Genomic DNA, 85,446 nt, shown 5'->3' with positions numbered 1-85,446 from the left:
ATCCCAAAGTAATTTATACCTATCAGTTCTAATCTTTTTTCTGATTTTGGCATAGTCATCATTAGAAATAACCGCAGTTTGCCCACGTCTGTTAATCTTTGGCATAGGTTCAGAATTAATTTTGTATATTCCGCTTTTATCCAAAATGAGGATTAAAGCGGAATTTCGTAAATATTGGCTATTAGCAAATATTGGCTCAATCCTATTCCCAGCAATGGATACACGCCCTCAGTAAATATTCCACTTCTACATAAAAGTGGAACATTTACAATTTTTTTAAAGCCGCATACAACGGATTTATTCACTTCATAAGAAATCCGATTTTATGGCAGAAAGAACCCTAGCCGAAGTCTTCGGTACAAACGCTTCTCAAACAAGTACCGATTTGGTAATCAAAAAATCTGACTTGGTAGCAGTTGGTCTAACAGCTTCAGCAAACAATACTGCTGAGTCACTACTAGTAGCAGTTGCCTTAAAAGCTAAAGTAACGCTGACAGATGAAGCTCGCGACACCAACATTGATCAATCTGTTGCCATCACAGATGGGTTTAGTCCTAGCATCACGACCCGAAACAATGCCATCTACCTCAGAAACACTATCAGTGTTGAGGTAGATAAATTACTGACGGGAGCAGATGTCATCGATCCAGATGATTACTAAAAAATGCAGATATTAACATTGCAAGAATTATTTGGTGTTAATGCTGTACAGACTGCCGATGAACTGATTATAAAAAAATCAGATTTATCGGCAGTTGGTTTAACTACTACAGCAAACAATGGTGCTGAACAATTATTCGTAGCAATTCTACTCAAAGCACTAAGCACATTTCAAGGATATTTGATAGATGAATTTGGAAATATTTTATCTGATGAGATGGGTGACATCATCGGATACGACAACAGAGAATTGTACGAGTTTCTAGAAATGTTTCGATGGAATGCCTACGCCAAGGAACGCAACGGCAATGTTTATCTAACAGAAACTATTGTTTTAGAAAGTTATGTTCAAGCAAATTAAAGATGCTGGAATTAGAAAAACCAGTGCTGAAAGTGGCGATTGTTTGGTACTGCAAAATCCTACTACGAGCGAAACTTATAACATCATTAAAGCTGATTTCTTGAAAGGACTCTTGTCAGACAATACTGTTCAACCGACAACCCTACTTTTACTTCATGGAGAAGGAGCGAATAACGGAACTTCTATTATTGATAGTTCTGCCTTTAACCGGACTGCTGCCAGAGTTGGGAATCCAGTTACCTCTACAGCGCAGAAAAAATATAATTCTTCTTCCATGTATTTTGATGGTGCAAGCAACATTGCTTTTCCCTCCTCATCAGAGTTGGATTTAAAGCGCAATAACTTTGCAATACAGTGCTGGATTTATCCAACTTCTATAAGTGGAACTAAGATAATTTTGGATAGATACAGCAGCACAGTGCCCTTCAGTTGGCAGTTCGGTCTTAATAGTGGAAAACTTAATTTTTATATTCGTAGTTCTGATGCGAGTGGCTCTTTAATAAGTCTAGTCGGGGATACAACATTAGCCATCAATACTTGGTATTATGTCGGCGTAAAGTGCATCAATGGCATCATTTCTTTATGGGTGAATGGTGAAATTGATGCTTTAGGGTTAGGAAGTGCTAATTTATCTTCTTCCTTAGTGCTAACCGTCGGGAAGCAGGGAAATGTTAACAGTTTTTATTATCAAGGTTATATCGATGAATTGAAATTCTCCAAAAAAGGAGATGTGGATTTATCCACAATACCAACACAAGCATTTAGCTAATTAGGAATTTAAAAGATGTCTGAATTAGAAAAAAAATGCTTTGGGTGGAAAGGAATAACCGGACTAGGAGAAACAAGTTTCTTTTTGTCCTGCGCTCAATATCCTGGGTGGAAAGTTAATCCGATCTATACAGGCGGTTACTGCTACCCAACTGACAACGGAATCAATCTTGCATCAGAGAGCTATGGGGCTATTCCTACTCAAATTATTGCTTTAAAAAATCAAGCAGAGATAGATAACTGGCTAAATGGTGCGGCTGCTAGCGGTAGTGGCTGTACCAGTTGCTTAGGAGATTGCCCTGAAGGTAGTCACAAATGCACTCACAATAAATACCCAGGATATTGCTGTGTACCGTGCAAAGAAACAGGCGAGCGTCTACAAAATATTGCCAACAAGGTAGGTAGATAAATGGCAGAAGTTTGCAAAGATATTGACGCGGGGCTTGTTGCTTTAAATATTGCAATAGGCAAAATAAACAGCAACCTTGATGGATTAGATAAGCGACTCAAAAACCTGGAGAAAAACTCAAACTCTGGTAATACTGGTAATGACAGTAGCAACAGTGGGCTAGTAAAACGGGTTACTAAATTAGAAAATGATCTTCTTGAGCTTGGTGGAGTAGTCAAGGAAATTATTGATGATTTAAAAGATTTGCTAGATGCAGCTAGTGAACACACAGAAACCGCTAATCAATCACAAAATATATTCTCATCAATCATTAATTTCTTCGTGGACGAATAACAATGGTCGTCTCTCAACAAATATCTCCTAGTGCTTTAAGAGCTTACAAGCTTTCTAAATATGCTAATGGTCAGCCGGGGAAGATGTTATTAGAAGCTAAAAGGGTCAAGCGGGTAACATCTCAATTTATGAGCAAGAGTGGAGCTAAGGAAGCAGCTAAGAGAATGAAAACTCTTAAAAAAACTGCTGCTAATGCCAAAAAAGTACAGGATGCTTTTTTCAAAAAGATACCTGGTGGTGCAACTACAAAAAATGGTGGTATCGCCGGAGGTCAGCTACTAGGTATTGTTTTACAAAGGGGATTGGCACTAGCTGTAATAAATAGCATACTTATTCAGAATTTTATTAACGATACAGTTGATAGACAATTTATCACTCTAAATAATGACCTATCAAAAAACCTTACGCTACTGACAACTTTAAACTCAAGGATGAAAAACCTTGACACAAGAGTTAATAATTTCAACGAAAAAATCACTAGAGAGTTAGATGTAAATGCGAAAGATTACGCACGTTTGAACAAACAAACAGAAACTATTGCTAAAAATGCAGTAGACGCTAAAAAACAGGCAAATGATGCTCTGTATGAAACGCGAGAAGGAAGAAAGATTGTAACTGGACTGGCAGAAGCTGCGAGAAAGTTAGGAAACGATGCTTTGTATGAAGCACGAGCAAACAAACGTGAAATTGATTTAAAAGTCACTTCGATTCAACAACAACTTAGTAAATTTTCAACTGAAGCTAATCAAAAATTTCAGCAACAAATACAATCGACAATTGAAAACATACAAAAAGGACTAGCTGAGGCTAAAACTCAGGCAAAGAATGCGATAGAAGTCAATAGTGTTCAGTCAAACTTAATAACCGCAGCACAAGGCGCTATTAAATCACTAAATACTAGTTTCGTTGACTTGAAGACTTCTGTCGTTCAAATAGTAAATAATCGGGTACAGCCAATAGAGATAAAACAACAAGAAATCGATAAAAAAGCAGGTGTAACTGTTACAGAAATTGAGGGGACTATCGCGGGATTGGCACGGACATATCAGTTATCTTACGAAGCTCAAGCGGTTAAGTGGAATGCCGATTTAAGCAAGCTACAAGGGAGAGTTGGTGACGTAGAAAGTGTTACATCATCAGGTAGTTTTAAATCAGCCACAGCCGATTTAACCAAAGACGTAAATCAACTCAAAGCAGATATTCCCAAACTAAAAAGTGATATCGAAGCTAGTAAGGCAGATATTGCAAAAGTCGATACAAGACTAAAGGATCAAGAAAAAGTGAATGAGCAGGCATTGCCAAAACTAGACCAAATTGTAGGCATACTGGGCTTAATTCCGGCGCGGGCAGCGGCTGCAATTAGACCAGATATCCCAACAATTCCCCAAATCGAGCAAGCAGCCGCAACGGGAACGTGCCGAACCACCCAGCCGGGTGGCTGCATGAACAAAGCACTAAAAGACAATGCAGCCGATATCGCCAACAACAATAATACCAACGCAGCAAATATCCTCGGTGCTGTTAACGCAGTTGGGCAAGGAGCGGACTTAGCTTTACTTGGTGTCATCAACAATAAACTAGGCGATCAGCTTCCTGGTGGTATTGGTGGCAAGTTATCGCGGTTTGCGGATTGGATGCACTTGGATAGGGTGCTAAATATTTTAATTTTCGCTGCAACCATCCACAACGGCTTAATGCTTTCTAATGATATTGGACAAACTTTAGTTGGAGCGATTAACAATATTCTCCAATTAATAGGTTTGAAAAAAGAGGATGGAAGCGCTTTTGATATTGGGTCTGTGATTAGTGGTTCTATTGAAAATATTATTAAAGGAGCAATCGGAGCGGATAACTATGTTGTGTTAAAAGAATCGTGGGCTAAAGCTAACAGAATTTATCAAGCTTCAGTTAATATACTAAATGCTTTTCAAGGACTATCATCAGCAATCCTTACTGGGTTGGAAATGACGGCTGGCAAGGTTGCAAAAATAGGAAATGCACTGAGGAAGTCGGGAGAAGTGCTAGAAAGTGCCTATGGATGGATGAATCCACAACCTAAATTTAATCGTGTTACTCAAACCTTGGAAGGGCTGCAAAATGGAGCAAGCACCATACAAATGGTGACGCAAGCACCACTTGATGTAATCAATGCAACAACTGAATTAACTAATCTACTATTTCTAGAACTGATGCTGAGGCATTAGCACGAGATATTAAACGAGAGTTTGCTAACCCCATCTTTGTTTGGGAAAAGGGATGGTATAAATACACTTATTTGGATACTCAGCACGGTTACGATTTGCGCTTATTAGTAAAATCCAAACTTGAGGGTGAACGAGTCACAAAGCAGGTATTGAAAGTACAGGGTCACGCTTTCAATGATGACTTTGGCAACTACACAGATCATGAACGTACCTACTCTCTCAACCCAGGAACCCATCAAGTTTACGGGCGGACAGGACAAAAGCCCGTTGAGCGTCCACGAGTAGACCTTCGCTTTCGGTATGCCCAATTGCTTATTCACGGCAGAGTCACAGTGGTAAATCTGGTTGCAACCTCTGATTCTGGATTAAAGTCCGTCATAGAGCGAGTCAACAGTGCCTAAATTAGGTTCAGACAAGTTAACTTCTCTACGCAGCGATTATTACTCTATCTCAGTGCTAGAACCAGAGAAGTAGACAACATTAAACACTTCGGTATGGCGAAAAGATTTAACAATTTAGATGCAGCTCTTAAATACCTACGATCTCCTAGTGCGGGAGCAGAGGATTTGGCTCCTGACGCTCCGGCTGGCTCACAACTGAAAAAGTATCAGGATTTCAAGGCAGGTAAAGTCAAAATCGACTATACACGGGCATCTACATCCAATCCTGGAAATATAGAAGAGGTAGCGCTTGAGCCTTTTGCACTGCCTGCGGCTTCTACAGATAAATATATTGTCGATATCAGCAAGCGGGCCAAGGACAACTATACTGCTGCTGGAGTATCGGAAGGGGTACTAAATATTTCAGCCACGTTGACTAGTGCCACTCGTGTATTTGGCTTTACTCCGGCTCGTGCAACTGTCAAAAATGTGACTGGTACAACCGCCTCAAGTGCGACATCAAAAATAACTGGTAAGCAGTATAAGAAAAAGGCAGCTGCTAGCTATACTTTCCCCTTTGGTAGTCAAGCTAGCAATGGCAGTTTCTCCGAGGTTAAAGCTGACATTGTTGCAGCCGTGGCGGGTGCAGGTGGAAACAAAGGCGTTAGTTTCAAGCCTGAAATCTTCCGATGATCCAACAGTTTTTAGAAACACAGATTGTCACTACTGAGGGCATGAGTCACGATCAAGCGCTGCATTTAATCAAACAGATGGAATGTGCGGATCTTGCTCTTGCCCGCTTCCTAAAAGGAGAAATCAGTTTTTCTGATTACTGTGACATTTTGGAATTGTGCGAAGTCAATATAGATAGCTATCTGATTAACGTTGAAGAGAATTTGGCTACAGTGGGGATTTTCTAATGGATCGACCAGCCTTAGACCTGCTTAACCAAAATAACTGGGTGCAGATTTATGACGAATCCCGCACGGCTGTTATTGCTACCCAGGCAGGAGGTTATTATCCAATTCCCGCTTTTGAAATTCCGATCCAACTTGAAAAGCACATACTCGCAGCCAGATGTATCAGCACTACTGCCAAATCTACTTGGCGGTGGGCTGGTAATCTGATTCAAAAAATTGCCCCTCCCATTGCTGGCATTAATTCCCCTCTGGTTGAAGCTGGCAGCTATTCAATGAAATTGAATCGCACTCGCCTAGTGATTTTTAAGCCATACACTGATACTTTTCAGTTGACATTAGAGGGTGCTTATTGGCTAAAAGATTTACGTCTTACTCTTTGGCAATATCAAGGGATAGAAGGTGATTCGACTGAAGAAATAATTACAAGTTTAGGTAGTGACTTAAATCGAATTGAAGCAAAAATTGATGCTCTTTAAATGAATACTACACAATCCACAATAGCTACTACATCAAGCCCAGTAATTACAGTTACTCTGGAATCAGTTGGCGTATTCACTGGAATTCTAGTCAGTTTTTCTGTCTTGGGCACGCTTGCGGTAAAGCTTGTGAATAACCTGAATAATATTTCAAGCTCTATTACCCAGATTAAACAAGACTTAAAAGAACATGCTGACAATAAAGAAAAAATCAGAAGTTTAGAACATAAATTTGATTTGCATGTTCAAGACTATATAAACAGGAAGGACACTGTAACCCTGCTGATTGCTCAAGTTACCCAAACAGTAGAGCATCGGACTAACCGCCTCTACACTTCCATGAAAGACATTGAAAATTTCTTGCAGATGCAGGGAACTTTTAAAATTCGTGAGTTTCAGGATCTGCGGAAGATGGAAGAGGAAGACCCTTTTAACAAGCTTTAGCGGTGCAAAAATTATTAGTTTTATAGCGAAGGTTTCCAACAAAAGCCACAATCAAAACATTTAAATCTTTTCTTTGCTTGGCGATCGTACTCAATCTCTTGTGAATGGCAACGAGGGCATCCTTTAGTTATGATTGCTATTATTTGAGTTACATTCTGAGTCATATCGCTATCTATATGATTAATAAATTTACACTAGAAAATTACTTTCAACTACACGATGGAATAGCCATTGATTTTAGTCTTAGAATTCAGAAAGACCAAAACAATCAGTACAGCTTTTACATTCATCCTCAAGATGTCGATGGTGAAACTTGGGATTTTAAGGTTATTGGTAATTTTCTAGAATGCACCACTTCTACATCTGAAACCTTGAACAGCCTGCTGGTAGATAGTGCGACTCTTTCTAATCTTGATAAAAATGTATTGTTTTTGATAATTAAGCAAGTAGCCAGCAAAATCAACGAGCTAGAAACCGTAAATACTTCACAGAGAAACCAGCTATTTGAAAGAGTGGAAGCTTTAGAAGCGTTTCAGCGTGAGTACGAAACAGCCCAAGAGTACGAACGCGATCGCAGTTAGTCAGTGGGGATTCACTCTAATCTTTGAGAATTGCTAAGTGTAAAAACGTAGTATCCTACATATTGGTATCTAATAATAAGTCCAAAATCATGACGATAAACGCCATAGCAATACTACTTAGCGGAGTGATTGTCAACTTCGGACTGTCATCAATGTTAGCTCAAGCACAACAGCAGGTTTCTGAAGCCCAAGTCGCAGCAATGGTAGAGGCGTTGCGACTGGCTGCACCGCAGACCGGTATCGCAAATGATGGACTTTACAGTGAATGGCAGGTTAAACCAGAAACCCTCAAAGGCTGGTCTAAATATTGTCTCAAAAAAGAACTAACTCCGACGCAGTTTGAAAACAGCCCTGCAACGGCACGCCAAGTTGTATCCTGCATCACGCGCCGTGAGTTTAACAAGCAATTTCTCGCCACTAATAATGAAACAGCTGCTGTGCGTGGTGTTGGTTGTTGGTGGATGACTGGCAGCTATACAGGCTGCAACAGTGGATTTACTGCTACATATCTTCAAAAAGTTGTGGGTTTTTACCAGCAGCAGCGTTCAAAACCAGCAACTACTCCATAGACATCAGCAAATTAATCGCCGCGATGTGGCAATAGAAATATGAGTAGAAAAAGAATGGAGAGAGGTAGCAGTGCTACCTCTCTACAAGGAACTTTGTACCCAATACTGCTCGGTTAAAGAAAAATAGACTTCTTGGCATTTGTGGGGTAAAGGGGAAGGGTTAAAGGGGAAAGAATAGAATTTTCCCTTCCCCTTTAACCTTTAACATGCACCCCAATATCAAGGCAAAAGTTACTTTTGCAAGATGTCTAATAAAACCTGTTCACATATTCGGACACCCAGGCATATTATCTCCAAGCAGCAACCGTGCCAGACTGGGTAAAGCTTCACCATAGGTAGGATGGATGTGAACCGATCGCTCTAACAACTGCCAGGTTGCTCCTGCTTCCATCAGAGATAAAAATACATGCACCAGTTCAGCAGTTTCGTACCCCACCAGGGTTGCTCCCAGAATTTTGTCTGTGTCGCTGTCGATTACCATACGATAAAATCCGAGGTCATGCCCCCACTCGATCGCACGGGCAATTTGGCTCATGGATAACGTCACAGCACGCGCGTTGATGCCTTGTTTCTGAGCCTGTTCTAATGTCATACCCACTCGCCCAACCTGGGGTTCTGTGTAGACCGCATAGCCAAGGACGCGATCGCTCCGTGTCCGCTTTTCTCCACACAAAATTGCTTTTAAACGGCGATAGTCTTCCCAGGACACATGGGTAAAGGCAGGCTGTTTAGCAGCATCCCCAATGGCATAGACTCCAGAACAAGTAGTATGGAACTGGTCGTTAATTTTAATAAACCCTTGATCGTCTAGCTCAATTCCGCTAGCAGCTGCATTTAATGCATTTGTATTAGGTTTCCGCCCAATCACAACCAGCAACGCTTCTCCCTGGAGTTGTTCGCCACTGCTCAGGGTCAGCCTAAACAGATTATTCTCATGGGCGACGTGATTCACATTGACTCCAAAGTGTAGCCCAATTCCATCCTGCTTTAATGCTTCTGCTAAGACTTCGCTCACTTCAGACTCTTCCTGCCCAAGGAGGCGATCGCCCCGCACAATTAGGTGGGTTTGACTGCCCAAACGCGCTAGTCCTTGTCCCAATTCCAAGCCAATATAGCCGCCTCCAATCACCAGTAAACGCGCTGGTAAGGTGTTCAAGTCAAAGAAGTTGCGGTTAGTCAGGTAGGGAGTTCCTGCAAGTCCGGGAATGTCAGGAATCAGCGATGACGTGCCGGTGTTAACGATCACCAGAGGAGCCTGAAGAGTAACATCCCCACCTTTGACCGTCCGTTCACCCACAAAAGAAGCTTCGGCACAAATGACTTTGACACCCGCAGTCTCCAATCGCTTGCGAATCCCCTGATTAAAGCTGCTGCGGATTCCCCGAACTCGCTCCATGACAGAGGGAAAATCCACTTCTACCTGCGTGTGGATGCCTAACTTTTTGCTCTGGCGCGATCGCCCTGCTGCATGAGCTGCTGCTAAGAACGCTTTGGACGGAGTGCAGCCATAGTTAATGCAACTACCGCCTAAAGCATCCCGCTCAAACAAGACAACCTTACGTCCCTCATTGGCAAAATCAGCCGCCAGTGGAATGCCTCCTTGACCACTGCCGATCACAATGACATCTGCTGTTTCCATCAGCGCTAAACTCCTTGGAGATAGTTAGGTATAAAGTGTGTTTTACTTTTTGCGCTCAGTGGCCAGCCGTGGCTGAAGAGAATAGGCTGTCCTGCGCCCCAGTCCTTGTAATAGATTTGCGTACCATCCTTAGTCGTGATTGTGTTCATCTGGCTCCTATGTAAATTATGAGAGTATCTCAATCTGTATCTGGTTCGGGCCGTTAAAGATAACTGTATCCGCGATTGGTAACTGATCGATCGCGGATACATAATTGATTTCAGCAGTCTTATTTCTGATGACCTGATTGCTTGCTCAGGTGGCTTATCTACCTTTCAATTTTGGTTCAACTTAGACTACTTAAGTTCTTTGAGTTAGAGCTTGACTTAGTATTTCATCTAGTTGAAAACTACTGTATATAGGGGGTAAAGGGGAAGGTGGGGTCCCCTCTGAGGATAAGGGGCAGGGGGAAAGGGAAAAGGTTTTTATCCCTTACCCTTTACCCTTTACCCTTTACCCAACCTCCACCTAACATTTTTGGGTTGGCAAACTACTAGTCCCCGATCTTTACGAGTAATTCAGGAATCAAATCGGATTGCTATATCTAAATAAAGGATTGTTTGAACTTTGCAAATGCTGTTAAAATGCATCGATGTCAAAAAAGCAACATCTCTTAAACAAAAAACTCGGTTGGTCTTTGGATGAGCGAGATCCAAAGTTCATAGAATCTCTAATGCCCCTGTTTGGCTTTTTGTATGACTATTATTTCCAAGTTCAAACTAGTGGCTGGGATAATATTCTACCCGAACAAAAAGTCCTATTTGTCGGTTCGCACAATGGGGGACTCGCGGCACCCGATATGTCAATGATGATGTACGATTGGTTCCGACGATTTGGTGTAGAAAAACCCATTTATGGTTTGATGCATCCCAAAGCTTGGCAGGTTAGCCAGCCACTAGCGCAACTGGCTGCTAAGGCTGGAGCAATCATCGCCCATCCAAAAATGGCTTACACTGCCTTACGTTCAGGAGCAAGTTTGCTAGTTTATCCCGGTGGAGCCGAAGATGTCTTCCGACCGCATTATTTACGTAACAAAATCTACTTTGCGGGGCGACAAGGATTTATCAAGTTAGCGTTACGGGAAAATGTGCCAATTGTGCCTGTAATTTCCTGGGGCGCTCACGATACGCTGATTGTGATTGCTGACTTCTACAAAGTTGTGCAGCAACTCCACAAATGGGGGATGCCTTGGCTATTGGGAATTGACCCAGAAGTTTTTCCAATCTATCTGGGACTGCCTTGGGGATTAGCAATTGGCCCGTTGCCCAATATTCCATTGCCAGTGCCTATATATACACGTGTTTGTCCGCAAATTGTATTTGAACGCTACGGACGTGAAGCAGCTAGCGATCGCTACTATGTCAATCAATGTTATGAATTAGTTGTTAGTCAGATGCAGCAAGAATTAGATCACTTAGTAAAGCTAACTGCTAATGCCAATTCTCTTTGATTAGTTATATGAGTTAGAAGTTTTGAACACTCCTAACTCCTAACTGTTTTCCTAGCCGCCACTGACTGGTGGAATTAGCACGACTTCATCCCCATCTTGTAGTAGGGTATCTGGTTCGACAAATATCAGATTAATCCCAAAACGGGTTAAATCGCGCCATTGGGAGAGTTCAGGGTGTTCAGCAATGAGGTGATCGCATACTGCTTTGACTGGCATACTATTAGGAAATTCCAGCACCAACTCCGAAACCCTAAAGGCTTCTTGATAAGCAGCGAACAACTTAACGGTAACGGTGATTGCAGATTTAGACATATAACATGTTTTGGCAGTAGCAGCAAGTGTTTTAATACTTGACAAGCACCCTGAACTCTTGGGGTTAATTATACATTACTAACGACATGATTTCAGATTGTATCCAAATAATTAGTTATAATTCCCACAACCATTGCACCGTACACGTAATACCAATTCACTAAAATAATGAGACAGATGCAAATCCCGAAAGCCTTACTAATTCTGACTTTCTTAATTTTGAATTTTGAATTTTGAATTTTGAATTGGTATAAGTTGCTTCTACTCGTTTTTTTTGGTCAACATAACTTATGTATTTTTTGCTTTCTTGCCTCTTATGAGGGGAACAAATTTAAAATTATTTGACTATTGAGCGTTGAGGATTTTTGGTACTTTGAAAAATTCCCCTTCCTGTTCAGGCGCACCGTTGAGAATGCTTTCCCGGTCAGGATAGGGTTGCAATTTATCCTCTCGTGTGATATTGCTGACATCAATTGCCCGTGTTGTTGGCAGCACATTACTGACATCAAGTTCATTCAGTTGTTCGATATAGTCCAGAATACTTCCCAACTGGCTAGTGAATTGTTCCTCTTCTTCTGGAGTCAATTCTAAACGAGCAAGATTAGCTACTTTGTGAACTTGTTCTTGGTCAATCATATTTTTTTAATTAGGAGTGAAAAGACGCGACGCGATTTAATCGCGTCTGTATAGGAGTGAGGAGTAGAGACGCGATTAATCGCGTCTTTACAGGAGTGATTGATCAATAATTCCTAAGTCATCACTTTTAGAAGAATACGTCAATTTGCGATCGCCCGGTGGTTTTGAGCCAGTTTTGGGCTTCGATGTAGTTATTGGGAGCCATGCGAATAGCACGAATCCAATAGTCTGCTGCTTGGTCAAAAAGTGCCTCGCCAGCCTCATTATCTCCAGATTCTTTTTCTTTTTCGCCTTGATAGTGATAAATCACGGCGATGTTGTTCAAGGCTTGGGGCATACGTGGGTTTAACTCAATTGCCTTGTGATATAGTTCTAAAGCCTTGTTGTGGTCGCCATTGCTGGCATAGATTAGCCCCATATTGTAGAAAATATAGCCGCGATCGCTGGTATCTTCCTCTAGTGTTAGAGCTTCTTCATAGTATTCCAATGCCTCAGCATATTCCCCTTCCGCTTGGGCCGACATACCATCTCGATAATAAACAAACGCTTCTTTAGCTTTTTTGTTGGTTGGCAGGATTTTCAGAATGATATCCGCCATCACTGTAAAGGATTTGTCAATAAAATTATCGTTTTTTTGTGTTCTTGGCATAGTTGTCTCTGGGTATTAGGGATTAGGGATTAGGGATTGGGGACTGAGGACTGGGGATTGGGGACACAACGACTGCGCGGTAGTTGAATCTCGACTCACTTCTCCTATCGGAGAGGCTGCGCCAACGACGCCGCGATAGTTGAGCGTAGTCGAAACTCAGTGCAAGTCGCTGGATTACCGCGTAGCGGTGCACTGAGCGTAGTCGAAGTGTCGAAACTCAGTGCATCGCTGGGGACTGGGAACTGGGAACTGGGCAATAATCAATACTTTTTCTTCCCCTGCTTCCCCTGCTTCCCCTGCTTCCCCTGCTTCCTCATCTTTCTCATCTCCCCAATCCCATAGTTCACTCAATAGCTAATTTAACTGATTTGCGGGGGCATTCTTCTCACTCAGGGGTACGATACATTCTGAACTATTGTGTCGAGAGTTGTTTACCAAGGTGCTAACTGGATATGCAGTCATTGCTGGCGCTGGATAAGGACGCAATAGCTGCTGTAGAGTTTGGGGCGTTTCTACTTGAGAATCTAGCCATAAATCGTAATCTTGCGGCTCTAGAATTACTGGCATCCGCTCGTGGATGGGTTGGAGTAATTCGTTAGCTGCCGTTGTCAAAATTGTACAAGAGATTATTTCTTCGTTAGCAGGCGTTCCCGCTTCGGGTTGCCGGAGGCATCGCCATTTTTCCCATAAACCTGCAAAGCCGAAGGGTTGCCCATCTTGGAGACGAAAATAAAATGGCTGCTTCTTACCTTGTTGGCGTTGCCACTCATAAAAGCCATCAGCTAGCACTAAACAGCGTCTGTGCTTAAAAGCCGAGCGAAAAGCGGGTTTTTCAGCAACAGTTTCTGCCCTAGCGTTAATCAGCTTTGCCCCCATTCCGGCATCTTTCGCCCATGACGGAATTAACCCCCAATGCAATTGCTTAAATTCACGCTTTTCGCTTTCGGGATTTTGTAACACTGTTGCCACCATTTGCGTAGGTGCGATGTTATATTCTGCTGCTAAATCTGGAACTGATTCCACATGAAAAAGTTGAGATAATCCTGCTGCCGACTGGTTTAGAGTAAATCTTCCACACATACTTTTATTCTCGACCACTAACTAAATTAAACATCTCAATCTATAAATAAATAATATTTTTTTTTATTTTCTCAGATAATTTTCTGTAATACACTTAGATGCTAAATATTAAAAAAAATATCCGGTTTGGGGAAAATCTTTTGGTAAGATATTGTATTTTGAACCTTCACTTCTCAACATATTCCTAACTGTATTTTAACATGGAACTAATGCATCTGTACGATTTTTTACCTTCTGGTCATGGTTATAAGATACGTCTTTTATTGACACAACTAGGTATGCCTTTTGAGAGGATAGAGCTTAACATCTTAAAAGGCGAGACTCGAACACCAGAATTTTTAAGTAAAAATCCTAACGGTAAGATACCTGTTCTAGAAATCGAGCCAGGGAAATATTTGGCAGAATCAAATGCCATATTGGTTTATCTGAGTGAAGGTACAGAGTTTTTACCTTATGATCGCTTTTTACGAGCGCAGGTGCTGCAATGGTTATGTTTTGAACAATATAGCCACGAACCTTTTATTGCTACATCAAGATTTTGGATTTCTATTTTAGGTAAAACTGAAGAATATAGTGAAGCTATCAACCAAAAACGTGAGCCAGGTTATGCAGCACTCAACTTGATGGATAAACACTTAACTTCTCAGAGTTTTTTTGTAGGAGAGCGTTACACGATTGCTGATATCGCCTTGTTCGCTTACACTCATATAGCTGATGAAGGTGGGTTCGATTTGACACAATTTCCTGCTATCCAAGCTTGGACAGAAAGAGTCAAAACTCAACCAAGGTATATCAGTATTACACAAGCATAAAAATTAGATTTTGCAAGTTTCTGTCTCTCTTTTCTTAGCTCTAGTAGAGGATGTACTGAGTGGAACATAACCTCAGATTCAGGAGGCAGCAGAATCTTCATAAAAAGGTGTTATTAAGCAGCAACTAAGTATCTATATCAATTTCTATCAGCTTTTGCCGAGAGGATAAACCTGACTTAATTCTGATATGAGATTTAGGTACATCAAACTTATCTGCTAGTAGTTTAATTAACTCTTCATTTGCCTTACCATCAACTGGGGGAGATTTTAAATTCACAGTCAGACTGCCATCAGGTTGTTCTTCAATTTTTTGTTGTTTTGAATTAGGTTTAACCTTGACTTTTTTTTGCATAAGTTATTCCGTGTAATTGTCGCAGCCACAACCAACCTAAAACAGAACCCAATACATAATGAGGAAAATCCCACCAAACAAAGGTCGTACCAAGCAACAATTTACCTATTAAGGTAGCGCGAATTTGTTCTAATAGTGGCGGATGCCAAAGTTGCAAGAATTCTAGTATACAGGTGATGACAAAAACCCATATAGGAATTTGAATTACCGCCGTCCGACTTTTGAAAAACCAAAATGCGAACAAACACCAAAATATTTCGTAAAATACAGCTGCTCCGTAGTCATTAAACCAGTGATGTGCAGGCCCATTATAATACTTAAACAAAAAGCCCATCGGTACAACGATAAGCACAGAAATAATAATAAATATTGTTTGGTTACGGTGTCGAAGCATTTTTTATAGACTAGAGACTAAGCAAAATTTTAGCAGCCGAATGACTAGAAGTCGCGGCTGGGAACAGGGGATTGGGGACTGGAGAAGAAATTCTTTTAAAGCTAGGACTTACTTACACACGCTCTACGAATTCTTACCGCTTTTGGCGTCTTCTCTACGAGACGCTACGCGAACGACTTCGTTCGGCTTTAAAACTTGGTTGGGATCTAAATCCCTATTTAAATTTTCAAGAGTCCCCAGTTATAAAGCAATACGCTTGGGTTAAGGATAAAACCGTTTTTCATCAAAGTCAATTTTTTAACAAACCGCCAAGAACGCAAAGAGAAGAAGAAATGTTTGACTGAACCGCATTGAGTTATAGAGTTTCTCTGTCGACTGAGTTACAGCAACCCCAACTCCGCTTGGTGTACACACAAGTCGAATTACCCCCCTTAATCCCCGCGATGTATTGGGGGGAAAAAGAAATCAAATACTTTTTTTAAGAACTAGCTTGATTTAGAAGCTGAATAGCATCTGGCTCAAGTTTAAGACTTTCAGATTTGATGATATCTTTAAGCTGCTCAATTGTTGTGGCACTAACAATAGGAGCGGTAATAGTGGGACGTGCAATTAGCCAGGCCAAAGCAACTTGGGTGGGAGTAGCATTATAAATCTTGGCCACTTCATCCAGTGCCTCTAGAATTGCTAAACCACGAGGATTCAAATATTTCTTGACAGAATTACCACGGGCACTAATAGACAGGTCTTTTTCTGAGCGATATTTACCAGAGAGAAAGCCACTGCACAGAGAGGAATAGCTAATCACACCAATTAAGTGTTCTTGCGAGATTTGTTGTAACTCCTGCTCGTACTCGGTTCGGTCATACAAGTTATAACGAGGCTGGAGGCTCTCATAGCGAGGATAACTATGCTGCTGACTGATTTGCAATGCCTGTGCCAAACGTTCTGCACTATAGTTTGAAGCACCAATAAAGCGCACTTTTCCCTGATGAATTAATTCCCCATAAGTTTCTAAGGTTTCTGCTATGGAAGTGCTTTCATCATCGATATGTGATTGATACAAATCAATATAATCAGTTTGTAATCTTTGCAATGAGTCTTCAACAGCTTGTTGGATGTGCTGGCGAGAAAGCCCTTTGCCTTTAATACCCATATCATTGCCAACTTTAGTGGCAATCACCACTTGGTCACGGTTGCCTCGTTGCTTGAGCCACTTCCCTAAAATGATCTCCGACTCTCCACCCTGATTGCCAGGAACCCATTTAGAATAAACATCAGCAGTGTCAATAAAATTACCTCCAGCCTCAATGAAGTAATCTAAAATCTCAAATGAAGTATCTTCATCAATAGTCCACCCAAACACGTTGCCGCCAAAACATAGTCGTGATACTTCTAGCTCAGAACGTCCAAGTTTAAGTCTTTCCATCAACATTACACTCCTTTATCTTTGTTCAATATTTGACGGCGAATCAATTCGCCCGTGCCTTAGCCCTATACATAAATGTAGTTGCTCTCTACGGCACAGAGGTTTCTGTGAAAGTTACGAACTTCTTAACACACCTTGTTTTTTGGTTCTGACTGTGTGATATTTTCGTTTAAATTCAAAAAAATACTATATATCTATATAGGACTCATATTTGATTTCTAAAAAAATTCAGTACAACTCAAAAAAGCCTATTGCCTATTGCCTATTGCCCATTGCCTATTGCCTATTGCTTCCTACGCAAATAAGTTCAAATAGTATTTATCTAATAAAACTGTTTAAACTCTCTAAAGTACTATTGAGAATAACACGATCAAGTGAGTAGTATCTTGCTTGCCCTTTTTTGTAGTTCTTTGCCAAACCTGCTTCCGTCAAAACTTTCAAGTGATGACAAGAAAGAGACAAGCTAATATCCAACTGCTCGGCAATTTCTGAACAGGTGATTTCGTCAGTACTCAGAAGTAAATCTACTACGCGTAAGCGTGTTGCATCTGAAAGAGCCGTGAAGATTTTAGCGCGGTTTTCGTAATTTATTTTCTCACTCATCTCCATATCATAGCAAGCTCTGGCACTTTACTCAAATACTCAAACAATTATTTGATCATTTTAGGAAAATTCTGTTATGCTGATTACTACAATAGTTAAATAAGTATTTAACTATAATTATCTAGTACTAAAGATTCCTGACGAGAGCGACGTTAACAAATATCAACAGCTACTTTAAGCCTTACTCTGACAACATAGCTGAGGCGTGTTGTAAGTTTGTTGACGCCGTTAGATGTAATTGCGATCAATCGCTGGATATTGAGCGTGAATCGTACTCCAACTCCACACGATCTTATCTGTCTGAACTTCTGAACAAGGATGTAAGCAATGAGTATAGACAATCGTTTTTTCTCTGACCAGAAACACGTTGAGGCAGAACTGACCTACCTCATTCCTATGGCAGAAAAGCTTGTCAACTATGCCTACGAACCCCCACAAGGGGTTCCCCGCTCCAACGGAAAGTACGAGACACACAAAGTGCCAATCTATAACGCGCGGGAAATTTCAGATCAAGTATCCTTAGAGCGCCAAGGCTTTGACTTTGCTGCACATAAGAGTAAAGTCACTGATTTCTATGATGAAGATGAGATTCGCAGCGTCTACTATCCAGAAGCCAAGGAATTATTGAAAGAGGTAACAGGTGCAACTGAAGTACTGATATTCGATCACACTCTTCGTAACGCTCAACGTTCCCAGGCGGGCGAAAACGAAATTAGGGAACCCGTCAAGCGCGTCCATAATGACTTTACAGCCAAATCTGGCTATACTCGCGCCCGTAAAGTATTGACAGAGCAGGGAATAGATAACATTGATCGAGTGTTGCAAAAAAGATTTGCACTGATTAATATTTGGCGACCGATCGTACCGGTTCAGGAGTCACCATTGGCAGTGTGCGACGCTCAGAGTATTTCACCTACAGACCTGGTAGCGGGCGATCTCTTGTACCCCAATTACGCTGGCGAAACTTACTCAATCACTTATAACCCATCACATCAATGGTTTTATTTTCCGCAAATGCAACAAGACGAAGCGCTATTTATTAAGTGCTTTGACTCCGCAGAAGATGGACGGGCCAGGTTTGCCGGTCATACTGGGTTTGATGACCCCACTAGCCCACCGGATGCTCCACCTCGTCAGAGCATTGAGTTAAGGACGGTAGTTTTCTACCCCGAATAGATTCATCAGAGAATGACATTAACGGTCATCTTTTTAACTGCGTTTGAGTTTTTATCCTCGCTGTTACCGCATACAGGACAGATATAAACGCAGTTTTTTAACAAAAAAGAATTCAGGATGAATTCTGTACTCTTTTTCAATTTTGGGCGCTTCTGAGCCTCTGATGAGATGCTATAAACCTCTGGTTGTTACGACTGTCTAAAAATACAGTAAATATATACTACGGTAAGTTTATCGACATAGTATATGATAATTGCATTTGCGATGGTCTCCGCTCAGAAGTGGTTCAAGGTGAAGCGTTCAGTTCGGAAGTACCAACTGTCTTCAAGCAAAAAGCCCAAAATCCAATACGGTTCGGATAAGCATTTTTCATTTTCTTTGTGGTCTGGGGAATGGGTTTGCAGGTATTGGGTAAAGGATGTATTCAAAACCTTTCCCCTTTAACCGAACCGTATTGGCCCAGAATCTGGAAGCACAACCAGTGCTTTCGTAAGCTAAAAACTAAACTGGGCTGCATCTGATGCAGCCCAGTTGAAATTAGAGGTTTCCAAAAATTAAATATACGTTATCCAGAACCCTTGTAGAGACGTAGCAGTGCTACGTCTCTACATTGTTGCAAATAAAAAATATCCCATCGGTCAAAGACAAGGATAAATTTACGGATATCTTCTACTACCAGCGCCCACCACACCGATTTTGTGGCGATAGGAGAGTTCAGCACCGAACCAGCCAGAAGCGCTAGTCAGTGTACCAACAACCAGCGAGATTAACAGTCCCCAAGGTACTATTCGAGACTCAGCGTCGCCCAAACGCAGGAGAAAGTTGACAAGTGATAAAACTAGGATAGAAACGTTAAGTATCAAATGCACCCAACCTGCGGTACGCTTGCGAACTCGTTCAATTTTCAAAAAGTCGCTCAGACCGGTTCCTGCTGCGATTAAGCCTAAACCTAATCCGAGTCCGATTAACCATAGCGAAGCCCTAGCCCAAAAGAAATCACGAGTTAACCAGTAGCCGACATCACTTCCCAAGGCGGCGGCTAAAAAGGCGATGGGAAAGATCACAGTTAGGGGATGTAAGGGATGCCCTGCGATCGCAACTGTGCTAGGTACGCCAGTATCACGATACTCACTATCATTACTTTCAATAACTGGTGGAATATTGGGGAAAGGTGTTGAACCTGTTTGCGTTGTGTCTGTAGTTTCCATTATTAGTATCCTGAATTTATTAACGTACTATTTTTAAGCTGAAGGAATTTTTTCAATATAAGCTTCAGCTTGTAGGGTTAGTTTGCCTACTTCTACTTTTAGTTGCTTAACTTGCAGACTCATTCCTTCTAAATCGAAGTTACTCAAATTCAGAATTTCGCTAGTTTGATCTATCAACGCTTTTGTCAACTCTGGCGATATTTCCTCACTTTCGCCATACTCGACATTTTCCAAAGCAACAGTTTTTCCATTGCTGCTGATCGTGGGAACTGCGGAAAAAGCAACTTGCTGATTTTCACCATTTTCTGCTAATTTCATGCTGGCATTTAGTGCCACTTTCCCATCGCCAGGTAGCCGAAATTCTACATTTTGAGGCTCAATAGTCCTCAATTCTCCGTTAATATGTATCTTTTGGCTTTGCAGTTGCGATCGCACATATTCTGAATTGAAGGCGCGATTAATATCAGCTTCGGTTAATACAACCTGTGCGTTAGCTTCAGTAGGTTTAGTGAGTTCAATTTTGCCAAAAGCCACACTCAGAGGATTGATGGCAACACTAGTCATTTGCATTTGCAATTCCTCCATGCGGAGGTCTTTCTGCATAACCAAACCTTCACCTTCAATCTTGACTGTATCCACCTCCCCCTGAACCATCTTCAGTGGGTCTGTTTCGATGTTTATATCTAAATTTTCTACTTCATCTAATTGGCTAGATAATCCTATTTCTGCCGCTTTATTTAGCGCTTGTTCTCCTAATCCAGGATTGTCTGGCATTGTGTAAGTTAACTCCTAGTCTGAATATCACATCCTTGAGTAAATTTAATAAACTTGCAGCCAATTTTTATCTATCTGGCGATGGAATATAGATATAAATGTTGTATATCTAAAAGTATAATAATGATAACATTTATAATAAAATACTTTTGTTGTAAGTAGAGATATATTTAGGTTTTTCGCTAAACATCGCTCAAAAGAAAGATGAAATATATAGAATTTAGTATTTATGGTATTTATTTATCAGTATTTACCAAAATATACTTCCGAAAACAGTTTGCAGCATAATATTCAAACGGCTTTTAGGTTGTAACATCGTCATATTGAATTGCGAGAAAGTATGTATGCACAGCCAGCCGTAAGCATCGCTTTTACAATAAACCTCTTGCATAAATCACAAAATTTGAACCCCAAAGAGCAGGGAGAGGCTTAAGGCGAGGATCTACGTGTGAGGTATCAGCGACTTTTGCAAAATATTTAGAGCTTGTAGTAAAGTTTTTAATGTTTTGAAATCTGGTAAAGTTTCAATAGCCCTGAACATTAATTAAAAAAAGGAGAAAAATATGCAGTTTCTCAAAATTGTTCTTGTCGCTCTCGTGTTGATGGTAAACCTGGTAATTGCTCAACCTTCTTGGGCAGGTAAGGATTTTACCAAAGGGGCTGACTATGCTGAGGTAACTCAGGCGCTGAATCAACTTCTAACTGTAAAAGATACACCTGAGCAAGCTGGCTATACACCTGAGCAATTCCAGCAGCGACTGGCACAATTGCAGTTTCAGAAAAATACCATAGAAACAGCTAGAAAGCGGGCGCAGTGCCGCAATGAAACAGGAAAAACGTTGGCTGTCTATGCCAATAAACCAAAAAAATCTCCAACCCAACTCTACTTCTTGGGCGCAGGAACAATCACAGATGATGATTGGGATTGCGATGGCATTTACTTACCCGCAGGTTCTAAAGTGGTTCTAGGCCCGAACGCTCAACCACAAGAGCTAACTGAACCAATCGCAGTCAAGTTCGTTGATGGCACACAGTCTCTTGCTAGAACCAATCCAGCCACCGGTGCAATTGAATTGAATGTCGAACCCGCGAAAGTATTCAAGGCGGGTGCGAGCAGCTGGTTACTTCCCACTTTTTCCCAAGCAGATATCAATACGCAAATTCCTACCCCACAACTCATTGATTAATCTCATCTAGTTAATTGAACTTTTATGCATCTCCCGCATAAAAGTTCAATTAAAGTAATAAAATATGTAAATTAAAATATTCAACCATTGAACAATCAACTTTTAATTAAGAAAAAATTACAAGCCAAGCTTGAGAATATTCAAACCAAGAACGATGATTCTCCCGTTACTGATTTGCAGCTAGACAAAACCTTAGCTGAAGAAATCGAAGAATTGACAACAGAACTGGAAAACGTCAATCCTAATCTCAATCCTCTTCTTTACGCTACTTCTTTATTGGAAGGAGCTTGGCAACTTCAATACTCTACAGCTAGAGAAATCCGTTCTTTAGTTTCCCTTCCATTCGGATTAAAGCTGGGTAAAGTTTATCAAGTTATTGATGTTGCTAACAAATTATTTTTCAATCTAGCTAAAGTTAAACATTCTTTGGGACTAGTATCGGGATATGTGAAAGTTACAGCTAGCTTTGAGCCAGCTAAAGAAGATTTAGAGCCTCTAGCGAACAAACGTATCAACGTTTATTTTGATAAACGCTACTTATCGATTGAGAAGATTATTGGTATTAATACTCCTCAACTTAACCCATTTAAGATTGTCCCAGCTAATAATCCTCCTAGCAGAACTCCTACATTGGATATTACTTACTTAGATGAAACCTTAAGAATTGGACGTGGAGGAGATGGAAGTTTATTCATTCTTACTAAATCTAATGATTTCCCTGACACCTCCTCAATTTGAAATTGCTCGTACCGCCGAATGAATATGACTTTCTCAATCAAGCATCTTTTCATCAAAGTAAAACAAGGTTCTGCGATGGTGGAGATGAAAACATTAAATTTAAAGGTAGGTTATGGTATAGAAGGAGATATTAATGCCGATCCGATAAGTCCCAGACAGGTTTTAATTATTAGGTATGAAGATATTTTAGACTTATCAATTCAACCAGGAGAATTCCGAGAAAATATTGTGATAACAGGTACAGAACTTGATAATTTTATCCCTGGATCTTTGCTAACCTTTAAAAGTGGTGCGGCAATTCGTCTAACTTTTTACTGCGAACCTTGTAAACGAATATCCTACTTAGTAGAATCATTAAAAGACATCAAAGGCAAAAGAGGAATTTTAGGCGTAGTTATTAAATCAGGTAAAATAGAGGTTGGGAGTAATTTTCAGATTCAAGCTCATAAATTTTCAGCATTATCTGAAAATCCATATAAACGATTTCTAGATTTTATTATCAAAATTCCAAGTGGAAAAGTAGTTACATACAAACAGATAATCAAAGGCATAGGTGTAGATAATAGTTATCTAAGAGCTATTCCTACATACCTGAAAAAAACCTCGGTTGCAGATTATCCGTTACATAGAATATTAGACTCTAAAGGTTATTTGATAAATTATGTGAGTCAACAAAAAAATAAATTGGAAACTGAAGGAGTTAAGGTTTTATCTGAGGCAGATTTATTAAGTAATTTAAAGAATGCAAACAAAAACTTTGTAGATATTAAAGATTATCTATGGGAAGATTACAGTCTATATCTAAAATAGATATAGGATTCATATTTAATTGATGAAAAAATTCAGTCCAACTCAAAGAGGCTTCTTGACTATTGCCTATTGCCTTCTACGCAAATAAGTTTATGAATCGAATTGGATTATTATATTACTGCAATTCTGATAATTTTTGCAAGATTATGCGGTATTTTACAAGTGTAGATTCTTAATTAAATCAAGATGATCCCTGATTTTTAATTTGGTTAGATGTAGCTTCCATAAAATCGAGAAAAACTTTTATCAGCTTATGAATTCCCTCGCTACCTCCTGCAATTAAACCTCCTGTCAGCAATGCATCTAAACAACGAAAAATAACTACTTGTATGGGATTATCTAAATCAATAACCACAAGTGGCTCAATTGAACGAATACCTATTGCACTCATTAAAAGACCAAATAAAAGGGATGTCCATAGAGCAATTGTTCGCGTATCAGATTTATAGGCTGCTCTTTGACGCTCCTTTTCATTTATATCATCCATTTGTGGCTTGAATATTTTTAATGAATCTTGTTGATTTTGCGTAAAATTTTGGATGATTTGCTGTTCTAAACTCATTCCTTCTGGCGGTAGTCCACTGATTTGATTTGATTCCAAAGATGGAAACTGTTTCTGTTGAGCTTCCATAAGTCTTATCTTCTCAGATACTAAAGCCTTTTCTTGCTGAATACTAATATCTAATTGTTCGATAAATGAACCCCGCCAAGTAGTTATAAAAACTTCTAAAGAACGTTCTAATAATAAAGAAATAAATAATTGTAAAGTGAGTAACTGGATAATATCATTAACTCCGAATGGTTTTAAAACGAATGGTTTAGATGATAACCAAGTTGAAAAAGTTACTATTAAAAAACCAATAATGATTAACAAAATAAATAGAGGAGATTCTGGAGAAAGCTTTCGCAACGTATCTATACTCCTGTTTCGCGTCACAATATCTAACACAGCTTAGAGGTGAGAACTACACCTGCTGAGTAACTTAACAACGTTAATTTGAGAGAACAGTAAATAATTTATTACCCGACTCTTTTTTTTAGTAGTGTGCTATCCTAAGTCTCTGTGGAAGGGGGGATGTCTTCTCTGCGAGACGCTACGCGAACAACTAGCTACGCCTACGTATCTTGGTAATAACAGAGTAAAAGTATTGCTATACAAACATTCTAGAAGTGAATACTAGGCTTCAAACGCTACTGTGATCTTCCCCCCGCTTTCCTCTGGAAAAGGTGTGTTGTGGAAAGGGAGACACGCTAGAGCAAGCACCAACTAAAAACCCTTCCAAGGTTGGAAGGGTTAAAGTGATTTTTGCTAATGGGATAATGATTAGGGGGAGAAAGCAGCTTTTCTTCTCTGATGACACGTTTTCTTGTCAAAGCAACGAGATGATATAGCAAGGGACTGGGGACTGGGTGAAAAGTCTTTTTGTGTCTAAGTTTCATCAACAGATGATGTCCTAACCACCAAGGCTTGTGGTATGGTACAGCATTTCATAAATCCATTACAAACCTCTGCTATATACTTAGTTAGATAGATTGCTATTAGTACTGAATGATGTCAGGTGTGACTCGATAGCATTTAGATTACCTTGATAAGCTAGAAATGCAGCATCAAAAGGTTTGAAGTAGCTGACGTTTGTAGAATGAGTGGATAAATTGCTAGAGTTGATAACTAGAGGTTCGCCATTATTTTTAGTAGATGTTTGAGCGCCACCGATTCCAGGCAATAGAGTAATAGAAGTAACAATGAGTACAGAATCGAGTAATATGGAGATTTTCATAGGATTATCCTTAGTTATACTAAAGTGCAATTAGTATTCTTGAGTAATAGAGTCTTATTTTTTATCAGTCTCAACTTCCTGCACTCAGTTCACCTGAACGGTTGATTTATTCTTCACCCATTCGGGTGATTTAATTGAGTGCAATAGCTGAATCCGATGGCTCATTTAAAATTGCTAAGACCCATCATCTGATAAGCAAGAACAGCAGTATCAAAGGGTTTGAGGTAATTGATATTTGGGGAATGGCTATCTAAAGTATTAGATTTGATAGCTGTATTTATTGATGTACCATTCTTGCTACGAGCAGCTATTTGAGTTCTAGCAATTCTAGGTAGAACAATAGAATCAACTATGTGTGCAACATTGAGCGAGGGAAAGAGTTTCATCGCTGATACTGTGTTGTTTAATAAATCGGGAGTAAAGTTCAGGACAAACTTGAACGGATATGTATTTAACTGAGGTAATCTAAAAATTTATGCAGCGCTGTGACTGAGTTGTAGGCGTAGCTCAATTTAGCGAAAAGTCTCTCACGGTTTTGTTAGCAACACTAGAGCGTCACTTTTCACCACAGGCATTTAATTTCTGCACTATCCCTTTTAACAGCAGATTTATTAGTTTACTCCAATTTATCATTCGGGTTTACCGAACATACAAATTAGAGTAAACCGTAATTTTTTTCATGTTTTATTTGGTACGGTAATCATCAATAACTTAGTGCTAATAACCGAAGTTACAACAGGTTTTACTCTAAATAATATGAATATGTAAGCACAAATTGAAGTGCAAAACTGATTAAACAAAAGCTAACTGATGCGAGGAAGTGTTATGACACTAGTCCGTTGGAATCCTTGGAGAGAAATTGATACTCTACAAAATCAAATCAATAATTTATTTGAAGACACCAGACTACCATCTGTATTGTTTGACAAAGGCTTGAGCAAAGTTCCTGCTGCTGAAATCCAAGAAACTGAAAATGCGATTCATCTGAAGCTAGAACTGCCAGGGATAGAAGCGAAAGACCTGGATGTGCAAGTAACAGAAAATGCTGTTTACGTTAGCGGTGAGCGGAAGTCAGAAACTAAAACTGAGGAAAAAGGTGTTACGAGAAGTGAGTTTCATTACGGTAAATTTCAACGCGTAATTCCTCTATCTGCTCGAATTAAAAATACTAACGTTACGGCAGATTATAAAGACGGCATCTTGAATCTGACACTGCCTAAAACTGAGCAAGAAAAAAACAAAGTTATCAAGGTTAATTTGGAACAACCTGGTAGCTAATGGGTTGTCGGTAGATTACTCTACCGACAATGATTGATTGAGATAGCTAAAAGCTTGGTTATGCGACTAACCAAGCTTTTTTGTAACTACTATCTGCAATAGGTGTGTAAGTCCTGTGTGCATGAATTATCTAAGAGAACTGGAAAGCGATCGCCTTATTCTTTAAGGTTTGTAAAGAAATTTTACTATATATGCAATAGTATAAATTTACAACGGTATTTAAGGGTGCGATCGCACTCATCAATAAAATCTCAGACAAAATAGATTTACAGTGACAAATAATTAGTTAATGTACAGCACTAATTGTTGATCAATATCTTATAACCACAACGAAATCACAGGTTTATCTTCATTTAAAGATGCGTCCAAGCCAAACTCTACAGCATCAAGCGATCGCTTCATAAATTTGTGTTCCTAGTACCTGCTTTACCAATAAAGTTAAGGTAGTGTATGGTCTTAACTGGTGCAGAGATGGCAGAATGTCAAAAGCCGATGCGCGTCTACACGCTTCTACCTCACCAAAAGTTTGCCTTTACTTTTCGCTGCTGCGATGTCTGCGACGGGCTTCTCTACGAGACGCTACGCGAACGCCTACGCACTGCACAACCAAAACTTAATGCGGAAATTTGCAAAAAAATAAAAATAAAAGTTCCTAGTTTAGAAGAGCAAGAAAAAATAGCCAATTTCTTGGCTGCTATTGATCGCAAAATCGAAGCCCTCTCCCGCCAAATTGACCAAACCGAACAATTCAAAAAAGGCTTACTCCAAAAAATGTTTGTATAAAATAAGGTAATAGGACTCATATTTGATTTTTGAAAAAAATTTGGTATACCTTAATCTTCTGAAATCCTCTTGCCTATTGTAAGAGTGCCTATTGCCTATTAAGCCAAGCGATTTCAATAATCAAACCGGATTTCTATACCATCAATTTCGCTACACAAGAGCTAACTCCATCATGATCGTAGCCAAAGACAATTGTAATTTAAAGCTTGGTTGTGCCGTCTTTTAAAGTTTGATTTTGCCACCGCATTGTCTCAAATTGCATTAACTCCGTTCCAGGAATATCTTAATATAACCAGCTTTTAAAGCCTGAGTTTGCCGAAATAGCAATTTTAAAGTTTGACCTTGCCGAAATAGTCTGAACTTGTTATGGTGTTTTTATAGGTAAAATTGTACTAATTTTAGAGGAGATAACCATGCTCTATGATGTTGAGTTTCAAGCATGGTGTAATAATTTGCGGCTCTCCCAACAACAAAGAGATTTGGTTAACCAAATTAGGACTTCCCCACCTGCTCGTAAAGTCAAAGGAGGAGGAAGAAACGTTCATGGCCCCTATGCTAGCTCAAAGATGGGTAGAACGATTCAATTTGAGTCTCATACTGTTGAATTACCGGCTATTACTCAATTTTATGAATATGACGACCAAGTTTTAGAATATTGGGATCAACCGATTAAATTTAGTATTAAATGTTCACCACAAGGTAAACAAGCCACAACTATCGGTCATTATCCCGATTTCTTTGTAATGAGAAAGGATTGTTGTGGTTTTGAAGAGTGGAAAACAGAGAAAAGACTGGAAAAACTTAGTGAGGAACAGCCTTATCGCTATCAAAAAATAGAAAGACAATGGGTGGATGTCATTGTTCAAGAATATATCAAGAACTTAGGATATTATTATCGTCTTCGCTCAGATAGTGAAATTGATTGGGTCAAATATCGCAATCAGAAATATTTACAACCCTACAAACAAGGATATTTAAATCAACAATATATCCTTAATGAGCAAGTAGAAGTCAATCTTCAAGAGATTATCGTCAATTATCCCAGTATTAACCTCACCAATCTGCTTGAGAAGGCGAAAAATGCCACTATTGATGATATTAATACCTTAATTGCCCTCGAAAAAGTCTATGTGAATTTAAGTGAAGTAGCTTTGGTGGAACAAGAGAAAGTTCATCTATTCCGTGACCAAGCTACCGCCGAAGCTTATATCACGGCCACTCATGATTATTGTGAACCTGTATCCAGCAATGTATCGATATTTGATCTTAAAGTGGGGTCATCATTTTTGTTAGATGGAAAAAGCCTCACTATTGACCATATTGGGGAAAGTAAAATCATTTTTAGAGGAGAGCAAGGAATTATTCGCTGGACTTATGCAGAATTTCAACAATTAATCGAATTAGGAGAAATTAGTAATCTTCAGACAGAAAGCCATACAACTTTAGATGAGGAAGGATGGCAATACTTTCTAGAGGCCAGTCCTAAAGCCTTAGAAACTGCAAATTATCGTTATGCAGCTATTAAGCTTTTTTTAGGGGAAGAACCTTATATTTCTCAGAAATGCGAGCTATCAGAACGAACTCTACGCGACTGGAAAGCAAAATATCGAAAAGCCCAACAAAAATACGGATGTGGGTTTATTGGCTTAATTCCCCAATACAAAGGCAATCCAACCCCTCGTTATTCCGATGAAGATTTAGAATTTATTGATAAAGAAGTGATTGAAAAACAATATGAAACTTCTAAACAAAAAAATGTTTGGCAGACGTATCAATTTTTAAAGGATAAATGGCAGGAATCGGGACGAATTTCTCCTATTCCCAGTCATACCTTTTATTACGAGAGAGTGAAAAAACGAAACAGCTATGAACAAACTAAAAAACGAATGGGATCTCGTGCAGCAAATAATCTGTTGGGGCCTTGGTTAATTCGACCTACGACCCCTCGTCATGGAGATCGCCCGCTCGAAATCGTTCATATTGACCACACACAGCTTGATGTTGAGTGTATCTGCCCTTATAGTGGCAAAAATTTAGGCAGACCTTGGATAACAGGCATGATTGATGCCTATAGTCGGAGGATTTTAGCTTTATACCTTACCTTTGATAATCCAAGTTACCGTTCTTGTATGATGGCTATTCGCATCTGTGTACAACGGTTTGGACGATTTCCTGAATGGATTGTTGTGGATAACGGAAAAGAGTTTAGTTCTACTTATTTTGAGACATTGTTAGCGCGTTTTGAAGCCAGCAAAAAGCATCGTCCCAAGGATTGCCCTAAATTTAGTTCAATTATTGAACGTTGGTTTGGCTCACAAAATACTGAATTTATTAATAACTTGAGGGGGAATACCCAAATCATGAAGCACGTCCGCCTCGTTAAAAAAGCAAATAATCCCAAAAGTTTAGCTGTCTGGAATTTAGAAGAATTATACGATTATTTGGCATTTGGTTATGCTTATGGAGTTTATGATAAAGCAGAGCATCCTGCTTTAGAAGGAATGTCTCCTCATAAGGCTTTTGAATTAGGGTTAGCTAAAACCGGACATCGCCCTCATCAATATATTAAGTATGATGAGCAATTCAAGATTTTAACCTTACCGACGAACAATAAGGGGATGGCCAAAGTTATTCCTGGTCAAGGAATTAGAGTCAACTATCAAAATTATTGGACAGATGAATTTTACAGTGTTGAGAATCAATCTATTCCCGTTCGCTATGACCCTCTAGATTATGGTGTTACTTATGCCTATGTTAATAATCATTGGGTAAAGTGTTTATCCAATTATTATATGAAGTTTCAAGGACATTCAGAGAAGGCGGTAGCAATAGCCACAACAATTTGCAGACGAAAACGGCAAATCTATAATCAAAGTCAATATGTAGGTTCTAAAGAGATTGTTGACTTACTTAATAATGCGGAAGAGCATGAAGAATTAATACTACAAATTCGTCGAGATCAATCTGCTAAATTAGTTTTCAATTTAATTGAAGGAAACCTGAGTAGTGCGGTATTATTAAATATATCAAATACTGAACAGCATTTATCTCAAGATAGTCGAACAATAGAAGAAAATCTAGATTTAATAGATTTAAAAGAGGAGAATTTACAGCCTAGTCTACCCAAAAAATTTAATCCTGATGATATTCAGGCTTTTGCTGAAGAGGAATTGTGGTAATGGTTACAAATCGTCGTTTCCCTCAAGAAATTTTACAAGCACCAACTGATAATAAACTTAAGTATTTTAAAGATGTAATTGTTCCTCATCGCAATATTAAACTGGTTCTAGAGCAGCTACTAAAAAATGCTATAGAACCGGATGATGCTTTAGTTTATCTGGTGTTTGGGGTAACAGGGGTAGGAAAATCACGGTTAAAAGCAGAATTTGAAAAACGATTGCTTAAACATTTTGCAGACGAAATTATTTCTAATCCAGGAAGCTTAGTGGTAGGAGGAATCGAGGTAGATGGTGCTGAAGGAGGAAAGTTTAACTATTCTGATTACTATATTCAAGTTTTGGAATCTTTGAAGGAAGTTTTAATTGATTATAAAGAAAATTATGGAGTTGATTTAGAGGATGACAACTCAGATAATCTAATAGGAGATCATGAAGGAAAAAATGCTAAAGCTTTGCGTCGAACAATGCAAAAGGTTTTTTTACACCGTCAATTAAAAGCTTATACCTTAGATGAAGCACAGCACTTATTTGATGTTGCAGGAGGAAGACAAATAAATGTTCAAATGAACTGGCTTAAATCACTGGCTAATAAAACTCAAACAGTTCATATTTTATTTGGAACTTATGAACTTTTAAAATGTCAAGAAGTCAATGGTCAAGTGGGAAGAAGAAGTGAAGATTATTATTTATCTCCCTATTATCTGGCTAAATCGGAAGATCAACAAGAATTTACTAAGGTAATTAAGACTTTACAACAGTATTTGCCAGTTGAACATCAACCCCAATTAGAGGAACATTTGGAATATTTTATGGAATACTCGATAGGGTGTGTGGGCATTCTGAAAAGTTGGTGGTATCGCGCTCTCAAAAATGCGTTAGACGAGGGGGCTAAAACAGTAAGGATGAAAGATTTTAAAGCGAGGGAATTATCAGCAGGAAGACGAAAAACAATTCAAAAAGAGTTAGAAGCAGGAGAAACCCGTTTAGCTGTTCTATATAATAACGAAGAAAAAATTGAAAAGCCTGAATCTATCAATTCTCAACCTGTGAAAAAAGGTGGAAAAGTTGGGGAACGTAAGGTAGGGAGAGACTTAGTAGGAGTTAATCAAGAGGCATGAGTATTTATGAGGAACTTTGGAGTCCAAAACCTCTAGAAATCCCTCAACGGAGTCGCTTATTTTGTCTTGAACCTGTGGGTGTGGGAACTCCCCATACAGAAAGTCTCAGCAGTTATCTTAATCGTTTGGCACAGGAGCATTGTTTAACTGCCCAGAAGCTTATTATGGGGGAAATTGCGCTACTTATTTTGGAAAATGAAGATAAATCGAAGTTACTGCAAAAGAGTGTCAGTTATTTATTAGGAAATAGGGATGCTAAACCAGCTATCAACGGAATGCGAGAAATGACAGGAAAGTTAGTCACTGTCTTAGAAGAGTTAACAATGCGTCAGGATTTACGTTTTTTGACTCTTTTAAGCTGGAAAGGAATGATTTATGACAAGGGGTTATTTCGGAACTATCGCGCTTGGTGTCCTTGTTGTTGGAAAGAGTGGCAGCAGGATAACAAAACTATTTATGAACCATTATTATGGTCATTTAAGGATGTAGAATTTTGTTTGATTCACAAACAGCGATTAGTAGAAGAATGTCCTCATTGTGGTTCGCGTTTACCTGTGATGGCTAAGTTTTCACTTGCGGGATTTTGTTCTCGCTGTTATGGGTGGTTAGGACAGAAAATTAAAGGCGAAGAGGATATAGAGAAATATCGAGTTAATATTCAAGGAATTAGCGAATTAATTGCACTTACTCCCCAATTAGGATATAAATCCATCCCAATCGAGTTAACCCGAAAATTACAATTAATTTTGTTTGTGTTTGAACAAGCAAGTGGAAAGGATTTGAAGTTATTAGGAGATTTAGGGGGAATCATGGAATCGTTGAGGATAGCCTCAACAAGAAATCAAAGTCAACCTTATCATTTGGTGAAGTTGATTATTGCTGTGTGCGAGAAGGCGAAGATTAGTGTATCCCAATTGTTTGGGTTAGATTTTCAGGAATTGGGCAAGATATTGTTCGGTAATTTTAGTCTGGAATTAAAGTTATAGGAGTTTAGTATAAATAAAAATTGATATCAATTACGGTTACATCGGTATTATTCCCTTTTCCACCTAACGTTTCAGGAGTATTTTGCTGCTAGGGGAATTTCACTAGGGAAATTTCTTTGTGTTTGGCTTGAGGGAGTGCGATCGCTTTCCATTACTGAAAATATGGGATAGAATCATCCGGCTGATACTAGAAAAAAGTACGTATCTTAAGAGCGTGCTTTTTATTGTCAGGCGATCGCTGCCAAGATTAACCACGAAAAAGCATTGATTTTAGTAATTTTGAGCAACATGAAACAGCATAACGCGCAACTCAACAGCCATATCATAGAGTATTTAGATTATTACTGTAATTTGCCTGATGCACCTGGATTCGCTGTTTTGCTTAAAGGTAAATGGGGATCTGGTAAAACATGGTTTATCAAAAGGTATTGCGAGAGCTTAAGGGAGAAAAAGCGAAAATGCTTGTATGTCAGCCTTAATGGTGTAACTAGCTTCTCAGAGATAGAGAATGCATTTTTCCAACAACTATTTCCTGCCTTGTCGTCGAAACCAATAGCACTGGCAGGCAATATCCTTGCACAAATTATAAAAGGCACGCTAAAAGTCGATTTTAATCATGATGGTAGAGACGATGGCACAATTAGCGTTGCATCTCCTAACGTCAATCTCACTGAGTATTTTACAAACCTTGAGCAAAGTGTTGTAATATTTGATGATTTAGAACGATGCAGTATGAATATCGTCAATATACTGGGGTATATCAACAGTTTTGTTGAACAAAAAGAATTAAAAGTAATTATCGTTACTGATGAAACGAAGCTAGAAAAAAATTCCGAGTATACAACCATCAAAGAAAAGCTAGTTGGTAAAACTTTTGCAATTTACCTAGAATTTGACCAGGCACTCGAAAATTTTTTGAAAGGGGTAAGTAATCGGGATGCGAGCGAGTTCTTGTCTAACAGCACCTCATTAATCCAAAACTTATACAACCAAGCCCAGTGCGAGAATTTAAGAATTTTAAAGCAGGTAGTTTTAGATTTTGAAAGAATTTTTGATGTTTTGCCAGAAAGAGCAAAGAATAAACCAGAGCTTCTTCAGGAGGTTTTAAAGTTCCTTACACCTTTTTCAATTGAAATTAGGCACGGGAAAATGCTTCCTACAGATATTAGCAGTTTGCTAGAAGCATCTGCAAACATGAGCGTGAAGAGTATACGGGAAAGTAGGGATGGGTTTGCGAATTCAAATGAAGGGCAAAATGATACCGAAGGGAAAACACTCCAAGAAGTAATTAGTAAGTATTCTTCGTTAAGGTTATACGATCCATTTCCCAGCGCGGTATGGTGGCAAACTTTTTTTGATAAAGGTAGTTTGGATTTACAAGAACTCAATCAATCACTTGCTAGCAGTATATATTTTCAAGACGAAAATACACCCAAATGGATTAAATTATGGCATTTTTATCATCTTAGTGATGACGAATTTGTTATTTTGCTCAATGAAGTTGAAACACAATACTTAAACAGGGACGCGGAATTTTACGATCCCGGAATTCTAAAGCATGTAACAGGGCTTTTATTCTATTTTTCTGACATTGGGCTATATTCAAAAACTAAAGAAGAAATTTTGGCTAGTTCAAAACTCTATATTGATTGGCTGAAAAATAATAATCCATCAAAGCTGGTATCTTATTCAGTTTCTACGGCTGACAGTATATTTGGGGGATACATGGGGCTTGGGTTTCAAGGCGCAAAACTCCAAGAATTTCAAGATTTTTGTACATACCTTGAAAAAGCTCAAGATTCAGCAAGGGTTGAGATTTTACCTAATCTTGGGAGAGAGCTACTTGCTATCATGCAAAGCGATCAATGGAAATTCCGCGACATAATCTCCTTAAATAACTCGCATGACTGGGGCTTACCAGGACTGAGATTTGCTGAAATACCTATATTGAAAAGCATAAATACAACTGAATTTCTAGAAGGCTTGTTGCAACTCAAATTTGAAGATCGGCAGACTATTGGTTATGCAATAAAAGAACGATATAAGTTCGATGACAACAATGAAAAATTACTTGAGGAATTGGATTGGCTTAAATCTGTTCGGAATTTATTACTAGATGAGGTTGCTCGCAGAAAGGGCAAGCCGAGTGGACACTCTATACAAGTACTAATCGAGTTCGATCTGAATGAAGCGATTCAAAAGCTTGAAGCAACAACACATCGATTACAGCAATCGCGAAACAACACAGCGATAGACAACTAATTGTCAAAAGCAGGTGGTTTGTGAGGGGCGATTGGCGATCGCTTTACTTAGGATTGAGAACAGAAGGGAGATCGCTTTATTTGTTGCTACGCACTGGGGGGCGATCGCTTTGAGAACTGTGTTATTCTTCCTCCCCAAGCTCACCAAGAGCGTCATCAAATTTGTTGATGATGTCGAGTAACTTTGATACGACTCGCGCAAAGATTTTTTTACGCTCTAATAATTTCGGTTTTTCGTTGCAAGCACTCAACACAGTTTCCCTTAACGGTTCTTTCCCAGAAAATTTGTAGTCGGCAATCATTTGATTAACGACTTCGATCTTGAGGTTCTCCTCTATACAGAGTTGCTGAATCGCTTCAACACGTTCTTGAGTCCAGAAGTCTTGGAAGACGGTTTCGACTTTTTCTTCGGGTTCAAGGGTGGGTAGCCGCTCTTCGATAAATTTCTCAAGCAGATCCCGCTTGCTGCGTAGTTGGACTTCTTTTCCAATTATCTCAAGGATATAGGCTTTCTGATTTTGGTAATCTTCCTCCGTAGCATCATCCTTCATATCTCGCTGGAGTTTGCCCAAAAGTTCAAGAATATAGGTGACATTAATTTCGTCTCGCTGGATCAGTTCCAGTTCAAAATCGACTTCCTCAACCAAAGATTCTTTCTCGTCATCGGGTTTGGATCGCGTTTTATCATAGATGTCCAGATATTTGCTTTTATAATCTTCAAAGGTTTGTTCATCCAGATTCAAGTCGGAAAAACTAAATTCAGTAAATGATTTACTTACATTCTGTAAACGGATAAGATTACGAAAGGCTTTAACAAACTTAACTTGGTCGTCTTCACTAATCAGTTTATTTACATCGTTAGGGATAGTGGCGATCGCTCTCAGTTCTTGCACACCTTCATTGAATTTTTCAGTGTAGTATTCGTAGGGTTCAATGAAAATTTCTTCGCTGGCGTTGGTATCGGAAAAGAGGGCAACGGCTTGATCAGTATTCTCTTTGAGGTTACGGAAAGAGACGATATTCCCTTGGGATTTAAGTTCCCCCAAAATGCGATTAGTGCGGGAGTATGCTTGAATTAATCCGTGATACTTCAGATTTTTGTCAACGTAAAGCGTATTGAGCTTTTTGACATCAAAACCCGTGAGAAACATATTGACGACTAACAGAATATCGGCGCGTTCCTGATCCTGAAAGTTTTCTCGATCGCGGTCTTTCATCCGCTTGGCGATGTCTTTATAGTAGGCATAGAAAGCCTGACTATCTTTGGCGGAATGTTGGGTTTGGTACATTTGGTTATAGTCCGCGATAAATTGATTCAGTTTGTCGCGGCTATGGCTACGGTTGCTTGTATCTGCACTGATATTGAAATCAGGTTCTCCAATTAAGCCGTTTGCGTCTTGGTCTTCTTCGTTATAGCCAGGGGTAAAAATCGTGATCACTCGTAGGTCATGTAATCCCTGTTTTTGTTTGTTTTTGAACGTGTCGTAATAGGTAATTAGGGTGTCCACGCTGCTGGCGCAGAGCATGGCGGAGAATTTTCTTCCGTGGGTTTTACGGTTATGGTTGGCAATAATCCAATCGACAATTAGAGAAATTCGGTCGGGATTTTCAAAGAATTCTCGGTCTAATTTTGGCTCTGTGATCAGCGTGCCGTCTTTGCGTTTGATTTTGCCCCAATACTCGACGGAAAATTTAAGAACGTTTTCATCGGCGATCGCATTGGTGATCACATATTTATGCAGACATTCCTGGAATAGGTCTTTGGTGGTGCGTTTACCATGTTCGTTGCTAGCAGCGTTATCGGCAAAGATGGGAGTCCCGGTAAAGCCGAACATTTGGGCTTTGGTAAAGAATTTGACAATATTTTTGTGAGTTTCGCCAAATTGAGAACGGTGACACTCATCAAAGATGAACACAATGCGCTTATCTTTCAAGCTCTCCATTGCGACTTCATGGCGAGGCTTTTTGATGGCGGTGTTGAGTTTTTGGATAGTGGTGACAATGAGGCGATTATCCCCAGCCATTTGTTCTACCAGTTGGCGTGTGTTGTCAGTGGTGTCTACGCAGTCGGGGCTGAAATAATTAAATTCTCTGCTGGTTTGGTAGTCAAGGTCAGCGCGATCAACCACGAACAGCACTTTATGCACTTTGGGGAGTTGGGTGAGAATTTGGGCAGTTTTGAAGCTGGTGAGGGTTTTGCCTGAGCCAGTGGTATGCCAGATATAGCCGTTTTTATCGGTATTCTTCACTCGCTCGATAATGGCTTCTACTGCGTAGTATTGGTAAGGACGCAGCACCATAAGCACTTTGTCGGATTCGTGCAGGACGATGTATTTACAGATCATTTTGGATACATGGCATTTCTCCAGAAAGCTGTCGGCGAAGTCTTCTAGTTGGGTTATCAGGTTGTTTTCTTGGTCTGCCCAGTAGAAAGTTTGTTTAAATTCTTGTTTTCGGTTGTTGGCGTAGTAGCGGGTATTGACACCGTTGGAGATGACGAAAATTTGGACATATTGAAACAGTCCATTATCTGCGCCGTAGGAATGGCGCTGGTAGCGGTTGATTTGGTTGAAGGCTTCTTTGAGTTCCAGTCCTCGGCGTTTTAGTTCAATTTGGATGAGGGGTAAGCCGTTAATCAGCAAGGTTACGTCGTAGCGGTTTTTGTAATTGCCTTGCTGGGTAATCTGGTTAGTGACTTGATATTGGTTTTGACACCAATGTTCTGTGTTGAGGAATTCTAGGTAAAAGGTTTTGCCGTCGTCGCGGCTGAGTTCCATTTTGTCGCGGAGGCGTTTGGCGCGATCGAAGACGTTACCTTTATCGAGGTGGTTGAGGATGCTTTTAAACTCTGTGTCGCTGAGTTTGATACCGTTATGTTTTTCCAGTTGGGTTTTGAGGTTGGCTTTCAGGTCTTCGGCATTACGAAGGGTGACAGGTTCGTAGCCCAATCCTGTTGTTAGACGTTCAATCAGTTTTTGTTCAAGTTCGGCTTCGGTTTGGGGCATAGGGGAGTGGGGAATGGGATAAAAGTATTACCTACTAACTATTCCCTAATGATGTCTGTTGGGGTTTCTGGAGTGAGGGTTAAACCGCGATAGACTTGTTCAATAGGGAAATTGAGGTTAATGCTTTTGAGTTCGATTGTATCGCCTGCTTTGTAGTTGATAATCAACCAGTCGCCTGCGTCGTTTTTGTGATACAGGTCGATTTCGATGCTAGTGGAACTGACTAGTAGGTAATCGATTAAGGCTGGGTTTTGGCGGTACATTCTGAACTTGCCACCTCTGTCGTAGGCTTCGGTGCTGACGGAGAGGACTTCGACGATTAAGCAGGGGTAGGTAATATATTGGGTGGTGGTTTTGTCGCGATCGTCGCAGGTAACGCTGGCATCTGGGTAGGTATAGTTATTACTGCCAAAGATATTGACTTTGACATCAGAATTTACGGTGATGCAACCTGTATTTTCTAAGTGGCTGTCGAACATGGCGGTGAAGCGGATGGCGATACGACCGTGATTGACGCTACCGCCGCTCATGGCGTAAACTTCGCCGTTGATATACTCGTGCTTTTCCAGTTGCGTTGCTTCCCAGGCAAAGTATTCTTGTGGGGTTAAGTTTGTGGGTTTGTCTTTGGCTGCGATCATTGTAGGGAAACTCCTGGATTGGATGACTCGCACACTTTCATGTAGAAAAATCTCTGCTGCACTTTATTTTACACAAATGGATTTATCCGTAATGCCCTACTCTTCGTCTAACAATGCTTGTTCATCAAGCAAGGTTTGTAGCCGGATCTCATAATCTTCATAGTACAGTTTATATAATGCTTGGCTGTAAAGTAGTTTGCCGTCCAAGGGATACTCTTCGTCTAGCAAATCATTGAATTCTGGATTATCTTCATATCTAATTCTGTTTTCTTCTATTTCAAAATTTTCTTTTGACTTCTTTTCCAATGCAAAACTGAAAAACGAAGATATGAGATAACGGGATACGCTTTCTGTTATTTCCCTCAGTAGCCGCGATAAATCTTGATCGTTAAGCAGTTCTTTAGGGATATATTTTCCGTGAGATAAATCACCTCTCGCATTTCTTAATTCATTAATATGTTTTCCTATCTGTGAGAGTTTACTAATAAAATCCCTCTCGTAGATATCATCATTTTTTTGAAGTAACTTAGCTGCCTCACAGATGAGATTATTAGTTTCACTTTTCGCACCTTTATTTAAACTTTTTCCTTCTACTCTCGGATCAATTTGAGTAATTATTGTTTTACAAATGCTTTGTAGTAGAGAATTACAACAGTCTAAGCTCACACCTGTATGTAAATCTTGGTGATAGTTTTCAATTGCGCTAATAAATTCGGCAAATGCACCATAGTATTGAAAGTCGGGGAATTCTTTGAGATGTCTCTTCACTAACGCTTCTAAACTCTCCATAACACCCCACTACACAAACATTTTTTGGAGTAAGCCTTTCTTAAATCGTTCAGTGTGATAAATTTGCCGAGATATCGCTTCAATTTTTTGATCGATTGCGGTTATAAAATTAGCTATTTTTTCTTGTTCTTCTTCAACTGGGAAGGGAATAGATAAAGTATAAAAATCTTTTTCTCCAATGTTTAATAGTCCATCCATCCTCGCAGAAGAAGAAATAAGTTTGCGAAGTTCTCTATCTAGAATACCTGTTAAAAAATATTGAGCAAAAAAAGACTTAATGCCATGAGTTAATTGAAAAGTCCTATAAACAAATGGAATTAATGCTTCTTCATGTTCTTTCATTAGATAAATACAACCATAAGGAAAAGCTTTAGATGCACCTCTGTTATAAGAAAATTCACCCTTGTGTATCAAAGTATATTTATCTAAGCTTGAACCAGCTATAACTTGACTAAATCTTTCTTTCTGGTTTAAAAAACCAAAACCAGCAGAAATAGACATTACTGGAACGTTTTTTTCAAGTTCAAGACTTCGTTTTACAGGTTTTGAAATGTCACTTAATTTTTTACGTTTCCAGTCAGGAAAGGGCGTATAATAGTCTTGCTTGAAGCGGATTTGTTGAGAGAAGAGTTTTTGCATTACGCCGCGTTTGTAGATCTGCAAGAGTTCCTGCTTGTGGCGGAGTTGGGTTAGACGGCGATCGACAGCCCCCAAAAAACTAGCAATCTTTTCTTGTTCATTAATGTGTGTTACTGGAACTTTATATTGCTTGATTAGTCCTGCTGTTAAATTTTTTTGAGAGCCATCATTTGCCAATACTCTCAAATTCTCGTATTCCTTAAAAAGGAAATAGTAAACAAATTGCGAATTAAAATCACTTTTTAGTGCAATTGCTGCACAAGCCTGATTTGTTGCTGCTTCAATCTTTAAAATAGAAACTTGCCCGCGAGTTTTTCCTTGCCCATACATTGCAAGTAAAATAGTATCCTTCTTGAAGATTTTCGCAGAAGAATTTTGTAGTCCTTTTTCTGTTATCTTTTCAATGCTGTCATGTATTTCAGCTTGACCGATCTCACTTGTAGTAACCCAGGGAATATTACCATTCCAAAAGCTAGGCTCTGATCTGTTGGGAGTTCCACCTGATGTTACTGAAGCAATGTCTTCAATCTTAAAATATTCCCAATCACCTTTAAACTCAGGAAATCTCAACTTAGGCACATTTTGACTTAACCTCTTACTCATAACGGCGCATCAATCCCTAGCTCATCACAAAACCCCTGAATCGTTTTATCGATCGCCACCATATCGCGATCACACTGCCTCAACTTTGCCGCTACAGCCGCCAGATCAATGTCCTCCTCCTCCTCAAACGTATCCACATAACGAGGAATATTTAAATTAAAATTATTCTCGGCAATCTCCGCTAACGGTGCGCGATAGCTATACTTCTCCTCCTCTATCCTTTGGCGATAAGTGGAAATAATTTTTTCAACATCCTCATCTCGCAAATAGTTCTGATTCTTCGCCTTCTCAAAATAGGCACTCGCATCAATAAACAAAACATCTTCAGGAGATTCCCGGCACTTTTTCAACACCAAAATACAAGTCGGGATACTCGTCCCATAAAAAATATTCGCAGGCAACCCAATCACCGCATCCAACCAATTCCGCTCCTTGATTAGATACTGGCGAATATGCTCCTCCGCCCCTCCTCGAAACAAAACTCCGTGGGGTAACACCACCGCCATAATGCCGTTCTCATCTAGGTGATGCAGCATGTGCTGCACAAATGCAAAATCAGCCTTAGAAGCTGGGGCTAACTTCCCATACTGACTAAAGCGATCATCCGACTCAAACAGCTTATTCGCACTCCACTGCGCCGAAAACGGCGGATTCGCCACCACCGCCTCAAACCGCATACCCTCATGCTGGGGGTTCTCTAGCGTATCCTCTTGCCTAAGATCAAAATTCCGATAATGCACCCCATGCAAAATCATGTTCATCCGCGCCAAGTTGTAAGTAGTGCGGTTCATTTCTTGCCCATAGAAATCCCCGACTGATTCCACCTCCCGCGCCACCCGCAGCAACAAAGAACCCGAACCACAAGTAGGATCATAAACCGACTTCAGCCGCTCCTTTCCCGTCGTCACAATCTTCGCCAATACCTTAGAAACCTGCTGCGGCGTGTAAAACTCCCCCGCCTTTTTCCCCGCACCACTGGCAAACTGCCCAATCAAATACTCATAGGCATCCCCCAGAACATCGCTCTCGGTGTCTCCCAACCGAAAATCAATCTTATCCAGATGCACTAAAATCTTGGCAATTAAAGCATTTTTCGCCTTCGGAGTCCGCCCCAACTTCGTCGAATTCAGATCCAGATCCTCAAACAAATGATCAAAGTCTTCCTCACTTTCTTTGCCCATTGTGGAGCGTTCAATGTTGTTTAAAACATCCGTCAAATCCCCCAAAATAAAAATTGAACTCTTTTCTAACTCCTCATCACTAATCTCATCCTTATCCGCCTGATTGCCTAATGCCCGTTTAGCCAGAGAACTAAACAACTCAGATGGCTTCAAAAAATAACCCAACTCGGCAATAGATTCCTCTTTAATTGCCTCTAAATATTCCTGCCCCTCTTCCGACGACTCATCAAGCTCTAGAAAATCAATGCCATCCTCAGCCAAAATATCATTAGCGTAAAGATGCTGACGCTCGGATAGGTACTTATAGAAAATAAACCCTAAGCAATAATCCCGAAACTCATCGGCGTTCATCTTGCCCCGTAGCGAATCGGCAATATTCCAAAGCTGAGTTTCTAATTTTTTCTTTTGTCCGTTTTGTCCGTTTTGTCCGTTCGTCATTTATCTCTCGTACTGGGCGATCGCTAGCACTGCCAAGAAGTGGTGTCTAAGCAACGTATAGACTAACACACAAGATGATTCGTTTGTACAGTGCGTAAGTCCTACAATTATTAATGCTCTGGAAAAATCCTTCTATGGCACTGGCGGCAAGGCTGGCAAAGATGAGCATGGCTATAGCTATTTCGATCTGATAGGCGATCGCGCCATCAATTTTTGTGAAAGCTGAATTAAAAAATCCTGGGTGGGTTATTGGGTGAGAAATATTGCAGGAGTATGCTAGCTAAACTGTTAGCCAGTACTTTCAGTTGGAACGAAACTCAGGGTTTGCTCAATTGATTTCAACGCTGATTGAATATCTGTATTCAGCGCATCTGCCTCAGCTTTAATCACAGCCACACCTTTACCAACTTCCGTCAGGGATTTTTTGATAGTTCTGATTCGTCCCAAAGCTGTGCGGATCTGCTGAATCTGTTGTTCAACAGCAGTCACATCTAGTCCTGAATCAAAGCTACGCAATTTATTTAACCTTTGCTGGATCACTAAAAAGCGAATAGCAATGATTAAAAATGGATGAGTTGTGGCGATCCAATAACCTGACTCAGAAACTCCCTCTGCCCAATCACCGATTTCCTGGGCTAATCCCTCACGAGAATAACTTAAAAAAATTGCCGAATTTGCAGAACGCCGCATCATTGCTGACTGTAAATGTTGAGTGATTGCTTGGCGACCAAAAGGTTTTGAAGGTCGTTTCCTAGCTTCAATCACTATTGACAGTTCAATTACAGCTAACGATTTACTGGTGAACTTTAGGAGAATATCGCCAGTATCCCCATCACGGCCAATATGCTCCACCTCTACTCCACTCAATTTTGACCAATTTCGTAGTTCGACAACCACTAACTCTTCATAGTTGATGCCTTTTGCAGTTGTCTGCTCAAGTACTTGTTGTGTCACCTGTTGATCTCGAATTTCTCTGGTCAGTTTTTCCATTTGTTCGGTTAATGGTTTCACAGACTCAGAAACCACATTTTTTACTGCCGCGGCCAGAGTACCATTTTCCTTAGTCGCATTTATTAATGCTGCTTTAAATGCGCCTTGAATGGAATCAGAGCGTTTGGCATCTAAGAGTTGACGTAATGAATTCAAAAAGCGGCCGACAACAGAAGTTTCTCTGGCGGGATCAATTTCGAGTGTAAGTAAAGTGCTGACACTATTGAGTTTTTCAGTGAGGATGGCTGAAGTCAGATTAATTTGATTTTGCAGTGGAGCTAATAATTGACCATTCTCTGTTCCTACTTGATTAACTAATTCCTGCTGGAAAGACTCTGCAATTACCTTGACTGCCTGCTGAAACTCCACCAACAAGGATTCCATCTGCTGCTTAATTAATTCGTTGCCATGACGAGTTTGAGCAGTTTGCAAGCAAAGAAATCCTAACTCAAAAGCATCCCGGCAAATATCCTCGTATTCTGACTGGGGAAATTGTTGTAAATAGCTGATTGCATTTTTGAGAGGGATTGCCATGCGATGAATCAGGACATGGCTTTGGGTCAATTCAATACTGGAGGGCAGGTAATAGGAATCATTGGTGGAACGGTTCATGAAACAGTAAGTAGGCAGGTGACGATAAATTGCACCCTACTACCTATTTTTTGTGTCAGTCAAGGTGATGAAGAAAAGTTTTGTCAATTTGCAAAAACAGAAGAATTAATTTGGTGGTTGAGAATTATGCCACTGTTCCAAGAGAGGGTTAATTACTTCGGCGTTGGCGAAAAGAAAATCAGCCACAGCCATAATTCTTTGGTAAGGTAATCCAGCTTCTCGGCGGCTAGCTTGTCCACCTAACCAGTGATAAGCCGTTGATTTAGAGATGGCACAGATTTTTGCTAGTTCTTCGTAACCCAATCCCCAACGATAGCTAAAATCTTGAGGGGACAGAAACATTTGGTTGTGCAGTTCTAACAACTGCTGATGTTGTTGAGCTTCAGACATGATTGCCCTGAAGCCTTTCCAAGGATGAGTTATCCAGGGGTTCGATATCTTCCTCAAAAGCGAAGTCGCAGGTGCAAATTTTACGAGAGGGGCTGCGCTCATCTAAAAGAACCAAGTAATGTAAGCCAGTGGCAATGCAACTAGCTTGTTGGGTGTATATGACTCCAATAACGCGACCATAATCACCGTTGGGTACTTGAAACCAGCGCACCCATTCACCGAGACGAAATCTCTGGTGGGGTAATTCGCTGGGAATTACTTCTGGCATCGCTACTGGCGGAATCTGAGGAAATGTATTCGTCATATTTATTGCGGATAGCGTTGCACCAATATTTTTAAATTAACATATAGTGTGCAAAACTAAATTCATTGTGTATAGATTAATTGTCTACACTCCCTCACGATGGTTCTGTGAGGCAAAAAAACCAAAATCCAGATATTGAATATCGCTTTGGCAAAGCTATTAGACGGCGACGACGAGAATTAGACCTTTCTCAAGAAGAGTTAGCTGAAAGGGCTGGTCTTCATCGCAATTACATTTCCAGTATCGAAACAGGGACTCGTAATCCTTCACTAAAAAATATAGAAAAGCTTGCACAGGCGCTGAACATATCTATTTCTGCTTTTTTTGCAGATTACGGTATTGAAGCAGAGAGTGAGTAAAACTGTGATTTTTGAGCGTTATAGCACACGAGCGCCTTTATCGGCAGCCTCTGTGAAATATTTTTCACAGCACAAACGAGTAAGAGCGATGCCCAATCTCTCAGAAGTCCTGCCGTGCAACTTTTTTCCAGTCCTGTTCGCCTAAATCCCAAATCAGATGCAATAACCCAACCTTATCAGGCCACGGATCACTTCTGCGATCGCAGTCAGTAATTTGACCTCGATATTTGAGCAACGCCTAACGGCATAAAGCCACGAATCACATTTCTTTGCGGTTGATAACTACAAAAATTTTATCTTGAGCAACGCCTAACGGCATAAAGCCACGAATCACAGCAAAGTTAAAAACCCTTAACTGAGGAAGGTTCATTTACAATCTTACAAGTACTTTCCAGATCGAGGAACCAAAAACATACAACTTACCAAAGTTTCCCTTACTTTCAGCCCCTCAAACCCAGTACCGATAAACTTTCCCAAAAATGGCAAGCACCTTTTTCCTTGTCTCAATTACCATATCCCTTACTGTGTAAACCTTCCCACCATTCTTTTACCCTAAATTCCCTTTCCCATAAGAGATACTTGTCAAATTGGAGATTGAATCATCGTCCACGCCAAATCAGGAGGTGGTGAGCTTGGCATTTCCTCAATCCGATACCTCAAAAATCGGGTATTTCTTGACCCCACATGGTCAACCCAATAGGGTAAGGTTAACCTGCCTCGATTATCTCTAATCGCCCACTGTCTCACCCCCTCTAGATAATCTTCCCTTGCAAGTTTAATTGTTTTAATCAACTGGTCACTTTCTCCCAAAAATAAACAACCAAACCGTCTTACTAGCTCAGGATGGTCAAACGCTAACTGTATCCTCTCCCTTAAACTTGGTTGTATCTTTTCCTCGTCAGAACGAACCCAAATCAAGCACTTCAGATTAGACAAAATTTCTTGATAACAGGGAATAACATTCTCTGGATGGCTAAAATCAGCATTCTTAAACCGTCTCATTTGACGCAAAATTTGTGACTTTTTGGGGCTAGATAACATCGCGATCGCCAATTCTACCCCACAGTGGCGATAGACATTCGTTTCCCCTACCAAAGACAATAACATGCCATACACTGTCGCTGGAGGAGGGACAGGATAGGTTTTTCCCATTTCCCTTGCATGGGACTCCCGAAAAGTCGCAAATGGAACATCCAAATAGAGAATTAATGGTGCAATCATTTTGATTCTTCTAAGCCCAAATCTCTTTTAATGACTGTTTTTAAAGCTGCAATCAGTTCATTTCGATTCCGATAAATATGCGCCCTGTTAAAAGGGGAATTATCAAAATTATCTAATTGCTGTAACTCCTTAACAATTGTTCCCCCAATCCACAACTTACTAGGGTCAATCTGTCCGCATTCCACTTCATCTATAAACTCTTGTGAAAGTTTTACTTCCTTACTCTTAGGATCGGAATATTCAAAGCAATAGGAAATATATGAAGCAAAATGATTTGTCCATTGAAATACCAAACTATCGGGACAGAAAGGATAATTAAAAATATTACTACTTCCTCCTACCTTGGGCAGATTCATAATCCCATCTATCAGAGGTAAAATCCGCGAAAAATCTTTGAGATGAGTGGCATCAATTCCAAAATAATATTGATATCGAGTTGCATGATATTCTGTAAAATGAAGCGATGTACTATCCTTTTCTCTGCCACTTTTTGCCCCTAACTTGACTGCACCATCATAAGGCGTTAACGAAACAGCCATATTCATCCCTAAAGCACCCATTCGCTGATTAGGAGTGCTGGCTTTTCTTTGTTTGTTTTTTCTCTTTGTTGTTGAAGTCTCCTCCTCTGTTTCAGCAGACTCTAGTAAAGCAAACCCAAAAATATCATCATCATAAAATTGTTCTGGATCGAAATCTTCACTTGTTAACCGATTAATATTTTCGTCCTCATCCCAAACTCGATTAACTAAATAACCTTGCTTTTGAAGATAAAAACGTAACGCCCAACGAATTGCACTTGAACCTACAAAAGAATGAATTTTACCATTATTCCAATAGCCTTTTTGCAGAATAGTCTTATTTCCTCGTCTAATGTCATGATTTAAGGACGCTAAACCATAACGAGTGAGGACTGTTCCGTAAAGATAATAATTGGGGATATTATTATCATTCTTCTTCTGACTCATAATTAAATTCTTCTACTTTTTGATTATTTGACAATGAACTATCATCCATATTTGTGAGTTTATCTTTGGGTTTATAACTGGCGATCGCTAACAATGACCAAATTCTTATTTCTTGCCAAGGTGATTTTTTAATTAGTAGTGCAATCTCTTCCTGATGCTCATTAAAATACTTATTTAATCCCCCTCTTACTAAAAAGTCGGACAAATATTCCTTGAATGACAATTCATCATAACAATAGTTTAGCTCTGCCCTTAATCGTTCAACTTTCTTCTTAATGGGAGGATCTTTACCTTCCTCTGTTTTGGCATAAATTTTAGCAAAGTTGCCCTTCATAGCTTGCTGAAATACCTTAATAAAAATAAGATACTGCTTGTCTTCTTCACTATTCTCTGCCATTATTATGAATTCTTCTCGATTGGAAAATAACTGGTTAAATAAATATTCTTTTGAATCCTCTATCACCAATTTTTCCCAAAAATTAGACCACCAATGGATTCCTTTCACTAAATTATCAGCAATCAGGGAGCGAATCGGATTGACCTTAATAAAAATTTGCTTATATTTAATTATCTGATAATTAGTTTTAAAGTATTTTTGCACCTGTTGATAAGTGATTAAAATATTCTTATCAATTTTAATTTCTTCTATACTCATCAATGTCCTTTGACGAGAAGCTTTATTTGTTTTTTCATATAACCAAACTTGACAAGCTTGATAGTAGCCCACTTTAGACTGAATATCGTCTAAGCTGTAATAAAGTAATCCTGCTTCCCCAAGGCTACTAACATGAAACTGTTTAGTTTCTAATTGCTGTAATCGCCATCTCCTTTGAGAAGCGTCTTCAAAATCCTTTATTTCTGGAATCACCACCAAGTAGCGATGGGGTTTCCTTTCTTTTAAGTCTTCTGATGCTATATGAAGTAAGCAATAATGACAAACTACTGGTACAAATAATAATGCTAAAGCGTATTCAGGTTTCTCTTCTAGTTTTGTAGTGTTCTGCGTCCGAGCATGGCGAACAATTCCCCCTAAATACAACCAACTGGTTATTTGAATGTAATCATGTCTGAGTTGTTGGGTATCTGCCTCGCATAACTTCTCTGCAAAGGTTTGATGTGCGTACCAAGTTAGGGATTTGTATTGATACTTAACTTTTTTTTCTTCAACCTCTAGTTCAGTGTTAACTAGCTCTCCTGCTTGATAAAACTGATTATGACGCAGAAAAACAGCACACATTCCCTCATGAATGTGGATTTTATGACTTAAATCTATTGCATCATTGTCTAATGCTGCTAAATGAATTAAACCTGTATCATCTAGTTGAAAAGACTCCTTAATTAACCAAGATAGGGCGACGAAATCACTTCCTTGCCAGAATAATTCAATAGTATCAGCAGTCAAAAACCATGATATATGTCCTCCCCGTTGACGAGATAAGCGATATTGCTTTTCTAATCGCTTTAAAGTCATGTAAAGTCCGGTCATTCCGGCGCGGTGCATTATTGTCGTATCCGCAGCATCGAGAGATAGGGAAATTTTGGGTTGCGTAGTAACCATGATCAAGCTTCCTCTTCTTCCTTGCTGCGAGTCGCTGGGACAAATATTCCACACATCATCTTTCGTTTCCCGCCAATGCCCTGTTCTTGCAAGGTTAGGGAATCTTCAGGATTGAGTTCACTGATTTTTACGCCAAATCCTCTAATTTTAAACTGTTTCCCTTCTTTACTGATGGTTAATTGTCTTCGTTGAGGTGTTCCATCTTGTCGGGTAAGAAGTTCAATTTTTCCTTGTATTCCTAAATTATCCAGTTGCCGTTGAACAGGTTCAATAAACTTAGTAGAGTCTTGAAACCCTTTAATTACGACTAATCTGGAATAGACAATTTCTGAAGAAACTAACGGTTTGTAGTCGGGAATATCTAGTTGATAAAAATTTTGACCTATATGAAAGGCTTGACCCGCTAAATAAGGATAAATTAAAGGAATTTGTTGATGATAAATCCGAATTTTTAGACGAGATTGAGCAGTGAGTTCAAGCAAATTGTTTCTGGTTGGTATTCCAGCAATCGGATGAATCCCAATAGACTTTAGTTCGTGTAGTGGGGGACAAATACGGGATAAGGCAGCGTAGGTAAGATAACCGTTGTCAATAGGAATCGGTGCGCCTCTAAGTTTAAAGGTTAGGTCTAGGTAATCTTCGCTGTTTATACTTGTGGCTATCACGGATAATAATTTTATAAAATTTGATACTAAGGTTTAAAATAATTACCAATAATTTAACTACAATAGTACATTGTAAATTAAGCCGAAAGCTCAGGTCATTAAAGTATAATTTTTATTAAAAAATTTAGGTTATTTAACAAAGAAATCATCGTCATGGATATTGATATAATCCAAATTCAACCCTACTTTGATGATGAGCTATGGAGTCCAGAGAAATTTCCAGTGCTTGAGCGAAGTCGTTTACATCATTTGGAACCGATTGGTATAGGGACTCCTATGGTTGAGAGTTTAACCAGTTATGTGACACGGTTAGCTCATTCTCATGGAGTTTTTGTCAATACATTACTATCAAGAATAGTTAATCCCCTCTTACAGCAAACCTTTATCAAAAATTCTACTGGTAGAGGATTAAAACCATTTTTTAACCGTTCTCATGCCTTAAATGGATATGGGATAATGGCTACTGATTTTGTGGAGGTTCTTAATCAATTAACTTTGCATAATCAGCTAGAGTTTTTAACATTGATACCTTTTTCAAACATTTTAGTTACAAAAGGCTTATTACGTCCTCATAAAGCTTGGTGTCCAATATGTTACCAACACTGGAAACAAAATAAACAAATTATTTATGATCCATTACTATGGTCACTCAATGATGTCAGGGTTTGTTTAATACATCAACATACTCTTGTGCAAAATTGTCCTCATTGTCATAGTCAATTACTTTGGTTAAACTGGAAATCCACGTTAGGCTATTGTTCACAATGTTTTCAGTGGTTAGGAGGCTATTCTAAAACTTCAGTAGTTACTCAGGAGAGATGGATAGTAGAAAATCTGGGAGAATTTCTTACCAATGCAAATCAGTTATCTTCTGTACTTACTCAAGAGCTTATACCAAAATCTTTCACCCATGTAGTGCATAAAGTTAGTGAAGATAATATAGCTGCTTTTGCTGCAATGCACAAAATCCCTAAAAATACTTTCTGGGGTTGGTATTCAGGTAAAACTTGTCCCTCTTTATCTGCTTTACTGCAAATTTGTTATAATCTTCAAGTTTCTTTATCTCAGTTATTGACACAAGATTTCAATCTATCAACTACCCATTGTAAAAATCTCAAACTTGACACGAAATATTCTAAGAACATACGTTCATCTCCCAAAACACTGGACTTGGATCATATTGAAAATACCCTGACCAACATTTTATTTCAAGCAAGAGATCCATTACCAACAATTGCAGAGATAGCCAAACAATTAAAAATTAATAGACGAGTTATTTCAAGACATTTTCCTTTATTATCCCATCAAATTGTCGTTAAACGTCGCAATTATATGGGTATGTGTCATTTAGCTGCTATTGAGCAGTGTTGTCAAGAAATTAGAGAAGCAATTGTCTCACTCCATCAATCAGGAGAACACCCAACCGAGTCCCGTGTGTGTGAACTGATTAGTAACCCCGGCTATTTGCGTTATAAGAAGGTTCGACTATTCTATAAGAAAACAGTTCAATCTATTTTAAGTAGCTTGTGAACTTTCAGTACCAATGGAGATGGTTGATAATTCACATTGATTTTTTTTCAAAAATTTTCAGGCATGATTTTGCCGTTACAGTTTTCAAGCATAGCTTTGCCGTTGCGGCAAATTCAAACTTTAAATTACAGTGACAAAAATTAGTCACTGTACAACAAAAAATGGACGTAACTGGATTCGAACCAGTGACCTCTACGATGTCAACGTAGCGCTCTAACCAACTGAGCTATACGTCCTTAACCCTTTTTACCTGTCCCAAGTATACCATCTGAGACATATTTGGGACAATGCGAGAGATAAAACCAATAAATCATAGTGGCTCCATACAGCTTAAGTTTAGTTTTGGGGGTAAAAGGTATACTTTCAACCCCATACCCGGTGGGCAATATGGCGATAAAAGAGATATAGCTACAGCCCAAGCGATCGCTACCAAAATCCAAAATGACATCTTAGCCGGACATTTTGATCCAACCCTAGAACGCTACAGGTTAGCTCCTAAATCAACCCCAAATACACAACCTAAATCCTTACTGGAACTATGGGATCTCTGGGTGGGTTCATTAGACTTACCAGAATACACCCTAGCTAATCATTACCGATGGACTAGGGTCATGATAGCTAAGGTTAATCCAGGGTTAACGGATACCAGTTGGTTAACTAAGTCTGAGCTATCAGCCCGGACGTACAAGGATCGCCTAAGTCTTATTAGGTCTTGCTGTAAGTGGGGGCTGGCTAAGGGGCTAATAGCAACTAACCCCTATGAGAACATCAAGCTACGAAAAAGCTCTTCAAAAGAGATTAAGCCCTTTAGCTCCCAAGAGATTAAACAAATAATCCAAGGATTTAATGACATATTTCCACATTACACAAACTTTGTAATATTCCTACTGGCTACGGGGGTCAGGACTTCGGAAGCGATCGGGCTACGTTGGAGTCATTTGGATTTCCCAAAGAGAGAAATAATCATTAAAGAATCCCTACCTAAAGACCCTACTGGCAACGGGTACACGAGAATCCGAAAGGAAACTAAGACAGGGAATATAAGATACTTATCAATGCCTGATGATCTTCGATCTTTACTTATGTCCCTTAGACCCCAGAAAGTAGAGCCAGACGGACTAGTTTTTAAAACACCTGAAGGTTGCATTATTGATGCTGATAACTTCCGATCGCGGTATTGGACGTTAGTACTTAAGCATTGCCAAATACCCTATAGGAAACCGTATACCACTAGGCATACAATGGGCAGCCATGCGATAGAGCAGGGCATACCTGTTACAGGTGTAGCGTACCTTTTAGGTCATAAAAACAGCCGTATGGTAATAGAAACCTATGGGCACATGGTAAACCGCCCAGAGTTACCGGACATCCCTATCGGCTGAGGTAACTAGGGTAGTTGGGACAGCCCAAGGGTTAAGAAACAATCATTGGGCATTAGGCATCGGCTAATGGGTTATCTATGGCAGCTATGCCAGGGCGTTAGCTTTAAACTCCTTCCAGTCATTGTTTATGGTATTTCTGATTAGAGCTACCAAACTCTCGGTATCTGTTCCCGCTTGGGGGGGGGCTATGGTAAATGATGGGTTATAGGATATTTGTTTAGCCCCATTGTTCCCCTTGATTTCCGGTAACGGGCTTGTAACGCCTTTATTACCTCCTGAGAAAGTATCATAAGCGTCTACCCATGATTAACCTTATATATATGTCCGACAAATATACAGTCAGTCAAGTATCACACGGGTATTAGATAGCTTAAAAATATTCCAGTATATTTACTGCTGTAGTCATAGACTGAATAGACTATTATGAATGTATCGAGTTCAGAAAGGGTAAATGAAGCACATAACGGTTAGGCTGACAGAGGAAGAATACCAAAGGTTACTAGAAGCCCAGTTGGCATACAGTAACGCCCAAGGTCAGACGATCTCACTCAACGCATATATCAAAGCAAAGATTCTTCCCCCTGCTAGCCTATCCGAACAGTAGACTTTTTTCCCCAAAACAAATACCAGAGATAGTTAACGGCTACCCCTGGCAATCAAAATGATTTAAATCTTAGGAACTATCTTACCATGTCTAACTTAACAGTACAAGCACAAATCGACGCTTCTTTAGTCAATCGGTCTGAGTCAGTTCCAACTGAGGAAATCAACTCATCTAACACATATCATATCCCTGTGGTATGGAAGCAGGTTAAGAAACTCATCGAAATGATGAAGCAGGTTGGTGTTGAGTGGGATGGTACTATCAATCACTTAGACTCATTCCATGTGAAATACAGAACAGCTTTTGACGTAGATTTATATAGGGCTTGGTGCGATTTGACCCCTAAGAAAATAACCAATCGTAACCGTGATTCTTTAGTTTATGCCCCCTATACTGAGTAAGACTACAGTAGCTTTAAGTTCTGAGCATAAGAAAGCCTTTTGAGGTGATTGCTCAGGACTTAATGGGGGATAAATAGGCCCACCTAGAATACCAGAATAATCATAAACGGGTTAACCCCTAGTGCCACTTTTTACTAAAATGTGCCAGTTAAGTGCTGACGCTGATGATTATCTATGGTATCATTATTACATACTAGCTAAGGAATAAGACAGATACCAATATGGCTAATATGACCCTGAGATTACCTGATGACTTGGATCTACAGCTTAAAGCACAGTCACAGGATAAGGGCATTAGTAAGCATCATTTAATACTTGATTTACTCAGGATAGGATCGGGGATGCCATTAGAATACCCAGAGCTACCCCCAGACACGTTGAGGGATTTACAGGGGCAGATTTACCAGCTACAGAAACAAGTGAAGGCATTAGCACCCTAGAGGGTACTGATTTCTAGCCTAGAAAACTATTAACCAAGTATTAACCACTTAGGAGACTTACATGGAACTTTTAACTACTTCTACTTCTGATTTTGCTGGTATCCCTATGACGATGGGTATTGACTCTGAGGGGATTAGCTACGTTAAAGCTGTGGATATTCAAACCGCAGTAGATAAACCTGATAACTCCTACCGGGACTTTTTAGAGGGGAAAAGCCTAGAAGCTTTACAGGCTGTAGCTTTGGCTAGCGGGAAAAAGCTATTTAAGGTAGTTGGCTACAATAAACCAGTTGCATTTATACCCACTGAAGCTACAGCGCACTACTGGATATACCAAGCTAAAAAAGGTAATAAAAAAGCCCAAGCATTAGTAACTGCTGACTTAGCTGCTAGCCTAGATAGACAGGCAAAAAAGACTAATGGTATAGATGTGACTGACGCACAGTTAGAAGCAACCCGCGCCAGGATTATGGATAAGTTGTATCTCCAATGGCTTAACTTACCCAAGTCTCAATGGTCTTCTATATGGCGTGATTCTGACCTCATAGAGGACATCAAAACCCAATACCTAGCCCTAACCAATGAGGAGCAAAAAGAGTTCCTAAAGAAGCACTCAGGGTTAGAGTTCCAGAAGCTACATTACTCTGATGGAACCACCGATGTAATGGTGCGGGACTTAACTGGTATTTAGCACTAAGTTATACTCAATAAACCCATAGCCCCCTCTGGTAGCCTCTTAGATTACCGCAGGGGGTCTTAGTCACACCTAGATGCCCCTCTAAACCCCGTAATGATCGCTGTGACAACCGGGTAACGGTTATTTTGGTGATCTCGAATGCTTAACGGTTAATAAACACCCCTCAATAATACTGAATGAACCTTGGGAATAAGCATAGGATTTATTATTCCATTTACCTGTATCATTTTTTCTTGAGACTAGGCGTGGGTTTATGCCATAAATCTCCCTATATTTCTCAGCTACCCTTGTGGCTAGCTTATGGTAATCTGATTCATCAACTTGAATACGGTTATCATCTAAGTATTGCCCTAGCGTTGATAACTCTGATGCTTTTATATCCAAATCAGGATTCTTGATAGGCTCAACGTCGTAGACTAGATAGCGATCGGGTGTTTTTACACTATCCTCCCAATAACTAAGAAGCTGAGTTTTAGATAAGGTATTTAAATATACCACATTAACTGCATCTTTCTTATGTGTCGGTGGGAGAATATTAAGAACTAGCACTTTATTATTAACCTACTAACTTTATACCCTTTAGAGTACCCAGTTCTCTAAGATACATTAACCCTATAGAAACCAAAAAAGACCACTAGAGATTAACTAGTGGTCTTTAAGTCGTTTAGGTTGGTAAAGTATTTAATCAGGTTCAACGGCTTGCCATAGGATAGTTCGGGCGTTGCCATCTGATTCTACATAATCTACTTCGTAGGTACTACCACCTTTTAAGGTAACTTCAAATACCTCAGCGTCCATATAATCATCGTCATCTAATGGACGCACTTCTACGATATCTTCTAAAGACTGTATTTCTACTTTGGAGCCGTCAGTTAGTGTAAACGTTACGTCTAATGTTTTCATATAAAGTTAACCCTAGCTTCCTTGGCTCTTACTATATTGTAACCGATATTGATTAGCCTTGTCCACCTTGTCTAGCCCTTCCCTGAATAGCTTTTGAGCTTCCTGATGGGTTACTTCCCCCTTGGCTACTCTACGGTTTAGTTCCCCTAAAAGTATATAGGATTCCCTACGATAGATTTCAGTCCACGATCCTGGACGAAAAGTATCAGAATGCCAACGTCTACCAGAATCACCAAACTCAGGTAATCTATAGCTCCTTAACTTGAACTCGCTAGCGTCTACATCAATACCCATAGGGTGATTAGCTAGGTACATCTTTCTATTACTTATGTCGTGTAGCCCCCCAGGTAGCACCACAAATGATCTTTGATTCTTATCCGCAGGGTTTAATACCCAATCCTCAACAGTTCTACCTGATTTGGTCTTTTTAGTTTCCCTGCTTAGGATAGCCTGTGTCTGTGCCTTAGCCTCATCCAGGGTTATTTTGCCCGACTCATAATCTTTAACAACGGTATCTAAAGGTACTTTAGCCCACTGATGGACATGGTGTTGTTGCATCTTGCCATAGCCTTTAGGTGTTAGGGTCTTGTCCACCTTGCCGTGGTACGTGGGTAGCCAGTCAGGTACAGTGCTATCCTTAGTCTCTACTTTGGTCATGTATTTGGCTAGACCATCTGCAAGCTGTACAGGGGTCATAGAAGCCAGTCTAGGAGTTAGAGAGGGCATTCCATAGATCCGATCCCCCATATACTCGTGCATATTGGTATTCCGATTGAGAACTACCTGTTTACCATCTACTTCTACTGAGTATTCAAAGTCCTTAACTTTCCGGGTCTTAAACCCGCCTTGGGCTTTAGCTAACTCTGGCTTACCATCCCAGATGGTTAGTTTGTTACCCTTGATACCCAGGTGATCAGGATTAGCCGCTAAATACTTCCCAGTAGCCGGGGTGGACTGCGATCGCTCGTTTAGAGGTTTTTCTACCTCCTTAGCTTCATCCTTGGTCTTCAGTACCTCTAGTAGCCGCCTACGTTGACCAGGATTAAGCCTTTGGACAAGCAGCAACCGTTGGCGTTGTTCATGGTTTAGCCCTTGGTAAAGCTCTAACCGTGCCTGGTAGACATCAGCGTTATGTTTAGCTGATTTAATGACCCCTGACTGCCTAAGTATCTCAGTACGGGTTAGCTTACTAGCCTTTGGCGATCGCTCAAAACTTAAGCCTTTCTCACGAGTTACTGATTTACCCCTAGTGGCACTTGATCGCCTACCTGTAGCTGCCTTGGGTGCATCAGGAGTTTCAGCAAAACGTCCTTTATTACCTCTGGGGTGTTTATTGGTATTCCAGGTATGGATTTTACCCCCACGGATTACCTTAGCCATCTAACATATCCCTTCATTTGAAGGGATTTAGTCAACCACGCGTTGACTTTTTAGTTAATAAAGTGGGGTTACTTATGGCTAAACTTAAACAGGCGGGTATCCGGTTTGACTTGGAAACGTATAAATGGTTAGAGGGTGAGGCTGAGAAGACAGGCACGCCGATTAGTGCCCTGGTTAGGGCGGGTGTAGTCCTTCTGAGGGCTGAGAAAGCGCTAATGACTCAAATGAGGTCACAGATAGAAAGCCAAGGTGTTACTTACCCATCTATGAAGCGACCAAAGCAGCTAGTAAATAAATAGCGGGTAAGTGAGTAGCACCTATGTCACACTAGAACTCCCCAGATTATTTATGAGATTTTATTACACACACACTTTGGTATACCTCTTGTCATAGTAAGAGTTTTGATAGTATACTGGACTTAGAAGTATACCGGATAGCCATGATACCAGTTAACTTTGTGGTTAGGGAGTTTCCCCAAGGGGTTTTTCTATTCTGGACTAATGAGGCAGGCAAGAGGCAGTTCATTCAGATAACACACACAAATAGTATACCCGTATAGATAGCAGGGGTTATAGAGGTTTACTACACTATAAAGGTATACCAATGTCACAGAAAGTTTTATCAGTTAAGGTTGATCCTGAAGATTGGGAGTGGTTCAAAGAAGTGTCCAGGGCGTATAGGACTCAGGCAGAGGCATTTAAGGCACTAAAACAGGTATACCAGACTACGGTAGAAAACTCGGTAAAAGTGTTTACAGGCAATGAGGTATACCAAAGTGTGTGTGTGTTTAGGTTAGGGGACAAGCTACCGCCTCAGTGGGAACTCAAATCAGCCATAGAGGAAACCATCAAAAATAGGAAGTGGTATGTATTCCCTGACGATCGGGTAGTTGCTATTATCCAGAAGTCCGCTAACGGATCTAAGAAGTGGCTAGAGGTGTCCGCTGAGTATCCTGATGAAATCTGGCATGAGGCTAAAACGGATAACAAGTTTAAATATCAGCCTGTTACTACCCTTAATGGAGCTTTAGGCGATTACCAGGATAGGTTAGCTAAAATGCAGCAGCCAGCGATCGCCCTGGCACTGGCTAATGGCTGGCAAACAACCAAATGGCACTGGGATTTATTTGATTTGGTTAGAGAGGCTGAGGATTATTTACAAGTGGTAAACCAATCAGAACCTACTCAGACACAAGAGGTATACCAAAGTGTGTGTGATACTTCAGAAGCCCTATTAGGTTCTCAGATTACGCAGGAACCCTTGAGACTTTCCAAAGACGCTTTAGTAGAGAGATTAGCTCCCAAACACATCTCTTTATCCACCGCTAAGACTGAAAAGGGGAGACAGAATACGCTCAAGGATTTACCCCAGGTGCTAGCCGAGATAGGTAAACCCAAGATAGCCCAGTGGACTGCTGAGAGAGATCCTGAAGGGCAATCCTGGTATCCGACTGATGACTCAAGGGAGCATTGGGTAATAACCCAACCTTAACTCTAATAAGTAGCTTAGGAAGCGACTAGCCCTGAGTTGAATCAGGCTAGTCTTTCTGATTTAGACCCTGACTACCAAAAAGTTACCTTGGCACTTAAGGAACTCAAGCGATCCCAGGTTGCCTATAGCCTCACCAGACACGCTGACCAAAATACCACAATATATTGCATCCGGCAACCAAGGATTTAAACTGGATATAAGTACAGGGTATTTATTAATACTATTTAATACCGTCGTATTTGTCCTGTCTCAGATGGTATTCTTGGGACAAAAGTGGGACAGTCAAGATAAGTTCTGGGCAGATTAGTAAGAAAAAGGTACGGATAGTGCAAAGGTGACGCTAGTCACTCTCTACGATGTCAACGTAGCGCTCTAACCAACTGAGCTATACGTCCTTAACCACACAATTATCAATAATAGCATATCCTTTTCTCAAAAGGCAAGATAAAAACCAAATTAGGCGAACTATATTCAATAATAGCTTTTCATGGGATAAAACATATATATTTCAAATCTTCTTCCCTGTTGCCTTCGGGAAGACTGCCTGATTTTATGAAAGTGTCTTTAAATTTCTCGAATCCAAAATGCCAATCCTCCTCCACGACCGCGAGCCGCGATGAAATCTTCTGTGACTAAAAAGAAGGCAAAGAAGGGTACTTTGGCTATGGGCTGGTTGTAGAAATCTTCTGTTTTAACTTTACCAGAACGAATTGCTCTGTTGTAAAGAACACGGTCAAACAGACTGATAACCATTTGGTTAAAGTCAAAAGCCAATAAATTTTTCTTAGCTAAATATTGTACTGGCCCTGTGAGCTTCAATAAAACTGGGTTAAATTCAACCTGATTAGCAATTTCGCCTCTGCCTGAATCCTGTTCTAAAGTGGCATCAAAGGAAACGTGAATTGTGAGAAACTTGGGTACATACAAACCTTTGCCTAATACAATTCCCCCACGTTCTCTGACTTTCTTAGTACCAGTAACAAAGCAAAGTTGCCATTTACCAAGAAGAAACTCAAACGGGTAAGTTACCCGTTGCTGCTTGGCAGTTTTTTCTGCTTGTAACAAGGCATTTACTAATATTTCAGCACTAGGACGTATGCCTTTTGGTTGTCGATATGCAGCCGCAGCCTGGGATAGCACGGTAACATAGTCAAATGTTGCTGTAGGTGTTAAATTAGCCGTCATGAATCCACTCTGGATTTAACTATTTCTTTGCTTTTACGATAGATTGTAGCGTTCATCTGTAATAAGTCCCATCTCTCACTCGTAATGTTTACTGTAGGAGTATGTCGCTCGATTTCAGTTTATAGCAAGAAGAAAAATCTTTTTCTCGCTCTATCTCCCATATTCCCTATCTTCACCAAGGATTGCCAACCATTGTAAATCCAGCCCAATAATAAGGATGCGTAAGTGATTCATCAGCACTATCACTAGGTAAAGGCAAGTTCCCAACTACTCCCAAACCTTGTAATTGACCATCTTTTACGTAAATCTGCCCTTTGGCCATAGCTACCTGAGCCTGTCTCAGGGCTTCTGCCTTAATTGGAGCTGTCTTTAAGTTCTGATAAAATTTTGTCATCAATGCTGCTGTGCCAGCATCATTAACCGACCAAAGACTAGCAACACTAGTTTTCACGCCTGCCAGCACTGCTAAACCCGCAAATCCCAGTTCGGATTCTTCATCTCCTAAAGCTGTTCTACAAGCACTCAGCACCAGCATTTCAACTTCAGGTTCATTCAAGCGCAATTGTCGTAGTTGGTTCAAGCGTAACTTGTCTTCCCACAGTTGAATATAGGAATTACTCAAAGCACCAGTAGCAAAATCGGCATGGGTTGCCATGTGAATAATTCCAAAAGGTTGTTGACGGCGGGTTGTTTTGAGATTTTCTAAGGTGGCTTGCTTGTCTAACAATAATTTGCCTTGCCAAAGTTTAGATACTAGTGTTGATAACTCAAGGGGGACTGCTGGTAAAGGTTCTTGTCCCTGAGTACTCTGAGAAACCCCCAATGCTAAAATTTGAGATTTTTTAATATCTTTATAAAGGGTGTTAGTCAAGCTAAGACTAGGCATCAAGCCAATACTGTATTTTTCTACTAAAAACGTCTTACCATCGTGAAGTGCTGCCATTGGGGTTGAACGTAACCCGATGTCTGGTAAAAAAACCAGATTGTTGATTCCTCTGGTCTGTAAATCTGCCTCTAGTGGTGCAATAATCCAGCGATAAAGTTGTTGAGATGAACGCAAATAACCAGTGCGGCGACGGTTTTGGGGACTAACGATTTGGTCTCGAAATTCTTGAGCTACTTGGAGAACTTTGGCTTTAGTTGTTTCTGGGATACGCTTGCGGATAGGATTGCCTTTTCCGGTTACTACTACCACTTCTAGTTGGTCGCTATCCTTTTCTGTTATGGTATTTAACTGTTTCGTAAATTTTTGAGCTTTGCCTAAATTTCCCTCTGGTAGAATCTCCACAGGGACAAAACTGATGTAGATAAATGCAGGTTTAACACCAGTAGCTTCTTCAATTTTGCGAGCAATTTCTTTGGCATTATCTAGGGTTTTGATTTTAGGGCTGGGTATGCCCAAATGGTCGGCAAAATCATCTGTGAAATTGTCTTCAGGAGTGGGATCGGTATTAAGAACGGGGTTATCAATCTGAGGATTATTGAGGACAGGGTTATTCGGTTTACTTGGTAGATTGCATTGGAATGTGCAGGGTTCAAGAGTCGGTGTATTGGGAGTCGGTGTATTGGGAGTCGGTGTGTCAGGAGTCGGTGTATCGGGAGTCGGTGTGTCAGGAGTCGGAGTTTCAGGAGTCGGAGTTTCAGGAGTCGGTGTCTCAGGAGTCGGAGTAGGAGTTTGACTGACGTTGATTCCTATCTGTACAGGTGCAGAAGAGGAAACGCCGTCATTTGCACTAATTACAAAGGCATTTAACGATCCATTTGTATCTGCTGGAGGTGTGTATACCAAAGTATCGCCGCTAGATATGGTTGTAACACCAGGGATGACAGGAAGTCCATTCACAGTTAGATTTCCCGTATTCACGACATCGACTTGGATGGAGGTGATGTCATTATTAACATCGCTGACTAGTGGAGCCAAACTAGAGAACGTTAAGGTAACAGGTTGATTGGTCTGGGTATCGGGTAGCGATGAGTTTGCTGTTAATGTCGGCGGGGTGTTGACGGAAGTAATGGTGATGCCTAAGGGTGTACCGCTAGCATCTCCACCATTAGGCAAGACGGGAAAGCTATTTGAAGCGATTATTGAATTGTCGCCTGTATTAATTGACCCTGTTGTACCATTGACACTTGCATCACCGACGATAAAATCTACATTGTTTGGGCCACCATCATGTCGAATTCTAACAGTACCTCCGGTTGAAGGTTGAACGTTAGTAACTCCATCACTAGTAAAAAATCCACCAGTTGCGATCGCTTCACCGGTTCCAATTCCTTGAATCAATCCGTTGGTTAGCACTTGCACATTGCCACCTTGAACTGTGTTTCCATCCACAAAATCGTCTGCGATCGCCTGTGTGTTGATGTTGGTAAAACGAATATTGCTACCAGATGTATTGGTAGTCTGTAAAGTAACGTTCCCAGCTGTAACATTTCCAGTTCCATCGACTCCAAGGGCAATCGCTGAGGCATTAATACCATCATTAACGGTGATATTATCTCTGCTAGTTAAACTAATCGCGCCAGCTGTGCCGATAAAATCGCCACCTCCATCTTTGACTACAGACGAGTTAATTGCCTCTGTGGTAATACTGCCGCCTGTGGTTGTTGCGACTACATCGCCAGCCTGACCTGAGCTATCAGCATCATTTGAAAAAGAATCAATCCTACCTGTGAGAATATTGCCTGTGGCAGTCAAACTAACTGTTCCAGCAGTATTAATAGTATTAAACCCTTCAGTGTTGCTAGTATCGAGATTATTTAGAGTAATCCCACCACCGCTACTTGCGACTGTAATATTACCTGCCAAGTAGCCTTGGCCACTGGCGATAATGTTGCCTGCAACGATGTCGCCAGTCGCAGACAAGTTGACATTGCCACTATTGTCAGAATCAGTAGTTGTATTGAGATTGCCCAGTGATAAACTAGCTCCAGAAATGTTAATCGCTCCCCCAGTTGTCTGGATTGTGTTGCTGGGATCAACAAAGTTTACAGAACCGCTTTGTGAGGTGAGGCTGAAGCTACCGCCATTACCCAAGTTTAATGTAGCCACGCCAGGGGTAGTCACTCCTGGCGTAGCTCCGGTGATGTCATTAATGGTAATGTTGCCTGTGGCTTGTAAGTTGATATTTGTACCTGAAGCTGCGATCGCTTCCCATGAAACTGTATTCGCCCCAATATCTGCATCGCCAAAAGCAATGTTGTTAGCTGTGCCATCAAAAGTCCCTACTCCACCATCGATAATAGTCAATGTGCTGGGGTCTAGCAATAATGTACCAAAGCTACCATTGGCGGCTGAAGTATCTACCAAACCGTTGAAGGTCAAGTAATTTTTGCCTGATACTTCGACATTTCCACCATTGCCGGCATTTGCTCCTCCACGAGCCGAAATGTTACCAAAATATTTAGTTGTATCGTTACCCCAAACAATTACCCGTCCACCGTTTCCACTCAATTTGCTATCGGCATTAATAACAGAGTTGGAATTAATATAAGTCTGCTCTGCATTGGGTAAAGTCCCCTTTCCTTGGTAATTGCCGCCAATTAATACAGTACCGCCACCATTGGTTCCAGAGGCGTTAATCTTGGCATCAATCACCCCAACTCGTTGACCTAAAGCAGTTACAGTACCGCCTGTTTGACTGGATACATCTACAATGCCTGAAACAATGGTTGTCCCTGGTGTTGTAGGAATTGTCACATTAGAGTCTGTTAATTTTACAGTCCCATCGGGATTAGCTGTTAACCCTGTATTACCAACTGTGAGCAATTCCGGTATTGAGGCGATGGGAATTGTCCAGTTATTGGGTTGAGTGCTACTAGAGGCGAGGGGCTGAATTTCTAGACTCAGCAGGTTTCCTGGCTGACTGAGACGCACCCAATTTTCCCCTGGTACGGATGTAACAGTAATCTGCCCTCCCGGTGCTGAAATTTGCCCAGTGTTGACTACAGTACCGCCCAATAAATTCAAATTTTGCCCAGCACCTACTGCCAAATTGCCAGCATTGGCGATCGCTCCTGGTTGGTTCGTACTAAAGGCAAATCCGTTAGGGTTTCCCACTAAAGCGTTGTAGTCATTCACACCAATGGCATTAAACCAACTGCTGCCAAAACCAATGCCATTAGCTGTTGTCACCGTGAAAGCACCAGGTACATTTAAACTAGCGTTCGCTCCAAAAATAAATCCGGCTGGATTCATCAAGAAAAGGTTAGCATTGCCACCTGTCACCTGAATTAAACCATTGATAACCGAGGCATTCCCGCCTGTAATTCGACCAAGGATATTTTGCAGCGCCGGAGTAGCTTGAAAATTGGCGATTTGTTCTGGTGAAATCCCAAATTGTTGAAAGCTGTGAAAGAGATTTGCATTATCACCAGAAGTTGTACCGCCAGTGATATCAAGTCGATTGCCGTTGGGAGTCACAATTGTACCTGTACCATCGTTAGCAGGAACTATTTGTTGTGCTTGGGCTAATCTGGGATTTACCAGCGAAGCAATAACTAGGACTGAAGCGGCGATTTTGTGCAGTAAAGGTTTTTTCCGCCTTAATACGAAGCGACCTGCGGGTAATTCTACATCGATTTGTAACTTTTCTGCTAATCCGCGTCGCCAAAGTGCTTGAGCGATCGCCTTTGCAGACCAGAGGATTTGTTCTGTTCTTTTGGTAAAAGACAGGCTTTGAGAGTGATTTCGGTAGAGGTAGAGTGGCTGTTGAACTCGGCGTACCTGGGCTGTTTCTGAAAGTCTCAGACACAGGTCGTAATCGTAAGCACTACCAGTAAAGGACGCATTGACACCTCCCACTCGGTCGTAAACTGAACGACGCATGAGGCGGAAGTGGAAAGTCATGAAGTTTACCAACAAACCTTCTGGGGAGTAAGGAATGTCACAACGATGACCGTAACTGAGAACTTTACCTTCTTCATCAATGTTTAAGTAATCGGTATAAACAAATCCTGTTTCTGGATGGCGGTTGAGGACTGTAGCGGTTTGGGCGAGGGCAGTAGGGGCTAATATATCATCACTGTCTACGATACCGATGTAACGGCCGCTAGTTTGAGCGATCGCTGCTTTACAAGCCGCAGCAACTCCTTGATGGTGTGCTTGGACTACCCGCACTCGTCCATCTTGTTGAGCATAGTTGTTTGCGATCGCCACTGAGCCATCTGTAGAGCCATCATCCCAAATTAGTAGCTCAAAGTCTTGCCATGTCTGCGCTAAGACACTGGCGATCGCTTCTTGAAGGTAAGACTCCCGATTGTAATTGACGATGACAATGGAAATCAGTGGTGACATCGAAGTTTTCCCAAGTTTTCTACCTGTTACCACAATATAATGCTAGGGACTATCACTTAGAATAAATTGTTGTTAATTAACACGATGTGCAACTTATTCTTAAAAATTGTTATCTCATTCTCTCGTTCCCATACGGAGTATGGGAACGAGCAAAAAGCTTTAGTAAGAATTGCACAAGCATTAGGTACAAAGACTCAAGCTATTGTGACTAACGTTCAAGCATTTATAACAAATGCATAAGCAATTGCTACAAATGAGTATGCAATTGCAGCAAATGAGTACCCATTTATAATAAATGCTTAGTTTGTTTGATTAAATTTTAAGCATTAGTTATGAATGAGTATGCAATTGCTACAAATGAGTACCCATTTATAATAAATGCTTAATTTGTTTGATTAAATTTTAAGCATTAGTTATGAATGAGTATGCAATTGCTACAAATGAGTACCCAATTGCAGCAAATGAGTATCCATTTATAATAAATGCTTAAGGTGTTGTTGCTAACAGACAAACATTCGTAACGTCCGCGTCTGTCTTGGTAACAAATGGACAAGCTGCTGTTACCGTGAGAACTTCATTTGTAAGTTCGCTGCTGCAAAAGTACTTAAATTATTCTTATGAAGAGGATTTTCTTTAAGCTTCGCATTGCACGAGTAGCAAGATTATGCTGATGCCAAGCTTGATAGAAATCAGGATAAGGCATATTCTGGGCACATTTCCAGGCTAAATCGTAGTATTCACCACTCACTAGCTGATAACCACTTAAAGTTTTGACTACCTCAAAGCGATGCTTATTATCCTGTATAATTCTCCCTAAACTTTCTGCTGCCTGCCTACGGGTGTCGTCATCCACAGTTGTTGATTGCAGCAGTTCCACCAAAGCAGAAATCGCATTTTCATTACCTGTGCCGATTGTCCCTAAACTTTCTGCTGCCTGCTTACGGGTGTCGTCATCAACAGTTTTTGATTGCAGCAGTTGCACTAAGGCAGCGATCGCAATTTCATTGCCTGTACCAATTTTCCATAAGATATTTGCTGCCACGGTACGCTCATTTCCAGTTGTTGATTGCAACAGTTGCACTAAGGCGATGATCGCAATTTCATTGGCTGGATCAATTTCCCCTAAACATTCTGCTGCCTGTCTACGGGTGTAGTTTTTCACATTCTTTGATTGCAACAGTTGCATTAAAGCGGTGATCGCAATCTTATTGCCTGGGTCGATTTTCCCTAAGCTATCTGCTGCCCGCCAACGGGTGTCATTATCCACATTATTTGATTGCAGCAGTTGCTCCAAAGCGGCGATCGCAATTTCATTGCCTTTGCCAATGTACCCTAAACTTTCTGCTGCCTCTCTACGGGTGTGATGATCCACATGAGGTGATGCCAGCAGTCGCACTAAGGTGGGGATCGCAATTTCATTACCTGGGTCGATTATTTCTAACCTCGATGCTGCCTCTCTAAGGATGTCGTTTGCCACATTCTTTGATTGCAGTAGTTCCACCAAGGCGGCGATCGCAATTTCATTACCTGGGTCGATTATTTCTAACGTGCATGCTGCCTCTTTAAGGATGTAGTTTTCCACATTCTTTGATTGCAGCAGTTCCACCAAGGCGGCGATCGCAATTTCATTGCCTGTGGCGATTTCCCCTAACGTCCATGCTACATGCCTATGGTCGTAGTCATGCACATTCTTTGATTGCAGCAGTTGTACCAAGGCGGCGATCGCAATTTCATTGCCTATGCCAATTTTCCCTAAGTTATATGCTGCACGAGGATAGGTGTCGTAATCAACAGTTGTTGATTGCAGCACTTGCACTAAGGCTGCGATCGCAATTTCATTGCCTGGGTCGATTTCCCCTAAGATATTTGCTGCCTTCTGACGGAAGGAGTCATGCAAATTAGTAGATTGCAGCAGTTGCACCAAGGCTGCGATCGCTTTTGTGCGGTCTGTTTGTTGTAGTAATGACCTAACTTCCTCTTTGATTACACTTATACAATAATATATTTCCCAGTTAATAATTAGTTTTACTATTTCATCTGCTCTGAAATAATCCTTAAATTCAGCAATGCCCGCGGCAGCTAAAAATAAAGCTTGATAGTCATAAAAACTTCCGTATGTAAATAGAAACTTATAGTTATAACATCTATCTTGAAAGAAGACTAACGCTTCAATCAACTGTTGTTTTTGCTGTGTTAGATTTTCTTCTTCTCGTCCTAGCCAAAGTAATATTGTTTGTTTCCATTGCCGTTCAAAGATGCGATAAGTTCCCTTTCTGGGATTTTTAGGAACGTGGTTGAGAAAGAAATGCCAGTCATCAATTACCTTAGCTGCAAAGTACTCTTGAAATGAGACATGAAAGAAGGCATAAACAGGTTTTCTATTTGTATCTATCCCTATACAGTTTAGCCAGCCGCGATTTAGTGCCAATGTCAGCAGCGAGTTTTCATTATCAACATCTCCCAAAAACTGACTAACAAAATCCTGCCGCAAGCGAAAACGGGTTGCTTCTTTATCTATGGCTTCTTTAGCTAATTCCCCTAGTTTGATATTGAGTTGCTGACGCTGCTCAGGTGTTGTAGGAATTTCCTCTTTTTTCCACTTGTAGAAGTCATCAACAAATTGCTGATAGAGTCCCGCTTGGGTATCGGGTAATTTGCCATCTCCTGATTGCCAATTCAAACACAGCAGCGTCAACCGCAGAGGATTTTTTACTAAATCCTGAATCCGTTCTTTACCTGATTCTTTCAAAACAGTGCATAACTGCTCCCCCTTTTCTGGATTAGCCGTGAACCATTTGTGAACAAATCTCTCTACCTGTTGTGGATAAGAAAAATCTAAACTGCGATAAATATCAAAATCATCAAGTGCATTAATGCTGCCATCCCACAGATTAACCCGACAAGTCAGCACGATTCGCGCTTGAGAAATAAACCCTGCTTCACGGAATTGTCGGGCAATTTCTGTTATAGGATTAGATGCGGACATTTCATCTAACCCATCTAGCAGCAGCCAGACATTATTTTGATTAAATAGAGCAACAAAATCATCTTTTAGTTGTGTAGTGGCCTCAGCTTTACCTGTTTTCTCAGCCACCTGAGTTAACCAAGTCTCGAACAGATAAGATTTTAGTTCCTTCTCTCGCAAATCTGCTAAAGATACCCAAATCACAATGGACTGCTGAATCTCACGAGATACCCAATTAGCAATCTGCTGTAATAGTGTTGTTTTTCCTGCTCCTGGTTCACCAATAATTGCAATTCGCTTACCTTGACTTTTAGGAGTGTTCTTCTGTTTAAGAACTTGTTCTAGAAAAGCATCATGCTCAAACGTTTTGGTAATTTCTCTTTCTTTGGACTGTTTTGACCCCTGTTCTGGAGAAATATCACCTTGAGGCTTGGATGGTTTTTTGCGCTCAACTAATCCCAGTGGTACATAAACATCATCAACTTGCAGAGTTACTCCCTCAGTTGATGTCAGAGGATTTGTAGTCAGCTTTCGCCGTTCTGCCAACAATTCACAACAAATTTTACGCCAGTCATTGGGAGTTAACTTTGTCCCATCCTCCCCTGGGGACGACTGTAGTCAAAAGTTGAAATTATTAGTTTGGTTATTTATCTGTCCTTGATTTACAACCCCAATTTTTTCTGCTAGCTGCGTCAGATTTTGAATGGTTGGTTGTTGAGACTTGAGAGTATTTTCGATTTCTTCAATTTTTTGAGTGAGTTTTGGTTCTGCTTTTGCTGCTGCTTCCACTTCTACAACAACTTGAGCAATTTCTGCGTCTGCGTCTGCGGCTGCTTTTAGTTCCAGCACTGCTTGACCATAATCTAAACGCTGCGGTTCATTTCCCTCTACAGCACTGGTGAGTAATGGCGATTTATTTTTATGGCGGAGTAATCCGATTAACTTACCACCTAACGTCCATGTAGCATCACCAATGTTTTCGCCGATTTTCTCCTGCGCTTTAGCCCAAAGCGTAGTGGCGATCGCAGTCGCAACAGCCGTAAGTGTTACAGTTACCATAAATTCATTACAAATTGAGTTGATATAGAAATTATTTCAATCGACACAAATAGTATTACGTAAAACCTGGGCATAATTTTAGTTACAAATCTTCTGAAATCTGAATGTCGAAAATATGATATTGAAATATTGATACAGCGATCGCATACTCAAAAACTAAAATTAGCCCAGTCGTTAGATAACGCATCCCACTAATGAGAAAAGAAGCAGAAACTGTTGTTAAGCCTGGAAAGACGACTCAGCAAAGAATTGTCTGTTTCTCTCATCACTTAGAAACTTCACAAAGTTTGGCAACTACTAAATGCAGTCAACACAGTTTTAGTTTGCAGTACGCTTTGCTAATTCTACCTGCCGTCTGGATTGTAACAGCAAATTCACTTAGAGCTACAGCGAATACCTTGACATCGGACTCGACTCAAAAGAGCAGTCAGTCAGAGTTACAAATAGTACAAGAAACAGAAGCTTCCCCGTCACCAAATCCCCAACCAGAAGCACCACAACGCATTCGAGTTCGCAAAATCCAGGTTGTAGGTAGCACAGTTTTTAAAGAAAATGACTTTAATCCAGTTGTCAAACCTTTTGAAGAACGAGACTTAATCCTAGAAGAAATCAGACAAGCCGCAGATGCTGTTACCCAGCTTTATCTAAATAAAGGCTATATAAATTCCAGAGCGATTCCAGACATTCAAAAAGCTAATATTGCAGATGGCGTTGTGGTAATTCGGGTGTTGGAAGGGCGTTTGACAGAGATTGACATCCAAGGGACGCGGCGATTAAACCCATCTTATATTCGTAGTCGCATCCAACTAGGTGCTGGTATTCCTCTCAATACTGGTAAGCTCGAAGAACAACTGAAATTGTTGCGACTCGATCCGTTATTTACCAATGTGGAAGCGAGTTTGCGGCCAACGGGTAAGGTTGGTCAAAGTATTCTCATTGTCAGAGTTGAAGAGGCAAACCCTTTAACTGGTAGCCTGGGTGTAGATAATTATTCGCCTCCCAGTATTGGCGCAGAAAGATTGGGTGTTGAATTGCGATCGCGCAATTTAACCGGTATGGGAGATGAGTTAGGTGGCTCCTATTACCATACACTCTCTGGTGGTTCTGATGTGTTTGATTTTAGTTATCAGATTCCCGTGAACGCCATGAACGGCAAAGTGCAGATTCGAGCCGCATTTAATCGCAACGAAATCACTGAGCCACCCTTTGATGCCTTTGACATTCGGGCCAACCAGGATCTTTATGAGATTAATTATCGTCAACCACTGATGCGATCGCCCAAAGAAGAATTTGCCTTATCTTTAGGATTTACCTATCAAGATGGTCAAACCTTCCTTTTTGATAACCTCGCAACTCCCTTTGGCATTGGGCCTGATGCCAATGGCGTTAGCCGCACCAGTGTAATTAAATTTGGTCAAGATTATATCAGGCGCGAACCTCAAGGAGCTTGGTTTTTGCGATCGCAATTTAATTTTGGCATTGACATATTAGATGCAACCATCAACAATGACCCCATCCCTGATGGTCGCTTTTTCAGTTGGCTAGGTCAAGTCCAGCGCGTACAGCAACTTAGCAACGATCAGCTATTGCTGATCCAAGCAGACTTACAGTTAACACCAGATAGCCTTTTACCTTCTCAGCAATTTGTGATTGGTGGTGGACAATCTGTAAGGGGATATCGTCAAAATATCCGCTCTGGGGATAATGGATTTCGAGTAGCGATCGAAGATCGGATCACAGTGCAGCGCGATGAATCTGGATTATCCACAATTCAACTTGCGCCATTTATAGACACAGGAGCCGTCTGGAATCAGTCTAATAACCCCAATCAGCTACCTAATCAAACTTTTTTGGTCGGCGCAGGCTTAGGATTCCTGTGGAATCAGGCAATGGGAATTGATCATCTGTTTTTGCGGCTCGATTATGGATTTCCATTTATCAATCTGAGCGATCGTGGTAATAACGCTCAAGATGATGGCTTTTACTTTAGCCTTCGCTATCAACCTTAGCTGTCTCGCCGTAAATTATGGAGACAACATATTCAATAGTGGTATGGCGTTTGATTATGGCTAACTTCTGAAGCCAGATTTAATATCATGTCCGCTTAATCACTTAATTAAACCCGAAGAACCCCACCCCGCCAAAGCTGTGCTTTGTCTCCCCTCCCGAAGAGCGGCTACCGTGTACACACAAATCGAATTTCTTCTTAAATCCAATCATTTATTGAATTCGGGCGGTCGTTTCTTGAATTCGGGCGGTTGTTTATTGAATTCGGGCAATCGTTTCTTGAATTCGGGCGGTCGTTTCTTGAATTCGGGCGATCGTTTATTGAATTCGGGCGATCGTTTCTTGAATTCGGGCGGTCGTTTCTTGAATTCGGGCGGTCGTTTCTTGAATTCGGGCGGTTGTTTATTGAATTCGGGCGATCGTTTCTTGAATTCGGGCGATCATTTCTTGAATTCAAGCAGTGGTTAGGGTGGGGTAAAACCCAGATTATTGAGCCAGTTCAGACTTGTGTATACACCGTAGCCGCTTGCGGGGAGGGGTTGGGGGTGGGGTGCAATGACTATGGGAATCGTAACTAATTATGCGGACATGATATAACCCGGAACTGCCATGCAACACAACCGATTTTATTAGACTTTTTGGCATTTGTCGGGAAAAGGGAAAATGGGGAAAGGGAAAGATTCTGTATTTTCCCTTTCCCCCGGTTGGTGAGCTTGCCGAACCATAACCTTTACCCTTTTCCCACAAGAGTGCAAAAAGCACTTTTGCAAGAGGTCTATTGTTGAATGTGGCCATTTAAAATGATGTCACCTCACGTTATTCTAAAGTTTAGGTTTCGAGTTTTGAGGTGGAAGTAATAATCTTTTCTCTCAATTCTTCAGTACATAAGCGATTAATCGCGTCTCTTTATATGTCAAAAATTACTGTAAATTTTTAATTATGATCCAGGCAGAGGAATTTGTAGAAGCTGCGCGTAATCTGGGCTTTGGGTGGTACACTGGCGTACCCTGTTCTTTTCTCACGCCTTTTATTAACTACGTCATCAACGACGTTCAACTTAAATATATCTCCGCAGCCAATGAGGGAGATGCTGTAGCGATCGCCGCCGGAGCCGCAATTGCTGGAAAACCAGCCGTGGTGATGATGCAAAACTCTGGTTTGGGAAATGCAGTTAACCCGCTAACCTCCCTAACTTACATCTTTCGGATTCCACTGCTACTGATTTGTACCCTGCGAGGCGATCGCGTATTGCAAGATGAACCGCAACATCAATTAATGGGGCAAATCACAGAGAAATTGCTGCAAACAATGACTATACCTTGGGAATTTTTTCCCACAGACGTAGCACAAATAGAACCCGTTCTGCAAAGAGCCACAGCCTATATGCAACAAGAACGCTGTCCTTATGCTCTAATTATGCGTAAAGGAGCGATCGCCCCCCATGCCCTCACCCGTTCTTCTATCCCCGAACGAGAAAATAGTGCTAGCGCTCATATTCAGCAAAGTTTTTTTCGGGATAACAAAAAACAACGCGTTTCTCGCAGCGAAGCATTAGCTCGGATTGTAGAACTTACCGATCCAGAAAACACTGTAGTAATTGCCACCACCGGATACACGGGACGCGAACTCTTCGCTAGTAAAGATAGCGCCAATCATCTTTACATGGTCGGCTCGATGGGTTGCGCTTCCTCAATGGGATTAGGATTATCCTTAGCACGTCCAGACCTCAAGGTAGTAGTGATTGATGGCGATGGGGCAGCATTAATGCGGATGGGTAATTTTGCTACCATCGGTACTTATGGCGGTGCTAACTTGACCCATATTCTTTTAGATAATGAAGTTCATGATTCCACAGGCGCACAAGCCACCGTTTCTGCGAGTATCTCCTTTGCCAAAATTGCCGAAGCGTGCGGTTACGGCGTTACATTAGCCGGAGATGACCCTTCGCTTTTAGATGCCTTATTTACCGCAGATGCTAACACTAGACCTAAATTCGCTCATTTAAAAATCCGTCCTGGAACTTTAGAAAAGCTACCCAGACCGAACCTTACCCCGGAAGCAGTTTTGCAACGCTTCATGAACCATATTGGTAATACTTCGGCTACGCTCAGTACAAGTTCGTAATTCGTAATACTTCGGCTACGGGGTAGTTGAATCTCGACTTCGCTCGATTACCGCGTAGCGATGCACTGAGCGTAGTCGAAGTGTCGAAACTCAGTACAAGTTCGTAATTCGTAATTAATAAATTCCAAGTACAAATTCTTAATTTATTAATGCCCAATGACAAATGACAAAATGATTTTACTAAATCCCGGCCCCGTCAATTTGAGCGATCGCGTCAGAAATGCCCTGTTGCGTCCCGATTTGTGTCATCGTGAAGTGGAATTTTCCCAACTTCAAAGCAGAATCCGCGAACAGCTACTTCAAGTTTATGATCTTGGAAGCGGCTGGGCAGCAGTTCTCCTAACTGGTTCTGGAACCGCCGCGATGGAAGCGATGATCAGCAGTTTAGTACCCACAGACGGTAAATTGCTGGTAATAGAAAACGGTGTATATGGCGAACGACTATCCAAAATTGCCAAAATCCACGGCATTGATTACATCACACTTTCCCATCCTTGGGATGCCAAAATAGATATTCACGCTTTAATCAAACTCTTGGATGAAAACGCCGACATCACCCATCTCGCTGTCGTCCATCATGAAACTACTACCGGTCGCCTAAATAATTTAGCGGAACTTGCCCCAATTTGTCAGGAACGCGGCATCAAACTATTAGTAGATGCAGTCAGCAGTTTTGGTGCTGAAGAACTAAATTTTGCAGATTGGGGAATCACCGCTTGCGCTGCAACAGCTAATAAATGTCTGCATGGTGTCCCCGGAACATCTTTTGTCATCCTGCGACGAGATGCACTGCCCTCAGTAGACACAATCCCCCGCACCTTATATCTAGATTTAGGAACCTATTGCCAGCAGCAAGACCGAGGCAGCACACCTTTTACGCAATCAGTACAGACATTTTATGCCTTAACAGAAGCTTTGGAGGAAATGGCAGAAGCAGGGGGTTGGCGTACCAGACACAGCCGTTATAACCAACTTGCCAGCTTAGTCAGAGACGGGTTAGCCTCAATCGGAATTAAACCCCTACTTCCTCTTGGTAGTTCATCCGTTGTCTTGAATGCCTACTACTTGCCAGATGGTTTGAGCTATGAGGAATTTCACGACCAACTGAAAGCACGAGATTATATAATTTATTCTGGACAGGGAAATTTAGCTCAATCAATCTTCAGAGTATCGACAATGGGAGCCATTACCCACGCTGATATGGAACGCTTTGTTGGTGTCGTTAAACAAATATCAAAATAGAATTCAGGAGTCAGGAATCAGAATAGAAAGATGTCACTAATGGATAGCGAAGAGCGGGGAGGGGATTAGGGGGAGCCAGTGCGTTGGACGGTTCTGCCGACTTGTTCGCTCTTAGCGTTCCCGCAGGGTAGCACCTAGCGTGTGGGGTGCAATGACTATGGGAATTATAACTAAACCTCATCTATGTTGAAACCTAGAGTTTTTTAAAAAATATAATTTTGTAGGTTGGGTGGAGTGAAACGCAACCCAACATTACTACCAAATTTTATGTTGGGTTACGCTATCGCTTCACCCAACCTACAAAACTACGGTTTTCAAGTTAGACGAGGTTTAAATATGCAGATATGATATTAGTTATATTGGTAGTATCTAGCAATTCTAAATCATTCGTGAATAACGATATCCTCGACTTCTTAAAAAAGTCGGGGATTTGAATCTTGTGATCAATCAAATAAGATTACCATATATTTTAGCATTCACACCGAATATGTGATGTCATAAATCAGCCATCAGGAATACACATTTTACACCAGTTAATTTTATATTTGTAAGGTTACAAACCTAGCGATTTTCATACCCTACGGATTTTTAGATATTTTATTTAAATATTTTATATAGTAGGGGCACACAAGTGTGCGCCCATATTTGAACAATTAAAAACTTGAATAATTAATCATTATAGGTAAAAAAGCATTTTTAACGTTTTCATAACCTAGCATTAACCCAAATTTATCCGGTATCAGCTCTCGACTTTTTGAAGTAAACATTGTACAAAAAAGCTAGACCGTACAGGATGTAAATTGCATGAGTCGAAAAGCCAGCAAAGTGTTTAAACAGTCTGGGGTAATTCCTTACAGAGTGAACAATGGTAAAATTGAGATATTGTTAATCACAACTCGTGATTTTCAACACTGGGTAATTCCGAAAGGAGATATTCCCAATGGCATGAGTCCGCCTGCTTCGGCAGCCAAAGAGGCTTGGGAAGAAGCAGGAGTGATTGGGCAAGTGGATGCCAATGAATTGGGCACTTACAAATACCGCAAACAAGGCAAAGTTTATCGTGTCAAGATGTATTTATTACCAGTAGAAATGCTGAGTGAAGATTATCCAGAGGCAAGTAAAAGGAAACGGCAGTGGGTAGAAGTAAATAAAGCTATCAGGCGGGTTAAGTTTAATTCACTCAAACGAATCCTTAAAGGTTTTTTCCAGGTCAAATCTCACTTTTGTGCATTTCGATGTTAAGTAAGTGGGGCAGAATAAATCAAATTATGTTACCCAATATAAAATTAATTAAAGGTTTGTAGTAAAAGGCTCCAACCCTTACTCCAAACCTTTACTTAATTCACGCTCAGTTACTTAAATCCATAGTAAAGCTACCCAAGTTTTTATACCGACAATTCCATCAGCTTGCAATTTCTTAGATGTTTGGAAACTAACAATTGCATTCTTAACTGACTCAGAAAAACGCCCATCAATGGCATCAGTATATAATCCAATATCTTTTAATTGCTGTTGTAATTGTTTTACTCTTAGCCCAGAATCCCCTACCTGTAATCCATTGAATCTATTCAAATCGGCTCGACCACTAACACCAGTTACACCAGATATATCACCTTCATATTGATGAATTAAGTATTGCCCCTGCCAAGCGCCAGGAATACTTGGGTTTTTGGTTCCGTAGTGGGCAATCCATAACGGATAACTAGCAAAATCCGATGGATTACCAATTTCTGTCCAGAAACTAGGGAAGGTGTAAATTATTGGTTTAATTGGTTTTTTTGTTTGTTGCAAAAGGGCTTTTTCCACCTCTGCTAACCACTGCTTCGCTGCATTAATTACTGCTTGGCTACTTACTTTATCAGTTATCTCTACATCCAAGACTGGTGGTAAGTCTCCTGGTTCTAATTTTCCCAGCGTTTTTAAGAATTCCTTTGCTTGCTGAACTGGGTCAGATGTATGAGGGTGAAAGAAATGATAAGCACCACGAATAATGCCAACAGCTTTCATGGTTTGCCAGTGATGAGCAAAGGCAGAATCTTTGATGCTAACTCCTTCTGTAGCTTTGACAAACGCAAAGGTTTTACCAGAGTTTTTTACTGCCGTCCAATCTACTCTGCCGTCTTGATCGGCGACATCAATTCCTTCCATAAAATTTTTAACCTTTTTGATTAGTACAATACTGAACTTATCAGAGGCTTTGATTAAATTTATGCTTTTTCTGGGTATTTGAAGTAAATTAAAAAAATTTACTAGGGTTGAGTCTTAATGGCTCGCACTGGAGTTACTCTGACTTTGCCTGTACAAGGCTTGATTTGTTCTGTAAGGGTAAAGTGCTGGTAAGTATTAGGAGGCGTGATTTCAATTTTACTAGACATTGGGCACTTTTCCTCTGGGGAACTGATATGGTTATATGCTATCTGAAATGAGGCTTGTGTTCCTGGAGCTAGAGTTACTTGTTGTCGAGGTTGCTTACTCGAAAAGTAAGTATCCTTGGAGCGAATAACTTTAATCCCCTGCAAAGGTTGATCTTTTGCATCCAGTAGTGCCAATCCCGGATAACCCTTGAGGGTGCAAGACGATGAGCCGTTATTGGTGAAGGCATAAGTGAGTGCAACATTCCCAACGCCAGCATCCTCGGAGACTCGGCGCACTGACAATTGACTAGTTTCACAGCGCGTCGGATTTGTGGCAGTAGTGGCTTCAGGGGTAGAATGCTCTATAGGTTTTGCAGTCGGTGTAGGTGTTGAGTTCAACACAGCTTCTTTCGTCGGCTGTTCAGTGCTTGCTGGCAAAACTTGCGGCTGTTTTGTAACAGAGGAAGAACCAACACAGCCAGTTGTCATTGCAGTTAGGAGCAACAACAGACTGCTTTCCACAATTAGAATTCGCATATCTTCTTTTTTTTGTAGTGAACTACTTACACTGATGCTTCATATACAGTATAAGTTTCCAAATTTACAAGGGTTATGCACGTTCGCTCCAATGACTTGTTCTGCTGCATCATTACATAACGAATTCAATAGCTTATCCATCTTTTTGGGCAACGTGAACAGCAGAAAGAAATGAGAGGTTTACACTATCTCCAAAGTTCCTCAGCTTTTCCCGCAATTGTGCAAATAGCAACTCCTTCGCCTTTGGCTCCAGTCTGCTCATGGTACTTAATAGCTTAAAGAAGTCATCGATGCTGTACGTCACCTCACACGCGATTTGCTCAGTCACTAATTTCTTAAAATAACCAGAGTCTAGAATGTCTTGTTCAAACCCTCTCAAAATTTCCGCTTGAGTTTCTGCACCTTCATAGCGGACAAGTGAGGGAGCATAAACTTGATACACTTCCTCAATCGCTTGGTAAACTTCATATTTCAGTTCAGGTCTGAGATTCCATAGTAAGATGAGAAAGCCGTTGTCGCGTAATGCCGTTGCTGCCTTGGCATAGCGAATTTCTGACGGTATCCAGTGAAAGGCATTAGCTGATAAAACGGCATTGAACTGTTTTGCTTTTAGTTCCCACTCCTCAAATGAGGTGTTGTGGATTGCAACGTTTGGATAGGTTGCACAGTTGCGTTGTGCCAAACGACAAAAATCTTGGTTTGGCTCAATACACGTCATTGAAAAACCAAATTGAGCAAAATCTACCGTCGCATTTCCTGGACCACAACCGACTTCAAGAATCGATGCATCTGAGTCAAGTTGAGCTAAAACGACAGACCGCTCAATCAGTTGCTTTGGATATTGTGGTCTAGCGTTGTAATAAATATCAGCTACGGGAGAATACCAATTTCTTCGCTGTTCTAAATTTATAGAAGCTCTGGCATTTATTTCTTGTTTAGAGTCTTGCATAAACTAGTTTTATTAGCTTTTGAGTTTAACTTGATTTTATTTAGTTTTCTGGATCAAAGACCAATTTAATATCGATTGTCGCGATACTGTTTGCAAGATTACCATCAAACAAAGTAGGCACTCCAAAATTCCCTTGCATCCTGCTAAAGATTGCCTTGTCGTGGGTTTGATTTTACATCACCGCCCCCGAAGCTAAGTATTTATTCAGATCGCCTATTTACATAACTAGCAACTTGAGTTAGTAACAGAAATTCTACGAATATATGATTAACTGTACTTAGTAAGTATGATTGTTTGAGCTAAAAAATTATGAGATTTTTCAATTTTTGTCAGATCAGTCTTCCACTGGTCGGTTTTGCCTTACTAGGATGGATAGCGCCAAGAGCTAATGCAGCGCTTTTAGTCGGGAGTTATTATAATAACTCCGTTCTGCGCTACGACGAAAAAACAGGAGAATTCATTGATGACTTCGTTCCTTCAGGTAGTGGCGGACTAAAGGGATCAACTGGTTTAACTATTGGACCCGATAAAAATCTCTATGTTAGTAGTATTTTGAGCGGTAGCATCCAACGTTACGACGGAAAAACAGGGAATTTCATTAGTACCTTCGTTCCTTCAGGTAGTGGCGGACTAGATTCACCTGAAGACTTAGTTTTTGGACCTGACAACAACCTCTACGTTACCAGTATTAACAGCCGCACTAGTAATAATGTTCTACGCTACGATGGGCAAACAGGAGCATTTATCAATGCCTTTGTCCCTTCAGGTAGCGGCGGACTCACTGCACCTTTTGGTTTGAGCTTTGGTTCAGACGGGAACCTTTACGTCAGTAGTAGTCTGACTGATAGTGTTTTAAGGTACAACGGGCAAACAGGAGCTTTTATCGATACTTTTGCTACAGAGGAAAAAGGGTCGGAACCTGATGGCTTGAGCTTTGGGCCAGACGGCAATCTCTACATCGCTAATTTTCGGACTAATAATATCTTGCGCTATAACGGTAAGACAGGAGCTTTTATCGATACTTTTGTCCCATCTGGCAGTGGCGGACTTAACGGCCCTGTAAAGCCAATCTTTGGTACCGACGGTAACCTCTACGTTAGTGGTTTAAATAGTAACAATATATTGCGTTACGACGGTAAGACAGGAGCTTTTATTGACACCTTTATCCCTGCCGGTCGGGGTGGGTTAAATGGGGCTGGCTTTTTGGCTTTCACTGAAGACAGCACTGTTATTCCTGAATCTAGAATGGGGCTAGCTGTGTTGGCACTTGGTACTGTGCTAGGAACAAGCAAGGTACTTAGCCGTAAGCAGAAAGCCAGATCATAAAAATCCAGCAATTACTAAAGCTTGAGTAGAAACCCCAGGCGATTTGAGCATTTTGATTCCAAATACCCAAAAATTTAAATATAAATTGAATCTACTACAATTTGAAGAGAAAGTAGCAGTTAATGGCTGTACTTACCCTCCAAATAATAATTATTTTTACTATTTTTTGGTAATTTCATTTTTTTGAATTCTCTGATACAAATTAAATATTATCTGTTGCTTCAATCAAAGCACTGCAAATTCCTGGTTCACTCATCGAGTGTCCGGCATCAGGAACCACTATAAATTCCGCTTCTGGCCAAGCTCGGTGTAATTCCCAAGCTGATATCATTGGACAAACTACATCATAGCGTCCCTGAACAATTACAGCCGGAATATGGCGGATGCGGTCTACATTTAAGAGTAATTGATCTTCTGTTTCCAAAAATCCCTTATTCATAAAGTAATGGCATTCAATACGTGCGAAAGCGGAAGCAAATTCACTCTCACCAAACTTTTGCATGAGTTCAGGATCGAAGAAAAGTCTACTAGTACTAGCTTCCCAAATTGACCAAGCACGCGCTGCTGTTAATTGAATTTCTAAATCTGGATTGGTCAAGCGTTTGTAATATGCTGCGATTAGATCATCACGTTCATCTACGGGAATCGGCTTGAGATATTCTTCCCAAGCATCAGGAAAAATATAGCTAGCACCCTCTTGGTAGAACCAGCGCAACTCTTTTTGTCTCAGCATGAAGATGCCACGCAGAATTAATCCTGTGCAGCGAGAGGGATGGGTTTGACTGTAAGCTAATGATAAAGTACTACCCCAACTACCACCGAAAACCGCCCACTTTTCTATACCTAAATGTTGGCGCAGTTTTTCGATATCACTAACTAAATCCCAAGTGGTGTTTTCTCGTAATTCTGCATGGGGCGTACTTTGACCACAACCGCGCTGGTCAAACATCACTAACCGCCATTTTTCTGGGTGGAAATATTGCCGATAAAAAGCTGGACATCCACCGCCAGGGCCGCCATGCAGCAAAACGATGGGTTGACCTTGCGGATTTCCTGACTCTTCAAAATGAATGGTATGAAGGTCGGAAACCTGTAAACTACCTTCTAAGTAAGGCTCGATCGCTGGGTAAAGTTCTCGCATTTTGCATATTTTATCAGTAATGTTGTCATGGCGATCGCGCCAGTCCTGAGTTGTTAGATCGTTGGCGCGATCGCACGCATTACACAAGGAAGATTATCTTCTAAAAATTCCTAGTTTTACACGGCTGAATTTAACGACGAAGCCGGGGCAGGATTTTGGTTAGAATAATCCAGAAAACAAGGCTGGCGATCGCACCTGTGCCAATACTGTACCAAAAAGCTTGTGTTTGGTAGAAAAGAATATCTTTAGGTGGAGGTTGTTGAGCGAGAATGACAGAGGATGCAATCTGGCTTGTTGCTAGTCCAATACCTACAATCGCAATATTAGTGTTGAAGTTGCGATCGCGCTGTGCTTGCTCTATCTCCACCATGCCACGAATTGTAGCGGTCAAGTTTTCTAATATTGCTAATCCTGGATTTAGACCGAGATAGTCTTTTTCTAATTGTACCTGATATTTGTCTTTGACTATCTTGCTAAAGTCTTCCAAAAATTTAATGTTTGAAAATTTTTTTTGACGGCTGTTTTCGTAGTTACGCTCATTAACTTCAACTGTGTGCTGTTGAGTTTGCAGGAGGTTTATATCTCGGACGTAATTAAATATAGTATTAATGTTTTTTTGCAATTCGCTTTTTAGCTCTTGCAATCCTTTGTTTGATAAACTTTCTAAACTATCCTGGTCTATTAAACTATGCTTATATTTCTCCAACAGCCTTAATTTTAGTTCTCGTCCCTGTTCATAAGCCCAAAGGATTTTATGTCTACAGTAAAATAAGTATTTCCATGAATTATAAAATTTACAAGCTTCTTGAAATGTAGCTTCATCAGGATAGAAAACTACTATTACATGACTGTCTTTTTCAATTTCGTCCCAACGCTCTTTACCACGCCACATTTCATAGACTGTAGCGCCTAAAAATTCTCCTAAATTTTGATGTTGATGTCCTTGTGGAATTATGGCTTTGTAAGCTTGATGAGCGTTTGCTTCAGGAATTAGGTTATTAGCTGGGACTGTCCAGCCTGATATCATCCAAGTTTGCCCTAAGTAGCCATTTTCTGAAAGTTTTCCAGGTGCTAAATTGCCAATTTCTGGTAGACGGTTTAAATCTTTGATTTTAGTTAAAATACGCTCAATATTAGATAATTCAACTTGCCGATCGAAAGAGCAGCTATAACGTAGGCAGTTAGTATCATCAAAATTCGCTAGACTGTAAGAACCATCAAAAGTAGTAGGATTTTTGTCCTTGAAATCAAGGCGTTGTCTATCGTCTTTGTTGGGTTCAGTTGGGAATTTCTTTGGTTCAAGTTGTTTAAGTTGTTCTGCAAGGTTTGACCAATAATCTTGCGTATTGCTTGAATCATCTGCAAGATTATAAATGAATAAGTCTAGGGTGGGATACTCTATTTTAGACATTAAGAATTTTTGGGGATAATTTCTGATTTGTGCTTCTTAGCTTCAGCGCTGGAATCAGAAGCTTTCAATATTGCGATCGCAATATTGGGAAGATGGTATTCGGGTATTGGGGGTTGATTTTGCTGACTGGGTTCATCGAATTTGTTGAGTTCTTGAGAGTTAGATTTCTTCTGAATCTCCATTCGCGCATTACGGTAAGACTCCTTAAGACAGTTGTTTTCTGCCAATTCTATCAAGCGGTTAAGAGCATCATCCTTTTGTGTGTTTGCAAGCATTTCACCAACTTGATTGATTTCCTGCTGTAAAGCTGTTGGTAAGGAAGAATCTAATTCTACCAAAGCTGTTAAAAAGGCTTGGAGGGTGACTGTTTGTAGTGGCTTAAGCATAGGATGGAATAGAGGGTAAAGGAAATAAAGCTAATATCACAGTTGATATATCTTGGTTTTACCCCAGCCCCCTTCGACAAGCTCAGGGCATCGCTTATAAAGGGGAGGGAAGAACATTTTTTCTGTTTCTCCCCTTTATAAGGGGGGATTAAGGGGGGTAATACGACTTGTGTATACACAGGGAGGTTAGGGGTGGGGTGCGATGACTCTGGAAATCATAACTAATTATGCGGACATGATATAACACCTAAAATAAGTAAAAAGCGCTGGCTTTCCAATGAAGTGGCTCATTTTACCTTGTTGTACTTGGTTTACCAGTTAAAATAAAGCCAGCCGAATAATAAGGATCGGCATAGGGAAGTTCGGTAGATTTCTTCTTCTTTTCGTTTATGTCTTTTCTGATAATGTCCTCTTCTGTTTTCAGAAACTCTGTCGAATGGTCTTTTTTCAATTTCTCTGCTAACTCTTTATACCAGTTGGCTAAATTTTCATAGGTTAAATCACGTAGCCAAGCCTTTGCTTGTCTTAGGGCTATGGTAGGGGTTTGTCTTTGCTTGAGTAATTCGTAAAATTTAATTATGAGTAAAGAAGTGCAACGTTCATCGACTCTCCACAGAGTACTAACAACGTAGTTTGCTCCCTTCGCAAGAAACCCACTTACTAAACCAACATATTCATCGATTATCCTCTCTTTGCTAAAGTTCTGGCTAGTGACCCCAGTTTCGCAAGCAGAAAGACAAATGAGTTGATAGTTTCCTAAGTTTAAATTTTGACACTCAAAAATATCACCCAAAGTCAATTTCTCTGTGTCTGTTAACATCAAAGCTGATTCTCTCGGCTTTTCTAACATGTGATATCCATGTCCTGTAAAGTGAAAGTAACCTTCATACTTTCCTAAAGCTTTGATTAAGTTAGCTTTTGTTTGAAGCCGATCTTGCAATTTACCATACTCAGGATATAAATGGTAAATTGCAGCAGATTGAATTTCTGCAAAGCGCAAGTTATTAGAAAGGTTATTTAAAGGCATTTCTATATTCAGAAGTTTTTGGCTATGGGTATTTTCGCTGTTTGATGTCAATTCCAACAACTGCAAGCCAATCTCAAAACTTGGTAAGTAAGTAATGATAAAATCTTTCTCGTTAAATAGGTAATCTAGGGGTAATAGGTGTAATTCCCGGTGGGGAATGAGAATCAAGTTATCAACATCTTGGAGATTTTCTTCAACAATGCGCTTAATTTCTAGAATTTCACCAAGAGTTTCTAACGTAGATTTCATATTTTTCCGCCAAGAAGTCGTTTCTTTTTCTGTATGAAAAACATTACAGTAATCCTGATAAGACTTTTTCCATTGCTGCATCCAGCTTTCAAAACGCTGAAGCTGATAAAAATAAGGGCTATAGCCTCCCTGTTGTGATTCGCTTGGTAATTGTGGTTGCAGGATTTTTAGGGGTTCATTATGTTTGATAATGAAAGTAGTGATAGCAACAGGGCTGAGATGCCAGTAAATTGCCGCAGTTTTGGGATTAAGTAGTTTTTCTGTCTGTTTAAAGTCAAACTCGGTAGACAGTTGATGAATTGAACCTTCCTTCAGCCAAGCAAGGCAAGTATTTTTTCGTGTCTCTGCTGTTTCTAAAGCTTCGATGTGTTTCTCTGGAACTTTTGACTGTGCAAGGATATCTACCCGCATTTGATTAAAAGCCGCAAATTTGCTGTATTGAGTTATTTCCTCTTGCTTTGATTTAGGTTCTCTCAGCAATTCTTCTAACTGCTGAGTTCCTTTCTCCAAATTTTTCTGGAATTCTTCAGGGTTATCCCATGAATATACTTTCAGCAATTCTTGTAAGAATTGTAAGTGTAGCTCTGGATAGTCATCAAACGTCAGAAACTCAAGGGCTTCTTCATAGCTTTCTTTTGCTTCAGATAAATCTGAGAAAAAACTTGGTAGTTGCATCATGTAATTTTGCAACTTTTTTGATTTTCCAAGACGCGGTTCGATATTAGTTTGTCGATCGTTAGGTGTTGGTATCTGTACCGAAATTTTTACAGCAGTTTCCTCATCTTCCTCATCTTCCTCATCTTCCTCATTTAGAGCATATATGTTTGCTAATCCCTGATTATTATTCCAAGCTTTCCACCACTGAGGATCTATACAGTTAAGAGCGCGATTATAAGATTCAACAATGGCTTCTTTATCTCGCTTTAACTTAACGAATACATTTGCTTTGTTAACCAAAGCTTCATGCTTATCTGGTTCGAGTTCGATGGCTTTGTCGTAGGATACAACCGCTTCTTCGTAGCGTCCCCAATACCGCAGCGCCCTCCCCCGGTAGTACCAAGCCTCATCGTCGTCTGGTTTAATTTTAAGTGCTTGGTCGTAAGATGCAACAGCTTCTTCGTAGCGTTCTAAATGCCACAGCGCCCTCCCCCGGTCGTTCCAAGCCTCATAGTTATTGGGATCAATTCTCAGTGCTTGATTCAGGTATTCAATAGACTTGTGGTACTGTTCCAGACGATAACAAGTTAGACCCAACCCATAACTTACTTTGGGGTTTTGCGGTTCCAGTACAGCAGCTTGCTGAAAAATCTGTAAAGCTGCTTGGTACTTTTTCCGATCGAGTTGTTTGTGTCCTTGCTCTAGTAAACTTGCTATAGTTGGATTCGACATTATTGCCCAAATTCCAATAAATTTGATTCATATTATAACTTATTGGCTGATTATAGGCTTTTTATACCAGGACTCACGCAGTATCACCGCGTAAGTCCTGTTTATCAAGCAATAGCTTCTTGCTTAGGCTTTCGCACCGGACGCTTGCGATCGCTTTTACGAACGCCTCCTGCCATTTTGTACTCATCGCTATTTTTGCCATACTTTGCAGCTACACTCAGTAACATGTGTTCTGTTAGTTGCATCAGCGACTTTTCGGTAACTTCTAAGGCTTCCTGAGTCATATCCACGGTGGAGAGGCTTGAGTTATAAGCTTCCAACTTGTCTTGCGTTGTTTTAATGAGGGTTGCAAAGGCGTCAATTGTTACCCCATTCCCTAAGTCTAAGGTGGGACTGATCGATTTCAAAGCCGCAATCCGACGCTGCGCTCTATCAATTACTTTAGACCCGCGTTTTAGACGTGACATAAATCACCTTTCTGTTATTAATAATGCACCAGGATAAAAACTGGCTTCTAGCCTGGACTGTACAGCACTAGGATAAACAGAATTAGGGTTACTTGACACCCGCATTATTCAGTATGGTTTAATTTTTATACTACAAATATTTTAAATCGTTTTACGTAAATTCTTGTAGGTTATCCAAATTCAATAAACGACTACCCAAATTCAATAAACGACTACCCGAATTCAATAAACGACTACCCGAATTCAATAAACGACTACCCGAATTCAATAAACGACTACCCGAATTCAATATAAGACTAGACAAAATAAATATAAGAGTAGAAAAAATAAATATAATAGTAAAAATAATTAATATATGATTACAAATAAAAAAT

At 40.4% G+C, this 85,446-nt stretch carries 81 protein-coding genes, 1 tRNA gene and 1 pseudogene; 39 read left to right on the top strand and 44 right to left on the bottom strand.

The features are described from left to right. The first annotated feature begins 325 nt into the window (after positions 1-325). From RMX98_RS21220 to RMX98_RS21160, 13 genes are all read left to right on the top strand, one after another. Positions 326-661, top strand: coding sequence for a hypothetical protein (locus RMX98_RS21220; protein WP_322681717.1), 336 nt, complete (start codon positions 326-328; stop codon positions 659-661). A 3-nt stretch (positions 662-664) separates the two neighbouring features. After that, the gene (locus RMX98_RS21215; protein ID WP_322681718.1) at positions 665-1,021 is read left to right on the top strand and encodes a hypothetical protein; all 357 of its coding nucleotides are present in this window, start codon (positions 665-667) and stop codon (positions 1,019-1,021) included. After that, positions 1,005-1,790 (top strand): LamG-like jellyroll fold domain-containing protein, encoded by a 786-nt coding sequence (locus tag RMX98_RS21210; protein WP_322681719.1) that lies wholly within the window; start codon positions 1,005-1,007, stop codon positions 1,788-1,790. Before RMX98_RS21215 ends, RMX98_RS21210 begins: the two co-directional genes overlap by 17 nt. A 15-nt stretch (positions 1,791-1,805) precedes the next feature. Further along, on the top strand, positions 1,806-2,198 hold the full coding sequence (locus RMX98_RS21205; RefSeq protein ID WP_322681720.1) for a hypothetical protein: 393 nt from the start codon (positions 1,806-1,808) through the stop codon (positions 2,196-2,198). After that, on the top strand, positions 2,199-2,531 hold the full coding sequence (locus RMX98_RS21200; RefSeq protein ID WP_322681721.1) for a hypothetical protein: 333 nt from the start codon (positions 2,199-2,201) through the stop codon (positions 2,529-2,531). It begins immediately after the preceding gene. Positions 2,532-2,614: 83 nt separating this feature from the next. Next, positions 2,615-4,735 (top strand): hypothetical protein, encoded by a 2,121-nt coding sequence (locus RMX98_RS21195; protein WP_322681722.1) that lies wholly within the window; start codon positions 2,615-2,617, stop codon positions 4,733-4,735. 71 nt (positions 4,736-4,806) lie between these two features. After that, positions 4,807-5,136 carry a hypothetical protein gene (locus RMX98_RS21190; protein ID WP_322681723.1) on the top strand — a complete coding sequence of 110 codons (330 nt, stop codon included), beginning with the start codon at positions 4,807-4,809 and terminating at the stop codon, positions 5,134-5,136. Positions 5,137-5,229: 93 nt separating this feature from the next. Next, positions 5,230-5,808 (top strand): hypothetical protein, encoded by a 579-nt coding sequence (locus tag RMX98_RS21185; RefSeq protein ID WP_322681724.1) that lies wholly within the window; start codon positions 5,230-5,232, stop codon positions 5,806-5,808. Beyond that, the gene (locus RMX98_RS21180; protein WP_322681725.1) at positions 5,805-6,035 is read left to right on the top strand and encodes a hypothetical protein; all 231 of its coding nucleotides are present in this window, start codon (positions 5,805-5,807) and stop codon (positions 6,033-6,035) included. The genes RMX98_RS21185 and RMX98_RS21180 overlap by 4 nt, the downstream gene beginning before the upstream one ends. After that, entirely contained in the window at positions 6,035-6,511 is a 477-nt protein-coding gene (locus RMX98_RS21175) for a hypothetical protein (protein ID WP_322681726.1), read from the top strand. The genes RMX98_RS21180 and RMX98_RS21175 overlap by 1 nt, the downstream gene beginning before the upstream one ends. Then, positions 6,512-6,955: a hypothetical protein gene (locus RMX98_RS21170; RefSeq protein WP_322681727.1), complete on the top strand. Its 444-nt coding sequence runs from the start codon at positions 6,512-6,514 to the stop codon at positions 6,953-6,955. A gap of 176 nt (positions 6,956-7,131) precedes the next feature. Further along, complete coding sequence (locus RMX98_RS21165) at positions 7,132-7,536, top strand: hypothetical protein (RefSeq protein ID WP_322681728.1); 405 nt, start codon at positions 7,132-7,134, stop codon at positions 7,534-7,536. 89 nt (positions 7,537-7,625) lie between these two features. Beyond that, entirely contained in the window at positions 7,626-8,105 is a 480-nt protein-coding gene (locus tag RMX98_RS21160) for a hypothetical protein (protein ID WP_322681729.1), read from the top strand. A 262-nt stretch (positions 8,106-8,367) separates the two neighbouring features. On the opposite strand, the gene RMX98_RS21155 is transcribed toward RMX98_RS21160, so the two are convergent. Both RMX98_RS21155 and RMX98_RS21150 read right to left on the bottom strand, forming a co-directional pair. After that, complete coding sequence (locus RMX98_RS21155) at positions 8,368-9,744, bottom strand: dihydrolipoyl dehydrogenase family protein (protein WP_322681730.1); 1,377 nt, start codon at positions 9,742-9,744, stop codon at positions 8,368-8,370. 50 nt (positions 9,745-9,794) lie between these two features. Next, positions 9,795-9,893: pseudogene (locus RMX98_RS21150) on the bottom strand (alpha/beta fold hydrolase); the annotation flags it as partial. Between the two features lie 482 nt (positions 9,894-10,375). On the opposite strand from RMX98_RS21150, the gene RMX98_RS21145 reads away from it, so the two are divergent. Continuing rightward, positions 10,376-11,233, top strand: a complete 858-nt coding sequence (locus RMX98_RS21145) for a lysophospholipid acyltransferase family protein (protein WP_322681731.1) — start codon at positions 10,376-10,378, stop codon at positions 11,231-11,233. A 51-nt stretch (positions 11,234-11,284) separates the two neighbouring features. On the opposite strand, the gene RMX98_RS21140 is transcribed toward RMX98_RS21145, so the two are convergent. The 5 genes from RMX98_RS21140 to RMX98_RS21120 all read right to left on the bottom strand — a co-directional run bounded on the left by RMX98_RS21140 (position 11,285) and on the right by RMX98_RS21120 (position 13,910). Next, positions 11,285-11,545: a MoaD/ThiS family protein gene (locus RMX98_RS21140; RefSeq protein WP_322681732.1), complete on the bottom strand. Its 261-nt coding sequence runs from the start codon at positions 11,543-11,545 to the stop codon at positions 11,285-11,287. 345 nt (positions 11,546-11,890) lie between these two features. After that, complete coding sequence (gene gatC / locus RMX98_RS21135) at positions 11,891-12,181, bottom strand: Asp-tRNA(Asn)/Glu-tRNA(Gln) amidotransferase subunit GatC (protein WP_322681733.1); 291 nt, start codon at positions 12,179-12,181, stop codon at positions 11,891-11,893. Between the two features lie 127 nt (positions 12,182-12,308). Then, on the bottom strand, positions 12,309-12,830 hold the full coding sequence (locus RMX98_RS21130) for a photosystem I assembly protein Ycf3 (RefSeq protein WP_322681734.1): 522 nt from the start codon (positions 12,828-12,830) through the stop codon (positions 12,309-12,311). A gap of 174 nt (positions 12,831-13,004) precedes the next feature. Further along, positions 13,005-13,181: a hypothetical protein gene (locus RMX98_RS21125; protein ID WP_322681735.1), complete on the bottom strand. Its 177-nt coding sequence runs from the start codon at positions 13,179-13,181 to the stop codon at positions 13,005-13,007. A 3-nt stretch (positions 13,182-13,184) separates the two neighbouring features. After that, complete coding sequence (locus RMX98_RS21120) at positions 13,185-13,910, bottom strand: SOS response-associated peptidase (protein WP_322681736.1); 726 nt, start codon at positions 13,908-13,910, stop codon at positions 13,185-13,187. Between the two features lie 200 nt (positions 13,911-14,110). Between RMX98_RS21120 and RMX98_RS21115 the strand changes: the two genes are divergently transcribed. After that, positions 14,111-14,722: a glutathione S-transferase family protein gene (locus tag RMX98_RS21115; RefSeq protein ID WP_322681737.1), complete on the top strand. Its 612-nt coding sequence runs from the start codon at positions 14,111-14,113 to the stop codon at positions 14,720-14,722. Positions 14,723-14,846: 124 nt separating this feature from the next. Here RMX98_RS21115 and RMX98_RS21110 read toward each other — a convergent pair whose 3' ends face one another. The 4 genes from RMX98_RS21110 to RMX98_RS21095 all read right to left on the bottom strand — a co-directional run bounded on the left by RMX98_RS21110 (position 14,847) and on the right by RMX98_RS21095 (position 17,497). Then, a complete protein-coding gene (locus tag RMX98_RS21110; protein WP_322681738.1) occupies positions 14,847-15,074 on the bottom strand; it encodes a DUF167 domain-containing protein in 228 nt (75 codons plus the stop codon). Further along, entirely contained in the window at positions 15,052-15,468 is a 417-nt protein-coding gene (locus tag RMX98_RS21105; protein WP_322681739.1) for a DUF2809 domain-containing protein, read from the bottom strand. Before RMX98_RS21105 ends, RMX98_RS21110 begins: the two co-directional genes overlap by 23 nt. A 478-nt stretch (positions 15,469-15,946) precedes the next feature. Then, positions 15,947-16,894, bottom strand: coding sequence for an aldo/keto reductase (locus RMX98_RS21100; RefSeq protein WP_322681740.1), 948 nt, complete (start codon positions 16,892-16,894; stop codon positions 15,947-15,949). A gap of 318 nt (positions 16,895-17,212) precedes the next feature. Further along, on the bottom strand, positions 17,213-17,497 hold the full coding sequence (locus tag RMX98_RS21095; protein WP_322681741.1) for a metalloregulator ArsR/SmtB family transcription factor: 285 nt from the start codon (positions 17,495-17,497) through the stop codon (positions 17,213-17,215). 327 nt (positions 17,498-17,824) lie between these two features. Here RMX98_RS21095 and RMX98_RS21090 point away from each other — a divergent pair, with 327 nt between their 5' ends. Then, the gene (locus tag RMX98_RS21090; protein WP_322681742.1) at positions 17,825-18,673 is read left to right on the top strand and encodes a CmcJ/NvfI family oxidoreductase; all 849 of its coding nucleotides are present in this window, start codon (positions 17,825-17,827) and stop codon (positions 18,671-18,673) included. Between the two features lie 656 nt (positions 18,674-19,329). On the opposite strand, the gene RMX98_RS21085 is transcribed toward RMX98_RS21090, so the two are convergent. Both RMX98_RS21085 and RMX98_RS21080 read right to left on the bottom strand, forming a co-directional pair. Next, positions 19,330-19,881 (bottom strand): DUF2231 domain-containing protein, encoded by a 552-nt coding sequence (locus RMX98_RS21085; protein WP_322681743.1) that lies wholly within the window; start codon positions 19,879-19,881, stop codon positions 19,330-19,332. 33 nt (positions 19,882-19,914) lie between these two features. Beyond that, positions 19,915-20,655, bottom strand: coding sequence for a DUF2993 domain-containing protein (locus RMX98_RS21080; protein ID WP_322681744.1), 741 nt, complete (start codon positions 20,653-20,655; stop codon positions 19,915-19,917). Between the two features lie 563 nt (positions 20,656-21,218). Between RMX98_RS21080 and RMX98_RS21075 the strand changes: the two genes are divergently transcribed. The 3 genes from RMX98_RS21075 (at position 21,219) to RMX98_RS21065 (ending at position 23,390) form a co-directional block, all read left to right on the top strand. Next, positions 21,219-21,842, top strand: coding sequence for a hypothetical protein (locus RMX98_RS21075; RefSeq protein ID WP_322681745.1), 624 nt, complete (start codon positions 21,219-21,221; stop codon positions 21,840-21,842). An 87-nt stretch (positions 21,843-21,929) separates the two neighbouring features. Beyond that, entirely contained in the window at positions 21,930-22,580 is a 651-nt protein-coding gene (locus tag RMX98_RS21070) for a PAP/fibrillin family protein (protein ID WP_322681746.1), read from the top strand. Positions 22,581-22,604: 24 nt separating this feature from the next. Next, positions 22,605-23,390: an MGMT family protein gene (locus RMX98_RS21065; protein WP_322681747.1), complete on the top strand. Its 786-nt coding sequence runs from the start codon at positions 22,605-22,607 to the stop codon at positions 23,388-23,390. Positions 23,391-23,571: 181 nt separating this feature from the next. On the opposite strand, the gene RMX98_RS21060 is transcribed toward RMX98_RS21065, so the two are convergent. From RMX98_RS21060 to RMX98_RS21050, 3 genes are all read right to left on the bottom strand, one after another. Beyond that, positions 23,572-24,300: a hypothetical protein gene (locus RMX98_RS21060; RefSeq protein ID WP_322681748.1), complete on the bottom strand. Its 729-nt coding sequence runs from the start codon at positions 24,298-24,300 to the stop codon at positions 23,572-23,574. Between the two features lie 610 nt (positions 24,301-24,910). Continuing rightward, positions 24,911-25,168 (bottom strand): hypothetical protein, encoded by a 258-nt coding sequence (locus tag RMX98_RS21055; RefSeq protein ID WP_322681749.1) that lies wholly within the window; start codon positions 25,166-25,168, stop codon positions 24,911-24,913. Positions 25,169-25,329: 161 nt separating this feature from the next. After that, positions 25,330-25,554, bottom strand: a complete 225-nt coding sequence (locus RMX98_RS21050) for a hypothetical protein (protein ID WP_322681750.1) — start codon at positions 25,552-25,554, stop codon at positions 25,330-25,332. 439 nt (positions 25,555-25,993) lie between these two features. Here RMX98_RS21050 and RMX98_RS21045 point away from each other — a divergent pair, with 439 nt between their 5' ends. From RMX98_RS21045 to RMX98_RS21020, 6 genes are all read left to right on the top strand, one after another. Then, positions 25,994-26,446, top strand: coding sequence for an Hsp20/alpha crystallin family protein (locus RMX98_RS21045; protein WP_322681751.1), 453 nt, complete (start codon positions 25,994-25,996; stop codon positions 26,444-26,446). A 450-nt stretch (positions 26,447-26,896) separates the two neighbouring features. Continuing rightward, complete coding sequence (locus RMX98_RS21040; protein ID WP_322681752.1) at positions 26,897-27,229, top strand: restriction endonuclease subunit S; 333 nt, start codon at positions 26,897-26,899, stop codon at positions 27,227-27,229. A gap of 413 nt (positions 27,230-27,642) precedes the next feature. Beyond that, on the top strand, positions 27,643-30,408 hold the full coding sequence (locus RMX98_RS21035) for a TnsA endonuclease N-terminal domain-containing protein (protein WP_322681753.1): 2,766 nt from the start codon (positions 27,643-27,645) through the stop codon (positions 30,406-30,408). After that, positions 30,408-31,526, top strand: a complete 1,119-nt coding sequence (locus tag RMX98_RS21030) for an ATP-binding protein (RefSeq protein WP_322681754.1) — start codon at positions 30,408-30,410, stop codon at positions 31,524-31,526. The genes RMX98_RS21035 and RMX98_RS21030 overlap by 1 nt, the downstream gene beginning before the upstream one ends. Continuing rightward, the gene (locus RMX98_RS21025) at positions 31,523-32,512 is read left to right on the top strand and encodes a TniQ family protein (protein ID WP_322681755.1); all 990 of its coding nucleotides are present in this window, start codon (positions 31,523-31,525) and stop codon (positions 32,510-32,512) included. Before RMX98_RS21030 ends, RMX98_RS21025 begins: the two co-directional genes overlap by 4 nt. A gap of 288 nt (positions 32,513-32,800) precedes the next feature. After that, positions 32,801-34,774, top strand: coding sequence for a P-loop NTPase fold protein (locus tag RMX98_RS21020; protein WP_322681756.1), 1,974 nt, complete (start codon positions 32,801-32,803; stop codon positions 34,772-34,774). 121 nt (positions 34,775-34,895) lie between these two features. Here RMX98_RS21020 and RMX98_RS21015 read toward each other — a convergent pair whose 3' ends face one another. The 8 genes from RMX98_RS21015 to RMX98_RS20980 form a co-directional block, all read right to left on the bottom strand. After that, positions 34,896-37,778 (bottom strand): type I restriction endonuclease subunit R, encoded by a 2,883-nt coding sequence (locus tag RMX98_RS21015; protein WP_322681757.1) that lies wholly within the window; start codon positions 37,776-37,778, stop codon positions 34,896-34,898. A gap of 38 nt (positions 37,779-37,816) precedes the next feature. After that, entirely contained in the window at positions 37,817-38,416 is a 600-nt protein-coding gene (locus RMX98_RS21010) for a Uma2 family endonuclease (RefSeq protein ID WP_322681758.1), read from the bottom strand. A gap of 96 nt (positions 38,417-38,512) precedes the next feature. Then, a complete protein-coding gene (locus RMX98_RS21005) occupies positions 38,513-39,205 on the bottom strand; it encodes an abortive infection family protein (RefSeq protein WP_322681759.1) in 693 nt (230 codons plus the stop codon). 9 nt (positions 39,206-39,214) lie between these two features. Then, a complete protein-coding gene (locus RMX98_RS21000; RefSeq protein ID WP_322681760.1) occupies positions 39,215-40,447 on the bottom strand; it encodes a restriction endonuclease subunit S in 1,233 nt (410 codons plus the stop codon). Then, positions 40,444-42,066, bottom strand: a complete 1,623-nt coding sequence (locus RMX98_RS20995; RefSeq protein WP_322681761.1) for a type I restriction-modification system subunit M — start codon at positions 42,064-42,066, stop codon at positions 40,444-40,446. The genes RMX98_RS21000 and RMX98_RS20995 overlap by 4 nt, the downstream gene beginning before the upstream one ends. A gap of 288 nt (positions 42,067-42,354) precedes the next feature. Beyond that, positions 42,355-43,668 carry a hypothetical protein gene (locus RMX98_RS20990; RefSeq protein ID WP_322681762.1) on the bottom strand — a complete coding sequence of 438 codons (1,314 nt, stop codon included), beginning with the start codon at positions 43,666-43,668 and terminating at the stop codon, positions 42,355-42,357. A 105-nt stretch (positions 43,669-43,773) separates the two neighbouring features. Next, positions 43,774-44,058: a helix-turn-helix domain-containing protein gene (locus tag RMX98_RS20985; protein ID WP_322681763.1), complete on the bottom strand. Its 285-nt coding sequence runs from the start codon at positions 44,056-44,058 to the stop codon at positions 43,774-43,776. Continuing rightward, on the bottom strand, positions 44,051-44,362 hold the full coding sequence (locus tag RMX98_RS20980) for a hypothetical protein (RefSeq protein WP_322681764.1): 312 nt from the start codon (positions 44,360-44,362) through the stop codon (positions 44,051-44,053). The genes RMX98_RS20985 and RMX98_RS20980 overlap by 8 nt, the downstream gene beginning before the upstream one ends. Before the next feature lie 107 nt (positions 44,363-44,469). Here RMX98_RS20980 and RMX98_RS20975 point away from each other — a divergent pair, with 107 nt between their 5' ends. Next, positions 44,470-44,721, top strand: a complete 252-nt coding sequence (locus RMX98_RS20975; protein ID WP_322681795.1) for a helix-turn-helix transcriptional regulator — start codon at positions 44,470-44,472, stop codon at positions 44,719-44,721. A 582-nt stretch (positions 44,722-45,303) separates the two neighbouring features. Here RMX98_RS20975 and cas5 read toward each other — a convergent pair. The 4 genes from cas5 to cas6 are packed head-to-tail and all read right to left on the bottom strand — an operon-like array spanning position 45,304 to position 49,130. Next, entirely contained in the window at positions 45,304-45,942 is a 639-nt protein-coding gene (gene cas5 / locus RMX98_RS20970) for a type I-MYXAN CRISPR-associated protein Cas5/Cmx5/DevS (protein ID WP_322681765.1), read from the bottom strand. Continuing rightward, complete coding sequence (locus RMX98_RS20965) at positions 45,939-46,907, bottom strand: CRISPR-associated protein (RefSeq protein WP_322681766.1); 969 nt, start codon at positions 46,905-46,907, stop codon at positions 45,939-45,941. Before RMX98_RS20965 ends, cas5 begins: the two co-directional genes overlap by 4 nt. Next, positions 46,888-48,465 (bottom strand): type I-MYXAN CRISPR-associated Cas8a1/Cmx1, encoded by a 1,578-nt coding sequence (gene cas8a1 / locus RMX98_RS20960; protein WP_322681767.1) that lies wholly within the window; start codon positions 48,463-48,465, stop codon positions 46,888-46,890. Before cas8a1 ends, RMX98_RS20965 begins: the two co-directional genes overlap by 20 nt. A gap of 2 nt (positions 48,466-48,467) precedes the next feature. Beyond that, the gene (gene cas6, locus RMX98_RS20955; RefSeq protein WP_322681768.1) at positions 48,468-49,130 is read right to left on the bottom strand and encodes a type I-MYXAN CRISPR-associated protein Cas6/Cmx6; all 663 of its coding nucleotides are present in this window, start codon (positions 49,128-49,130) and stop codon (positions 48,468-48,470) included. A 153-nt stretch (positions 49,131-49,283) separates the two neighbouring features. Here cas6 and RMX98_RS20950 point away from each other — a divergent pair, with 153 nt between their 5' ends. After that, positions 49,284-50,660: a TniQ family protein gene (locus RMX98_RS20950; protein ID WP_322681769.1), complete on the top strand. Its 1,377-nt coding sequence runs from the start codon at positions 49,284-49,286 to the stop codon at positions 50,658-50,660. 162 nt (positions 50,661-50,822) lie between these two features. Here RMX98_RS20950 and RMX98_RS20945 read toward each other — a convergent pair. Beyond that, positions 50,823-50,896: transfer RNA gene (locus tag RMX98_RS20945), tRNA-Val, on the bottom strand. A 51-nt stretch (positions 50,897-50,947) separates the two neighbouring features. On the opposite strand from RMX98_RS20945, the gene xerC reads away from it, so the two are divergent. From xerC to RMX98_RS20920, 5 genes are all read left to right on the top strand, one after another. Next, the gene (gene xerC / locus RMX98_RS20940) at positions 50,948-52,042 is read left to right on the top strand and encodes a site-specific integrase (protein WP_322681770.1); all 1,095 of its coding nucleotides are present in this window, start codon (positions 50,948-50,950) and stop codon (positions 52,040-52,042) included. A gap of 451 nt (positions 52,043-52,493) precedes the next feature. Continuing rightward, positions 52,494-52,646 (top strand): hypothetical protein, encoded by a 153-nt coding sequence (locus RMX98_RS20935; protein ID WP_229460982.1) that lies wholly within the window; start codon positions 52,494-52,496, stop codon positions 52,644-52,646. An 86-nt stretch (positions 52,647-52,732) separates the two neighbouring features. Then, a complete protein-coding gene (locus RMX98_RS20930) occupies positions 52,733-53,047 on the top strand; it encodes a hypothetical protein (protein ID WP_322681771.1) in 315 nt (104 codons plus the stop codon). Between the two features lie 221 nt (positions 53,048-53,268). Continuing rightward, positions 53,269-53,487, top strand: coding sequence for a CopG family transcriptional regulator (locus RMX98_RS20925; protein WP_322681772.1), 219 nt, complete (start codon positions 53,269-53,271; stop codon positions 53,485-53,487). A gap of 61 nt (positions 53,488-53,548) precedes the next feature. After that, positions 53,549-54,178: a hypothetical protein gene (locus RMX98_RS20920; protein ID WP_322681773.1), complete on the top strand. Its 630-nt coding sequence runs from the start codon at positions 53,549-53,551 to the stop codon at positions 54,176-54,178. A gap of 126 nt (positions 54,179-54,304) precedes the next feature. Here the strand turns inward: RMX98_RS20920 and RMX98_RS20915 are convergent, their stop codons facing one another. From RMX98_RS20915 to RMX98_RS20905, 3 genes are all read right to left on the bottom strand, one after another. Continuing rightward, positions 54,305-54,733 carry a hypothetical protein gene (locus RMX98_RS20915; RefSeq protein WP_322681774.1) on the bottom strand — a complete coding sequence of 143 codons (429 nt, stop codon included), beginning with the start codon at positions 54,731-54,733 and terminating at the stop codon, positions 54,305-54,307. Between the two features lie 132 nt (positions 54,734-54,865). Next, the gene (locus RMX98_RS20910) at positions 54,866-55,087 is read right to left on the bottom strand and encodes a hypothetical protein (RefSeq protein WP_322681775.1); all 222 of its coding nucleotides are present in this window, start codon (positions 55,085-55,087) and stop codon (positions 54,866-54,868) included. Between the two features lie 12 nt (positions 55,088-55,099). Then, on the bottom strand, positions 55,100-56,467 hold the full coding sequence (locus tag RMX98_RS20905; protein ID WP_322681776.1) for a hypothetical protein: 1,368 nt from the start codon (positions 56,465-56,467) through the stop codon (positions 55,100-55,102). Positions 56,468-56,541: 74 nt separating this feature from the next. Between RMX98_RS20905 and RMX98_RS20900 the strand changes: the two genes are divergently transcribed. Together RMX98_RS20900 and RMX98_RS20895 are read left to right on the top strand one after the other, a co-directional pair. Then, positions 56,542-56,766, top strand: coding sequence for a hypothetical protein (locus RMX98_RS20900; RefSeq protein ID WP_322681777.1), 225 nt, complete (start codon positions 56,542-56,544; stop codon positions 56,764-56,766). Between the two features lie 304 nt (positions 56,767-57,070). Then, complete coding sequence (locus RMX98_RS20895; protein ID WP_322681778.1) at positions 57,071-57,958, top strand: hypothetical protein; 888 nt, start codon at positions 57,071-57,073, stop codon at positions 57,956-57,958. Positions 57,959-58,522: 564 nt separating this feature from the next. Here the strand turns inward: RMX98_RS20895 and RMX98_RS20890 are convergent. The 4 genes from RMX98_RS20890 to RMX98_RS20875 form a co-directional block, all read right to left on the bottom strand. Beyond that, positions 58,523-59,143 carry a hypothetical protein gene (locus RMX98_RS20890; protein ID WP_322681779.1) on the bottom strand — a complete coding sequence of 207 codons (621 nt, stop codon included), beginning with the start codon at positions 59,141-59,143 and terminating at the stop codon, positions 58,523-58,525. 172 nt (positions 59,144-59,315) lie between these two features. Further along, complete coding sequence (locus tag RMX98_RS20885; RefSeq protein WP_322681780.1) at positions 59,316-64,439, bottom strand: CHAT domain-containing protein; 5,124 nt, start codon at positions 64,437-64,439, stop codon at positions 59,316-59,318. A 604-nt stretch (positions 64,440-65,043) separates the two neighbouring features. Beyond that, complete coding sequence (locus tag RMX98_RS20880) at positions 65,044-67,950, bottom strand: HEAT repeat domain-containing protein (protein WP_409881664.1); 2,907 nt, start codon at positions 67,948-67,950, stop codon at positions 65,044-65,046. A 72-nt stretch (positions 67,951-68,022) separates the two neighbouring features. Continuing rightward, positions 68,023-68,463: a hypothetical protein gene (locus RMX98_RS20875; protein ID WP_322681783.1), complete on the bottom strand. Its 441-nt coding sequence runs from the start codon at positions 68,461-68,463 to the stop codon at positions 68,023-68,025. A gap of 194 nt (positions 68,464-68,657) precedes the next feature. On the opposite strand from RMX98_RS20875, the gene RMX98_RS20870 reads away from it, so the two are divergent. The 4 genes from RMX98_RS20870 (at position 68,658) to RMX98_RS20855 (ending at position 75,078) form a co-directional block, all read left to right on the top strand. After that, positions 68,658-70,472, top strand: coding sequence for a ShlB/FhaC/HecB family hemolysin secretion/activation protein (locus tag RMX98_RS20870; RefSeq protein WP_322681784.1), 1,815 nt, complete (start codon positions 68,658-68,660; stop codon positions 70,470-70,472). Positions 70,473-71,409: 937 nt separating this feature from the next. After that, entirely contained in the window at positions 71,410-72,594 is a 1,185-nt protein-coding gene (gene aepY / locus RMX98_RS20865) for a phosphonopyruvate decarboxylase (RefSeq protein ID WP_322681785.1), read from the top strand. Between the two features lie 156 nt (positions 72,595-72,750). After that, on the top strand, positions 72,751-73,836 hold the full coding sequence (locus RMX98_RS20860) for a 2-aminoethylphosphonate aminotransferase (RefSeq protein ID WP_322681786.1): 1,086 nt from the start codon (positions 72,751-72,753) through the stop codon (positions 73,834-73,836). Positions 73,837-74,640: 804 nt separating this feature from the next. Continuing rightward, a complete protein-coding gene (locus RMX98_RS20855) occupies positions 74,641-75,078 on the top strand; it encodes an NUDIX hydrolase (protein WP_322681787.1) in 438 nt (145 codons plus the stop codon). Positions 75,079-75,192: 114 nt separating this feature from the next. Here RMX98_RS20855 and RMX98_RS20850 read toward each other — a convergent pair whose 3' ends face one another. The 3 genes from RMX98_RS20850 to RMX98_RS20840 form a co-directional block, all read right to left on the bottom strand. Next, positions 75,193-75,984: a GH25 family lysozyme gene (locus tag RMX98_RS20850; protein WP_322681788.1), complete on the bottom strand. Its 792-nt coding sequence runs from the start codon at positions 75,982-75,984 to the stop codon at positions 75,193-75,195. A 101-nt stretch (positions 75,985-76,085) separates the two neighbouring features. After that, positions 76,086-76,727 carry a DUF4232 domain-containing protein gene (locus tag RMX98_RS20845; RefSeq protein WP_322681789.1) on the bottom strand — a complete coding sequence of 214 codons (642 nt, stop codon included), beginning with the start codon at positions 76,725-76,727 and terminating at the stop codon, positions 76,086-76,088. A 133-nt stretch (positions 76,728-76,860) separates the two neighbouring features. After that, positions 76,861-77,676, bottom strand: a complete 816-nt coding sequence (locus RMX98_RS20840; RefSeq protein WP_322681790.1) for a class I SAM-dependent methyltransferase — start codon at positions 77,674-77,676, stop codon at positions 76,861-76,863. Between the two features lie 309 nt (positions 77,677-77,985). Here RMX98_RS20840 and RMX98_RS20835 point away from each other — a divergent pair, with 309 nt between their 5' ends. Continuing rightward, positions 77,986-79,002, top strand: coding sequence for an SMP-30/gluconolactonase/LRE family protein (locus RMX98_RS20835; RefSeq protein ID WP_409881660.1), 1,017 nt, complete (start codon positions 77,986-77,988; stop codon positions 79,000-79,002). 202 nt (positions 79,003-79,204) lie between these two features. Here RMX98_RS20835 and pip read toward each other — a convergent pair whose 3' ends face one another. From pip to RMX98_RS20810, 5 genes are all read right to left on the bottom strand, one after another. Then, positions 79,205-80,143 carry a prolyl aminopeptidase gene (pip, locus tag RMX98_RS20830; RefSeq protein WP_322681796.1) on the bottom strand — a complete coding sequence of 313 codons (939 nt, stop codon included), beginning with the start codon at positions 80,141-80,143 and terminating at the stop codon, positions 79,205-79,207. A gap of 130 nt (positions 80,144-80,273) precedes the next feature. Next, positions 80,274-81,554 (bottom strand): hypothetical protein, encoded by a 1,281-nt coding sequence (locus RMX98_RS20825; RefSeq protein WP_322681792.1) that lies wholly within the window; start codon positions 81,552-81,554, stop codon positions 80,274-80,276. Continuing rightward, entirely contained in the window at positions 81,554-81,940 is a 387-nt protein-coding gene (locus RMX98_RS20820) for a hypothetical protein (RefSeq protein ID WP_322681793.1), read from the bottom strand. Before RMX98_RS20820 ends, RMX98_RS20825 begins: the two co-directional genes overlap by 1 nt. 292 nt (positions 81,941-82,232) lie before the next feature. Then, entirely contained in the window at positions 82,233-84,605 is a 2,373-nt protein-coding gene (locus RMX98_RS20815; protein ID WP_409881657.1) for a CHAT domain-containing protein, read from the bottom strand. Positions 84,606-84,709: 104 nt separating this feature from the next. Further along, positions 84,710-85,072 (bottom strand): hypothetical protein, encoded by a 363-nt coding sequence (locus RMX98_RS20810; protein ID WP_409881108.1) that lies wholly within the window; start codon positions 85,070-85,072, stop codon positions 84,710-84,712. Positions 85,073-85,446 lie beyond the last annotated feature (374 nt).

Source organism: Nostoc sp. DedQUE02, assembly GCF_034531035.1.
Classification (GTDB): Bacteria; Cyanobacteriota; Cyanobacteriia; order Cyanobacteriales; family Nostocaceae; genus Nostoc.
This window is presented reverse-complemented; position numbering and strand designations above follow the sequence as displayed.

Coding starts and splice junctions, on each gene's coding strand:
- RMX98_RS20825 (WP_322681792.1), bottom strand. CDS start 81,554: ATGTCTAAAATAGAGTATCCCACCCTAGACTTATTCATTTATAATCTT.
- RMX98_RS21020 (WP_322681756.1), top strand. CDS start 32,801: ATGAAACAGCATAACGCGCAACTCAACAGCCATATCATAGAGTATTTA.
- RMX98_RS20895 (WP_322681778.1), top strand. CDS start 57,071: ATGTCACAGAAAGTTTTATCAGTTAAGGTTGATCCTGAAGATTGGGAG.
- pip (WP_322681796.1), bottom strand. CDS start 80,143: ATGCGAGAACTTTACCCAGCGATCGAGCCTTACTTAGAAGGTAGTTTA.
- RMX98_RS20950 (WP_322681769.1), top strand. CDS start 49,284: ATGGATATTGATATAATCCAAATTCAACCCTACTTTGATGATGAGCTA.
- RMX98_RS20845 (WP_322681789.1), bottom strand. CDS start 76,727: ATGCGAATTCTAATTGTGGAAAGCAGTCTGTTGTTGCTCCTAACTGCA.
- RMX98_RS21145 (WP_322681731.1), top strand. CDS start 10,376: ATGTCAAAAAAGCAACATCTCTTAAACAAAAAACTCGGTTGGTCTTTG.
- RMX98_RS21005 (WP_322681759.1), bottom strand. CDS start 39,205: ATGGAGAGTTTAGAAGCGTTAGTGAAGAGACATCTCAAAGAATTCCCC.
- RMX98_RS20985 (WP_322681763.1), bottom strand. CDS start 44,058: ATGTCTGAAGCTCAACAACATCAGCAGTTGTTAGAACTGCACAACCAA.
- RMX98_RS21220 (WP_322681717.1), top strand. CDS start 326: ATGGCAGAAAGAACCCTAGCCGAAGTCTTCGGTACAAACGCTTCTCAA.
- RMX98_RS21080 (WP_322681744.1), bottom strand. CDS start 20,655: ATGCCAGACAATCCTGGATTAGGAGAACAAGCGCTAAATAAAGCGGCA.
- RMX98_RS20835 (WP_409881660.1), top strand. CDS start 77,986: ATGAGATTTTTCAATTTTTGTCAGATCAGTCTTCCACTGGTCGGTTTT.
- RMX98_RS20885 (WP_322681780.1), bottom strand. CDS start 64,439: ATGTCACCACTGATTTCCATTGTCATCGTCAATTACAATCGGGAGTCT.
- RMX98_RS20910 (WP_322681775.1), bottom strand. CDS start 55,087: ATGAAAACATTAGACGTAACGTTTACACTAACTGACGGCTCCAAAGTA.
- RMX98_RS21085 (WP_322681743.1), bottom strand. CDS start 19,881: ATGGAAACTACAGACACAACGCAAACAGGTTCAACACCTTTCCCCAAT.
- RMX98_RS20810 (WP_409881108.1), bottom strand. CDS start 85,072: ATGTCACGTCTAAAACGCGGGTCTAAAGTAATTGATAGAGCGCAGCGT.
- RMX98_RS21205 (WP_322681720.1), top strand. CDS start 1,806: ATGTCTGAATTAGAAAAAAAATGCTTTGGGTGGAAAGGAATAACCGGA.
- cas5 (WP_322681765.1), bottom strand. CDS start 45,942: ATGATTGCACCATTAATTCTCTATTTGGATGTTCCATTTGCGACTTTT.
- RMX98_RS20820 (WP_322681793.1), bottom strand. CDS start 81,940: ATGCTTAAGCCACTACAAACAGTCACCCTCCAAGCCTTTTTAACAGCT.
- RMX98_RS21015 (WP_322681757.1), bottom strand. CDS start 37,778: ATGCCCCAAACCGAAGCCGAACTTGAACAAAAACTGATTGAACGTCTA.
- RMX98_RS21155 (WP_322681730.1), bottom strand. CDS start 9,744: ATGGAAACAGCAGATGTCATTGTGATCGGCAGTGGTCAAGGAGGCATT.
- RMX98_RS20925 (WP_322681772.1), top strand. CDS start 53,269: ATGGCTAATATGACCCTGAGATTACCTGATGACTTGGATCTACAGCTT.
- RMX98_RS21045 (WP_322681751.1), top strand. CDS start 25,994: ATGACACTAGTCCGTTGGAATCCTTGGAGAGAAATTGATACTCTACAA.
- RMX98_RS21180 (WP_322681725.1), top strand. CDS start 5,805: ATGATCCAACAGTTTTTAGAAACACAGATTGTCACTACTGAGGGCATG.
- RMX98_RS21090 (WP_322681742.1), top strand. CDS start 17,825: ATGAGTATAGACAATCGTTTTTTCTCTGACCAGAAACACGTTGAGGCA.
- RMX98_RS20860 (WP_322681786.1), top strand. CDS start 72,751: ATGACAAATGACAAAATGATTTTACTAAATCCCGGCCCCGTCAATTTG.
- RMX98_RS21105 (WP_322681739.1), bottom strand. CDS start 15,468: ATGCTTCGACACCGTAACCAAACAATATTTATTATTATTTCTGTGCTT.
- RMX98_RS20935 (WP_229460982.1), top strand. CDS start 52,494: ATGAAGCACATAACGGTTAGGCTGACAGAGGAAGAATACCAAAGGTTA.
- RMX98_RS21120 (WP_322681736.1), bottom strand. CDS start 13,910: ATGTGTGGAAGATTTACTCTAAACCAGTCGGCAGCAGGATTATCTCAA.
- RMX98_RS21215 (WP_322681718.1), top strand. CDS start 665: ATGCAGATATTAACATTGCAAGAATTATTTGGTGTTAATGCTGTACAG.
- RMX98_RS20980 (WP_322681764.1), bottom strand. CDS start 44,362: ATGACGAATACATTTCCTCAGATTCCGCCAGTAGCGATGCCAGAAGTA.
- RMX98_RS20850 (WP_322681788.1), bottom strand. CDS start 75,984: ATGGAAGGAATTGATGTCGCCGATCAAGACGGCAGAGTAGATTGGACG.
- RMX98_RS21130 (WP_322681734.1), bottom strand. CDS start 12,830: ATGCCAAGAACACAAAAAAACGATAATTTTATTGACAAATCCTTTACA.
- RMX98_RS21195 (WP_322681722.1), top strand. CDS start 2,615: ATGTTATTAGAAGCTAAAAGGGTCAAGCGGGTAACATCTCAATTTATG.
- RMX98_RS20920 (WP_322681773.1), top strand. CDS start 53,549: ATGGAACTTTTAACTACTTCTACTTCTGATTTTGCTGGTATCCCTATG.
- RMX98_RS20965 (WP_322681766.1), bottom strand. CDS start 46,907: ATGAGTCAGAAGAAGAATGATAATAATATCCCCAATTATTATCTTTAC.
- aepY (WP_322681785.1), top strand. CDS start 71,410: ATGATCCAGGCAGAGGAATTTGTAGAAGCTGCGCGTAATCTGGGCTTT.
- RMX98_RS20990 (WP_322681762.1), bottom strand. CDS start 43,668: ATGAACCGTTCCACCAATGATTCCTATTACCTGCCCTCCAGTATTGAA.
- RMX98_RS21055 (WP_322681749.1), bottom strand. CDS start 25,168: ATGAAAATCTCCATATTACTCGATTCTGTACTCATTGTTACTTCTATT.
- RMX98_RS21160 (WP_322681729.1), top strand. CDS start 7,626: ATGACGATAAACGCCATAGCAATACTACTTAGCGGAGTGATTGTCAAC.
- RMX98_RS21050 (WP_322681750.1), bottom strand. CDS start 25,554: ATGAAACTCTTTCCCTCGCTCAATGTTGCACACATAGTTGATTCTATT.
- RMX98_RS20870 (WP_322681784.1), top strand. CDS start 68,658: ATGAGAAAAGAAGCAGAAACTGTTGTTAAGCCTGGAAAGACGACTCAG.
- cas8a1 (WP_322681767.1), bottom strand. CDS start 48,465: ATGGTTACTACGCAACCCAAAATTTCCCTATCTCTCGATGCTGCGGAT.
- RMX98_RS21165 (WP_322681728.1), top strand. CDS start 7,132: ATGATTAATAAATTTACACTAGAAAATTACTTTCAACTACACGATGGA.
- RMX98_RS21010 (WP_322681758.1), bottom strand. CDS start 38,416: ATGATCGCAGCCAAAGACAAACCCACAAACTTAACCCCACAAGAATAC.
- RMX98_RS20905 (WP_322681776.1), bottom strand. CDS start 56,467: ATGGCTAAGGTAATCCGTGGGGGTAAAATCCATACCTGGAATACCAAT.
- RMX98_RS21095 (WP_322681741.1), bottom strand. CDS start 17,497: ATGAGTGAGAAAATAAATTACGAAAACCGCGCTAAAATCTTCACGGCT.
- RMX98_RS20890 (WP_322681779.1), bottom strand. CDS start 59,143: ATGACGGCTAATTTAACACCTACAGCAACATTTGACTATGTTACCGTG.
- RMX98_RS21140 (WP_322681732.1), bottom strand. CDS start 11,545: ATGTCTAAATCTGCAATCACCGTTACCGTTAAGTTGTTCGCTGCTTAT.
- RMX98_RS20855 (WP_322681787.1), top strand. CDS start 74,641: ATGAGTCGAAAAGCCAGCAAAGTGTTTAAACAGTCTGGGGTAATTCCT.
- RMX98_RS21065 (WP_322681747.1), top strand. CDS start 22,605: ATGACTTTCTCAATCAAGCATCTTTTCATCAAAGTAAAACAAGGTTCT.
- RMX98_RS21170 (WP_322681727.1), top strand. CDS start 6,512: ATGAATACTACACAATCCACAATAGCTACTACATCAAGCCCAGTAATT.
- RMX98_RS21100 (WP_322681740.1), bottom strand. CDS start 16,894: ATGGAAAGACTTAAACTTGGACGTTCTGAGCTAGAAGTATCACGACTA.
- RMX98_RS21175 (WP_322681726.1), top strand. CDS start 6,035: ATGGATCGACCAGCCTTAGACCTGCTTAACCAAAATAACTGGGTGCAG.
- RMX98_RS20875 (WP_322681783.1), bottom strand. CDS start 68,463: ATGGTAACTGTAACACTTACGGCTGTTGCGACTGCGATCGCCACTACG.
- RMX98_RS21115 (WP_322681737.1), top strand. CDS start 14,111: ATGGAACTAATGCATCTGTACGATTTTTTACCTTCTGGTCATGGTTAT.
- RMX98_RS21040 (WP_322681752.1), top strand. CDS start 26,897: ATGGTCTTAACTGGTGCAGAGATGGCAGAATGTCAAAAGCCGATGCGC.
- RMX98_RS21110 (WP_322681738.1), bottom strand. CDS start 15,074: ATGCAAAAAAAAGTCAAGGTTAAACCTAATTCAAAACAACAAAAAATT.
- RMX98_RS21185 (WP_322681724.1), top strand. CDS start 5,230: ATGGCGAAAAGATTTAACAATTTAGATGCAGCTCTTAAATACCTACGA.
- RMX98_RS21210 (WP_322681719.1), top strand. CDS start 1,005: ATGTTCAAGCAAATTAAAGATGCTGGAATTAGAAAAACCAGTGCTGAA.
- RMX98_RS21000 (WP_322681760.1), bottom strand. CDS start 40,447: ATGAGTAAGAGGTTAAGTCAAAATGTGCCTAAGTTGAGATTTCCTGAG.
- RMX98_RS21075 (WP_322681745.1), top strand. CDS start 21,219: ATGCAGTTTCTCAAAATTGTTCTTGTCGCTCTCGTGTTGATGGTAAAC.
- RMX98_RS20995 (WP_322681761.1), bottom strand. CDS start 42,066: ATGACGAACGGACAAAACGGACAAAACGGACAAAAGAAAAAATTAGAA.
- RMX98_RS20815 (WP_409881657.1), bottom strand. CDS start 84,605: ATGTCGAATCCAACTATAGCAAGTTTACTAGAGCAAGGACACAAACAA.
- RMX98_RS21200 (WP_322681721.1), top strand. CDS start 2,199: ATGGCAGAAGTTTGCAAAGATATTGACGCGGGGCTTGTTGCTTTAAAT.
- RMX98_RS20840 (WP_322681790.1), bottom strand. CDS start 77,676: ATGCAAGACTCTAAACAAGAAATAAATGCCAGAGCTTCTATAAATTTA.
- RMX98_RS21035 (WP_322681753.1), top strand. CDS start 27,643: ATGCTCTATGATGTTGAGTTTCAAGCATGGTGTAATAATTTGCGGCTC.
- RMX98_RS20900 (WP_322681777.1), top strand. CDS start 56,542: ATGGCTAAACTTAAACAGGCGGGTATCCGGTTTGACTTGGAAACGTAT.
- gatC (WP_322681733.1), bottom strand. CDS start 12,181: ATGATTGACCAAGAACAAGTTCACAAAGTAGCTAATCTTGCTCGTTTA.
- RMX98_RS20930 (WP_322681771.1), top strand. CDS start 52,733: ATGTCTAACTTAACAGTACAAGCACAAATCGACGCTTCTTTAGTCAAT.
- RMX98_RS21025 (WP_322681755.1), top strand. CDS start 31,523: ATGAGTATTTATGAGGAACTTTGGAGTCCAAAACCTCTAGAAATCCCT.
- xerC (WP_322681770.1), top strand. CDS start 50,948: ATGCGAGAGATAAAACCAATAAATCATAGTGGCTCCATACAGCTTAAG.
- RMX98_RS21030 (WP_322681754.1), top strand. CDS start 30,408: ATGGTTACAAATCGTCGTTTCCCTCAAGAAATTTTACAAGCACCAACT.